Source organism: Kluyvera chengduensis, from assembly GCF_044197065.1.
Lineage (GTDB): Bacteria > Pseudomonadota > Gammaproteobacteria > Enterobacterales > Enterobacteriaceae > Kluyvera > Kluyvera ascorbata_C.
The window spans coordinates 227,012-323,424 of the sequence record NZ_JBIQOI010000004.1 but is presented as its reverse complement, the minus strand read 5'-3'; the positions used below and the strand labels follow the sequence as shown (position 1 = coordinate 323,424).

Sequence of the window (96,413 nt, the reverse complement as noted above, 5' to 3'; positions counted from 1 at the left end):
TGGTCCCACCTGACCCCATGCCGAACTCAGAAGTGAAACGCCGTAGCGCCGATGGTAGTGTGGGGTCTCCCCATGCGAGAGTAGGGAACTGCCAGACATCAATTAAGTAAAAAAGCCTATCCGTCAGGATGGGCTTTTTTACGTCTGTACCAAATGAAAGTGCGGTGAATTTTCCCGGGGTCACTGTGTTCGCCCGGGCTACAGACTGCGCTGGTCGCCCGGACGAGGCGTTTTACGCCGACTCTGGGATGGTGTACGCCGCCAGATGGCGGTGTTAACGCCTTATCCGATCTACAACGACGAGCCATCACCTGTCTCAACAATATATTCCATTCTAAGCAAACACAGTGCTGAAAATAAGACTGCGCTCGCTATCTCTTTATTATGATGCGCTACCTGGATCACCGACGGGAATAAGAATAAAAAGGCGTAGAGGGTAGTTTATTGATAATAAAATTAATGGTGATGTCATTCTGACGATGACAACAAGCGCGGGATAAGGCCAGAAAGCATGCGCATTCTGGCCGTTGTGTTATTTGGTCAGTGCAACGATACCCAGCGTCAGGCCTGCCAGGGCAGCAGCACCACCGGCGATAGCGCCTGCGGTTTCCCAGTTGTCCTGTGTGGTCCCTTTCATGCAGGTGTTGGTGTGAACCAGACGGCCCTGATCGTCATAAACGGGTACACAAGGTGAGTCATGCGCGCAGCCAGCAAGCAGCGTTGCCAGCAGCGTCACCAGAATAAATTTTTTCATGATGTAGCCTCTAAATAATCCGTTTCATTACGCCAGAAATATGTCGTATTACGGAATGGCTTATTTTATCACCTGCGCTATAGCCCATTGGTAGGGGAAATAATCTCAATTTATGTGGTTCGTAAATATCGTGGAGAAGGGAGTCCGAAAACGGTGGGATTATGTAGAAATAATGAAGAAGAAAATAACGAAATGGTGCGCTATGAAGCGTAACTGATGGTGGCATAGCCTAACGTATTGAGCTTGCTCCACTAATCTTCCTGACTATTGGACAAAAAGAAAGGCGCCCGCAGGCGCCTTCTATCATGAGTGATAGCGTCACTCGGAGTGTTTGGTAAAGCGACGTCTCACGACAACGAAGAATACCGGTACGAAGAAGATAGCCAGCAGCGTCGCGGTCAGCATCCCACCCATGACGCCGGTACCGACTGCGTTCTGCGCACCACTACCTGCGCCGCGACTGATAACCAGTGGCATAACGCCGAGGATGAAGGCCAAAGAGGTCATCAGAATAGGGCGCAGACGCATGCGTGATGCCTCGAGCGTTGCTTCAATGATCCCTTTACCTTCTTTATCCATAAGATCTTTAGCAAACTCAACGATCAGAATGGCGTTCTTCGCCGATAGACCAATGGTTGTTAGCAGACCTACCTGGAAGTACACGTCGTTATTCAGGCCTCGTAATGAGGCGGCCAGAAGCGCCCCCACAACACCTAATGGCACCACTAACATAACGGAGAACGGAATAGACCAGCTCTCGTAGAGTGCTGCCAGACACAGGAAGACGACAATCAATGAGATTGCGTACAGTGCAGGTGCCTGGTTGCCGGACAAGCGTTCCTGATAGGACATTCCCGTCCAGTCAAAGCCAATACCTGAAGGCAGCTTGCTGGCCAGTTGTTCCATCAGGGTCATCGCCTCACCGGTACTCTTACCCGGAGCTGCTTCACCGAGGATCTCCATGGATGGCAGGCCATTATAACGTTCCAGACGTGGAGAGCCGTATACCCAACGTGAAGTCACGAAGGCGGAGAATGGCACCATCTCACCGTTTGAACTGCGTACGTACATGTTGTTGACATCGCTTGGCAACATGCGGAACTTAGCGTCAGCCTGAACGTAAACCTTCTTCACGCGACCGTGGTCAATAAAGTCGTTGACGTAGTAGCCGCCCAGCGCTGCAGAAATGGTCTCATTGATATCGGACAGTGAAACGCCTAATGCCTGTGCTTTTTCCTGATCGACATCGAGTTTGAACTGCGCAGTATCTTCCAGGCCGTTTGGACGCACGCGAACCAGCTGATCGGGATGCTGCTGCACCATGCCAAGAAGCTGATTACGGGCTTGGGTCAATGCCGTATGACCGAGGTTACCCTGGTCAATCAGCTCGAAGTCGAAACCGGTCGCTGTACCGAGCTCGATAATCGCCGGCATGTTGAACGGGAACACCATCGCATCTTTAATCTGGCTGAAGGCCATGGTGGCACGCTTGATGACGGATTCAGCGCTATTTTCTTCCCCGCTACGCTCATCCCACGGTTTCAGGCTCACAAACGCCATACCGGAGTTCTGACCCTGGCCGCTAAAGCTGAAGCCGTTAACGGTAAAGACGCTCTCAACGTTTGCCTTCTCGTTATTAAGGTAGTAATGCGTGACGGTATCCAATACTTTCTGCGTACGCTCCTGCGTCGCGCCAGCAGGAAGCTGAACCATGGTCAGGAATACCCCCTGGTCCTCATCCGGCAGGAAGGATGTTGGCAGGCGTACAAACAGCACCGCCATCCCGACAACAATCAGCACATAGATAAGCAGGTAACGCCCGGTGGAACGCAAGATACCGCTGACGCTATTGGTATAGTGGTTAACGCTCTGGTCAAACTTATTGTTAAACCAGCCGAAGAACCCTTTCTTCTCGTAGTGATCTGCAGAAGCAGGTTTCAGCAGCGTGGCGCATAGCGCTGGGGTCAGGATCAGGGCTACCAGAACTGATAGCGCCATTGCGGAAACAATGGTTATCGAGAACTGGCGATAGATAGCCCCGGTTGAGCCGCCAAAGAAGGCCATCGGTACGAATACCGCCGACAGTACCATCGCGATCCCGACCAGCGCACCCTGAATCTGCTCCATCGACTTCTCGGTGGCCTCGACGGGCGAGAGTTTCTCCTCAACCATCACTCGCTCGACGTTTTCCACCACCACGATGGCGTCATCGACGAGCAGGCCTATCGCGAGCACCATCCCGAACATGGTTAGGGTGTTTATCGAGTAGCCAAACATCGATAGTACGGCGAAGGTCCCGAGCAGCACCACCGGCACGGCGATAGTTGGGATAAGCGTCGCACGGATATTCTGCAAGAACAGGTACATGACGAGGAAGACGAGGATAATCGCCTCAAACAGCGTCTTAATGACTTCGTGAATCGAGATGGTCACGAACGGCGTGGTGTCATACGGATAGACCACCTTCATCCCCTGAGGGAAGAATGGCTGCAGCTCCGCGAGCTTAGCTTTGATGGCGTTGGCGGTATCCAGCGCGTTCGCGCCGGTCGCCAGCTTGATCCCAAGCCCCGATGCCGGTTTACCGTTAATACGTGCTACAACGTTGTAGTTCTCACCGCCGAGTTCAATACGCGCGACGTCGCTCAGATGCACCACCGAACCATCGGCGTTCACGCGGAGGGTCACTTTACCGAACTCAACCGGATCTTTCAGACGCGTCTGCGCAATAATCGAGGCGTTCAACTGCTGGCCTTTCACCGCTGGCGTACCGCCCAACTGGCCTGCCGCAATCTGGTCGTTCTGCACCTTTAACTGGTTAATAACATCAACCGGTGTCAGGCTGTATTTGTTCAGCAGGTTGCCGTCAAGCCAGATACGCATCGCATACTGCGCACCAAAGAGCTGGACGTCACCCACGCCGTTCAGACGGCTGATAGGGTCTTTAACGTTAGAGGCGATGTAGTCAGAAATATCGTCCTGTACGGTCGTTGGGTTATCAGAGATAAACCCCGCTACCATCAGGAAGCTGCTGCTCGACTTCTCTACGCTGATACCCTGCTGCTGTACTTCCTGTGGCAACAGAGGCGTTGCCAGAGAGAGCTTGTTCTGAACCTGAACCTGGGCGATATCCGGATCGGTACCTGACTTAAAGGTCAGGGTGATGGTCACGGAACCCGCGGAGTCACTGGTTGAGGACATGTACATCAGGTTATCGATACCATTCATATTCTGTTCGATAACCTGGGTGACGGTATCCTGCACGGTTTGCGCATCAGCACCTGGATAGGTTGCTGAAACCGCCACTGCAGGTGGAGCAATCGTTGGGTACTGAGCGATTGGCAACTGCAGGATGGCCAGGCCACCTGCAATCATCATGATGATGGCCAGAACCCAGGCAAACACCGGTCGATGGATAAAAAACTTAGACATGTGGTCGGTACCTTATTTCGCAGCAGGTGCTGCGGTATCCTCTTCAGCCTTCACGGTTGCGCCTGGGCGTACTTTCTGCAGCCCGCTGACAATCACCTTATCGCCCGCTTTCAGGCCACTGGTAATCAGCCACTGGTCGCCAACGGCCTGAGCCGCAACCACGTTGCGCGTTTCCACCTGATTCTTATCGTTCACCAGCAGAACCGTTGCATCGCCGCGTGGGGTACGAGTCACACCCTGCTGCGGAACCAGCATAGCGTTTGGATTTACGCCTTCATCAATGCGAGCGCGAACGAACATCCCTGGCAGCAGTACATGCTGCGGGTTAGGGAAAATAGCGCGAAGGGTGATAGAGCCGGTGCTTTCATCCACGGTAACGTCTGAGAACTGCAGCGAACCTTTCAGCGCGTAAGGCTGACCGTTTTCCATCAACAACTGAACGCTTTTGGCGTCGCCACCTTGCTGCAAGCTTTCTTGCTTGAGGCGCATAAAATCACTGCTGGACTGGGTGACATCGACGTAGATGGGATCCAACTGCTGTACCGTTGCCAATGCATCTGACTGCCCGTTGGTCACCAGGGCACCTTCAGTCACGCTAGATTTACCAATGCGGCCGGTGATTGGTGAGGTCACTTTGGTGTAGGCGAGGTTAATACGCGCTGTCTCAACGGCAGCTTTCGCAGCCATGACGTCAGCATCGGCCTGACGTGCTGTCGCTACCGCCTGGTCATAGTCTTGTTGGCTGATGTATTTGGTGCCTAGCAGAGGGACATAGCGCTTCACGGTCAAGTGAGCGATGACCGCTGCGGCTTCGGCTTTCGTCTGATCGCCTTTCGCGCTGTCATAGGCCGCCCGGTAGGTGGCTGGGTCTATCTGATAAAGAGACTGACCGGCCTCAACATCACTACCTTCCACAAAGTTGCGTTTCAGAATAATGCCGCTGACCTGTGGACGAACTTCAGCGACGCGAAACGCAGAGGTACGGCCTGGTAATTCGGTAGTGATGGACAATGGCGCGTTGTTCACGGTGTGAACGGTAACCTGAGGCATTGGCGCATGCGCTTGTTGGCTTCCAGAATTATCACAGCCGCTAAGTAATGCCGCAGAGATAATTAAGCTGGATAAAAGTGTAACCCTGGCGTGACTCGTCATTGCTGTTCCTTATAGATTGATAGCCAGGTTTGACTAAAAATCTGTGAAAGAAAGGGTGAATAAAAAATGCAGTTCGTTATCCTACAAATAAACATCGGTGGATGTAAGAGATAGTTATTTTTGGACAATCACCAAAGGCACGGAAACGCAAAAATAGCAGGATTAGAGAATTTATGGAGAGGGTAATGAAATGAATGCATTCATAATATGAATGTTAGTTAGTGAAATATATATTCAATGGATTTATTGATTTTCAGTACTCATCATACTTTTTGCTAAATATTGCGGTTAGTCTCAATGGTAAATTGAATTAAATTGATTTTCTATTCACCGCATATTTTGCGGTAAGTGACGCAGGCTATGGCCAGAAAAACGAAAGAAGAGGCGCTCAAGACGCGCCAGTTGCTGCTTGACTCAGCCATTGAGCAGTTTGCGCAGCGGGGCGTGAGTAACACCACGCTGACCGACATTGCTGATGCTGCAGGGGTAACCCGCGGTGCGGTTTACTGGCATTTTTCCAGCAAAAGTGAATTATTTAACGCGATGTGGGAAGAACAACTGCCGCTACGTGATTTAATTCATCATAAATTGATACAAATAGACAGCGCGAATCCACTATTAAACTTAAGAAATAAATTTGTCGTTGGTTTGCAATATATCGCTGAAACGCCGCGGCAGCGTGCACTGATGCAGATTCTGTATCATAAGTGTGAATTTAGTAGCGATATGATGCCGGAGTATGAAATCAGAAAGAAAATAGGCTTCAGCTATGATTCCATGCGGGATATATTGCAGGCTTGCGTGCGTAACAGAATATTACCTGATGATACAAACATTGAGATTATATTGATTGTATTACATAGCGCATTTAGCGGTATTATCAAAAATTGGCTGATGGACCCACTGCAGTTCGATCTCTATCAACAGGCTCCGCTGCTTGTCGACAATATTATGGCGACCGTTTGTGCTCAACGTCTGTGGGCTACCCGGCCTACACTGGTTGTTAACCAGTAACTGCTGATCCTATCAGGCAGGGAAGCCTGAAGATTATTCATCTGACTCTGCTTCTGCTGTCCTCTGCTTTCGGCTTCTGTCATCTTATTCTTCTACTCATCATCCCCGTAACGAGGTGTTTATGAACGCGATTTCCCGTCAGATTGGCGACTTTCTGGTGACGCCGCTCAGCGACGGTAATATGGCAGCGAGTCTCGAACTCCTGTCCGGTATTAGCACGACAGAGGCCGGGGAGATCCAGAAGCAGGCAGGGATTACCGAGCCTGGAAATCTGCATATCTATGGTTATCTTATCCGTGGGCGCGGGCGAACGATTCTGGTGGACTCAGGAACAGGCGGCGTCAATAACGTAGGCGGGCAGCTGAAAGCCAATTTACAGGGGGCTGGTGTCCAGCCTGAAGCGGTGGATACGGTATTGCTGACTCACGCTCATCCTGACCATCTGGGGGGCTTGCTGGATGAGGAAGGCATGGCGGTTTACCCAAATGCCGAGCTCTATCTGCATCCGCTTGAGAAGGCGTTCTGGCTGGACGATGCGCGGTTTGCGCAGGCTAACGAACGTCAGCGGCGTAATTTTATCCGCGCGCGCCAGACGCTAGCCACCTACGGCGAGCGCGTTCACTTGCTCAGCGAAGCGCCGATTGCCGAGGGCATTCATCCCGTCCCTCTGCCTGGGCACACGCCGGGGCATACGGGGTTCAGAATTGATACTCCGGAAGCTAGCCTGATTATCTGGGGTGACATCGTTCACTTTCCCCATATTCAGACCGCACACCCTGGGGTGAGCATCGCTTTTGATATCGATAGCGAACAGGCGGAAGCATCGCGTAAGCGTATTCTGGCGCAGGCGGTTGCAGAAAAGCTGCTGGTGGCGGGGATGCACTTTGGTGGGTCGGGCTTTGCGCGGGTTATTCCTGAAGATCAGGGCTATCGCATCGTCTACGCTGAGGCGTAAAACAGGCAATAAAAAAGGCGCTTCCCCATGCCGAGTAGCGCCTTCAAAATCAAGCAATTAACTGATTAGTATCAGTTCATGCCGTATTTTTTCAGTTTCTTACGCAGAGTACCACGGTTGATGCCCATCATCAGGGCTGCGCGGGTCTGGTTACCACGGGTGTATTGCATCACCATGTCCAACAGGGGCTGTTCTACTTCAGCCAGTACCAGCTCATACAGGTCATTAACATCCTGACCGTTCAGTTGAGCAAAATAGTTCTTCAGTGCCTGTTTAACCGAGTCACGCAGGGGTTTTTGAGTTACCTGATCCTGAGAGTTAACGGTAGAAACGGTCAGTACGTCAGAATTTACGCGTTGTTCGAACATAGTTCTGTCAGCTCTTTATTTCATTACGCAAGATTTTCGAAGTATGCCTCCAACGCCTCCAGCTGTACGCTGGCATCCTCTATGGCGTTGAATGTGCGCCGAAACTGGTCATTTGGAGCGTGTTCCTGGAGATACCAGGATACGTGTTTACGCGCGATTCGGTACCCTTTTGCCTGACCATAAAAGTCATGCAGTTCCCGAACGTGCGCACAAAGCAAGCGCTTAATCTCTGCCAGTGGCAGTGGAGCAAGCAACTCCCCAGTGTCCAGATAATGCTGGATTTCCCGAAAGATCCAGGGTCTTCCCTGAGCGGCACGTCCTATCATCAGGGCATCAGCCCCCGTATAGTCGAGTACAGCTCTGGCTTTAAGCGGGTCAGTAATGTCACCATTCGCGATAACCGGAATGGAAACTTTCTGCTTAACTGCCCGAATGCTGTCGTATTCAGCTTCACCATTGAACAAACAGGCGCGTGTGCGTCCATGAATGGTCAGGGCCTGAATGCCACAGTCTTCGGCCAGTTGGGCAATCTCTACACAGTTACGGTGTTCCGGCGACCAACCCGTGCGAATCTTTAACGTAACAGGAACGTCCACTGCGCTGACAACCGCCGTCAGGATTGACTTCACCTGGTCGGGGTATTGCAGAAGGGCTGAACCTGCAAGCTTGCGATTCACTTTTTTGGCCGGGCAACCCATATTGATATCAATAATTTGGGCGCCACTTTCCACGTTGATACGCGCGGCATCTGCCATCTCTTCAGGCACGCTTCCGGCAATTTGCACGGTACGAATACCTGGTTCATCAATGTGCACCATCCGAAGGCGGGACTTATCGCTTTCCCAGACCTGCGGGTTAGACGACATCATCTCGGAAACGGTTAAACCTGCTCCCATCTCATAGCACAGCGTCCTGAACGGCCGGTCGGTAATACCTGCCATAGGTGCTGCGATCAGTCGATTTCTGAGCTGGTGTTGTCCGATACGCATGAGTTAAGAAATGACCATACTGTGACTGCAAGGCGGCGTATATTACGCATTTTTTGCACGAGATGAAAGGCCAAACTTTAACCAATCCTCTGAGGTGGATCAAAGAATCGCAGTAAGCGCGATCGCTACTAAAGAATTAATTATATAAATCATCTAATTAGAAAATTATGGCGATTTTATCTACATCTATATTTTTGAGTAACTTCTCACTTTTTCTTCGACTGAGGGAGATCTGGCAAGATAATCTGCTGATTTAATCAGCAGATTATTGTGACATAGTGTGACAATGCTCCCATTTCAGGACATGATCCCGACACTATTCTGCGGCTTATTCGACAACAACACGGCCATTGAGCGGCTGTGCTGGTCGGTTGTTGTCATGGTGCATCGTGTGGGTGAATTTTTTCAGCAGCGTTTCTGAAAGGGTCATTGGGTGCTTAAGGACAATCCAGGTCAACCTCTGAGAGCAAGGTGGCCTCCAGAGAGGCCACAAGAAGGGACTATTTTTTGCGGCCGGTAATGCGGCACCACTCTTCTTTCTCCACGACGGCGTCGAGGTCAAAGAGATCGGCATAGGCTTCACAGATACTTTCCGCCTGGCTTGCCAGGATACCGGAAAGCCCCAGCAGACCGCCTGTAACCGGCAGCACGCTGATTAACGGTGCCAGCTCGCGTAATGGGCCAGCCAGGATGTTTGCGACCACGACATCGGCTTTCATGGCTTCTGGCTGATCCTGCGGTAGGTACAATTCCAGACGCTCAGAGACGCCGTTACGCTGGGCGTTATCGCGGCTAGCCTGAATAGCCTGCGGATCGATGTCGATCCCGATCGCTTTTGCGGCACCTAACTTCAGCGCGGCGATCGCGAGGATCCCGGAACCACAACCAAAGTCGATGACCGTTTTGCCGGCTAAATCCAGCCCGTCCAGCCACTGCAAACACAGGGAGGTAGTTGGGTGCGTACCGGTGCCGAAGGCCAGGCCTGGATCGAGCATCACGTTAACGGCGTTAACGTCCGGCACATCGCGCCAGCTTGGGCAGATCCATAGGCGCTCGCCAAAGCGCATTGGATGGAAGTTATCCATCCACTCGCGTTCCCAGTCTTTATCTTCTAACTGTTCAATTTTGTGGGCGAAGCCTTCACCCAACAGCGGATGCTGTTCCAGGATGGCAACCACCTCTTTCATGTCGGTTTCTGCATCGAACAGGCCGATAACGTCGGTATCGCCCCACAGACGCGTTTCACCCGGCAGCGGCTCAAAGACCGGCGTGTCATGCGTATCCTGGAAGGTGATGGAGACCGAGCCGGCTTCCATCAGCGCATCGCTAAGATCTTCGGCATTGGCGCCGGTTGTGTTCAGTTTTAGTTGGATCCACGGCATGGCAAAACTCTTTATTTATCAGAAGAAATTACGGCAGCTTGTGGGACGGGTTGACCAAAACGGTTCCCAACCATAAACGCCAGCAAACTTAGCAGTAACGAGGGCACAATCGGATGGAAGCCCAGATACTGAATATTAAACGTGGCCAGCACGGCATACAGTACGCCGCCGACAATCATCGCACTCAGCGCCCCGGCAGCGTTCGCCCGCTCCCAGTACAGACCGAGCACTAATGGCCACAGGAACACCGCTTCCAGCCCGCCAAAGGCGAGCAGATTTAGCCAGATAATCATCTCCGGCGGACGCCAGGCGGCGAGCATCATCAGAATACCGAGCACCAGCGTCGTCCATGTGGAGATGCGCTTAATGCGGTGCTCATTACGAATTTTAGTCGGGCTCGCGCTGAGCCACAGATCTTTAATGATGGTCGCCGACGCTTGCAGCAGGTGGGCGTTCACGTTCGACATAATAGCGGCCATCGGCGCGGCAAGGAACAGACCGGCTGCCCACGGCGGTAATACCTGCACCATCAGCGTCGGAATAACCAGATCTGGTACGGTCAGGTGCGGCAGCACGGCGCGGCCCAGCGCACCCGCCAGGTGCATCCCTAGCATCAGTATCGCTACTACGATGGTGCCGATGATAATCCCGCGATGCACCGCCTTGCTGTCTTTATAAGAGATGCAGCGAACGGCGGTATGCGGCAGGCCAATCACCCCGAAACAGACCAGCACCCAGAAGGAGGTCATAAAGGTTGGCGTCAGGATATCGTCCGCACCGTGCGGCGAGACCAGCTGCGGGTTAATCTGCTCCAGCGTATCGACGGCATTGTGTAGCCCACCTGCGGCGTGCACCACGCCGACCAGCAGCACAATGGTGCCAATCAGCATCACCATGCCCTGCATAGTGTCGTTAAGCACGCTGGCGCGGAAGCCGCCAAAGGCGGTGTACAGCGCAATCGTGATGCCGAAAATCAGCAGGCCGTTTTCATACTTAATGCCCGCCGCCGTCTCCAGCAGGCGTGCGCCGCCGATAAACTGCACCGCAATCGCGCCGACGAAAGCAACCAACAGGCTGATACTGGCAATCCACACTACTGCGCGGTTCTGGTAGCGCGCCTGCAGCATGTCGTTGAGAGTAATGGCGTTATAGCGTCGCGCCAGAATGGCGAACTTTTTACCGAGTACCCCCAGCGACAGCCAGATAGTCGGCACCTGGATCAGCGCCAGCAGCACCCAGCCCAGCCCGTATTTATAGGCGGCACCCGGCCCGCCGATAAACGAGCTGGCGCTGATATAGGTGGTGGTCAACGTCATCGCCAGCACAAAACCGCCCATCGAACGGCTGCCGAGGAAATATTCGCTGAGGAAGGAGCCGGTGCTGCGTTTACGCATGGCATACAGCGACAGGCCGAACACCACGAACAGGTAAAGCACGAGAACGACGATAATCTCAGTTTGCATCTTTATCCTCCAGCGGGATGTCGCGGAAGACAAAGCGGACCATCAGCCAGCACAGCAAAATAAAAATCAGCGGCATCAGCAGGCAGGCCATTTCAAACCAGTGCGGTAGACCTGTGATACCCTGCGTGGAGTCAGGTAAGTAAGCACACGCTAACCACGCAGCAAGATAGAGAAGGGTTAGCCAAAGCGCCCAGCGCGCCTCTTTATGGGCCTGAACAAAACGCCTGTCCATTTTTTGTCCCTTGTGGATGAAGAAAGCGGGGATTGTACCGCAAGGAAAAGATGAGGGGAGAGAAAAAGAAAAAAGGCCGGGAAATCCGGCCTTTTGCTGCGATAACAGGATTATTTTTCCTGTAATCCGAGTTTTTTCTCCAGGTAGTGGATGTTGGTACCACCATGCTGGAAGTTCTCGTCGGCCATGATACGCATCTGCAGATCAACGTTGGTTTTGATACCGTCGATGATCAGTTCCTGCAGCGCGTTCTTCATGCGAGCAATTGCCACGTCACGGGTCTCACCGTAACAGATGAGTTTGCCGATCATTGAGTCATAGTACGGTGGTACGGTGTAGCCAGCGTAAATATGAGATTCCCAACGAACGCCAAAGCCGCCCGGCGCGTGGAAGCGGGTAATTTTACCCGGGCTTGGCAGGAAGGTGTCTGGGTCTTCGGCGTTGATACGGCATTCTACCGCATGGCCACGGACATGGACTTCTTCTTGCTTGATGGACAGCGGCTGACCGGCAGCGATACGCAGCTGCTCTTTGATAAGGTCAACGCCGGTGATCATCTCGGTAACCGGGTGCTCTACCTGGATACGGGTGTTCATTTCGATGAAATAGAACTCGCCGTTTTCGAACAGGAACTCGAAAGTACCTGCGCCACGGTAGCCGATATCCACGCACGCTTTCGCGCAGCGTTCGCCGATGTAGCGACGAAGTTCCGGGGTAATACCCGGCGCTGGTGCTTCTTCGACAACTTTCTGGTGACGACGCTGCATGGAGCAGTCACGTTCAGCCAGATAGATAGCGTTGCCCTGACCGTCAGCCAGTACCTGAATCTCGACGTGGCGAGGATTTTCCAGGTATTTTTCCATGTAAACCATGTCGTTGCTGAAAGCCGCTTTGGCTTCCGCTTTGGTCATGGCAATAGACTGCGCCAGGTCTGCGTCGTTGCGCACAACGCGCATACCGCGACCGCCGCCGCCGCCGGAGGCTTTGATGATAACCGGGTAGCCGATGCGTTTAGCATGCGCGCGGTTAACGTCCATATCTTCGCCCAGCGGGCCGTCAGAGCCAGGAACGGTTGGTACGCCCGCTTTCTTCATGGCGGTGATCGCGGACACTTTGTCGCCCATCAGGCGAATGGTGTCGGCTTTCGGGCCGATGAAGATAAAGCCGGAACGTTCAACCTGCTCGGCAAAGTTGGCGTTCTCAGAGAGGAAGCCATAGCCTGGGTGAATCGCAACAGCCCCGGTGATCTCAGCAGCGCTGATAATAGCCGGGATGTTCAGATAGCTTTTTACGGACTGAGCCGGGCCAATACAGACCGTTTCATCCGCCAGCAGTACGTGTTTTAAATCGCGGTCCGCAGTGGAGTGCACAGCCACGGTCTTGATGCCCAGTTCTTTACAGGCACGAAGAATACGCAGTGCAATCTCGCCGCGGTTGGCGATGACAATTTTATCCAGCATCTTCGCCTCGTTACTCGATGACGACCAGAGGCTCGTCAAATTCAACTGGCTGACCGCTTTCTACCAGGATTGCTTTCACAGTCCCTGCTTTGTCAGCTTCGATCTGGTTCATCATTTTCATCGCTTCAACGATGCACAGGGTATCGCCTACGTTTACTTTCTGACCAACTTCCACGAATGCTTTCGCGTCCGGGCCTGGGGTGCGATAGAAAGTACCAACCATCGGGGAACGTACGATGTGACCACTGATTTCAGCTTTAGCCGGAGCTTCAACTGCAGCTGGTGCGGCTGCTGCAACAGGTGCTTGCGCTTGCATGACAGGCGCTGCGTAGGCCTGTTGCATCACTGGCATACCGGTGTTCGGAGCAGAGCGGCTGATGCGCACTGACTCTTCACCTTCAGAAATTTCCAGTTCGTTGATGCCAGACTCTTCGACCAGCTCGATCAGTTTTTTAATCTTACGAATATCCATGAGTGGGTTCCGTACTCTTTGTTTAGTTTGATTGTGACAGGCGTTTTACCGCCGTCTGTAAAGCGTATGAATAGCCGTCAGCCCCGAGTCCGCAGATAACGCCAGAAGCGATATCAGACAGATACGAGTGATGGCGGAATGGTTCGCGCGCATGGACGTTGCTCAGGTGGATCTCGATAAACGGGATACTCACCGCCAGCAACGCATCGCGAAGGGCAACGCTCGTGTGCGTGAACGCGGCCGGATTAATCAGGATATAGTCAATATTGTCTTTAGCCTGATGAATACGGTCGATGAGGACGTACTCGGCGTTGGATTGCAGGCTGTCGAGCGTGACGTTCAGGGTTTCAGCTTCCGCGGTTAAGCGGCTTACGATCTGGGAAAGCGTCAGCGTGCCGTACTTCTCTGGCTCACGGGTGCCTAACATATTCAGGTTCGGACCGTTCAAAAGCAAAATGCGAAACTTGTCAGTCATTGTGCTGCTATCTCCTGCAATTCTCGGGTAAAAAACAAAATATACCTTCGATGCGCGATTGTCACCCTTTCGGGGGGGTAAAAACCCGGTCGGGAAAACCAAGGTCGCACATTATAACTATTTCGTAGCATTTGGCAGCTAAATACTGGTCTTATCAGGGAAGATTATCAACTGCTATCGTGTAAAGAACGTCTGACTATAAGAGAATTGCGGTAAACCGCACATCTCACGAAACTAGCGCCACCACTGGCGAAACTTCTTATAACGGCAGGCTAAAAGCACGATCGCGATGGCTGCGTAGATAACCGGTTGTGGTGAGATAATCTTTACCGACCACAGGAAATGTATCGGTGCGAGGATCGCGACAAGATAGACGAAGTTATGCAAAAGCTGCCAGCGTCGGCCCAATTTTCGCTGCATTGCCTGGGTAGATGTCACCGCCAGGGCCAATAAAATCAGCCAGCAGGCAAATCCCAGCAGAAGATAAGGACGTGTGGCGATCTCCTGCCCTAATAGCGACAAATTCCGGATACCCAGCTCCAGAACGCTGTAGCTGGTGAGATGGATGGTGGCCCATGCAAAGCACCATAATCCCAGCAGGCGACGGGTGCGAATCAGCAGCGGTTGTTTAGCGTAGCGCGCCAGCGGGGCGACCAACAAGGTCGCCAGCAGTAATTTCAGAGCCATCCTACCGGTAAAATGTTGAATATCCTTCACCGGGTCGGCGCTGAGTAGCCCCTGAGAAACGGCCCAGAACAGCCAGACAAACGGCAAAAAGGCCGCAAGATGCAGGAAAACCTTCAGCCAGGTGACCTGTTTAGCCGTTAAACGCATTAAAAATTCTCCCGCAAATTCATTCCACGATAAAGCGAAGCCACTTCATTGGCATAGCCGTTAAACAGCAGCGTCGGTTGGCGCTGCACGTCGAGAATACCGCCGGAACCGATAAAACGCTCCGTCGCCTGAGACCAGCGCGGATGATCGACATGCGGGTTCACGTTGGCAAAAAAACCATATTCGTCCGGTGCGGCCAGGTTCCATGTGGAGTCCGGGCGCTCGCGGGTCAGCATAATGCTGACGATGGATTTTATCCCCTTAAAGCCGTATTTCCACGGCACCGTCAGGCGGATCGGCGCGCCGTTTTGCGGCGGTAACGCTTTACCATAAACGCCGACGGTGAGTAGCGTGAGCGGATTCATGGCTTCGTCCAGGCGCAATCCTTCTATATAAGGATAAGCAAGACCACCGCCGATAAACCGGTCTTTCTGCCCAGGCATGTGCTCAGGGGAGTAGAGCGTTTTAAATGCTACATACTTCGCGTTGCTGGTGGGCTCAACGGCGGCCAGCAGTTTATGCAGTGGGAAACCAATCCACGGCACCACCATCGACCAGGCCTCAACGCAGCGCATACGATAGATACGCTGTTCCAGCGGGAAGCGTTTGGTTAAATCGTCATGATCGAGCGTTAGCGGTTTTGCGACTTCACCGCCAATGGTGAGCTTCCATGGATCTATGGGGAGGCTCCCGGCGTTAGCGGCGGGGTCGGCTTTATCGAGGCCGAATTCATAGAAGTTGTTATAGCCGGTGACTTTATTTTCTGGTGTCAGCGTCAGTGTGCTCTGCCATTCATCTGGCTTGCTGAACGTCAGCGGTTTTCCTGCCGGGGCTGGCGGGCGGTCGTTACCTTTGAACCAGTCCGTCAGACTGGAGGCGTGCAGTGGAAGTGAGGCGGCAGCGGTGCTGATACCAAGCATCTTCAGCACCTGGCGGCGCTGAAGCATAAAAACAGACTCGGCGGTGACGTCTGCTTCAGTTAATTTACGGGATTTCATGACTTCCTCCGGCAGGCTTTTGTTAAGCATGGCGGAGGAGTCAAATTAACGCGAGTGCGCCTTGAAAAATAAGTGCTTAGTCGATTTTCACCAGGGTGCGACCCTGAATCTGATTACTGATAATTTTATCTGCAAATTCAGGCGCTTGAGAAAGGTTTATCTCCGTTGCGCTCTGCGCGAAGAAGGATTCTGGTAAATCGGTAACCAGACGTTTCCATGCTTGTGCGCGGCGTGCCGCTGGTGTCATCACTGAATCCACGCCTTGTAGACGAACGTTACGCAGGATGAACGGCATCACGGTGGTAGGCAGCGCAAAGCCACCGGCCAGGCCACAGGCCGCGACACAACCGCCGTAGTTCATCTGCGCCAGCACTTTGGCCAGCACTTTATCGCCAACGGTATCGACCGCACCGGCCCAGATCTGTTTTTCCAGCGGACGGGTTTCCGCGAACTCATCGCGACCCAGAATACGGTTTGCCCCCAGCGCGCGAAGGTAGCTATGGGTGCTTTCGCGACCGGACACCGCCGCTACCTGATAGCCCAGCTTATGCAGCAGGGCGATAGCGGTACTGCCGACGCCGCCGCTGGCGCCCGTCACCACGATTTCACCCTCTTCAGGGCGCACGCCCGCATCTTCCAATGCCATCACGCACAGCATCGCGGTGAAGCCCGCGGTGCCGATGATCATCGCTTTGCGTCCATCCAGGCCTGCGGGCAGCGGTACCAGCCAGTCGCCGTTGACGCGCGCGCGCTCGGACAGGCCGCCCCAATGGTTTTCGCCCACGCCCCAGCCGGTCAGCAGCACCTGCTGGCCCGGTGCAAAGCGCGCGTCATCGCTGGCGTGAACCGTCCCGGCAAAGTCGATGCCTGGCACCATCGGGAAGTTACGGATGATTTTCCCTTTTCCGGTGATAGCGAGTGCGTCTTTATAGTTCAGGCTGGACCACTGGATATCGACAGTGACGTTACCTGGCGGCAGCAGACTGTCGTCAACGGTCTTCACTGCGGCGATAGTTTTACCATCCTGCTGTTCTAAGATGAGTGCCTGCATAACCCTTCCTTACATGGACTGATAGTGAAAAAATTTACCGGGGACTATACTCGTTTATCATTATTTGTTGGCGATTTGGCGCAATAAATTGCCAGATCCGCCAGGTTTGGTAGTATGCCGACCTGGTTTGATATGTTAGTGCTTACTTCTGATAGTAATGTACGGACACAGGCGCCCGGCTCTCTGTCGGGGATGATTAACCCACGGAGTTAACACAGGGATGCGATTAACGACGAAGTTCTCAGCCTTTTTTACGCTCTTAACCGGGCTTACCATCTTTGTGACGTTAATTGGCTCCTCACTGAGTTTTTATAACGGCATACAGTACAAGATAGCCAGTCGTGTGCAGGCCGTGGCAACGGTATTGGATAACCGCCTGGTTAACACGCCGTTCGACAAGCTCGACGATCAGCTTGATGAAATCATGGTGCCGCTTGATATCGTCCGTATCGATTTCACGCAGAATGGAAAAACGCTGCTCCAGCATAGCCGTACCAGCAGCTATCTGCCGGTAGGTAGCCACTATCAGTACCGCGAGATGGAAGTCTCGTCACTGAAACATCCCGGCATGAAGATTCATCTGGTCTATCAGGACCCGATGGCTAACTATTTCCGCTCGTTGATGACCACCGCGCCGCTGACCATTACCATTGCCTTTATGGTGCTGGTGGTGTTTATCGCCGTGCGCTGGCTGCGTCGACAGCTGGCGGGGGAAGAACTGCTGGAGCTGCGCTCTATTCGTATTCTTAACGGCGAGCGCGGGCCGAAAGCCAAAGGTAATATCCATGAATGGCCCGCCCGCACCAGTTCGGCGCTGGATATGTTGCTCTCTGAGATCCAGTTTGCCGGAGAACAGCGTAGCCGACTGGATACGCTGATTCGCTCCTACGCGGCTCAGGACTCGAAAACCGGGCTGAGTAACCGACTGTTCTTTGATAACCAGCTTGCGACGCTGCTCGACGATCAGGAAAACGTGGGGTCGCACGGCATTGTGATGATGATCCGCCTGCCGGACTTTGACTTCCTGCGCGACAACTGGGGCCGGGCCGCGGCGGAAGAACATGTCTTTACGCTCATCAATCTGCTTTCCACCTTTATTATGCGTTACCCCGGAGCGTTGCTGGCGCGCTATCGCCGCAGCGACTTTACCGTCCTGCTACCGCATCGCACCTTAAAAGAAGCCGACAGCATCGCCGGGCAACTGCTCAAAGCCATTGATGGACTCCCGCTGGCGAAAATCCTCGACCGTGATGACATGATGCACATCGGCATTTGCGCCTGGCGCGGCGGGCAGACCACCGAGCAGGTCATGGAGCACGCTGAGGCGGCGGTACGCAATGCGGTGCTACAGGGCAGTAACAGTTGGGCGATTTACGATGACTCGCTGCCGGAGAAAGGGCGCGGGAACGTCCGCTGGCGCACCCTGATTGAGCAGATGCTCAGCCGCGGCGGCCCGCGCCTTTACCAAAAACCGGCGGTCAACCTCGACGGCAGCGTTCATCACCGTGAACTGATGTGCCGTATTTTTGACGGTAAAGAAGAGGTTATCGCCGCGGAATATATGCCGATGGTGCTGGAGTTTGGCCTTGGCGAAGAATATGACCGCCAGCAGATTACTCGCCTGATCCCATTCCTTGGTTTCTGGCCAGAGGAAAACCTGGCGATTCAGGTGACGGTTGAGTCGCTTATTCGCCCGCGATTCCAGCGCTGGCTGCGTGATACATTGATGCAGTGCGAAAAATCTCAACGTCGACGGATTATTTTTGAACTTGCAGAGGTAGATGTCTGTCAACATATGACGCGTTTACAGCCAGTCGTTCGTTTAATTCATGCATTAGGCGTTCGGGTTGCGGTAACGCAGGCAGGTTTAGCCTTAGTCAGTACCACCTGGATTAAGCAGCTTGAGGTTGAGCTGATTAAGCTCGATCCGGTACTGGTGCGCAATATTGAAAAACGCAGTCAGAATCAGCTGTTGGTGCAAAGTCTGGTTGAAGCCTGTAAGGGTACGTCGATTCAGGTTTTCGCCGCCGGAGTCCGCAGCCGGGGCGAGTGGCAAGAGTTGACCAAATGCGGAGTTTTCGGCGGTCAGGGTGATTTTTTTGCTGCTTCCCAGCCACTTGACTCAAATGTGAAAAAATATTCGCAAAGATATTCGGTTTGACCTGCTGTTTAACGTGTTTATCACGTAGAATAACGCGCGCGGTTTTTTTCGGGAGTGTGCATGTCTGCTCGCCGGGAAAAAAGACGCACACATGCATGTGTCGACCTTTGACAGGGACAAATCCAGGATGGAGCGGCAGTGAGTATTCCTGCACTGAAGGACTCAGGTTGGATTTGTAACAGAGGTAACGAACTGCACTAATTTTCACCGTTGCAGATGATTTTTGCGCCTTGTCGCTGCTGCGTGTGGTTGGTAAAGTAAGCGGATTTTATTTTTCCGCCCCAGCTTTCAGGATTATCCCTTAGTATGTTGAAAAAATTTCGTGGCATGTTTTCCAATGACCTGTCCATTGACCTGGGTACCGCGAATACCCTGATTTACGTAAAAGGACAAGGCATCGTATTGAATGAGCCTTCCGTGGTCGCCATTCGTCAGGATCGTGCCGGTTCACCGAAAAGTGTGGCCGCTGTAGGTCATGACGCAAAACAGATGCTGGGCCGTACGCCAGGTAACATCGCGGCGATTCGCCCGATGAAAGATGGCGTAATCGCTGACTTCTTCGTCACCGAAAAAATGCTCCAGCACTTCATCAAACAGGTTCACAGCAACAGCTTTATGCGCCCAAGCCCGCGCGTACTGGTGTGTGTACCGGTTGGCGCAACTCAGGTTGAACGCCGTGCGATCCGTGAATCTGCTCAGGGCGCTGGCGCCCGTGAAGTGTTCCTGATTGAAGAGCCAATGGCTGCTGCAATTGGCGCCGGCCTGCCGGTTTCTGAAGCAACAGGCTCCATGGTTGTGGATATCGGCGGTGGTACCACTGAAGTGGCCGTTATCTCCCTGAACGGTGTGGTTTACTCCTCTTCCGTACGTATCGGCGGCGACCGCTTCGATGAAGCGATTATCAATTATGTTCGCCGTAACTACGGTTCTCTGATTGGTGAAGCAACCGCAGAACGTATCAAGCACGAAATCGGCTCCGCTTACCCGGGCGACGAAGTGCGTGAAATCGAAGTGCGTGGCCGTAACCTGGCAGAAGGTGTTCCGCGTGGCTTTACGCTGAACTCTAACGAAATTCTCGAAGCGCTGCAGGAGCCTCTGACGGGCATCGTGAGCGCAGTGATGGTTGCACTGGAACAGTGCCCGCCAGAACTGGCTTCCGACATCTCCGAGCGCGGTATGGTTCTGACCGGTGGTGGCGCGCTGCTGCGCAACCTTGACCGCCTGTTAATGGAAGAAACCGGTATTCCAGTTGTCGTTGCTGAAGATCCGCTGACCTGCGTAGCGCGTGGCGGCGGCAAGGCGCTGGAAATGATCGACATGCACGGCGGCGACTTGTTTAGCGAAGAGTAGTCAGCATGAGGTTCAGGGTAGCCAGAAGGCTACCCTCAATTTCACTGACACGAGAATACGCATAGCCTATGAAGCCCATTTTTAGCCGTGGCCCGTCGCTGCAGATTCGCCTTATTCTGGCGGTGCTGGTGGCGCTGGGTGTCATTATCGCCGATAGCCGTCTCGGTATGTTCAGTCAAATCCGAACGTACATGGATACTGCCGTCAGTCCTTTCTACTTTGTTTCCAATGGTCCTCGTGAACTGCTTGATAGCGTTTCGCAAACGCTGGCTTCACGCGATCAGCTTGAACTCGAAAACCGTGCGCTGCGTCAGGAACTGCTGCTGAAAAACAGTGACCTGCTGATGCTCGGTCAGTACAAACAAGAAAATGCCCGTTTACGTGAGCTGTTAGGTTCACCGCTGCGCCAGGACGAACAAAAAATGGTGACGCAGGTGATCTCAACGGTTAACGATCCCTACAGCGACCAGGTGGTTATCGACAAAGGCAGCGTGAACGGTGTTTACGAAGGCCAGCCGGTGATCAGCGATAAAGGCGTTGTCGGTCAGGTTGTGGCCGTCGCCAAGCTCACCAGCCGCGTGCTGCTGATTTGCGATGCCACCCACGCACTGCCTATTCAGGTTCTGCGTAACGATATTCGTGTGATTGCCGCCGGTAACGGCTGTACTGACGATCTCCAACTGGAGCATCTGCCAGCCAATACCGACATTCGCGTCGGCGATGTGCTGGTGACATCCGGTCTGGGTGGTCGTTTCCCGGAAGGTTATCCGGTTGGCGTGGTATCGTCCGTTAAGCTGGACACGCAGCGCGCGTATACGGTGATTCAGGCGCGTCCAACGGCGGGTCTGCAGCGTTTGCGCTATCTGCTGCTGCTGTGGGGCGCAGATCGTAACGGCACCAACCCGATGACGCCGGAAGAGGTGCATCGCGTCGCCAACGAACGTCTGATGCAGATGATGCCTCAGGTACTGCCGTCTCCTGAGACTATGGGGCCGCAGCTTCCCGCGCCGGCAACCGGGTTAGCCACGCCGCCTGCGGGGACGCCGCCACCACAACCCTCTGCAGGAGGGCAATAGTGGCAAGCTACCGTAGCCAGGGACGCTGGGTAATCTGGCTCTCGTTTCTTATCGCACTGCTGCTACAGGTTATGCCCTGGCCGGACGACCTTATCGTCTTCCGGCCAAACTGGGTGCTGCTCATTCTGCTCTACTGGTCACTGGCGCTGCCGCACCGCGTGAATGTTGGTACGGGTCTGGTGATGGGTGCCATACTTGATCTCATTAGTGGATCAACGCTTGGCGTGCGCGCGCTGTCGTTGAGCATTGTGGCGTATCTGGTGGCGCTGAAATATCAATTGTTCCGCAACCTGGCGCTCTGGCAACAGGCGCTGGTGGTTATGCTGCTCTCACTCGCGACGGATATTATTGTTTTCTGGGCAGAGTTTTTAGTGATCAACGTCTCTTTCCGACCTGAAGTGTTCTGGAGTAGTGTAGTAAACGGCGTGCTCTGGCCGTGGATATTTCTTCTGATGCGTAAAGTTCGCCAGCAATTTGCCGTTCAATAAGGTCGTTATGGTATCTCTCTATCTTGCTTCAGGTTCCCCGCGTCGCCAGGAACTTCTCACTCAGCTAGGCATGACGTTTGAGAAAGTGGTTCCCGGTATCGAAGAGCTGCGTCGCCCACAGGAGCCGGCGCAGCAATATGTGGCGCGCCTGGCGCGAGAGAAAGCGCAGGCGGGCGTTGCGTTAACCCGCCACGATCTCCCTGTTCTGGGTGCCGATACGATAGTGGTGCTTAACGGTGAAGTGCTGGAGAAGCCTCGCGATGAAGCGCATGCAGCCGCGATGCTGCGTAAGCTATCAGGGAATACCCATCAGGTGATGACCGCCGTTGCGCTGGCAGATAGCCAGCACACGCTCGACTGTCTGGTCGTAACGGAAGTGACCTTCCGGATGCTTTCCGAGAAAGACATTGCAGACTATGTTGCGAGCGGCGAACCTTTAGATAAAGCAGGTGCATACGGTATTCAAGGGCTGGGTGGCTGTTTCGTCAGGAAGATAAATGGCAGCTATCACGCCGTAGTCGGCTTACCGCTGGTGGAAACGTATGAGTTGCTGAGTAACTTTAACTCGCTACGTGAAAAAAGGGATACACATGACGGCTGAACTATTAGTAAACGTGACGCCATCGGAGACGCGAGTGGCGTATATCGATGGCGGCATTTTGCAGGAAATTCATATTGAGCGTGAAGCGCGACGCGGAATCGTAGGCAATATCTACAAAGGTCGTGTTAGTCGTGTCTTACCAGGTATGCAGGCGGCTTTTGTAGATATTGGTCTCGACAAGGCCGCGTTCCTCCACGCTTCCGATATCATGCCGCATACCGAATGCGTGGCGGGTGAAGAGCAAAAGCAGTTCACCGTCCGCGATATTTCTGAACTGGTGCGTCAGGGCCAGGACCTGATGGTACAGGTGGTGAAAGATCCCCTGGGGACCAAAGGCGCGCGTCTGACCACCGACATCACGTTACCTTCCCGTTATCTCGTCTTTATGCCCGGCGCTTCGCACGTCGGCGTGTCGCAGCGCATCGAAAGTGAAGCCGAACGCGATCGCTTAAAGAAAGTCGTCGCGGATTATTGTGATGAGCAGGGCGGCTTTATCATTCGTACCGCAGCCGAAGGGGTGTGTGAAGAGGATTTAGCTTCTGACGCCGCCTATCTCAAGCGCGTCTGGACCAAAGTCATGGAGCGTAAGAAGCGCCCGCAGACCCGCTATCAGATGTACGGTGAACTGGCGCTGGCGCAGCGTGTTCTGCGCGACTTTGCTGACGCTCAACTGGATAAAATTCGCGTTGATTCCCGTTTGACCTACGAAGCGTTAATGGAATTCACGGCAGAATATATGCCTGAAATGACCAATAAGCTTGAGCATTACAGCGGCCGCCAGCCTATCTTTGATCTGTTCGACGTTGAGAATGAAATCCAGCGCGCGCTGGAGCGTAAAGTTGAGCTCAAGTCAGGCGGTTATCTGGTTATCGACCAGACCGAAGCAATGACCACCGTTGACATCAACACCGGGGCTTTTGTGGGGCACCGTAATCTTGATGACACCATTTTCAACACCAATATTGAAGCGACTCAGGCGATTGCGCGCCAGCTGCGTTTGCGTAACCTTGGCGGCATTATCATCATCGATTTTATCGATATGAATAATGAAGACCACCGTCGTCGGGTTCTGCACTCGCTGGAACAGGCGCTGAGTAAAGACCGCGTGAAAACCAGCGTGAACGGCTTCTCGCCGCTGGGGCTGGTGGAGATGACCCGTAAGCGTACGCGTGAGAGCGTCGAGCACGTGCTCTGCACCGAGTGCCCGACCTGCCACGGGCGTGGTACGGTGAAAACCGTTGAGACGGTATGCTATGAGATTATGCGTGAAATCGTGCGCGTGCATCACGCTTATGACTCCGATCGCTTCCTGGTGTACGCGTCTCCATCCGTGGCAGAAACGCTGAAAGGCGAAGAGTCTCACGCACTGGCAGAAGTGGAAATTTTTGTCGGCAAGCAGGTAAAAGTCCAGATTGAACCGCTCTATAACCCGGAGCAGTTTGATGTGGTTATGATGTAATTACGCAGCCTGCTGCGACCCAAGGAGAGATGCGTGAGGCGATTGCCGGGGATTTTACTGCTCACCGTTGCCACACTGATTGTCGTTGTCGCGCTGCTGGTGAGCGGCCTGCGTCTCGCCTTGCCACATCTGGATAAATGGCGCCCTGAACTGCTGAACAGAATCGAAGCGGTTACCGGGCTGCCGGTTTCCGCCTCGCAGATACACGCCAGTTGGCAAAACTTCGGCCCGACGCTGGACGTACGCGATATCCACGTTGCGATGCACGACGGCGGTAAACTGTCTATCAAACGTGCTTCCATGGCACTGGATGTCTGGCAAAGCCTGCTGCACATGCGCTGGCAGTTTCGCGAGCTGACCTTCTGGCAACTGCAAATTCATACCAATACGCCACTACAGAGTAACGACAGCGGCGACGGCCTGAAGGGCGATCGCGTCGGCGATCTGTTCCTGCGCCAGTTTGACCACTTCACCCTACGCGACAGCCATCTCAGCTTCCTGACGCTCTCTGGCCAGCGTGCTGAACTTGCCATTCCGCAGCTCACCTGGGTCAACAATGACAACCGTCACCGCGCCGAAGGAGAGCTTAGCCTCTCCAGCCTCACCGGGCAGCACGGGGTGATGAAAGTTCGTATGGACCTGCGTGATGAAAATGGTCTGCTGAACAAAGGACGTTTATGGCTCCAGGCCGATGACATCGACGTGAAGCCGTGGCTCGGCCAGTGGATGCAGGATAACATCGCGCTGACCAGCGCTCGCTTTAGCCTTGAAGGCTGGGCCTCGCTGGATAAAGGCGAAATCGCCAATGGCGATATCTGGCTGAAACAGGGCGGCGCCAGCTGGCAGGGCGACCAGCAGGAGCACCATCTGGCAGTGGATAATCTCACCGCGCACCTGTCGCGTGAGAAAGAGGGCTGGGAGTTCCGCATTCCCGATACCCGTATCACGATTGACGATATACCGTGGCCTCGCGGTGCGCTGGCGCTGGCGTGGATCCCGGCGCAAGAGGTCGGTGGCCCGAACAATAAACGCAGTGACGAACTGCGCATTCGCGCCAGTCATCTCTCACCGGCTGGCTTAAACGGCTTGCTGCCGATCGCTGAAAAACTCTCCCCCGACGTCGCCGACATCTGGCGTACCGCTCAGCCTGCTGGCATGGTTGATACGCTGGCGATTGATATTCCGCTTCAGGACACCGGCAAAACCCGCTTTAACGCGAGCTGGAATAACCTCGGCTGGAAGCAGTGGAAACTGCTGCCCGGCGCGGAACATGTCTCCGGGTACATTGCCGGTAGCGTAGAAAATGGTTCACTGCACGTCGCGATGAAAGACGCGAAGATGCCGTACGAACACGTCTTCCGCGCACCGCTGGAGATTGCCAACGGCGTGGCGACGCTGAACTGGGTCAATGACGACAGAGGCTTCATGCTCGATGGCCGTGATATCGATGTCACGGCGACGGGCGTTCGTGCCGCGGGTGGTTTCCGCTATCTGCAGCCGAAGGACGACCAGCCGTGGCTGGGGATTCTGGCCGGAATCAGCACCGACGATGGTGGGCAGGCGTGGCGCTACTTTCCTGAAAACCTGATGGGGAAAGCGCTTGTCGACTACCTGAGCGGTGCCATCAAAGCGGGTAAAGCGGAGAACGCCACTCTGGTTTACGGGGGCGACCCGCACCTGTTCCCGTACGAGCATAACGAAGGGCAGTTCCAGGTCTATGTGCCGCTGCACGACGCGACCTTTGCCTTCCAGCCGGACTGGCCGGCGCTGACCAACCTGAATATCGAGCTTAACTTTATCAATGCGGGCCTGTGGATGAAGGCGGATAAAGCGGCGCTCGGCGGCGTGACCGCCAGTAACCTGGATGCGTCGATTCCAGACTACGCCAAAGAGAAGCTGCTGATTGATGCCGATATTAACGGTCCAGGTAAAGAAGTTGGTCCGTATTTCCAGCAGACGCCGCTCGATAAATCCCTTGGCGCGACCCTTGAAGAGCTCCAGCTTGATGGCGATGTGAGCGCTCGCTTACATCTTGATATCCCGCTGGACGGCGAGCTGGTGAAGGCCACGGGCAACGTCGCGCTGAACAATAACAGTCTGTTTATCAAACCGCTCGACAGTACGCTGCATAACCTCAAAGGCCGCTTCAGCTTTGATAACGGCAACCTGACGAGCGAGCCGCTGACCGCCACCTGGTTTAATCAACCGCTGAACGTCGATTTCACCACCAAAGAGGGCGACAAGTCCTATCAGGTGGGCGTCAACATGCAGGCGGACTGGCAGCCAGCGAAAACGGGCGTGCTGCCAAAACAGCTTAACGATGCGCTCAAGGGCAGCGTACCGTGGAAAGGGAACGTCGCCATCGAGCTTCCTTATCAAGGCAGCGCAACCTACAAGGTTGGAATCACCAGCGATCTGCAAAACATGAGCAGTAGCTTACCGTCTCCGGCGGATAAAGCGGCGGGGAAATCACTGCCGGTTAAGCTCAACGTCGATGGGAATCTGCACAGCTTTGATCTGACCGGCAACGTGGGGCCGGATAATCATCTCAATAGCCGCTGGCTGCTGGGGAAAAAGCTCACGCTTGAGAGCGCTATCTGGGCCTCGGACAGTCGTACAATTCCGCCACTGCCGCAAACGTCGGGCGTGGAGTTGAATATGCCGCCGATGGACGGCGCACAGTGGCTGGCGCTGTTCCAGCACGGCGCGGCCGACGGCGTAAGCTCTGCAGCCGCCTTCCCGCAGAACGTGACGCTGCGTACGCCGTCGCTGACCTTTGCAGGCCAGCAGTGGAATAACCTGAGCGTGGTGTCCCAGCCAACGGCGGATGGCACGCGGATGGAAGCCCAGGGACGTGAGATTAACGCCAGCCTGACGATGAAAAATAACTCGCCGTGGCAGGCTGTCGTTCGTTACCTCTACTACAATCCGTCGGCTAATCCGCTGGCGCAGACCGCTGCAACTGGCCCGTTGAGCAGCGCCGCGAGCAGCAGCGCGATAGATTTCCACAACTGGCCTGATCTTCAGCTTCGCTGCGCCGAATGCTGGCTGTGGGGGCAGAAATATGGCCGTATCGATGGGGACTTCAACGTGAAGGGCGATACCCTGACGCTGGCGAACGGGCTGGTGGATACGGGCTTTGGTCGCTTAACCGCCGATGGCGTGTGGGTGAACTCACCGTCAGGGCAGCGCACCTCGCTGAAGGGGAAAATTCACGGTAACAAGATTGATGAGGCTACGGCTTTCTTCGGGGTTTCAACGCCGATTCGCGATTCTTCCGTCGATGTAGACTACGATTTACATTGGCGCGATAAGCCGTGGCAGCCTGACGTGGCGTCGCTGAACGGTATTTTGAAATCGCACGTTGGCAAAGGGCAGTTTACCGATCTTTCCACGGGCCATGCCGGACAGCTGCTGCGTTTACTGAGCGTCGATGCACTGCTGCGTAAGCTGCGCTTTGACTTTAGCGACACCTTCAGCGAAGGCTTCTACTTTGATTCCATTCGCAGTACCGCGTGGATCAAAGACGGTGTGCTGAATACCGATGATACGCTGGTTGATGGTCTGGAAGCCGATATCGCCATGAAAGGGTCGGTCAACCTGGTGCGCCGTGAGCTGGATATGGAAGCCATCGTCGCGCCGGAAATTTCGGCGACGGTCGGCGTGGCGACGGCTTTCGCGGTGAACCCGATAATTGGCGCGGCGGTGTTTGCTGCGACCAAAGTACTGGGCCCGCTGTGGAACAAAGTCTCTATACTGCGTTATCGCATCACCGGCCCGATTGATAAGCCACAAATTAACGAAGTGCTGCGCCAGGCGCGCAGCGACAAAAAGCCATGATTTGACGCAAGCCTTGAATTGCCTCAATCTCATAAGACAAACACCCGGAATACCGGCTCGAAATGCGTGAAGCGCGCGGGCCATTAACGAGTAGCGAAATAATGAGTCTAAACCTGGTAAGTGAACAATTGCTGGCAGCGAACGGCCTGAATCATCAGGATCTGTTCGCCATTCTTGGTCAACTCACGGAGCGTCGTCTGGACTATGGCGATCTCTATTTTCAGTCCAGCTACCACGAATCCTGGGTTTTAGAAGATCGCATCATTAAAGATGGTTCTTACAACATCGACCAGGGCGTGGGGGTTCGTGCGGTAAGCGGTGAGAAAACCGGTTTTGCCTATGCCGACCAGATCAGCCTGCTGGCGCTGGAACAGAGCGCACAGGCCGCGCGCACCATTGTGCGTGAAGCGGGTAACGGCAAAGTGCAGACGCTGGGCGCGGTAGAGCATTCTGCGCTCTATACCTCGCTGGACCCACTGCAGAGCATGACCCGCGAAGAGAAGCTGGATATCCTGCGCCGCGTGGACAGCGTGGCGCGTGCCGCAGACAGCCGCGTGCAGGAAGTGACGGCGAGCCTGACCGGCGTCTATGAACTGATTCTGGTTGCCGCGACTGACGGCACGCTGGCGGCCGATGTGCGCCCGCTGGTGCGTCTGTCGGTGAGCGTGCAGGTGGAAGAAGATGGCAAACGTGAACGCGGCGCCAGCGGCGGCGGTGGCCGATTTGGCTACGACTACTTCCTCGCCGACCTCGACGGTGAAGTTCGCGCCGATGCCTGGGCGAAAGAAGCCGTGCGCATGGCGTTAGTTAACCTTTCTGCGGTCGCCGCTCCGGCGGGTACGCTGCCGGTGGTGCTGGGCGCGGGCTGGCCTGGCGTTCTGCTGCACGAAGCGGTGGGTCACGGTCTGGAAGGTGATTTTAACCGCCGCGGCACGTCGGTCTTCAGCGGACAGATGGGCCAGCTGGTGGCTTCCGAACTGTGTACCATTGTGGATGACGGTACCATGAGCGATCGCCGTGGCTCCGTGGCCATCGATGATGAAGGGACGCCGGGTCAGTACAACGTACTGATCGAAAACGGGATCCTCAAAGGCTATATGCAGGATAAACTCAACGCCCGCCTGATGGGCGTTGCTCCGACCGGCAACGGCCGTCGTGAATCCTATGCCCACCTGCCAATGCCGCGTATGACCAATACCTATATGCTGGCCGGGAAATCCACGCCGCAGGAAATCATTGAGTCCGTGGAATATGGCCTCTACGCGCCAAACTTCGGCGGCGGTCAGGTGGATATCACTTCTGGTAAGTTTGTCTTCTCTACCTCGGAAGCGTATCTGATCGAAAACGGTAAAGTGACCAAGCCGGTGAAAGGGGCCACGCTGATTGGCTCCGGTATTGAAACCATGCAGCAGGTGTCGATGGTCGGTAACGATCTGAAGCTGGATAACGGCGTTGGCGTCTGTGGTAAAGAAGGCCAGAGCCTGCCGGTTGGCGTGGGCCAGCCGACGCTGAAGGTGGACAATTTGACGGTGGGCGGTACGGCTTGACCTGAATAAGCCATCATCGAAAAAACGCACCTCATTGAGGTGCGTTTTTTTATCGCAAATGCGTCAGCGGTATTTCAGGGTCAGGTTCGTGAGTGATGCGGTTACGTAAATCGCGACGGATAATTTCAATCGACCAGAACCAAATCAGGTGGCCTACGATCTCTGATACATGTTCATACCATGGAAGTTCGAACAGCGGTGGTGTCAGTCCCATCAGCGGGAAGGAGATCATGTGGACAAAAAGCTGAGCTAAAGCACCGGCGAGTAAACCTTGCCAGAGTTTAATTTTCGGGAAGACTTCAGCAACCACGCAATAACCTACGGCGAAGACGATGGAAAAAATGATATGTGTTACGCCGACCCAGTTAAATATATGTCCTGCAAAGGTGTAAACGACGGCATTGGGGTCTGCGACGCCCAGCCAGTCGCGAAGAAATACATACGGAGGGTTAAGGAAATTACGGGAACAATCGATTTGACTTGCGGCTCTTATTAACTGCTCGGGCCCGCATGCACCGGTGAATAAATCGGTAGGACTGCGCGGAGGAAGAGGCACTTCGGCACCCCATTTCACAAACGCGGAGACGATCCCTGCGATTAACCCTATGAATGCGGCAAGCCCATAACGCCTGCGTGAAGGCGGTGTTTGTTCGAATAAATTCATACTGAGTCCTTGGTTAAAATGATCCTGCTCAATGCATTCTGTTTTTAGATTTTTAATTAAATGCAACCGTCTGGGTATCAGACATAATACAAGATAATAGTCAGATGGGCAGAGTGTCAATTAGCCAAACTTAATAGTTCAGATGATTTATTCCTGAATTACAGCGACTGTAACTCAGGAAATATTCATGCCAAATACTCTTAATGGGACTGTTTAATTTCGGAATGAATATGTCTTTGCTTATTCTTTCCTTCTTCCACGCATCCCCTGAAACAGCCCCGCGACTTCGACAAAATAGTCTGTCAGATAGTTAATACAGACCTGTACTTTGAGCGGCAACTTGTCTTTTTCGGTATACAGGGCGTACACCGGGCGCGGGTCGGACTGATAGCGTGGGAATAAGATCTCAAGCTCACCGCTGTTGATCTCATTGATCACCCACATCAGCGGAACGTAGGCAATACCGGCACCGGCAACCAGCCAGCGAGAGATGGTCATTGGGTCGTTAGTGACAAATCGCCCCTCTGGCAGCAGTTTGGTTGAAATTCCTTCCGGAGCAATTAGCTCAAACTCGTTATCCGGACGAACGCTATATTCCAGCCACGAATGGTTACTGAGATCCGCCGGTTTTTCGGGCACGCCAAACTGCGCGAGGTATTTCTTCGACGCACAGACGACCATTGGCATGCTGCCCAGACGGCGAGAGAAGAGGCTGGAATCTTGCAGCGCCCCAACGCGGATAACCACATCCAGACCATCGGCAATGAGATCCGGCGCTGGAATGCCCGTCACCAGATTCACGGTTAATCCTGGATACTCTTTAAGCATCTCCGCCGTCATGGCAGCGAGGACATTTTGTGCCATAGTTGAAGAACAGCCGATGCGCAGCGTACCAATCGGCGTGTTGTTAAAGGCATAAAGCTGTTCGTGTACATCTTTCACTTCGAACAGCATTCGACGGCAGCCTTGGTAGTAAATTTTGCCGGCTTCGGTTAAGCCGATGCTGCGGGTGCTACGGTTAAGCAGTTTGACCTGCAGCTCATCTTCCAGTTTAGAGACAGTCTGGCTGATGGAAGAAACGCTCATCTGTAGCTGGCGTGCCGCGGCAGTAAAGGAGCCTTGCTCGACAACTTTGGCAAACACCGACATCCGTTTTAGTCGTTCCATTGTTCACTCTGGCTTAAAAGTGATTTGCATCACACTATGTAGATAAGGCAATAACAGTTACGTTAAAATACTGTTAGCTGAATAATTAAAGTTCCAATCTCACCTGCACGCTAGTCTAGTAAGGTCAACATGAGCCTGTTTCCTGTCATCGTGATTTTCGGTCTCTCATTCCCGCCGATCTTCTTTGAGCTGCTCTTATCGCTCGCCATTTTTTGGTTGGTGCGTCGCGTGCTGACGCCAACCGGGATCTATGATTTTGTCTGGCATCCCGCGTTGTTCAACACCGCACTGTATTGCTGCCTGTTTTATCTAATATCACGTTTGTTCGTCTGAGGTAGATGTGAAAACACTAACAAGAAATATCTCCCGTACCGCTATTACGGTGATACTGGTCATCCTGGCATTCATCGCTATTTTTCGTGCCTGGGTCTATTACACCGAGTCTCCGTGGACGCGCGATGCGCGCTTTAGCGCGGACGTCGTCGCCATTGCTCCTGACGTATCCGGCCTGATTACCGATGTTCAGGTCAAGGATAACCAACTGGTTAGCAAAAATCAGGTGCTGTTTGTGATTGACCAGCCGCGCTACCAGAAGGCGCTTGAAGAAGCGAATGCTGATGTCGCCTACTACAAAGCGCTGGCGGATGAAAAAAGCCGTGAAGCCGGGCGCCGTAACAAGCTGGGCGTGATTGCCATGTCCCGCGAAGAAATAGACCAATCAAATAACGTGCTGCAAACCGTGCTGCACCAGTTAGCTAAAGCGCAGGCGACGCGCGATCTGGCGCGTCTGGATCTGGATCGTACGGTGATTCGCGCCCCTGCGGATGGCTGGGTGACTAACCTGAACGTCTACGCCGGTGAGTTTATTACCCGTGGTTCTACGGCGGTCGCGTTGGTAAAACAGCACTCCTTCTACGTGATGGCCTACCTCGAAGAGACCAAGCTCTCAAGCGTGCGTCCGGGCTACCGTGCTGAAATTACCCCGCTCGGCAGCAACCATGTGATTAAAGGGACCGTTGATAGCGTCGCAGCGGGCGTCACCAACGCCAGTAGCAGCGTCGACAGCAAAGGGATGGCGACCATCGACTCCAACCTTGAGTGGGTTCGTCTGGCTCAGCGTGTACCGGTGCGTATCCGACTGGATGAAGAGACGGGCAACCTGTGGCCTGCGGGCACGACCGCCACGGTGGTTATTACCGGTGAGAAAGACCGCGATGCCAGCCGCATGAGCTTCTTCCAGAAGCTGGCGCTGCGTCTGCGTGAATTCGGTTAACTGTCATGGGCATTTTTAGTATTGCCAACCAGCACATCCGCTTTGCCGTCAAACTGGCCTGTGCGGTGGTGCTGGCCCTGTTTGTCGGCTTCCACTTTCAGCTTGAAACGCCGCGCTGGGCGGTGCTGACTGCCGCCATTGTGGCGGCCGGTCCGGCCTTCGCTGCGGGTGGGGAACCTTACGCGGGGGCAATCCGCTATCGCGGGATGCTGCGTATTGTCGGGACCTTTATCGGCTGTATCGCCGCGCTGGTGATTATCATCACTATGATCCGCGCGCCGCTGCTGATGCTCCTCGTGTGCAGCATCTGGGCCGGTTTCTGTACCTGGGTCTCTTCGCTGGTTCGCGTTGAGAACTCCTACGCCTGGGGGCTTTCCGGCTATACGGCGCTGATTATCGTTATCACGATTCAGGCCGAACCGCTGCTGACGCCGCAGTTTGCCGTGGAGCGTTGTAGCGAGATAGTGCTGGGGATTATCTGCGCGATCGTCGCCGATCTCCTGTTTTCACCGCGATCGATCAAAAAAGAGATCGATAACGAACTCGATGCCATCCTTATCGATCAATATCGTCTGATGCAGCTGTGCATCAAGCATGGCGACAGCGATGAGATGGACAAAGCCTGGCTGGCGCTGCTGCGTCGTACGGCGGCGCTGGAAGGGATGCGCGGCAACCTGAATATGGAGTCCTCACGCTGGGCATGGGCCAACCGTCGCTTAAAGGCGCTGAACACCGTTTCGCTGACCATGGTGACCCAGGCCTGTGAAACCTTCATCATGCAAAACTCGCGGCCTGAGCTGGTGACCGACGCTTATCGTGAGCTGTTCGAAGAGCCGGTTGAAACGGTGCAGGACGTTCACCGTCAGCTTAAACGGATGCGCCGCGTGCTGGTGTGGACCGGTGAGCATGATACGCCGGTAACGATTTACAGCTGGGTGGGGGCAGCCACGCGCTATCTGCTGCTCAAACGCGGCGTGATTGGCAACGCGAAAATCAGCGCCCGCGAAGAAGAAATTCTGCAAAGCGAAGTGGTTGTGCGACCGGAGTCAGCCGAACGTCACCACGCGATGATCAACTTCTGGCGTACCACGCTCTCCTGCGCGCTGGGCATTCTTTTCTGGCTGTGGACCGGCTGGACATCGGGCAGCGGGGCGATGGTGATGATTGCCGTGGTCACCTCGCTGGCCATGCGTTTGCCGAATCCGCGCATGGTGGCGATAGACTTTATCTACGGGACCATTGCGGCGCTGCCGCTGGGGGCGCTCTATTTCCTGATTATCATCCCCGCGACGCAGCAAAGTATGCTGCTGTTGTGTATCAGCCTGGCGGTGATGTGCTTCTTTATTGGCATTGAGGTGCAAAAGCGGCGGTTGGGATCGATGGGGGCACTGGCCAGTACCATCAACATTCTGGTGCTGGATAACCCGATGACCTTCCATTTCAGCCAGTTCCTCGACAGTGCATTAGGGCAGATTGTCGGCTGCTTTATGGCGTTTATCGTCATTCTGCTTATCCGTGATAACTCCCGTCTGCGTACCGGGCGCGTGCTGCTGAACCAGTTTGTGTTTGCGGCGGTGTCGGCGATGACCACCAATATGGCCCGTCGTAAAGAGAACCATCTGCCGGGGCTCTACCAGCAGCTGTTTTTACTGCTGAACAAATTCCCGGGGGATATTGCGAAATTCCGCCTGGCGTTGACGCTTATTATCGCGCATCAGCGCCTGCGCGATGCGCCTATTCCGGTGAATGACGATCTGTCGGCGTTCCACCGTCAACTGCGCCGCACCGCTGACCGGGTGATTTCTGCAACCAGCGACGACAAACGCCATTATTACTTCACGCGTTTGCTGGAAGAACTCGGGGTTTATCAGGAAAAACTGCGCATCTGGGAAGCACCTGAGCAGGTTACGCAGCCGGTAGAGCGGCTGGTGACGATGCTGCATAAATATCAGGGCGCGTTGACCAGTAGCTAAACGTTGTTCCCGAAGTCACTGCGCTCGTCCGGGCTACAATCCACCGATAGCCCGGACGAGCACTGCGACTCCGGAAGCCTTACCACCATTCCGCGCGGTGCGCCCCTAACGGCATGGCAGGCATCGCAAACGCCATCGGCGTTTGTGCAAGCTCCAGCGCGCTGTTGAAATAGCGCAATTCGCCGAACGGCCCCTGTTCGCTTACCATACAACGCGCGACCGCCGCCTCGTCTGGTGGGGCAATCGTCTGATAATCCGCAATACTCCCCAACTGCTGCAGCCACGTTGCCGTCCGGCACAATGACACGTCTACCCGCCATGCTCCGCCTTCATTACGCTGACGCTCCAGCGCCATCAGCACGCCCAGCGTGGCGAGATAGCCGCTGAGATAATCATTGGGGTAAGTCGGCCCCAGTACCGGCTGCCCGGTGCCGCCCTGCGCAATCGCCATACCGGTGACGGTCTGAGCGAGCTGCTCAAAGCCTGGCCGGTCTTTCCACGGCCCGCGGTGGCCGTAACAGTTAAGATTAACCGTAATGATTTGCGAGTTAATCTGCGCCATCTCTTCATCGCTCAGCCCATAGCGGGCGAGGGCGCCGGGACGGTAGCTTTGGACAAAAACATCACCCTCACGCACCAGCCGTGCTGCCGTTTCGCGGCCTTCTGCGGTGGAGAGTTCAAGGTAAGCGTTACGCTTGCCGTGGTTGGTATCCACGTCAAACGGCAGAATACGTGGGCGATAAGGCGAAGACAGGTGCAGCACATCGGCTCCCATCTGCGCCAGCCCGCGGGTTGCCGTTGGCCCGGCAATAACATGAGTGAAGTCGAGAACGCGCAGCGGCTTCAGTACCCGTGGCGTATCGTAACGACGGGCTTTTGGCGCGCTATCGGTTAACCGTGTCAGACGAATGAGCGGCTCCTGGCTGACCGCAAGCCCCTGAGGATGCGCCAGCCACTCTTTATGGCTACGTGCGATAGCGGCGCATAGCCCCGCTTCGGCGATAGTCTCTTCCAGTTTTTGCGCTTCCCACAGTGCGACAGCCTGCGCTACCCGATGACGGCTATTTGGCACATCGAGGATATCGAGGATCCCATCGCGTAAACGCGGGTAGCCGCCGTGCAGGAATATCCAGCGGTTGTCGGCGGTAAGATAGAAATCGGTCGTGGGGTAATCCGGATCGTTGTACTGCCAGTTAAAGCCGTTCTGCTGCTGGAAGGTTACCGCATGGGTTGAGGCGGCGGCACTATGGCAATCAACGGTAATGGGCTGCTGCTTGCCGCGAAGGACATCCAGCATCATACCCTGTAGCGCCAGTACCGAGGCGGCGGCTTCACCAATGGCAAAGGGGGTGGGATAGACCGGCGTGTTGTGGGTGAATGTCACCCTCTCAACGGCTAAATGCGTCATACCAAGGTCATGACACAGCTTATTGAATACAGGATTATCGCGCTTCACCGCAGGTTCCTTAGCGTTAATAAGACTTTCGTTATTCTGACAACTATTACGCCAAAAGCGATAGCTATACTTAAATGGAAACACTATTCAGGAGGGTGTAATGACCACGCAAGCATGGCAGGACAACGATCTTTTCCAGACGGGCTACCTGGTGAACGGCGAATGGCATCAGCTCGACACCACCTTTGATGTGCTTAACCCTGCGACGGGCGAGATTGTCGCCAAAGTTGCGAAGGCAGGAAAAAAAGAGACGGAGCAGGCCATTGCCGCTGCTGCGCGTGCTTTCCCGCTGTGGCGGGCAAAAACGGCGAAGGCGCGTTCAGAACTACTGTATCGCTGGTATCAGCTCATCATCGAACATAAAAGCTGGCTGGCGAAGCTGATGACCATCGAGCAGGGCAAGCCGTTGAAAGAGGCCGAAGGCGAGGTGGACTACGCGGCGAGCTTTATTCAGTGGTTTGCCGAACAGGGCAAAAGAGCGAACGGCGAGATTATTCCGCCGGCCAAGCCGGGTTCACGCATTCTGGCAATGCGCGAGCCAATCGGCGTTGTTGCGGCTATCACACCGTGGAACTTCCCGATGGCAATGCTCACCCGCAAGTTGGGGCCTGCGCTGGCCGCTGGCTGTACCGGTGTGATCAAACCTGCGAATAACACGCCGCTCTGCGCATTTGCATTGCTGGCGCTGGCGAAGAAAGCGGGGATCCCGGATGGTGTACTGAATGCGGTAGCGGGGAATACGTCAGAAATAAGCGACGCCATTATGGCGAGCCATGATGTGCGCAAAATTTCCTTTACCGGCTCGACATCGGTCGGGAAGACGCTGGTACGTAACGCGGCAGAAACCATGAAAAAAGTCTCCATGGAGCTAGGGGGGAATGCGCCGTATATCGTTTTTGAGGATGCCGATATCGATGCCGCGGTGAAGGGGGCGATAGCCAACAAGTTCCGCAATGCCGGGCAGGTATGCGTGAGCGTGAACCGTTTTTATATCCACGACAGTGTGTATGAGCGCTTTGTCAGCCAGCTTGCTGCCGCAGTAAAAGCGTTAAAAGTGGGGAACGGGTTGGATGACGGCGTGGTTGTTGGGCCGTTGATTGAGGCCGCGGCGGTGAAAAAAGTGCGTGAACACGTTGAAGATGCAGTATCAAAAGGGGCGAAAGTCCTGGCGGGAGGCCAGCCGCATGCGCTGGGGGGAAACTTCTGGCAGCCAACGGTGTTGGGGGATTGTCAGGAGACAATGCAGCTGGCGCAGGAAGAAACCTTTGGCCCGCTGGCGGCCTGTTTCCGCTTTAGCGACGAAGAGGATGTTATTCATCGCGCGAATAATACACCGTACGGGCTGGCGGCCTATTTCTATACCCAAAACCTGTCCCGTGTCTTCCGCGTCTCACAGGCGTTGGAAAGTGGGATGATCGGCATTAACGAATGCGCGGTTTCCACCGAGCTGGGGCCGTTTGGCGGTGTGAAAGAGTCTGGGCTGGGTCGAGAAGGTTCGGTGCTGGGGTTAGAAGAGTACCTCGAAGTGAAGACGTTGCACATTGGGGGGCTTTAGTCTGTTGAATGGGATGAGGGCGTAAGATGAAAATCTATACTTTTGATTTTGACGAGATAGAGGATCAGGGCGATTTTTACCGGGAGTTCGCCCGTCTCTTTGCCCTCGATCGCGAGAAGATCCGCGATCTGGACACGTTGTGGGATGTGGTGACCAGCAAAGAAATTCCGTTACCCGTGGAGATTGAATTCCTTCATCTGGACGAAAAGCAGCGCCGACGTTACGGTGCGCTTATTCTGCTCTTTGATGAAGCAGAAGAAGAGCTGGAAGGGATGCTGCGTTTTAACGTTCAGCGCGGATAAAAAAAAAGCCCTCGCCAAAAAGCGAGGGCAAGTCGTCGGTCAAGACGACGAGGGTTTATTTGTACAGCTCAGCTGTAGCGTGCCAATGGTCACCGGTACGTGCTTCGATAATACGATAGCTGCTAGCACCTTCTTTCTCTGCTTTTGCGGCTAGCTCACTACGCATATCCATCGGGTCGCTACCAATCTGTGAAACAGAGATGGTGCCCATTGATTGCAGGTTCTGCGCCTGGTCCTGACTTACCTGATGTGCTGCGGCGCTTGCGCCGAAAGAAAGTACAGATGCCAGACCAAGGGATGCGATGATAATTGCGCTTTTCATATTCTTACTCCTCACCTTATTTTGCAGCGGTGAGAGGATGTTGTTGCTGATTCCTGGGACCGCTGTGGAAATTTTTACTGAATGCCGACGTATTGCTTCACACTGACTTATTTGTACAGTTCAGCCGTTGCGTGCCAATGGTCACCGGTACGCGCTTCAATGATGCGGTAAGAAGATGCACCTTGCTCTTCCGCTTTTTTGTTCAGCATTTCATGCATGTCCATCGGGTTTGAACCGACAGAGCCGACAGAAACGGTGCCGAGTGCCTGACGCGTTTGTGCCTGTTCGCTGTTGATAGAGTCAGCGGCGAAAGCGCCAAACGAGATAACAGATAGGATGCTCAGAGCGGCAACGGTTGTTTTGATTTTCATGATACTCACCTCGTCGTATTTTTTTGGAGGGTCTTTGTTTTGTGACCCTCATCACGAAATTAAGTATACACTAATCACGTAAAATATTAATACCACGCTAATTGTTTCCGGTGTAATTAGTTGTCAGGAATCGTCATTTTTAGAAGATATAGGTATAAAAAAGCGCATATTTTGGCAAAGTTAATCGTCAATAATGCGTAAAATCAAACGGATAGGATAATTTGATGTTTTGTGCGGTTAAGTTGAGATATATTCACTGGAATTATGATTTTGGACGAAAAATCGCACTAAATGCTAACGAAGCGGCAGTAGAAACGGTGGATAAGCTGGTGGGAAAGCGGACTCCTCCGGAGGGACCAGAGGAGTATCACGAGGGATTACAGCTCCTGTTCAAACAGAACCTGAATGGCCTCGTAGAGATCTTTAACAGTGAAGCCTCGAGCGGGTGTGGTGAAGATAGTGTCATCACCGGCAATGCTGCCGAGAATACCTTCAGCCTTGCCTAAAGAGTCCAGAAGGCGCGCGATAAGCTGCGCAGCGCCTGGGCTGGTATGAATCACAACGACAGCGTCGTTGTAGTCAATGTCCAGGACCAGATTCTTCAATGGGCTGGTGGTAGTCGGTACACCCAGTTCTGCTGGCAGGCAGTAAACCATTTCCATTTTGGCGTTGCGGGTACGCACTGCGCCAAACTTTGTCAGCATACGAGAGACTTTGGATTGGTTGATATTATCGAAGCCTTCTTCCTGTAGGGCCTGAACAATTTCGCCCTGAGAGCTAAATTTTTCTTCCTTCAGTAACGCTTTAAAGGCTTTAACTAATTCTTCTTGTTTAGTTGAACTTCGCATAAGTCACCCGAGTATGGTGGTGAAATTAACATTATTATGCATATAGGTGAATTTTTATGCAAAACAATTTATCCCAAGAGGCTAGGCCAAATAGAGAAAGGCCGGATTTTAGCAAAAATTAGGCCTAAGAAACATGCCTATATCACGGGATACAAATAAGTTAAAAGTAAATGAATTGTTATTAAATTGCTGTTGTTTTACGCAACATGCTGAGTATATTGTAATCGATAGTTGATGAAAGTTTGGTTTCGTAGATAGACCTTTTTCTGGGAGTAGTGCGGTAACGCCAGCAATGCTGCTGTCATACCCGCATTCTGTAAGCAATTATATTGTAATTATTTACCTTGTGAATTAAGGTCGCCGCAACGGAGTAACAACAGGTATCTCTTGCGTCGGTTATGCGGTCCACGACAGGTTATTACCTGAATGTCATTAACCATAATAAGGAGTTTAGGATGAAAGTCGCAGTCCTTGGTGCCGCCGGCGGTATTGGCCAGGCGCTTGCCCTACTACTAAAGACCCAACTGCCTTCTGGTTCAGAACTCTCCCTCTATGATATTGCCCCCGTCACGCCTGGCGTGGCTGTCGATCTCAGCCATATTCCTACTGATGTCAACATCAAAGGATTCTCCGGAGAAGATGCGACGCCTGCGCTGGTAGGGGCGGATGTTGTCCTGATCTCTGCTGGGGTGGCACGTAAGCCCGGTATGGATCGCTCCGATCTGTTTAACGTTAACGCCGGGATTGTCAAAAACCTGGTGCAGCAAATTGCAAAAACCGCGCCTAAAGCCTGTATTGGCATTATTACCAACCCGGTCAACACCACCGTGGCCATTGCCGCCGAAGTGCTGAAGAAAGCGGGCGTATACGACAAAAACAAACTGTTTGGTGTTACAACGCTGGACATCATCCGCTCCAATACCTTTGTGGCTGAGCTGAAAGGTAAAAAATGCGGTGACGTCGAGGTCCCGGTCATCGGCGGTCACTCCGGCGTAACGATTCTTCCTTTATTGTCGCAAATCCCAGGGGTCAGCTTCTCTGAACAAGAAGTCAATGACCTGACCAAGCGTATCCAGAATGCGGGTACCGAAGTGGTTGAAGCAAAAGCCGGTGGCGGCTCAGCAACCCTGTCCATGGGCCAGGCTGCTGCACGCTTTGGCTTGTCCCTGGTTCGCGCTCTGCAGGGCGAGAAAGGGGTGGTTGAATGTGCCTATGTTGAAGGCGATGGCGAATATGCCCGCTTCTTCTCACAGCCGCTGCTGCTGGGTAAAAATGGAATTGAAGAACGTCAGTCTATCGGCAAACTGAGCGCTTACGAACAGCAGGCGCTGGAAGGGATGCTGGATACGTTGAGAAAAGACATTCAGCTTGGCGAAGATTTTATCAATAAATAGAGTGCGATGCCGGAACGTTCGTTCCGGCTTCTTACGGGTTGCCTGCTTGTAAACAGGTTACTCGATCAAGCGTTAAATCTGCTAAACTCCCCGCGTCTTATCGGTTATTAACGAGAACGTCGTGAAAAAGATCCAAAGAAAGCAAACTCGCGATCACATTACCCAAATGCTGCGCTACGAGATTCTCTCCGGCAATATTCGTGCGGGAGAAGAACTGGCGCAGGAAAGTATTGCTGAACAGCTGGGGCTTTCGCGCATGCCAGTTCGCGAGGCGCTGCAGTCGCTTGAGCAGGAAGGGTTTTTGATTCGTCTGCCCAATCGGCATATGCAGGTTGCGCACCAGGAGCCTGACCACGTCAGCCATATTTTTCGCGTCATTGCGGCGACGGCGGCAGAGTTGTTTTCGCTTATTCCGGCGACGGTGTCTGAGGTGCTGAGTGCACGTGCACAGGCGCTGGCGAGTTCGCAAGATAAAACCCTTGAGCTTGAGTTTCACCAGACGCTGATTGCTTATGTTAATAATCGCTATCTTGAGAAAGCCTATCAGCAGTTCCTGGACGGCTATGTCTCGTATGTGATTTTACATTTGAAAGAAGAGTATCAGGAATCTGCACTGCTGCTGATGGAACTCAGTGCGGCGATAGGACGGGGGCAACACGGCGAGATTGTGCAGGCTACGCAGCGTTATTTCCTCTCTCTGGCGGAAATAATGCGTCAACATATGAAGGATTGGGAAAGTGCCGAAGCCTAAATTAGGGAAAATTAAGCTTCTTTCAGCGAAAGAACAGGTCGCTGCGGTTTTGCGTAAAGCAATATTGTCACGGGATTTAGTCGAAGGTCAGGAGATCACCCTGGACGGGATCGCCAGAATGGTGGGCGTATCCAGCATGCCGGTACGCGAGGCGTTTCAGATCCTGGCGGCGGATGGGTTAATCAAAGTTCGTCCGAATAAAGGCGCAGTGGTGTTAGGGATTAACGAGCAGACCATTCGCGAACACTACGAGATTCGCGCCCTGCTTGAAAGCGAGGCTGTTGCCAAAGCCTCTCGGCCCGGAACCGATATTTCACATATTGCACAGGTTCACTACGCGGCGGAAAGGGCGCTGGCCGCCAATAACTCCGCTGAATACTCAGACCTGAACCAGGCATTTCACATGGAAATCTGGAATGCCGCAGGTAATGAGAAGATGAAAGTGTTGCTCTGTAACATGTGGAATGGCCTGTCGATGGGCCATAAAGTTACTGAAGAAGAGTATGCCGGTATCTCCATCCAGGAGCATAAAAGCATTCTTCAGGCACTTGAATTGCATGATGAAACGCTTGCCCGCCAGCGCATGCGCGCGCATATCATTCGCTCGATGGAAAATATGCTGACGCGCTATGTTGCGGATCCATCCGCTTGATCCCGACGCCTGCGCGAAGCCCGCAGGCGCGGCTTTCCCTGCCTATTACTCATATCAATTAATTACTTAGCGTGACTATTTTTAGATCGTTTTGACGCAGATCCCAATCCTGAACCTTTCCTGAAAAACGCATTGACTTAGTTTTTGTAAGGGCATAATTTTCTCCCCGTCAATATTGGATACAATATCATATATCATTGATAGGATAATTATAAACATGGAACCTATTACCATCACCCTATGCTTGCTGGTGTTTGCCATTGCGATGTTCGTTTGGGAGAAGGTGCCGCTTGCGGTCACCTCAATGATCGTCTGCGTGGCGCTTGTTCTCACTGGTGTTCTCGATCTGAAGCAGGCGTTTTCCGGCTTCATCGATACCAACGTTATCCTCTTTGTGGCGATGTTCATTGTCGGCGGCGCGCTGTTTGAAACCGGCATGGCAAACAAAGTTGGCGGCGTGATTACCCTTTTCGCGAAAACTGAAAAGCAGCTGATTTTCACCATTATGGTGGTGGTTGGCGTTATGTCCGGTTTTCTCTCAAACACCGGTACTGCGGCAGTGCTGATCCCGGTGGTTATCGGCGTGGCGGCTAAATCGGGCTTTACGCGCTCACGTCTGCTGATGCCGCTGGTCTTCGCGGCGGCGCTCGGCGGCAACCTGTCGTTGATTGGTGCGCCGGGCAACCTGATTGCACAGTCGGCGCTGCAGAATATCGGCAGTGGTTTCAGTTTCTTCGAATATGCCAAAGTGGGTCTGCCGATGTTGCTCTGCGGCATCATCTACTTCCTGACGATTGGCTATAAGTTCCTACCAAATCATCCCAACAGCGGTGATGTTGGCAGCGTTGGCGAGCAGCGTGATTACAGTCATGTGCCGCGCTGGAAGCAGATCCTGTCGCTGGTGGTGCTGATTGCCACAATCCTCGGCATGATTTTCGAAAAACAGACCGGAATTAGCCTTGCGGTCGCCGGCTGCATCGGTGCGCTTGTGCTGGTCGTGACCGGCGTACTGAATGAAAAGCAGGCCTATAAGGCGATTGATTCGCAAACTATTTTCATCTTCGGCGGCACTTTGGCGCTGGCAAAAGCGCTGGAAATGACCGGGGCAGGGAAGCTGGTGGCGGACTACGTGATTGGCATGCTGGGGAACAGTTCCTCGCCGTTCATGCTGCTGGTCGTTGTGTTTGCCCTGTCGGTCATCATGACCAATTTTATGTCCAATACCGCGACCGTGGCGCTGCTGGTGCCGGTGAGCCTCTCCATTGCCGCAGGCATGGGGGCCGACCCGCGCGCCGTGCTGATGGCAACGGTCATCGGCAGTTCCTGCGCTTACGCGACGCCTATCGGGATGCCCGCCAACATGATGGTGCTCTCGGCCGGTGGCTATAAGTTTGTTGATTACGCCAAAGCCGGTATCCCTCTCATTATCGTTTCCACCATTGTCAGCTTGATTCTGCTGCCAATCCTTTTCCCTTTTCACCCGTAATTTACGGAAGCTGTTCTGACTAAGGAGTCTTTATGAGCAAAAGTGAGCAGATATCCCATATGACCGATGTTATGGCCAAATTTGTGGGATATACCGGCAAAGTCTTACCTGATGACGTCACCGCCAAACTGGAAGAATTACAGAAAAAAGAGACCAGCCAGCTGGCGAATGTCATCTTTACCACCATGTTTGATAACCAGCGCCTGGCCAAAGAGTTAGATCGTCCTTCCTGCCAGGATACGGGCGTCATCCAGTTTCTGGTGGAGTGCGGTACGAAATTTCCGCTGATTGGCGAGCTGGAAGCCCTGCTGCGTGAAGCGGTCATTCAGGCGACGGTTGACTCCCCGTTGCGCCACAACAGCGTGGAAACCTTTGACGAATACAACACCGGCAAAAACGTCGGTAAAGGAACCCCGACAGTGTTCTGGGAGATTGTGCCTGATTCCGACCAGTGCAGCATTTACACCTATATGGCGGGCGGCGGCTGTTCTCTACCAGGGAAGGCGATGGTACTGATGCCGGGGGCTGGTTATGAAGGCGTGACGCGTTTTGTCCTCGATGTAATGACCACCTATGGCCTTAACGCCTGTCCACCACTGCTGGTTGGGGTTGGTGTGGCGACATCCGTTGAAACGGCGGCGTTGTTGTCGAAAAAAGCGCTGATGCGCCCGGTCGGCTCGCACAATGACAATGAACGCGCGGCATCGCTGGAGAAAATGCTGGAAGACGGCATCAATAAGATTGGCCTTGGCCCACAGGGCATGTCCGGCAACACTTCGGTCATGGGTGTCAATATTGAAAATACCGCACGCCATCCTTCCACCATCGGCGTGGCGGTTAACGTCGGCTGCTGGTCGCACCGCAAAGGGCATATCGTTTTCGATAAAGATCTGAATTACACCATCACCTCTCACACCGGAGTGACTTTCTGATGACTAAAAAAATTCTGACTACGCCAATTAAAGATGAAGACTTAGCCGATATTAAGGCTGGCGATATTATTTATCTCAACGGTCATATTGTTACCTGTCGCGATGTGGCACACCGCCGCTTAATTGAAGGCGGCCGTGAGCTGCCGGTGAATATTGACGGCGGCGCGATTTTGCATGCCGGTCCAATCGTTCGTCCAATTAAAGATTCTGACGATAAATTTGAGATGGTTTCCGTTGGACCAACCACCAGTATGCGAATGGAGAAGTTTGAAAAAGAGTTTATTGCCAAAACCGGCGTGAAATTAATTGTTGGTAAAGGCGGTATGGGTAAAGGCACCGAAGAGGGCTGTGCAGAACATAAGGCGCTGCACTGCGTCTTCCCTGCTGGTTGTGCGGTGGTGGCTGCGGTTTGCGTTGAAGAAATTGAGGATGCGCAGTGGCGTGACCTTGGTATGCCGGAAACGCTGTGGGTCTGCCGGGTTAAAGAGTTTGGTCCGTTAATTGTCTCTATTGATACGCACGGTAATAACCTGTTCGAACAAAACAAAGTTATTTTCAATCAGCGCAAAGAGATCGTCGCAGATGAAATTTGCCAACACGTAAGTTTTATTAAATAAGCTAATTGCACGGTAATGGCTGCCGTTCTGGCGGTGAATGTTTGAGGCTTCTGATCGGGGGCGGTCCGGGGAAATCCACTCTTACTTATTCATCATCAGGGCCGCGCCATTATTGTGCCTTCTTTTGAAGGCGATTTTATGACAGATGCAACGCTATTTGGCGAAGGCCTCACGCTGATGTTCCTGGGGATGGGATTTGTGCTGGTATTTCTCTTCCTGCTGATCCTGGCCATTCAGGGCATGTCCGCTCTTATCGCGCGTTTCTTCCCTGAACCCATTGTCGTGCCTGCGCCGCGGGCCGTACCCGCCGTGGACGATTTCACCCGCTTAAAGCCGGTGATTGCCGCCGCCATTCACCATCACCGTCTTAACGCTTAAGTTCCGGAGGGAACCATGACTCTTGCCATTACCGATGTCGTCCTGCGCGACGCCCACCAGTCTCTGTTTGCCACCCGTCTGCGCCTTGATGACATGCTGCCGATTGCCGCCGCGCTCGATGATGTGGGCTACGGCTCGCTGGAGTGCTGGGGTGGCGCCACCTTTGACGCCTGTATCCGCTTCCTCGGCGAAGACCCGTGGCTGCGCCTGCGCGAGCTCAAAAAAGCCATGCCCAAAACCCCGCTGCAGATGCTGCTGCGCGGGCAGAACCTGCTCGGCTATCGCCATTACGCCGATGACGTGGTGGAGCGCTTCGTTGAACGCGCCGTCAAAAACGGCATGGACGTGTTCCGCGTCTTCGATGCCATGAACGACCCGCGCAATATGAAGGCCGCCCTGCAGGCGGTGCGCAGCCACGGCGCGCACGCCCAGGGTACGCTCTCCTACACCACCAGCCCGGTACACACCCTGCAGACCTGGCTGGACTTAACCGAACAGTTGCTGGAAACCGGCGTCGACTCCATCGCCATCAAAGATATGTCCGGCATCCTGACCCCGATGGCGGCGTATGAGCTGGTCAGTGAAATCAAAAAACGCTACAGCGTGCGCCTGCACCTGCATGCTCATGCCACCACCGGCATGGCGGAGATGGCGCTGCTGAAAGCCATTGAAGCGGGCATTGACGGCGTGGATACCGCTGTCTCCTCGATGAGTGCTACCTACGGCCACCCGGCCACCGAAGCGCTGGTCGCCACGCTTGCCGGTACTGAGCATGACACCGGGCTCAACATCAACAAGCTGGAGAGCATTGCGGCGTATTTCCGCGAAGTGCGCAAGAAATACCACACCTTTGAAGGCCAGCTGAAAGGCTATGACAGCCGTATTCTGGTGGCGCAGGTGCCGGGCGGTATGCTCACCAACCTGGAAAGCCAGCTGAAGCAGCAGAATGCCGCCCATCGTCTCGACGAGGTACTGGCAGAAATTCCGCGCGTGCGCGAGGACCTCGGCTTTATTCCGCTGGTGACGCCGACCTCGCAGATTGTCGGCACCCAGGCGGTACTCAACGTGCTGACGGGCGAACGCTACAAAAGCATTGCCAAAGAAACGGCGGGCATTCTGAAAGGCGAATACGGCCGCTCCCCGGCCCCGGTGAACGCGGCGCTGCAGGCGAAGGTGCTTGACGGTGCGCAGGCTATCACCTGCCGCCCGGCGGACCTGCTGAAGCCGGAGCTGGCGGCGCTGGAAGCCGACATCACGCGTCAGGCGCAGGAGAAGGGTATCCGCCTGGCGGATAACGCCATCGATGACGTACTGACCGTGGCGCTGTTCCCGCAGCCGGGCATGAAGTTCCTGGAAAACCGCAACAATCCGGCGGCGTTTGAGCCGTTGCCGCAGGTGGAAAGCGCGAAACCGGCCCCGACGGCGGCAAAACCGGCCACCTCAGGCATCTACACCGTGGAAGTGGAGGGCAAAGCCTTTGTGGTGAAGGTCAGCGACGGTGGCGATATCAGCCAGGTGACCACCGCCGCGGCAGCTCCGGTTGCAGTGGCCCCGGCAGGCACAGGTACCCCGGTTGCTGCGCCGCTGGCGGGCAACATCTGGAAAGTTGTCGCCAGTGAAGGCCAGGTCGTGGCAGAAGGCGACGTGCTGCTGATTCTGGAAGCGATGAAGATGGAAACCGACATCCGCGCCGCGCAGGCCGGGACGGTGCGCGGCATCGCGGTAAAAGCCGGGGATGCGGTGGCAGTGGGCGATACCCTGATGACGCTGGCGTAACGGAGAGCACCAATGGAAAGTCTGAACGCCCTGTTCCAGGGCATGGGGCTGATGCACCTTGGCGCAGGCCAGGCCATCATGCTGCTGGTCAGCCTGCTGCTGCTGTGGCTGGCGATTGCGAAGAAGTTTGAGCCGCTGCTGCTGCTGCCGATTGGCTTCGGCGGCCTGCTCTCCAACATCCCGGAAGCCGGCATGGCGCTGACCGCGCTGGAGAGCCTGCTGGCGCACCACGACGCCGGGCAGCTGGCGGTGATTGCCGCGAAGCTTAACTGTGCGCCTGACGTGCACGCCATCAAGGAGGCGTTAGCGCTGGCGCTGCCGTCGGTGCAGGGCCAGATGGAAAATCTGGCGGTGGACATGGGCTACACACCGGGGGTGCTGGCGCTGTTCTATAAAGTGGCGATTGGCTCCGGCGTCGCGCCGCTGGTTATCTTTATGGGCGTCGGCGCGATGACCGACTTCGGCCCGCTGCTGGCCAACCCGCGCACCCTGTTGCTGGGCGCGGCGGCACAGTTTGGTATCTTCGCCACCGTGCTGGGGGCGCTGACGCTGAACTACTTCGGTGTAATCCACTTTACGCTGGCGCAGGCGGCGGCAATCGGCATCATTGGCGGCGCGGACGGCCCGACGGCGATTTACCTCTCCAGCAAGCTGGCCCCGGAACTGCTGGGGGCGATTGCGGTGGCGGCCTACTCATATATGGCGCTGGTGCCGCTGATTCAGCCGCCGATTATGAAGCTGCTGACCACCGAAAAGGAGCGCAAAATCCGCATGGTGCAGCTGCGTACCATCAGTAAGCGGGAAAAAATCCTCTTCCCGGTGGTGCTGTTGCTGCTGGTGGCGCTGCTGCTGCCGGACGCCGCGCCGCTGCTGGGCATGTTCTGCTTCGGTAACCTGATGCGCGAAAGCGGCGTAGTCGAGCGTCTGAGCGATACGGTGCAGAACGGGCTGATTAATATCGTGACGATATTCCTCGGGCTGTCGGTGGGGGCCAAGCTGGTGGCGGATAAATTTTTGCAGCCGCAGACGCTGGGCATTTTGCTGCTGGGGGTGGTTGCGTTCGGGATTGGCACGGCGGCTGGCGTGCTGATGGCGAAACTGATGAATATGTTCAGTAAAAACAAAATCAACCCGCTTATCGGCTCAGCGGGGGTCTCGGCGGTGCCGATGGCGGCGCGTGTATCGAACAAGGTAGGCCTGGAATCAGACCCGCAGAACTTCCTGCTGATGCACGCGATGGGGCCGAACGTTGCCGGGGTGATTGGCTCGGCGATTGCCGCAGGCGTGATGCTGAAGTACGTGCTGGCGATGTAATTCGTCATTCTCAGGAGCGGGGTTTCCCGCTCCTGCAAACAGTGAGGGATCGATAATGAGTGAGATGATTGCTGTTCGTCAGGCTATTTCAATGCCGTCAAAAGAGACCGTGATGCGCTATATTGCAGAAGCCCTCGGTCATATCACCACCCTGGAACCGTCATTACATTTGCTGCCCTGGTCCGGTGATAACAACCCGGATAGCCAGGTGCTGTTTGCGCAATGCTATGACGCTGGGCTTCGTGCAGCAAACCAGACTACGCTGCTGGCGAAGAGCGCTATTCCGCAGGCGCTGATTCAGGCAGAAGCCGCTTGGGTGCAAGGCATTGGGCTATTATGTTTGGCTGCGGGCAATATGAGTGGGCAGGAGCAGCCGCTGACGCATAACCGCTTGTGCGACGGCGTTAAAAAATTCGCGGTGGATTTTCCCCATTGGGATGATGAACCTCTGAGTGGGTTTGCCACAGTGCGCAGCGTCGCTTTACCCGTTTTCCGGCGGTTGCACCGCGATGGTCATACCCCGCACGTCATTCTGCTACAAACGCTGCTGCATCTGGTGGCCTGGCGCAGCAGCTCGCAGTATGCCAGACAGCAGGCTCAGCGGCTGCTTTGGCTAGGCGGCGTGTTGGGGGAAGAAGGGGAGCTAAATCTGATGGTTCTGGATAAGGAACTGCGGGAATATCCGGTGGAGGAAGAGCGTTTGCCTGCACTGCTGATCTTCACCGATTTTCTGGCGCATTTTCCAGCGGGGCCGGTTTTTGTTGATTAAGCGCCGTGATGCTGGCGTCGATGGCGGGCTTTCCCCGGAGTCGGCGCTTTGCGCCTCGTCCGGGCTACGGCATATTAGTTTGATGCCGGGTATTCCTGAATCGTTACCTGCATCGTTAACTTCTTATCGTCACGCATGACCACGACGGGAATCACTGAACCTGGGCGGATCTCCGCCACCTGGTCCATGGTCTCCAGCGCGGAAACCGCCGGTTTACCGTTCACTGAGATAATCACGTCGTTGTTCTGAATACCGGCCTGCGCGGCGGGGCCGTCTGGCGCAATTTCGTTAACTACAATCCCCTGAATCTGATCGATACCGCCGCCCTGTGTGCGCAGCGGTGCGATTTCACGACCGCTGATACCGATAAAGCCGCGGATTACGCGTCCATCACGGATAAGCTTATCCATAATCTTGGTCGCCAGCTGGAACGGGATGGCAAAGCTTAGCCCTTCTGGCGTTTCGCCGTCGTTGCTCTTATCAAACGAAAGGGTATTGATGCCCATCAGTTCGCCCAGCGAGTTCACCAGCGCGCCGCCGGAGTTACCGTGGTTGATGGAGGCATCGGTTTGCAGGAAGTTCTGTCGACCGCTTGGGTTCAGGCCGATACGACCGGTGGCGCTGATGATCCCCTGGGTGATGGTCTGGCCGAGGTTATATGGGTTGCCGATAGCCAGTACCACGTCGCCAATGTGTGGCACGCGGGTTGGATTAATCGGAATGACCGGCAGACCGCCGGTGGCGTTAATCTTGAGCACCGCAAGGTCAGTCAGGCTATCGGAGCCGACGAGCAGCGCTTCGAACACGCGACCGTCCTGTAGTGCGACGATAATCTGGTCCGCATCGTTAATGACGTGCTTATTGGTAACGATGTATCCGCGTTGATCCATAATCACGCCGGAACCGAGCGTTTTGATCTCGAGCTGGCTGTTCGTGTTGCTGTTCAGACTGCGGTTATAGACGTTAACCACCGCAGGTGCGGCACGGCGCACCGCCGAGTTGTAGCTGGCAGGCGTTTCGTCCGTGCTGTTAAAGCGCGGAGTGGCTAACGGGTTCCACTGGCGCAAAGACGGGACGGTAACAATCAATATGCCGCCAACCAGTAAGCCTAGTGCGACAGAACGTAAGAGCTTTAGAAGCATGATACAGGCATCGTTGATAAGGAAACTGAGCGAAGCATACCACGAGTTAACCAGACATATGCTATGTCTGGTTTCCGAGGGGCTGAGCCGTAGGCGGATAAGGCGTTTACGCCGCCATCCGGTAATCTTCTACCGACTGCCGGTATCCGGCCTACAGCATGATTAAGGATTAACGCATCAGCAGGTAGATGCTCTCGTTGCCACGCATGACGTTCAAAGCAATTACCGCCGGTTTGGTTTCCAGCACCTTGCGCAGTTCAGCAATTGACGCGGTCTGCTGGCGGTTGATGCCGATGATGACATCATCTTTATGCAGGCCAACCTGAGCCGCTGGGCTGCCTTTCTCAACGTTGGAGATAACCACGCCTTTGGTGCCGCTTTTCGCCTGGCCGTCGCTCAGCGTTGCCCCTTCCAGCGCCGGGATAATGAGCTGCGCGCTGGCGGTGGATGACGTACTTTTATCCAGCGTCACTTCCACTTCGAGCGGTTTGCCCTCGCGAAGCAGGCCCAGTTTGACCTTCGAGCCCGGTTCCGTGGTGGCAATACGGGAACGCAGTTCAGCAAAGCTGTTCAGCGGTTTACCGTTCAGGCTGGTTATGACATCGCCGGACTTAATCCCGGCTTTGGCTGAGCCCGAGTTTGGCAGCACTTCACTGACGAACGCGCCGCGCTGGACATCAAGGTTGAACGCTTTCGCGATATCGGCCGTCATCTCCATGCCGCGAATGCCGAGTAGACCACGTTTGATTTCACCAAACTGAATCAACTGCTGCGCCAGGGTTTGCGCCATATTGCTCGGGATAGCGAAGCCGATACCGATGCTGCCGCCGCCGGGAGCCAGAATGGCGGTGTTGATGCCAATCAATTCGCCGTTCAGGTTAAGCAGCGCACCGCCGGAGTTACCGCGGTTAATGGCGGCATCGGTCTGAATAAAGTTTTCCAGCCCTTCGAGGTTCAGCCCGCTGCGACCCAGCGCTGAAACAATCCCGGACGTTACGGTCTGACCGAGGCCGAACGGGTTGCCGACGGCGACGGCGAAATCGCCTACGCGCAGCTTATCGGAGTCGGCGATAGCGATTTGCGTCAGATGGCTGGCTTTCTGGATTTGCAGCAGAGCGATATCGCTTTGATCATCGCTGCCGATAAGTTTGGCCTCAAATTCGCGGCCATCGTTGAGCTGCACGCTGATTTTCTGCGCGTCGCTCACCACATGATTGTTGGTCAGCACATAGCCCTTGATGGCGTCGATGATGACGCCGGAACCCAGCCCTTCAAACTGCTGTGTTGGCTCATTTGCCGGGTTACTGCCGTCATCGCCAAAGAATTTCTTCAGTTCCTCCGGAACCTGCTGATTAACCGGAGCAGTACCTTCAACCTTCACGCTCACCACGGCAGGCAGTACTTTCTCCAGCATTGGCGCAAGACTTGGCAGTGATCCCTGACCCGGCACCTGCGTTGGCAGCGAGGCCAGTACCGGAGCCGGTACGGCAAGCGAAAATCCAATGCTTAATGCCAATGCACTTAACAGTAAAGTCGATTTCTTCATTGATGCTGGCCCTCATGACCCTGGATTCAAGGACAATACTTCCCGAAAAGACTGATGTTATTGAAGTAAATATAGTCGGCGTGAGCAGAAGAGGACGGGCGCAAGTGATGCGCCCGTGAAATATTTCTGGAATGCAGATTAATCGCGTTTTGCGCTACCGCGCAGCAGGCCGGATGCGCCGTCAGAATAGTCGCGCGGCATCTGAACCGGCGCCTGGTCGTTACCCGCTTCGGATTCGGCCAGACGGTTACGGAACGGGTTGGCGTCCGGAGACATGCCCGGCAGCAGGTTGCTGGAGCTTTTCGCCATGTGCTGATAAATCTGACGATAGTCGTCCGCCATGTTATCGAGCAGTTCTGCGCTGCGCGCAAAATGGCTGACCAGCTCTTCGCGGTACTCTTCCAGCTCGGCTTTGTTTTTCTCCAGCTCGTACTGCAGCGCCTGCTGTTGACGTAATTTGCTATTACCAAAACGCATGGCCACGGCACCAATGATGATACCGACAACTAACCCAATTAGCGCGTATTCCCAGGTCATGAACATCTCCCGTTGTTTTATAGTTCCATAGGGTATTGGCGGCTTCGGCAACTCCATGCCAGCGCCCGATAGTGCCACTATAACCGCTAATCCCGTAGAAGTGGAATCCTGACGCATCATCGCGTAGTGTAGAACGGACTTTTTTTAGTCAATCGTGAAGTAAGACATACCGGTTTTCAAAGGAATAACAATTAGATCATGCAAAGCCAGTCCCCCACATCGCGCTATCTTCAGGCTCTCGAAGAGGGCAGTCATCAACCTGATGACGTTCAGCGCGAGGCGGTCAACCGCCTCGACACCATTTACCAGGAACTGCAAAACAAAACGCCCGCTCCCGTCTCCGGCGGTGGTGGCCTGCGTGCGCGCTTTGGCAAACTGCTGGGTAAGAAAGCGTCTGACGCACCGCATTCCGTTCGCGGCCTTTATATGTGGGGCGGCGTAGGGCGCGGTAAAACCTGGCTGATGGACATGTTCTATCAGAGTCTGCCCGGCACGCGTAAGCAGCGTCTGCACTTCCACCGTTTTATGCTGCGGGTGCATGAAGAACTGGGTGAATTACAGGGGCATAGCGACCCACTGGAAATCGTGGCGGAGCGTTTTAAGGCTGAAACGGACGTGCTCTGCTTCGATGAGTTTTTTGTTTCCGATATCACCGATGCGATGCTGCTGGGGGGGCTGATGAAGGCGCTGTTTGCCCGCGGTATTACGCTGGTGGCGACATCCAATATTCCACCGGATGAGCTCTACCGAAACGGTTTGCAGCGCGCGCGCTTCCTGGCGGCAATTGAAGCCATTAAAGAGCACTGCGACATCATGAACGTGGACGCGGGTATCGACTACCGACTACGTACGTTAACGCAGGCGCATCTGTGGCTTTCCCCGCTGAATAATGATACTCGCCAGCAGATGAACAAACTGTGGCTGGCGCTGGCGGGAACGCCGCAGCAAAACCAGACGACGCTTGAGATAAATCACCGTCAACTGCCAACGCTCGGCGTTGAGAACCAGACGCTGGCGGTATCGTTTACCACGCTGTGCGTCGATGCGCGTAGCCAGCACGACTATATTGCGCTCTCACGCCTGTTCCACACTGTGATGCTGTATGACGTGCCGGTGATGACGCCGCTGCTGGAGAGCGAAGCCCGCCGCTTTATCGCGCTGGTGGATGAGTTCTATGAACGCCACGTGAAGCTGGTGGTGAGCGCCGAGGTTGAGCTTTACAACATTTACCAGGGGGAGCGGCTGAAGTTTGAGTTCCAGCGCTGCCTGTCGCGTTTGCAGGAGATGCAGAGCGAAGAGTACCTGAAGCGCCCGCACATGCCATAAATTCCACCCTCTCCCTGTGGGAGAGGGGCTGGGGGCGAAGGCATCAGGCCGCACATCCCCAAACCCCGAAAAACCCGCGGCAAATCACATAAAGGGGTCGATCTTTGACCCCGACTTCTCTATAATCTTGCGACCCCACGTTACAAGAGAGTTTTTTTCCCAAAACTTTCTCTGCGCCGGCATAGGCTATTCGAAGGGGTAGGTTTGCTGGACAATGTCGTGTGAACCTCAACTGACAAAACGTTTGGGTGTTCACCAACGTGTAACTAATTTATTTGGGTAAGCTTTTAATGAAAACTTTTACAGCTAAACCAGAAACCGTAAAACGCGACTGGTATGTTGTTGACGCGACCGGTAAAACTCTGGGCCGTCTGGCTTCCGAACTGGCTCTGCGCCTGCGCGGCAAGCACAAAGCGGAATACACTCCGCACGTGGATACTGGTGATTACCTCATCGTTCTGAACGCTGATAAAGTTGCTGTAACCGGCAACAAGCGTACTGACAAAGTGTACTATCGCCACACCGGCTACGTCGGTGGTATCAAAGAAGCGACCTTTGAAGAGATGATTGCTCGCCATCCTGAGCGTGTGATTGAAATCGCGGTTAAAGGCATGCTGCCAAAAGGCCCGCTGGGTCGTGCAATGTTCCGTAAACTGAAAGTTTACGCAGGTAACGAGCACAACCACGCGGCACAGCAACCGCAAGTTCTTGACATCTAATCGGGATTATAGGCAATGGCTGAAAATCAATACTACGGCACTGGTCGCCGCAAAAGTTCCGCAGCTCGCGTTTTCATCAAACCGGGCAACGGCAAAATCGTTATCAACCAACGTTCTCTGGAACAGTACTTCGGTCGTGAAACTGCCCGCATGGTAGTTCGTCAGCCGCTGGAACTGGTCGACATGGTTGAGAAACTGGATCTGTACATCACTGTTAAAGGTGGTGGTATCTCTGGTCAGGCTGGTGCGATCCGTCACGGTATCACCCGCGCTCTGATGGAGTACGATGAGTCCCTGCGTGGCGAACTGCGTAAAGCTGGCTTCGTTACTCGTGATGCTCGTCAGGTTGAACGTAAGAAAGTCGGCCTGCGTAAAGCACGTCGTCGTCCTCAGTTCTCCAAACGTTAATTTGTTTCTGCTTCGGCAGACAACAATTGGCGAAAAAAACCCGCTCCGGCGGGTTTTTTTATGCCTGTAAACCGAAAGCCGTTGGGCTCTTTTTCCGCTTTTCCGGAATCCCCTCACCACAAGCCGTTCAAAATCTGGTAGACTATCATCCAATTTTCTGCCCAAATGCGCGCGATTGTTCATTTTTTGTTTAATTCGTTAACGAGGAATGTCGTACAGCGTGCAGATAAGGCTAATCATCTGGCTGGCCGCCGTTGCGGCTGGTAGCAGTAAAAATTCTGAATATACCTGGAGGTTTTCATGGCTGTCGCTGCCAACAAACGTTCGGTAATGACGCTGTTTTCTGGTCCTACTGACATCTATAGCCATCAGGTCCGCATCGTGCTGGCTGAGAAAGGCGTCAGCTTTGAGATAGAGCACGTGGAAAAGGACAATCCACCGCAGGATCTGATTGACCTCAACCCGAATCAAAGCGTACCGACACTGGTGGATCGTGAACTGACTCTGTGGGAGTCACGCATCATTATGGAATACCTGGATGAGCGTTTCCCTCATCCGCCGCTGATGCCTGTGTACCCGGTCGCACGCGGTGAAAGCCGCCTGTACATGCACCGCATTGAGAAAGACTGGTACTCACTGATGAACACCGTGATGAACGGTTCCGCTGCTCAGGCTGATGCTGCGCGTAAGCAACTGCGTGAAGAGCTGCTGGCGATTGCGCCGGTCTTCACTCAGAAGCCGTTCTTCCTGAGCGACGAGTTCAGTATCGTTGATTGCTACCTGGCTCCACTGCTGTGGCGTTTGCCTGTGATGGGCATCGAGCTGGTTGGCGCCGGTGCGAAAGAGCTGAAAGGCTATATGACTCGCGTCTTCGAACGTGATTCTTTCCTCGCCTCTTTAACGGAAGCCGAGCGCGAAATGCGCCTTGGCCGGGGTTAATTGAATGGAAGTTTCACAGCTTTCTCCACGCCGCCCGTACCTGCTGCGTGCGTTTTACGAGTGGCTGCTGGATAACCAGCTGACGCCGCATCTGGTGGTCGATGTGATGATGCCAGGCGTGAACGTACCTATGGAGTACGCGCGTGACGGACAGATCGTGTTGAACATCGCGCCACGTGCGGTGGGCAATCTTGAACTGGCCAACGATGAAGTGCGTTTTAACGCGCGCTTTGGCGGCGTACCGCGTCAGGTTAACGTTCCGCTGGCCGCCGTGCTGGCTATCTATGCCCGCGAAAACGGCGCTGGAACCATGTTCGAACCTGAAGCCGCGTACGACGAGAATGCGGACAGCTTCAACGATGATGAAGCCGTGGATAACGGTGGAAGCGAAACGGTGATGTCGGTGATTGATGGCGATAAGCCCGATATCAGTGATGACAACGATCCAGACGATACGCCGCCGCCGCCGCGCGGTGGGCGTCCGGCACTTCGCGTCGTCAAGTAATACCTCATCCTGGCGATATCTTTTCATAGAAAGGATATCGCTTTTTTATTTAATACCCTTCTCATACCCTCAAGCTATGTTCATTCCAGATTATATATTATCCCCAATAAAATAAACCCACAGAATCTATTTTCCACAGTCTATTTTATAAACGCAGTTTTTCCTCAAATAAATATATATAAATCGTAATGTAAAAAATACAGTTCTTCAAAAGAAGAGTGCCAATTTATTGGAAATATTTAAAATGTTTTTGAAAACAGGTTGTGGCTAAGCATTTTCATAGTCTATGCAGTTGGGTGTTTTTTCGTATGAAAATGTATTTTTTGTATGAAAGTTAATGCTTTTTATTTCCTGTGTGGATGAAACCGGTTGGCATTATTTATTCTTAATTAATGGTTAAGTAATTAGTGGTTTCTAGCCAAGGATATAGTCCTATACTTATTCGGAAGTAATGATCTCCAAATAATATTAATTTGCACAAGTTATATTCCTGATGTCAGTAAATAGGGATCTTGTGATAATGAAATAGTATTATCCGTCACTCTCTTATAAAGTGAAGTCGTTAATAGAATAATTAATTGCCGATTGGGGTTTGAGCATGTATCCCTCCGTTAATACAACGGTTATTAACATGCTTATATAATAATGTTGCTTTTAAGGATGAAAAATGAAAACTGTAGTAAAAACAGCGGTAGCGGCATCACTTGCCATGGGGATTGCTGTATCTGCAAATGCTGCTGGGACTAATACCGGTACGGTAACCTTTACCGGTACTATTGAAGATTCCCCGTGCTCAATTGTTGTCGGTGATGAGCATCAGACCGTCAATCTGGGCCACATTGGTACTGCCTCTCTTCTGAACGGTGGTCAGTCTTCTGCGGTTGATTTTAAAATTGGCCTGGAAAATTGTACTTTTACCACGGAAACCACCATGTCTACGGTGTTCTCTGCAACCGGTAATGAATCAACCGCTAATGCTGGCAATATCGCTCTGATGGGCACAAATGGCGAAATGGCAGGCTCCAGCATTGTTCTGGCAACCTACAAAGGCGCACAGATCAAACTGGGTGACGCTGACAGTCAGGCGCTGACTTTAGATGCCAAAAGCGTTGGTCTGGCAGAACAAACCCTGAACTTTAAAGCCTGGGTTAAAGGCGATGCTGGCGCAACGACAATTGATACTGGCGAATTCAGCAGCGTGGTGAATTTCGCAATTAGCTACCTGTAAGGGCTGTACTTTCCTGCGGCATGATGCCGCAGGAAAGAGTATTCAAAAATAATAATAATTGCTTGATCCATTCTTTTTCTATGGATTCACAGTGCTTTCTGCCATGCCAGAATATCAGGGACAGATATCGGATGAACCACTCTTCATCTTTTCGTTTAGATGCACTGCCGCTATTTATCGGCTTGGCATTATTCTTCGCACATTATGATAGCTATGCGGAAGATGCCATTCAGTTTAATACCCAGTTTCTTGATCTAAAAGAAGGGGCGAAACTCGATCTTAGCCGGTTCTCGCGCAAGGGGTATGTAATGGCAGGGAAATATGCACTTCAGGTTATGGTTAACCAGAGTCAGATATCCCAGGATAGCCTTATCACCTATGCACCAGAAAAAAATGATGACGATAATAATATCCCGTGCTTATCACCGGAGTTGGTCGCTAAGTTTGGTTTACGAGCCGATATCGTTGAAAAACTACAATGGGTAAATGACGGCGCATGTCTGCAATCACACCCGCTTGAAGGTTTTGAAACACAGACTGAATTAGGTAAATCGACGCTAACGGTGGTGATCCCTCAGGCTTATCTGGAATATACCGACAAAGACTGGGATCCACCTTCTCGCTGGGATGACGGTATTTCCGGCCTGTTATTTGACTATAACGTCAATAACCAATGGCGACACTCCGCGCATCACGACGGCGATCAATACGATGTCAGCGGCAACGGCACCCTGGGGGCGAATCTCGGGGCATGGCGTTTTCGCGCTGACTGGCAGGCAAGCTATCGTCACCAGAACGAGGATAGCACCTCCCGATACGCTTCATCGCAAACCGAACGCGACTGGGACTGGAGCCGCTATTACGCTTATCGCGCTATCCCGGCGCTGGGAGCGCAGCTGAAATTTGGCGAAGATGCCCTGACGTCGGATATTTTCGATAGCTTTAACTACGTAGGTGGCAGCCTGGTCACCGACGATCAGATGCTGCCCCCAAATCTCCGCGGATACGCGCCGGATATTTCGGGGGTGGCGCGCACCAACGCTAAAGTGACGATTACCCAGCAGGGACGAGTGCTCCATGAAGCGCAGGTGCCTGCGGGGCCATTCCGTATTCAGGATCTCAACGAAGCCGTCTCCGGCGACCTGCATGTTCGCATTGAAGAACAAAACGGGCAGGTGCAGGAGTATGACGTCAGCACCGCCTCTATTCCCTATCTGACACGCCCGGGTCAGGTGCGCTACAAAATGGCTCTCGGCCGCCCGCAAGATTGGGATCACCATGTGCAAGGCTCGGTATTTGCCAGCGGTGAAGCCTCCTGGGGTATCACCAACGGCTGGTCGCTGTACGGCGGCGGGATCGGCGAAAGCGACTATCAGGCGTTGGCGCTGGGTATTGGCCGCGATATGGCGGTGCTGGGGGCGCTGTCGTTCGATCTTACCCACTCACGCGCCGTGCTGCCGGAAAGCAGTGAATATGGTGATGGCAGTATTCAAGGCAACTCTTTTCGTGCCAGCTATGCGAAAGATTTTGACGGTATGGATAGCCGCCTGACCTTTGCAGGCTACCGGTTCTCGGAAGAGAACTATATGACCATGGATGAATATCTCGATGCGCAGAGCCGCGACAATGACCGGGTACGCAGCGGTCATGACAAGGAGATGTATACCCTGACCTACAGTCAGAATTTTACGGATGCGAACATCAACGCATACGTGAATTTTACGCATCGCACATACTGGAATCGGTCGGATGAGGACAGCTACAACCTGACGATTTCCCATTTTTTCAATCTTGGCGATGTACGCAATATCAGTCTGTCGGTTAATGGCTATCGCAATGAATATGACCACGAAACGGATGACGGCGTCTTTGTGTCTCTGAGCGTGCCGTGGGGGAATGACCGGACGCTGAGCTACAACGGTTCATTCAGCGGCGACGACAACACTCATCAGGTGGGCTATTACGAACGCCTCGACGACAGCAATAACTATCAGATTAACGTCGGGCATGGTAACGATGGTGCCACGATGGACGGCTATTACCGCCACACCGCCAATTTTGCGGATATTGATGCCAGCATGAACTACCAGGAAGGCGAGTATGTCTCAGGCGGCCTGTCGTTGCAGGGCGGTGCGACGCTCACGGCTCAGGGCGGGGCGTTGCACCGTTCGGGGATTACCGGCGGCACGCGTCTACTGGTGGATGTCGGCGATGAAGCCGATATTCCGGTCGGCGGCTACGACACCCCTGCCTATACCAACGTCTTCGGTAAAGCGGTACTGACCGATATTAACGATTACTACCGTAATCAGGTGCGTATCGACCTTACCAGGCTGCCAGAAAACGCGGAGGCCATTCACTCTGTCACACAAGCCACGCTAACGGAAGGGGCCATTGGATATCGCCATATGGAAGTGATCAGCGGCGAAAAAGCGATGGCGGTGATCAGAATGCCAGGCGGTGGATATCCTCCGTTTGGGGCCGAAGTACGTAACGAACAGCAGCAGCAGGTCGGGATGGTGGATGGCGATGGCAGCGTCTATCTGATAGGCGTGAATCCGGGGCAAATCTTGCAGGTGCTGTGGGACGAGAAACCGCAGTGCGACATTACGCTACCGCAGGTGCTGCCAAAAGATCTGTACGGTGGGCTGTTGCTCCCTTGTCAGGATGTACACCAGCCCGGTGCGCGCAGAGTGAATTAATACAAGGAATTGAAGATGAAAGGGAATTATCGGTTATTGCTTATCAGCAGCCTGATGCTGGCCAGCTACGCGACTCAGGCTGCCGTCGCGCCGGATCGCACCCGTCTGGTGTTTAAAGGTGACGATCGCGCCATTAGCGTGGACTTAAAAAATGCCAGCGAAAAGCTGCCGTACCTGGCCCAGTCATGGATAGAAGATGAAAAGGGCGAGCGTATCACCTCGCCGCTGGTGGTGGTTCCTCCCGTCCAGCGCATAGAGGCTAACGGCATCGGGCAGGTCAAAATCCAGGGCATGCCGGGATTAAGCGCGCTGCCTCAGGACAAAGAGAGCCTATTCTTCTACAACGTGCGTGAGATCCCGCCAAAAAACGAAAAGCCCAACACGCTGCAAATCGCCTTACAGACGCGCATTAAGCTGTTTTACCGCCCAACATCATTGGCTAACGTCGACCCGCAGAATCCGTGGCAGCACCGCGTAACGCTGGAGAAAGTCGGCGGCCGGTATCAGGTCAACAATCCTACCGGCTACTACGTCATTTTGAGCAACGCCAGCAGCCACAAAGACGGCATAGCGGCGAAGGGGTTTGAACCGATGGTCATCCCGCCGTTGAGTCATCAACTGATGAAGTCTGCGGCGACGGATCTGGGTGCAAACCCGGTGCTGACCTACGTGAACGATTACGGCGCGCGTCTGCCGTTGGTCTTTGACTGCAATGCCAGCGAATGCGCGGTCAACGCCGAGAAGAGTAGAAAATCGTGAGCATTTTTGGCGGCGGAAACACTCTGCGATGCTGCTGTGCCGCTGCGCTGGCGCTGTTTCTTGGTAGCGCACACGGCGTGAGTAAAACGGTCAATATGAAGTTGATTGTGCTGGTGAACGGTGCACCGCCCTGTACGGTAACCGGCGGTACGGTGGCGTTTGGCGATGTACTGGTGAGCGAAGTCGACGGTGTGAACAACGTCAAACCCGTGAACTATTCGCTGAACTGTAGCGGGCGGGCCATCGATTATCTGAAACTGCAAATTCAGGGTACCGCAATGACGGTAAACGGTGAATCGGTGTTAAAGACCAGTGCCGATGGGTTGGGGATTCGCATTCAGCAGGCCAGCGACCAAACGCTGGTACCGATCGGTACTAACAACTGGCTCGGTTTTACCTATAGCTCCACCTCCGGCGTACCGCTTGAGGCGGCACTGGTGAAAGCAAGCGGAACGACGCTCCAGGCGCAGGATTTCAGCGCGGCGGCAACGCTGGTGGTGGATTATCAATGAACAAAATGATTCTGAGTTTGTGGTTTAGCTGCTTCTCGCTGTATGCCGCGGAAAACCTCCAGTTCACCGGCACGTTAATTGAATCGTCGCCCTGCATCATCAACAACGACGAGGTCATCGAAATTGATTTTGCGAAGGTTGCGATCGACAAGATCGACGGCAACAACTTTATTCAGCCGATCCTCTGCAATATCTCTTGTCGCGTCGGTCCTCGGGATAGTGTTCCCACCATGAAAATAACGATGAGCGGGGCGGTAAGCGATTTTAACCCCGCGGGCATTGCGACCGACGTTGATGGTCTGGGGATCGAGATCCGCCAGAACGGTCAGCCGTTGCGGATCGGTGAAGGGTTAGAGGTGAGCGTATTAGCGTTGCCGTTACTCCAGGCCGTCCCGGTCAAGAAAAGCGGTGCGGCCTTGCAGGAAGGCCCATTTGAAGCCTGGGCCACGTTGCTGATGGAGATTCAATAATGATGGCAAGGAGAACGCGTTGTGCGGTGATGCTGTGGCTCGGGATGATGTCTACCGCCGCGGCGGATAATAACATCCATTTTACCGGCCAACTGGTCGCCGATGTTTGTCAGCTAGTGGTGAATGGCAACACGCTGGCGGAAGTGGTTTTTTCGCCGGTAAGCGCGGCGGATCTGACCGTTCGCCGGCAGTCTGCCCATATCCCTTTTACGCTGCAACTGAAAGATTGCAAAACGACGTTAAGCGATGGCGTGAAGGTCAAATTTTCCGGCACCACGGCAAGCGGTATGAACGGGTTTCTGGCACTGGACGCCGCCTCAAATGCTGGCGGTATTGCTATTGGCATTGAAACCGCAGCGGGTACACAGGTGGAGGTTAATAGTGCTACAGGGGCCAAGCTTACCTTAAACAACGGGCTAAACACGCTGAGTTTTAATGCCTGGATTCAGGCGCTGGATGGCGATGTGATTACGCCAGGAACCTTTAGCGCGACGGCGAACGTCGCTTTCGAGTACTTATAATGAGAAAAGCGCTGATTCTGTTTTTAATGCTGATGGTGGTGGGTTGCAGCCAGGTCTTCGCAAAAACGACGGTAAAGGCGACGTTTGAAAGCGTGACGCTCTATTACGCGATCGGCCAGAGTGGTATGAGTAATGTTAAGTTAAATGTAGCGGTGGCGACCCCAAAAGGGATTTCTTACGGTGTCTGGACATTAAGGGGATACGCAGGGTCAACATTACCTCTGGAGTCATGGACTGGGACGCCGGGTACTGCACCCACTATCAAGATTAAAAGTTTTGATAATAAAGCGGACCGTTCCAACTGTCCGAATTTGCCTTCTGACTGGAAAAATTGTGGTTCGTATACGTTGAGCATTACCCTGCAAAGCGACGACTTTGGTTGCCCATGGGTCGCCAGTTTGTACTCCGTCTCTACCGATGCATTGTCAAAAGCGACGTGGCAATCACCGAATGTGCGTAGCACCATTTGTCCTACCGTGCCGGTTGATACCTATGATATTTCCTGGGACCCCAACGTGGTGAAGCATGATACGGTGCTGTCAATTACCTCAACGGGTGGAACGGTTTCCTCAACGCTGAAAACCTACCTGATGAAAAGCGGTTCCCTGTGCGATAAAAGCAAGTTTGACGAACGGGGAGCCTACTGTCGGTTTGTCGGCTCGGGCGTCACGCTGAGCGTGCGGGGGTGTGATAATGCGAATGTGACCACGGTCGCGTCGCCTTACGCGTTGGATAATGTCGCTTTACATGATATCAACGTGTCGGTGAATACCAAAAACATCGGCACGGGAACGGTGAAAGCGACCTGTAGCTTCCAGTATGTGTTGGATCAGCTATAGAAGAGCATAGAGGCTCCCCGGTGGTTGCGGGGAGCCTGAATGGTTTTGCACTTCCAGCTAGTTCATGATCGCGTCAGCCGCTTTACGGCCTTCGGCGATTGCCGTTACCACCAGATCCGAACCACACACGATATCACCACCGGCAAAGATTTTCGGGTTGCTGGTCTGGAAGGCGTTATCGCTGCCTTCAGGCTGAATCATACCCAAGGCCTTGAGAATCAAGCTCAATGCTGTGCTTCCCTGATGTACAAAAGCAGATTTATTATTCATCTGATTCGACTTTCTGCGCAGCCAGTGTCATTTGTGAACGGACGAGTTCATCCGCCAGTAATTTCTCATCAGGTAACTGCATTTTGTACTCGCTGGTAAGGACTTTATGAGGTAAACCGGTTAGAGCATAGTGAGCTTCGCCGGCACCTTTTTCCGCGCACAGGATTAATCCTACGGGCGGATTCTCTCCTGGCATTGTCCAATGCTCCTGGGCGTAATTCAGGTACATGTTCATTTGTCCGGCATCGGCGTAGTTGAATTTGCCAACCTTGAGGTCAACGATGAGCAGGCAGCGTAAGCGGCGGTGGAAGAACAACAGATCAATTCGAAACCAGCTATCGTCAATGCGTAACCGACGCTGACGACTCACAAAGGCAAAGTCATCACCGAGTTCCAGCATAAAATCCATTAGATGGTTTATGAGTGCTTCTTCAAGGTCAGATTCAGAATACTCGTCCTTCAGATCGAGGAATTCAAGAATGAACGGATCGCGTATTGTTTGTTCTGGCGTAACCTCAGCGACGGTGGGGGCGGCCTGCTGCAACATGGCATGTTTGTCGTGGGACAATAATGTTCGTTCGTAAAATTGGGTGGCGATTTGCCTATCTAGCTGCCGTACTGACCAGCCGTTACGTAATGTTTCCTTCTCGTAAAAGGTGCGGGCCTCGGGATTTTTAACCGATAGAAGGCGGACATAGGCTGACCAGGGAAGCGGGAAAATTTTGGCTAGCTGGGTAAGGCGAGAGGATTCACCAGACACTGTCTGCTGAATTTCAATGTGTTGAAAATAAATATAAAAAGCTCGTATTTGTCGTAGATTTCCCGTGGAAAACCCACGCTTGTATCGCTGGTTTAAATCGACGGATAGACGTTCAATCAGTTGAGTTCCGTAAGCCGCTCGCGCTTCACCACCTTGCTCAAATTCGACAATTCGACGGCCAATCTCCCAGTAGGTTGCCGTCATAATGGCGTTGATGCTGCGGACCGTTTCTGTCCGGGCGCTATCTAATAAATGAATAATACCATCATGGACTTGCTGATAATCCTCAGCATGGTGTGTCGAGGTGAGAGTGATCATGTCTTCCCTGGCGTGATAGTTGCGAAATGAAAATATATCGCTATCAATACGCTCGGGGTCTAATGCCGTCAATCCATGCCGATGGCATTACATGAACTTGCATCAGTATTTGTGAATCGCTTTCCAGGACTGGTGCGAATGTGTGAATAAGAAACAGGCCCCCTGAATCAATGTGAATTGATACAGGGGGCCTGGAGAGGTTTTTACACTTCCAGGTAGTTCATGATCCCGTCAGCCGCTTTACGGCCTTCGGCGATTGCCGTTACCACCAGATCCGAACCACGCACGATGTCACCACCGGCGAAGATTTTCGGGTTGCTGGTCTGGAAGGCGTTATCGCTGCCTTCAGGGGCGATGATACGGCCCTGAGAGTCCAGCTCAACGCTGTGTTTCGCCAGCCATTCCATGCTGTGTGGGCGGAAGCCAAATGCCATGACTACGGCATCTGCGGGAATTACGTGCTCGGAACCGGCGACGATCTCCGCACGACGGCGGCCTTTCGCATCCGGTTGGCCCATTTCGGTGCGCGCCATCTTCACGCCGCTCACTTTGCCATTCGCGTTTACTTCAATGCCCAGCGGCTGGATGTTGAACTGGAATTCCACACCTTCTTCACGCGCGTTCTTCACTTCGCGTTTTGAACCCGGCATGTTCTCTTCGTCACGACGATAGGCACAGATAACGTGAGAGGCGTTCTGGCGAATGGAAGTGCGCACGCAGTCCATCGCGGTATCACCGCCGCCCAATACCACCACGCGCTTGCCTTCCATGCTGACATACGGTTCTTCGGTAGTTTCGCCGAAGCCCATAATCTGCTTGGTATTGGCAATCAGGAACGGCAGAGCGTCGAATACGCCGGACGCGTCTTCGTTCTCCAGGCCGCCGCGCATGGACTGATAGGTACCCACGCCCAGGAAGACCGCATCGTAATCCTTCAGCAGGTCGTCTAACTGAACATCACGGCCCACTTCGACGTTGAGTTTGAACTCAATACCCATACCGGTGAAGATTTCACGGCGGCGGGTCATCACCTCTTTTTCCAGCTTGAAGGCCGGGATACCGAAGGTCAGCAGACCGCCGATTTCAGGATGACGGTCAAAGACCACCGCCTTCACACCGTTACGGGTCAGCACGTCTGCGCATGCCAGGCCCGCTGGGCCTGCACCGATGATGGCGACTTTCTTACCGGTTTGCTTCACGCCGGTCAGGTCTGGACGCCAGCCCATCTCGAACGCTTTATCGTTGATATAGCGCTCGATGTTGCCGATGGTCACCGCGCCGAACTCGTCGTTCAGCGTACAGGAACCTTCGCACAGACGATCCTGTGGGCAAACGCGCCCGCAGACTTCTGGCAGGGTGTTGGTCTGGTGCGACAGCTCGGCTGCCTCAAAAATACGCCCTTCGTTGGCGAGCTTCAGCCAGTTCGGGATGTAGTTATGTACCGGACATTTCCACTCGCAGTACGGGTTGCCGCAGGACAGGCAGCGGTCTGCCTGTGCTTTGGCCTGGCCTTCGGAAAACGGCTCGTAGATCTCAATAAACTCGATCTTGCGGATCTTCAGCGGTTTCTTTGGCGGATCAACGCGCTGCAGGTCGATAAATTGATAAACGTTCTGACTCATGATGACCTCTTACTGCGCCTGCACACGCAGCTCAGCTGCGCTACGACTACGGTGACCCAACAGGGCTTTCACATCACTGGACTTCGGCTTAACCAGCGCGAACTTCGCGGAGTAAGACGGCCAGTGCGCCAGGATCTCTTCGCCGCGGGAAGAACCGGTTAACTGCACGTGTTCGGTAATCAGACCGCGTAGGTGCTCTTCGTGAATCGCCAGTGAGTCAACATCCAGCACTTCCACCAGTTCCGGGTTCACGCGTTTGCGGAAATCACCATCTTCATCCAGTACGTAGGCGAAGCCGCCTGTCATACCGGCACCGAAGTTAACGCCCGTTTTGCCCAACACGCAGACGATGCCGCCGGTCATGTATTCACAGCCGTTGTCGCCAATCCCTTCAACTACCGTAATCGCCCCGGAGTTACGCACGCCGAAACGTTCACCCGCACGGCCTGCGGCGTACAGACGACCGCCGGTCGCGCCGTACAGGCAGGTGTTGCCGATGATGCTCGCTTCGTGGCTGCGGAAGGATGAACCCACCGGAGGACGAATCGCCAGCAGACCGCCCGCCATGCCTTTACCGACGTAGTCGTTGGCATCGCCAGTCAGGTACAGCTCAACGCCGCCTGCGTTCCACACGCCGAAGCTCTGACCTGCGGTGCCGCTGAAGTGCGCTTTAATCGGATCCGATGCCAGTCCCTGGTCGCCGTGCGTCTGGGCAATATAGCCAGACAGCGACGCGCCTACGGAACGATCGGTGTTGCGGATGTCGAACCAGAAGGTTTTGCTCTGGCGGTCATCAACAAACGGTTTTGCCTGCTGCAGCAGCTGCGCGTTCAGCACGCCGTTATCAAACGGCGGGTTGTTCTCGGTGCAGTACAGCGCTTTGCCAGGATGTGGCTCAGCGGTTTCCAGCAGACGAGACAGCTCCAGCTTCTGCTGTTTGGCGGTGAAGCCATCCAGCTCTTTGAGCAGGTCGGTGCGGCCAATCAGGTCCACGAGGCGGGTTACGCCCAGTTCAGCCATCAGCTCGCGCACTTCACGGGCGATGAATTCAAAGTAGTTGGTCACTTTGAACGGCAGGCCGTGATAGTGGTTCTTACGCAGTTTGTCATCCTGAGTTGCAACACCGGTTGCGCAGTTGTTCAGGTGGCAAATACGCAGATATTTACAGCCCAGCGCCACCATTGGCCCGGTACCGAAGCCGAAGCTTTCCGCGCCGAGGATCGCTGCTTTAATGATGTCGACGCCGGTTTTCAGGCCGCCGTCCACCTGCAGACGAATCTTGTGACGCAGGCCATTAGCAACCAGCGCTTGCTGTGTTTCGACCAGACCCAGCTCCCACGGGCAGCCCGCATATTTCACGGAGGACAGTGGGCTTGCACCGGTACCGCCGTCGTAGCCGGCGATGGTGATAAGGTCGGCATAAGCTTTTGCTACGCCGGTGGCGATGGTGCCTACGCCGGGTTCGGAAACCAGCTTCACGGATATCATCGCTTTCGGGTTGACCTGTTTCAGGTCGAAAATCAGCTGCGCCAGATCCTCGATAGAGTAAATATCGTGGTGCGGCGGTGGCGAAATCAGCGTCACGCCCGGTACGGAGTAGCGCAGCTTGGCGATGTACGGCGTGACTTTATCACCCGGTAACTGACCGCCTTCGCCTGGCTTCGCGCCCTGGGCAACTTTAATCTGAATCACGTCGGCGTTAACCAGGTACGCAGGCGTCACGCCAAAGCGACCGGAGGCCACCTGCTTGATGCGCGAGACTTTGTTGGTGCCGTAACGCGCCGGGTCTTCGCCGCCTTCGCCGGAGTTTGAGTTGCCGCCGATGCTGTTCATCGCTTCCGCCAACGCTTCGTGTGCTTCCGGGCTCAGCGCGCCGATAGACATTGCGGCGGTGTCGAAACGCTTGAACAGGTCGCTTGCTGGCTCAACGTCGGCCAGGTTGACGGTTTCCCCGTTCGGGGTAATCGCCAGCAGGTCACGCAGCGTTGCTGCAGGACGGTTGTTCACCAGCTCTGCGTATTCTTTATAATCGCTGTACTCGCCACTCTGTACTGCCTGTTGCAGAGTGCGCACCACGTCCGGGTTGTAAGCGTGGTATTCGCCGCCGTGAACGTATTTGAGCAGGCCGCCCTGATCTAGTGGTTTACGCGCCAGCCAGGCACGTTTCGACAGGTTCAGCAGATCCTGCTGGAAGTCGTCGAACGACGCGCCACCGATGCGGCTAACCACGCCCTGGAAGCAGTTGTTGACCACATCGTCGTGCAGGCCAACCGCTTCAAACAGTTTGGAGCAGCGATAGGATGCGATGGTCGAGATGCCCATTTTGGACATGATCTTGTACAGGCCTTTGTTGATGCCGTTACGGTAGTTCAGCATCACCGTGCGGTAGTCTTTCTCAATAGCGTGAGTATCAATCAGACGGCCCAGGGTTTCATAAGCCAGGTACGGATAGATAGCCGTGGCGCCAAAGCCGAGTAGTACCGCAAAGTGGTGCGGGTCGCGGGCGCTGGCGGTTTCAACAATGATGTTGGCATCGCAGCGCAGGCTCTTATCAACCAGACGGGCCTGAATGGCGCCTACCGCCATCGGTGCCGGTACCGGCAGACGATTTTTGGCGATGTTACGGTCAGAGAGCACCAGCAGCACGGTACCGTTACGCACCATCTCTTCGGCTTTGTCGCACAGCGCTTTAACCGTCTCTTCGAGGTTGGTTTCTGTCACATCGAAGGTGATATCAAGCGTGTCGGCGCGGTAGTGCTCCTCTTTCATCGTGGTGAGCTGATTGAAATCGGAGTACAGCAGAATCGGCGATTTGAAGCTCAGGCGGTGTGCCTGGCCTTCCGCTTCGCAGAAGACGTTCATCTCGCGGCCGATGCTGGTCGCCAGTGACATCACGTGCGCTTCACGCAGCGGGTCGATTGGCGGGTTAGTCACCTGCGCAAACTGCTGACGGAAGTAGTCGTATATAATACGCGGCTGGCTGGAGAGCACGGCGAATGGTGTGTCATCACCCATTGAGCCGACCGCTTCCTGGCCGTTTTCACCGAGTACGCGGATAACGGAATCCAGCTCTTCGGCGCTGTAGTTAAACTGTTTCTGGTAGCTGGCGAGGGTATCGTCGTCCAGCTCACGGCTGCCAACGCGATCGTCGGCCAGATCTTCGAACGGCACCAGGCGGCGAACGTTTTTCTCCATCCACTCTTTGTACGGGTGGCGGCTTTTCAGATCGTTGTCGGTTTCAGCAGAGTGCAGAATGCGGCCACTGCGGGTGTCGATAACCATCAGCTCGCCTGGGCCTACGCGGCCTTTTTCAACCACTTCGTCAGGCTGGTAATCCCAGATGCCGACTTCAGAGGCGCAGGTGATGAGCTTGTCTTTAGTGATGACGTAGCGCGCCGGACGCAGGCCGTTACGGTCAAGGTTACAGGCAGCGTAGCGACCGTCAGACATGACGATGCCCGCCGGGCCGTCCCACGGCTCCATGTGCATGGAGTTAAAGTCGAAGAACGAACGCAGATCCGGGTCCATATCCGGGTTGTTCTGCCAGGCCGGTGGTACCAGCAGACGCATGGCACGGATGATGTCCATCCCGCCCGCCAGCAGCAGCTCAAGCATGTTATCCATGGAGCTGGAGTCGGAGCCGGTTTCGTTGACGAATGGCGCGGCGTCGTGCAGATCCGGGATCAGCGGGGTCTGGAACTTATAGGTACGCGCACGCGCCCACTGGCGGTTACCGGTGATGGTGTTGATTTCGCCGTTGTGCGCCAGATAGCGGAACGGCTGAGCCAGCGGCCAGCGTGGTACGGTGTTGGTGGAGAAGCGCTGGTGGAACAGGCAGATGGCTGATTCCAGGCGCAGGTCCGCGAGGTCCAGGTAGAAGCGCGGCAAATCCGCCGGCATACACAGACCTTTATAGATGTTGACCAGGTTCGACAGGCTACAAACGTAGAAGTCTTTATCTTCCTGGAGGCGTTTTTCGATACGGCGACGGGCGATAAACAGACGGCGTTCCATATCGCGTGGGCGCCAGCCCGCAGGGGCGTTAACGAAAATTTGTTCGATGCGAGGCAGAGAGGAGAGGGCGATCTCACCCAGCACGCCTTCATTGGTTGGCACATCGCGCCAGCCGACGATAGACAGGGTTTCACGCTGCAGTTCTTCTTCTACAACACGGCGAGACGCCGCAGCCAGTTCAGGATCCTTATTCAGAAACAGCATCCCAACGGCATAGTTTTTCGCTAAGCGCCAGCCGCGCTCTTCGGCGACGATGCGAAAGAAACGGTCAGGTTTTTGCAGCAGCAGGCCACAACCGTCACCGGTTTTACCGTCGGCGAGAATCGCGCCGCGGTGCTGCATTCGGGCCAGTGCGTGTATCGCGGTACGCACTACCTTGTGGCTAGGTTCGCCTTCTATGTGGGCGATCAGGCCGAAACCACAGTTATCCCTCTCAAGGGATTTATCGTACAACATATCAGTGAACCTCCCCAGGCTCTACGGGACGCCCCCTTAATCGATTGCGCGCAAGGCACAGCAAGAGCATGGCGACGGGGTATGGCAATCATCTGCCTAACCTCGCATTCGCCCTCTTTTATCCTTTTCGCGTAGGTCGCACAAGTTTGAGGACTTGCTTAAGAGGGAATCTCAATTACTGCATAAATATGATGAGCAGACTGCTCATCCAGAAAGCTTCCAGCGGATTCCCAACTTATCGGGAATCGATACATAGGTCAAATGGCAATCTTATTTATACAGAAATGTGCTATAGAGCAATTAACGCAATGATATATAAGAAAAATATGACATTTTAGACTTGCGTTAACCGTGCTGAAAGGGATTAGCGAGTGTGATCTGTCTCACTATCTGAAAGCGCTGTTTTAATCGTCATGCACTGTTTATTCTGCAATAAGTAGCATTTAATGCTGGCATGGAGTGTGGGGGTATAGGATCACTCTGTTTTTCAACGGCAGATAGATTATTGCAAATTAGCCGCTGAACATAAGTAAATATAATCTATATGGGTGTGAATGAAATTGCAGTTATTTTGATTGGTTATGCAATGAGATAAAAGGTCTACATGGCGATTGATCCAGGTCATCGCCGATCGAGACTAAAAGTGGCAGGCTTGGCCCCTTTCTTCAGGCCGGTCTATCAGATTATGCAGTTACAAAAATTAGTCAATATGTTTGGTGGGGATCTTACGCGTCGTTATGGCGAAAAGGTTCATAAACTGACGCTGCATGGTGGATTTAGCTGCCCAAACCGCGATGGCACCATCGGCCGCGGCGGCTGCACGTTCTGTAACGTGGCCTCGTTTGCTGATGAAGAGCAGCAACATAAGTCGATTGCCGAGCAGTTAGCGCATCAGGCGCACCTGGTGAACCGCGCCAAACGCTATCTGGCCTATTTCCAGGCCTATACCAGCACCTTTGCCGAAGTGCAGGTGCTGCGTTCGATGTACCAGCAGGCTATCAGCCAGGCCAATATCGTTGGGCTATGCGTGGGGACGCGTCCGGATTGCGTGCCGGAGGCGGTGCTCGACCTGTTGAGTGAGTACCACGAGCAGGGCTATGAAGTGTGGCTGGAGCTTGGTCTGCAAACGGCGCACGATAAAACGCTGCATCGTATTAACCGTGGTCATGATTTTGCCTGTTACCAGAACACCACTCGTCTGGCGCGTGAGCGCGGGCTGAAGGTATGCAGCCACCTGATTGTCGGTCTGCCTGGCGAAGGGCAGAGCGAATGCCTGGAGACGCTGCAGCAGGTAGTTGAAACGGGCGTTGATGGGATTAAGCTGCACCCGCTGCATATCGTCACCGGCAGCATCATGGCGAAAGCCTGGGAAGCCGGACGCCTGAACGGGATTGCGCTGGACGACTATACGGTCACCGCGGGCGAGATGATTCGCCATACGCCGCCGGAGGTGATTTATCATCGCATTTCCGCCAGCGCCCGCCGACCGACGCTGCTGGCTCCACTGTGGTGTGAGAACCGCTGGACCGGGATGGTCGAGCTGGATAAATACCTGAACGAGCACGGTGTGCAGGGCTCGGCGCTGGGCACTCCGTGGGTGCAGCCGTAGGCATCTGCCGGATGGCGGCTCCGCTCTATCCGGCCTACCACAGCAGTGTAGCCCGGCCAAGCGAAGCGCCGCCGGGAATGGCTCAGTGCTCCAATTAGCAGATAATCCCCGCATTTTTCGCACAACCTACCGCGCCACGCTCAGAATTGGGTATTATTGAACGACGTTGTCGTTAAGGAATCCCTTATGAAGCAAATCCGTATGCTGGCGCAGTATTACGTCGACCTGATGATGAAGCTGGGTCTGGTACGTTTCTCCATGCTGTTGGCGCTGGCGCTGGTGGTGTTGGCCATTGTGGTACAAATGGCGGTAACCATGGTGCTGCACGGCCAGGTTGAAAGCATTGATGTTATCCGTTCTATCTTTTTCGGTTTGCTGATTACGCCCTGGGCGGTCTACTTCCTTTCGGTGGTGGTTGAACAGCTGGAAGAATCCCGACAACGTCTCTCCCGACTGGTGGAGAAGCTTGAAGAGATGCGCGAGCGCGACCTCAAGCTGAACGTCCAGCTCAAAGACAATATTTCGCAGCTCAACCAGGAAATTAGCGATCGCGAAAAAGCCGAGGCCGAGCGCCTTGCGACGCTAGAGCAGTTGCGTATTGAGGTACAGGAGCGTGAAGAAACGCAGATCCGCCTCGAGCAACAGTCCTCCTTCCTGCGCTCTTTCCTCGATGCCTCACCGGATTTGGTTTTCTACCGCAATGAAGATAAAGAGTTCTCCGGCTGTAACCGGGCGATGGAACTGCTGACCGGCAAAAGCGAGAAGCAGCTGATTCACCTGCACCCTGAAGAGGTTTATAGCCCGGAGGCGGCCGCTAAAGTCATTGAAACCGATGAAAAAGTCTTCCGCCACAACGTGTCGCTCACCTACGAGCAGTGGCTTGACTATCCCGATGGGCGCAAAGCCTGCTTCGAGATTCGTAAAGTGCCGTATTACGACCGCGTGGGTAAACGCCACGGCCTGATGGGCTTTGGCCGCGATATTACCGAGCGTAAGCGCTATCAGGATGCGCTTGAGCGCGCCAGCCGCGACAAGACTACCTTTATTTCTACCATCAGCCATGAGCTGCGTACGCCGCTGAATGGCATCGTCGGCTTGAGTCGTATTTTGCTCGACACCAACCTGACGGCTGAACAGGAAAAATATCTGAAAACCATTCATGTCTCGGCGGTCACGCTGGGTAATATCTTCAACGATATTATTGACATGGACAAAATGGAACGTCGTAAAGTCCAGTTGGATAACCAGCCGGTCGATTTCACGGGCTTCCTGGCCGACCTGGAAAACCTCTCAGGACTACAGGCGCAGCAAAAGGGTCTACGCTTCGTGATGGAGCCCGCGCTGCCGCTGCCGCATAAGGTGATTACCGACGGTACCCGTCTGCGCCAGATTCTGTGGAACCTTATCAGCAACGCCGTGAAGTTTACCCAGCAGGGCAGCGTGACGGTGCGCGTACGCTATGACGCTGGCGATATGCTCCACTTTGAAGTCGAAGACTCCGGTATCGGGATCCCGCAGGAAGAGCAGGATAAAATCTTCGCCATGTATTACCAGGTTAAAGATAGCCAGGGCGGTAAGCCCGCCACCGGAACCGGTATTGGCCTGGCGGTTTCCCGCCGTCTGGCGAAAAGCATGGGCGGCGATATTGAAGTCTCAAGCCAGGCCGGGCATGGCGCCATCTTCACATTGACGGTCCATGCGCCAGCCGTGGCGGAAGAAGTTGAAGACGCCTTTGAAGACGATGAAATGCCGCTGCCAGCGCTGCACGTCCTGCTGGTGGAAGACATTGAACTGAACGTGATTGTCGCACGTTCGGTGCTGGAGAAGCTGGGCAACAGCGTGGATGTCGCCATGACCGGCAAAGATGCGCTGGAAATGTTTACGCCGGGCGAATATGACCTGGTGCTGCTGGATATCCAACTGCCGGATATGACCGGGCTGGATATCTCCCGCGAACTGACGCGTAAATACCACGCCGATGACCTGCCGCCGCTGGTGGCGCTGACGGCAAACGTGCTGAAAGATAAGAAAGAGTATCTGGAAGCCGGTATGGACGATGTGCTGAGCAAACCGCTCTCAGTACCGGCCCTGACCGCGATGATCAAGAAGTTCTGGGATACCGTTGAAGACGAAGAGGAGAGTGCCGTGACCCCTGTAGAAAGCAGCAAATCGCAGCAGTTACTGGATATTCCAATGCTGGAACAGTACATCGAGCTGGTTGGGCCGAAGCTGATTACCGACGGTCTGGCGGTCTTCGAGAAGATGATGCCGGGCTACCTTGCGGTACTGGAATCTAACCTGACCGCCCGCGACCAGAAAGGCATCGTTGAAGAAGGTCATAAGATTAAAGGCGCGGCGGGTTCCGTCGGCCTGCGTCACCTGCAACAGCTGGGGCAGCAGATCCAGTCTCCCGATCTTCCGGCCTGGTGGGATAACGTTGGTGAATGGGTTGAGGAAATGAAATCCGAGTGGCAGCAGGATGTTGCGGTATTAAAAGCCTGGGTGGCGAACGCTGATAAAAAATGACCCCGGCTAGACCGGGGTGCGCGAATACTGCGCCAACACCAGGGAACTGGTGGCTGCGTCAGATGATTAGCTTGTTTTTTTATTGATGACACAACCTGAAATACGATTGCACGCTCAATAAGATAGCAAAACTTAAAATGTTTGTTACGTGAATCAGTAAAATGTGTGAAGCATAACGACTTAATCAGAAATATTAATCAGCGTCAGAGAGTTAGCGTGAAGAAAATAGCTTTTAGGAAAGTCGCGAGGCTAAAACAGCTGTTCTGGCGACTGCTGCTGCTGCTGGCGCTTTTCTGGGGCGGCGGCATTGCGGTGTTCAGTTTTTTGCCGGTTCCATTCTCCGCGGTGATGATTGAGCGTCAGCTTGGCGCCTGGATGACGGGCGATTTTGGCTATGTGGCGCACTCTGATTGGGTCAGCATGGATGCTATATCGCCGTATATGGGGTTGGCGGTGATCGCCGCTGAAGACCAAAAATTCCCGGACCATTGGGGTTTTGACGTCTCGGCGATAGAGAAAGCGCTGGCGCATAACGAGCGCAATGAAAACCGTATCCGCGGTGCTTCCACGCTGTCGCAGCAAACGGCGAAGAACCTGTTTTTGTGGGATGGGCGTAGCTGGGTGCGTAAAGGATTGGAAGCGGGCCTGACGCTGGGCATGGAGACGGTGTGGAGTAAGAAGCGCATTCTGACCGTCTACCTGAATATTGCCGAATTTGGTGACGGTATTTTTGGCGTCGAAGCCGCGTCTCAGCGCTATTTTCACAAACCCGCGAGCAGGTTGACGATGGCCGAAGCCGCGCTGCTGGCCGCCGTGTTGCCGAACCCAATCCGTTTTAAGGCCAACGCGCCGTCAGGGTATGTACGCACTCGTCAGGCATGGATTTTACGCCAGATGCGTCAGCTGGGCGGGGAAGGGTTTATGCGGGAGAATAAGCTGTATTAACTGCAGGTTGTGGTGAATTTTGTAGGCCTGATAAGCGTAGCGCCATCAGGCATTGTGCGGTACCGCTGTATTGCCGGATGGCGGCGTAAACACCTTATCCGGCCTACGAGACTAGTCTTCGTCGAACCCGGCGTTAAACAGGGCAATCACCGCGGCCAGCGCTTCTTCTTCCTGCGGCCCGGTGGCTTCGACCTCAATCTGGCGACCTTTGGCGGAGTCCAGCATCAGCAGCGCAATCACGCTATTTGCCTCCGCTTCGGTCCCTTCATCGTTACGCAGCAGAACTTCTGCGTCGAAATGTTGCATCAGCTCAAACAACTTCATCGCCGGGCGAGCGTGCATGCCCAGCTTGTTGGTTATCTCAACGGTCTGCTTTACGGTCATGATTTGCGTTTTTCCAGCGTCCGGTGACGAGACTGCACGTTCTTACCGCGTGAGCGGAAGTAGTCAGCCAACTGTTCGGCAACGTAGACCGAACGGTGTTTACCGCCAGTACAACCGATAGCAACCGTCAGATAGCTACGGTTGTTGGTTTCCAGCATAGGTAACCATAGCTCAAGATAGCTGCGCGTTTGATAGATAAAATTGTGAACTTCCGTGTGCCGGTCGAGGAACGCGGCTACCGGTTTATCGAGGCCGGTCATCGGGCGCAGCTTAGGGTCCCAGTGCGGGTTTGGCAGGAAGCGTACGTCGAACACGTAATCGGCATCGATCGGGATGCCGTGCTTGAAGCCAAAGGACTCAAACACCATTGTCAGCTCGCGCTCGCGTTTACCCAGCAGGCGAGTACGCAGCATCTCTGCCAGTTCATGAACTGACATTTCGGAGGTGTCGACGATAAGGTCGGCGCGAGAGCGCAGCGGTTCCAGCAGGTTACTCTCTTCATCAATGGCGCTTTCCAGCGACAGATTCTTACTGGAGAGTGGGTGCAGGCGGCGGGTATCGCTGTAGCGGCGAATCAGGGTGTTGCGATCGGCATCAAGGAATAACAGCTGCGGGGAGAAGTTATCCGGCAGGTTTTCCATTGCCCGCTCAAAGATTTCCGGCGATTCAGGCATGTTACGCACGTCAATGCTGACGGCGGCGGATATTTCGCGGTCGGCAAGCGTTTTTGCCAGCTCTGGCAGCAGCACGACCGGCAGGTTATCGACGCAGTAAAAGCCCATATCTTCCAGCGCGCGCAGGGCGACCGATTTTCCGGAGCCTGAGCGGCCGCTGACGATCATCAGTACCATGTACCGTTTCTCCTCAGTACGACGTGATGTCCATTACGCATCATCGTGGGTTTCCGTATCGGTGATGATTTGATACAGCTCTTCGTCGCTCTGTGCGGCACGCAGACGACGGCAAATGGTTTTATCCGCCAGACGTTTTGCCACCAGAGAAAGCGTATGCAGGTGGGTTTTGGTCTGGTCTGCCGGCACCAGGAGCGCAAAGAGTAAATCGACAGGCTGATTGTCGATAGCATCAAAGGCGATCGGGGTTTCCAGCTGCACAAATACACCAACCGCGCGCAGCGTATCTTCTTCCAGCTTGCCGTGAGGAATAGCGATACCGTTACCAATACCGGTACTGCCCATCTTCTCGCGGGTCAAAATCGCCTCAAAGACCACCTGCGGAGGCAGGCTCAGCTGTTTTGCCGCCAGCTCGCTGATGATTTCCAGCGCGCGTTTTTTACTCTGACAGTGCACAGCACTGCGGGTACATTCCTGGTTAAGGACATTGCTCAGTTGAAGAGCCGAATCGTTATTTGTCATAATTTCACCTAAGCATCGCCCGGTATGCGGGCATATCGGGCGACTGCTCGGACAATCAATGTTGTTTTAGTTTATCTTTATGCTTGTTTAACTGTCTCGCCAGTTTATCAATCAAACTGTCGATGGCGGCGTACATATCCTGCCCTTCCGCGCTGGCATGAAGTTCGCCCCCGTTAACGTGCAATGTGGCGTCCGAGATGTGCGTCAATTTCTCCACCTTTAACACAATGTAGACCTGATTGATCCTCTCGAAATACTGTTCGAGCTTAGCGAATTTCGCATTCACAAATTCGCGCATCGCATCGGTAATTTCGACGTTGTGTCCAGTGATGTTGAGCTGCATAGTGTCTTCCTTATCAGTTGTGTCAGACCAGTTGTTTACGCTGGTTAGACGGCGGGATGGATAAAGACTCTCGGTACTTTGCAACGGTACGCCGTGCCACCATGATACCCTGTTCAGAGAGCATGGTGGTCAGTTTACTGTCGCTCAGTGGTTTTGCCGGGTTCTCAGCGGCAATTAATTTCTTAACCAGTGCGCGAATCGCCGTGGACGAGGCTTCGCCGCCGCCCTCGGTGCTGACGTGACTGGAAAAGAAATACTTAAGCTCGAAAATGCCTCGTGGGCTATGCAAATACTTTTGCGTGGTAACACGCGAAATCGTGGACTCGTGCATTTCGACGGTCTGGGCGATGTCCGCCAGCACCATCGGTTTCATATACTCTTCGCCGAGATCGAAAAAGGCCTGTTGTTGCTCTACGATGCAGCGGCTTACCCGCAGCAGCGTATCGTTGCGGCTCTCAAGACTCTTAATCAGCCACTTCGCATCCTGCAGGTTGCTGCGGATAAACTGACTGTCGGCGTCATTACGGGCGTTGTTACACATTGCCGCATAGTGCTGGTTGATTTGCAGGCGCGGGATGCTGTCGGCGTTCAATTCAACGGCCCAGCGGCCATTCACTTTGCGCACCAGCACGTCAGGGATCACGTATTCCGGCTCGCCGGTCTGGATCGATTGGCCCGGGCGCGGATCCAATGATTGGATCAGATCCACCGCCTCTTTCAACACGTCTTCTTTCAGACGAGTGACGCGCATCAGCGAGCGGAAGTCATGATTAGCGAGCAGATCGAGATGATCGCTGATAATCAGGCGGGCTTCGTCAATGCGTGGCGTAGTAGGAGAGAACTGAGAAAGCTGGATCAGCAGGCAATCGCGGAGATCTTTAGCGGCGACGCCGACCGGATCGAATCGCTGGATCCGCTTAAGCACGGCTTCCACTTCATCGAGACCAATCTCGTCATCGCCAATGCCTTCATGAATGTCTTCCACCGTGACGGTGAGATAGCCGGTATCGTCTACCGCGTCGACAATCGATGTCGCAATTGCCCGGTCGGTATCGGTAAACGGCGTGAGCTCAACTTGCCACATCAGATAATCTTGCAGTGACTGGGTGGTTTCACCCTGATACACCGGCAGTTCATCGTCCTGATAATCCGCCCCGGTTCCGGAAGGGGTACCGGCGGTGTAGATTTCATCCCAGCTGGCGTCGAGCGGCAGCTCTTCGGGCATATCGGGCTTTTCCAGCGCATCGACGCTGTCCAGCGTTTCGTTATCGACGGTTTCCTGGGTCTCTACTTCTTCGTGAAGATCGGTTTGCTCAAGCAGGGGGTTGCTCTCCAGCGCTTGCTGGAGTTCCTGCTGAAGTTCCAGCGTAGACAATTGCAACAGACGGATTGCCTGCTGCAGTTGTGGCGTCATGGCAAGCTGTTGGCTGAGCCTTAATTGCAAACCTTGCTTCATGTTCAGAACGAATATCTCCCGCTAACGTCGTAAACCACTACCCTATCAGAGTCTGAAGTCTTCCCCAAGATACACGCGTTTAACATGTTCGTCTTGTAGGATCTCCTGCGGGGTGCCGTGGGCAATCAGGTGCCCCTGGCTGACGATATAGGCTCGTTCACATACGGCCAGCGTTTCACGTACGTTGTGGTCGGTGATAAGCACGCCAAGGCCGCTGTCGCGAAGGTGTTCGATGATGCGTTTGATATCGATAACGGAGATCGGGTCAACGCCGGCAAACGGTTCATCCAGCAGGATAAATTTCGGGTTTGCCGCCAGCGCACGGGCGATTTCAACGCGGCGACGTTCACCGCCGGAAAGCGCCTGGCCCAGGCTGTCGCGCAGATGCTCGATGTGGAACTCTTCCATCAGCTCTTTGGCGCGGTCTTCGCGCTGCTCGTTGCTCAGATCGTCACGGATCTGCAGCACCGCCATCAGGTTGTCATAGACGCTCAGACGGCGGAAGATCGAGGCTTCCTGCGGCAGATAGCCAATGCCGCGACGCGCGCGGGCGTGCAGCGGCAGCAGGCTGATGTCTTCATCGTCGATGATGATGTTGCCGGCATCGCGCGGAACTATCCCTACTACCATGTAGAAGGTGGTGGTTTTACCCGCGCCGTTTGGCCCAAGCAGGCCCACAATCTCACCGGAGTTCACGGTCAGACTGACATCTTCCACGACGCGGCGGCCTTTGTAGGCTTTTGCCAGATTTTTTGCAGTTAATGTCGCCATAACGAATTAGTTACTCTTTTTCTGTGCCGGAGCCTGGTCTTTGGATTTGTCCTGTAGCTGCGACGGAACCAGAACGGTGGTCACGCGTCGGCCTTTATCACTAAACGCCTGCATTTTTTGCTCTTTGACCAGATAGGTGATCTTGTCGCCTTTGATATTGCTATCCAACTGCTCAAGGTAAGCGTTGCCGGTCAGCACCACGAAGTCGTTAGCCAGTTCGTAATGCATTTTCGAGGCGCGGCCTTTTACCGGCTTGCCGTTGTCCTGCATCTGGTAGAAGGTCGCGGGGTTACCGTAACCATCGATGACTTCTTTGCCTTTCTGGTCTGCCGGACGGGTCACGACAACCTTATCGGCGTTAATTTTGATACTGCCCTGGGTCACGACGACGTTACCGGTGAAGGTGACGATGTTGCCCTGCATATCCAGCGACTGCTGATCGGATTCAATATGAATCGGCTGATTGGTATCGCCGGTAAGCGCCATGGCCGGCAGGCTGGCGGCCAGCAAAGAACCGGCAAGTGCCAGCTTAAGGCTGAGTTTGTTTGTTCTGAATTTCATAAGAGGTTCTAACCTTTTCAATCAACTCGGCGTTCTTGCTGCGTAAATTGCCGCGCATTTTCAGGCCGCTGGAATTAAATGTTGTTCCGTATAACGTCACCAGATCGTCAGAGGAAACATCCTGAGTCGTCAGGTTCACCTGGGCATTATCCGTCGTAATCTTACGCAGTTGTGCGTCTTCTGTCAGCGCGTTGATTTCAACGTGCCCGTAGAGATAGAGCATGCGGTCGTTAGTCAGCTTGGCTTTATCGGCTTTAATCGACCAGGTTGGTACTTTATTCGCGTCAAAGGTGGTCAGGAATGGGTGGGTAAACCACGATATTGCCTGATCGGAAAAATACTCCACATGCTCGGCGGTTAACCGGTAGCTCAGTGCGCCTTCGGGACTGTACACCACGGTGTCGGTATGTTCGCTTTGATAGGTTGGATCGTTTGCGTTAATCACCACCTGGCTGCTGTCGTCGTTATCGGCAAGGTTCAGGCCGATCAGGACAAGCGCAACCAGCGATAGCACAATAATAACCCAACGTCTGGTTTTACTCATATCGATTGCCCTTTGGCTTCTTCCAGCTTCCCTTGCGCCATCAGCAGCAGGTCACAGACTTCACGAACGGCACCGCGGCCGCCTGCAATACGCGTCACATAATCGGCGCGAGGCAACAGCAGCGGGTGTGCATCCGCCACCGCAACGCTGAGGCCAATTTCCGCCATCACCGGCCAGTCAATCAGATCATCGCCGACGTAGGCGACCTCTTCTGGCTGAAGGTTCAGCGTAGCGAGTAGCTCACGATAGGCAATCAGTTTATCGGACTGCCCCTGGTAAAGATGGGTGATGCCAAGCGTCGCACAGCGGTCTTCTAACAGTTTAGCTTTTCGCCCGGTAATTATCGCTACTTCGATATCCGAAGTAAGCGCACAGCGAACGCCATAGCCGTCGCGGACGTTAAACGCTTTGAGTTCTTCACCGCTGTTGCCCATGTAAATCAGGCCGTCAGAAAGCACCCCGTCGACGTCGAGGATAAGCAGGCGGATTTTCTCCGCCTTCGCCATAAATTGTGGACTCACCGGGCCATAACAGGTGGCGACCGATGCGACAGCATTACTCATTCTTTATATCCTTGATTACACTACGCCTGCGCGCAGTAGGTCGTGCATATGTATCACACCTAGCAGATGGTCGCCATCGGCAACCAGCACGCAGGTGATATGACGGGATTGCATCAGGTTCAGCGCATCGACCGCCAGCATGCCGGGGCGAATACGAATGCCGCCCGGCGTCATGACGTCGGCAATGCCGAGGCTGCGCACATCGGCACCGGTATCAAAGATGCGTCGCAGGTCGCCGTCGGTGAAAATACCTTTGATCTGCATGTTGTCATCGCAGATGGCCGTCATACCCAGATTTTTTCGGGTAATTTCCAGCAGGGCATCGCGCAGTGAGGCATCAACGCTGACGTGCGGTATCTCATCGCCAGTATGCATAATATCGTTAACGCGTAGCAGAAGCTTGCGACCTAATGCGCCACCGGGGTGGGAGAGCGCAAAATCTTCGGCGGTAAAGCCGCGTGCTTTCAGCAACGCAACGGCCAGCGCATCTCCCATTACCAGCGCTGCGGTGGTGCTTGACGTTGGGGCGAGCCCTAACGGGCAGGCTTCACGCGGGACTTTGACGCATAAATGAATATCCGCCGCGCGGCCCATGCTGCTGTCTGGTCGGCTGGTCATACAGATAAGCGGGACGCGCAGACGTTTTAAAACCGGGATCAGCGCCAGAATTTCATTAGACTCGCCGGAGTTGGACAGGGCAATCACCACATCCTGGGGCGTTACCATGCCTAAATCGCCGTGCGCTGCCTCACCAGGGTGAACAAAAAACGCAGAAGTACCGGTGCTGGCGAAGGTGGCTGCCATCTTGCGGCCAATATGCCCGGATTTGCCCATTCCCATGACGACAACTTTGCCAGTGCAGTAGAAGATCTTCTCGCAGGCTTCGCTAAAGTCCTGATTAATGTATTGATCAAGCTGTTCCAGCCCTTCCCGTTCAATCGCCAGAACGTCTCTCCCTGCCTGCTGGAAGTCGAAATCTGACGGCAAATCTATTTGCGACATAGTGTTATCCCAGTTCAATCGATGAAAAGCGGCGTGCCCCAGTAAAGCAGCGCCAGCCATACCACAAACCCGCTGATTAACAGTAAACCGGCGACGCGGCCTACCTGGCGTCGACGCCAGCAAAGCAGAGCGAAGACCACGCTGACCAGCATCATTACGCCATAGTCGCGGGTAAACGCGAGGGGGTTAAACGTCCCCGGTGCGATGAGGGCGGGGATCCCCAGTACGATAGCTATATTAAAGAAGTTTGAGCCGATAATGTTGCCGACGGCAATATCGTTTTCACCTTTGCGCACGCCAGCGATAGCGGTTGCCAACTCCGGCAGACTGGTGCCCAACGCGATAACCGTCAGGCCGATGGTCAGTTCGCTCATGGCGAAGTAGTTCGCCAGCACGGTAGCGTTATCGATGACCATTCTGGTTGCCATCGGCATGATAATCAGCGCGACGCCAAGCCATAAACAGGCGACGGGCAGAGAACCGTCGCGGGGCAGTTCGGATAACTGCTCCTGGGTAAATTTGTCGTTACCCTGACGTTCGGCGAGGCGGGCTATTTTAATGATAAACAACAGCCACAATCCGGCCAGAATAAATAAAAAAACACCGTCAAACCAGGACAGTTCTCCATCATACAGGACATACCCGGCGACCAGGCTTACTACCAACATTAACGGTAATTCGCGGCGCAGAATATCAGAATGCACGGTAAATGGGTGGAACAGGGCGGTGAGCCCAAGAATCAGCAGAATGTTGACGATATTAGAGCCGACGGCGGTACCGATGGCCAGATCGACCTGCCCGTGCAGCGAGGCGGCAGCAGAGACGATGATTTCCGGCAGTGAGGTTCCGATGCTGACAACGGTTATACCTATAATCAGGGGAGGGACACCTAAAGCACGGCACAGAATGGAGGCGGAATACACGAGGCGGTCGGCGCTGTAGACCACCAGAAGTAAACCAATAATTAACAGAGCCGTGGCTAAGAGCATCAAAAGTCCTTTATTCGGGTATAATCGTCGGTCCGCACGTCTGGACGTAACGAATTCCTAATTTTGACTTTATGCGCAGGAAAAGTAAAACAAATGCCAGATTTCGTTAACCAGAGCGGTTAGGATTCTGTAAGAATGCGGGGGCAAGCAGGAGTTTGCCCTACTTAAGGACCTGGAAAGGTAAGCCTATGAGCCAAAATACCGAGAATCTGGTCGAGGTGCGAGATGTCACGTTTTCCCGTGGCAATCGGGTCATCTTCGACAATATCTCGCTGTCGGTACCGCGCGGCAAAATTACCGCGATTATGGGGCCGTCGGGGATTGGCAAGACCACGCTGTTACGCCTGATTGGCGGGCAGATCCCCCCGGATAGCGGAGAGATCCTCTTTGACGGTGAGAACGTACCGAAAATGTCACGCTCTCGCCTGTATACCGTACGCAAACGTATGAGCATGCTGTTTCAGTCCGGCGCGCTGTTCACCGACATGAACGTGTTTGATAACGTGGCGTATCCCATTCGTGAGCATACCCGCTTACCGGCGCCGCTGCTGAAAAGCACGGTAATGATGAAGCTAGAGGCCGTTGGCCTGCGCGGTGCAGCAACGCTGATGCCATCGGAACTCTCTGGCGGTATGGCCCGCCGCGCTGCGCTGGCGCGTGCAATTGCGCTGGAGCCCGACCTCATCATGTTCGACGAACCTTTCGTCGGCCAGGACCCGATTACCATGGGGGTGCTGGTGAAGCTGATTTCTGAACTCAACAGTGCGCTGGGTGTCACCTGTATTGTGGTTTCTCACGATGTGCCGGAAGTACTGAGCATTGCGGATTACGCTTATATCGTGGCGGACCAGAAAATTGTCGCGCACGGCAGCGCCTCATCATTGCAGGAAAACAGCGATCCTCGAGTGCGTCAGTTCCTCGACGGTATTGCCGACGGCCCGGTGCCGTTCCGTTATCCTGCGGGCGACTATCGCCGCGATCTCATCGGCACAGGGAGTTAATCGACTTATGCTGTTAAATGCACTGGCAGCGCTTGGACATCGCGGGATCAAGACCGTCGCGACGTTTGGGCGTGCTGGGTTAATGTTATTCAATGCCGTTGTCGGCAAGCCGGAGTTCCGCAAACACGCGCCGTTGCTGGTGCGTCAGCTGTACAACGTCGGCGTGCTCTCTCTGGTTATCATCATCGTGTCGGGCGTATTTATCGGCATGGTGCTGGGGCTGCAGGGTTACCTCGTGCTGACCACCTACAGCGCTGAGACTAGTCTCGGCATGCTGGTGGCGCTGTCGCTACTGCGCGAACTGGGGCCGGTCGTTGCCGCGCTGCTGTTTGCGGGACGCGCAGGCTCGGCACTGACTGCGGAAATCGGCCTGATGCGCGCGACCGAGCAGCTCTCCAGCATGGAGATGATGGCGGTGGATCCGCTACGTCGCGTTATCTCTCCTCGCTTCTGGGCTGGCGTCATTTCGCTGCCGCTGCTGACCATTATCTTTGTGGCGGTCGGCATCTGGGGCGGTTCGCTGGTCGGCGTAAGCTGGAAAGGTATTGATTCCGGGTTCTTCTGGTCGGCGATGCAAAATGCGGTGGACTGGCGTTTGGATCTGGTGAACTGCCTGATCAAGAGCGTTGTTTTCGCCATTACGGTGACATGGATTGCGTTATTTAACGGTTACGATGCGATCCCCACTTCTGCCGGAATTAGCCGGGCGACGACGCGCACCGTGGTGCACTCCTCGCTGGCGGTTCTTGGGCTGGACTTTGTGCTGACGGCACTGATGTTTGGGAATTGAGTGAATGCAAACGAAAAAGAGTGAAATCTGGGTCGGTATTTTTCTGTTGGTTGCCCTGCTGGCGGCGCTGTTTATCTGCCTGAAGGCGGCGGACGTTTCGTCAATGAAATCAGAACCAACCTACCGCATTTACGCCACCTTCGATAACATCGGCGGCCTGAAAAACCGTTCACCGGTGCGAATTGGCGGCGTAGTGATTGGTCGCGTTGCGGATATTGAACTGGATCCGAAAACGTACTTACCGCGCGTCGCAATCGACATCGAAGATCGCTATAACCATATCCCTGATACCAGTTCGCTGGCCATTCGTACCTCTGGCCTGCTTGGTGAACAGTATCTAGCGTTGAACGTCGGTTTTGAAGACCCTGACCTGGGAACGTCTATCCTTAAAGATGGCGGTACCATTCAGGACACCAAATCGGCAATGGTACTGGAAGACCTGATTGGCCAGTTCCTTTACAACAGCAAAGGTAGCGACAATCAGAATTCTGGCGATGCGCAGGGTTCTACAGATGGACATACTGGTACGGCGACGCCTGCGACTGGCGCGACGAATTAATCTCAGGAGATACTCGACATGTTTAAACGTTTACTGATGGTCGCCATGCTGGTGATTGCGCCGCTGACGGCAGCCACTGCAGCAGACCAAACCAATCCCTATAAGCTGATGAATGAAGCGGCGCAGAAGACGTTCGATCGCCTGAAGAATGAACAACCGAAGATTCGTTCTAATCCGAACTACCTGCGTGACGTGGTCGATCAGGAACTGCTGCCGTATGTACAGGTAAAATATGCCGGTGCGCTGGTGCTGGGCCGTTACTACAAAGACGCGACGCCCGCTCAGCGTGAAGCTTACTTCACTGCCTTCCGCGAATACCTGAAGCAGGCGTACGGTCAGGCGCTGGCGATGTACCATGGCCAGACCTACCAGATTGCGCCAGAACAGCCGCTGGGCGATGCGACCATCGTGCCTATCCGCGTGACCATCATCGACCCGAACGGCCGTCCTCCGGTGCGTCTTGACTTCCAGTGGCGTAAAAATACCCAGACGGGTAACTGGCAGGCCTATGACATGATTGCGGAAGGGGTGAGCATGATCACCACCAAGCAGAACGAATGGAGCGACCTGCTGCGCACTAAAGGCATCGACGGCCTGACCGCTCAGCTGAAATCTATTTCTGCGCAGCCAATCACCCTGGAACAGAAAAAATAATGGCCGAACCGCTAAGCTGGAAGCGTGATGGCGAACGCCTGGCGCTGCACGGTGAACTGGATCAGGATTTTCTGGTGTCCCTGTGGGACGCCAGAACCGAGGCCACGCAGGGGGTATCCATTATCGACCTCAGCGGCCTGAGCCGCGTCGATACGGCTGGACTGGCGCTGTTGGTGCATCTGGTTGAGCTTATCCGCACGCAGGGTCGTACGCCGAGCCTGGAAGGGGTCAGCGAAAAAGTGGCGACCCTGAAAAGCTTGTACAACCTGCCAGAAGGCATGATCCCCTAACAGTTTCAGCACGTTACTGTTGTGGTTTCTAATAAAGCCCCATCAATCTCAACGATGGGGCTTTTTGCTTGTTTAAGACCGCGCCACTTTCCTCTAAGATGTGGGGCTTGTTTTCACTCTCAAATGAAATGCGAACCTATGGAAAATAATGAAATTCAGACCGTGCTGATGAACGCACTCTCCCTTCAAGAAGTTCTCGTTTCTGGCGATGGCAGTCACTTCCAGGTCATTGCCGTGGGTGAGATGTTTGATGGCATGAGCCGGGTCAAGAAGCAGCAGACTATCTATGGCCCGCTGATGGAGTACCTTGCGGACAACCGCATTCATGCCCTGTCGATCAAGGCGTATACCCCACAAGAGTGGGCACGCGATCGCAAACTCAACGGTTTTTGAGCCAGGGGAAAAGTGTGCGCACTTTTCCGGTGGCGAACGTGAATACTTAACAGAGATTAGATTTGATGGATAAATTTCGTGTGCAGGGGCCAACCCGCCTTCAGGGCGAGGTCACCATTAGCGGTGCAAAAAACGCTGCCCTGCCGATTCTTTTTGCCGCGCTGCTGGCAGAAGACCCGGTAGAGATCCAGAACGTACCGAAGCTGAAAGACGTTGATACTTCCATGAAGCTGCTGACGCAGCTGGGTGCAAAAGTTGAACGCAACGGCTCGGTCTGGATTGATGCTGGCCCGGTCAATGTTTTCTGTGCGCCGTACGAGCTGGTGAAAACCATGCGCGCCTCTATCTGGGCGCTGGGGCCGCTGGTGGCACGCTTTGGTCAGGGGCAGGTTTCTCTGCCGGGTGGATGCACCATTGGTGCGCGCCCGGTCGATCTGCACATCTCTGGCCTTGAGCAACTGGGTGCAGAAATTAAGCTGGAAGAAGGTTACGTCAAAGCGTCCGTTAACGGTCGTTTGAAAGGCGCGCATATCGTCATGGACATGGTCAGCGTTGGCGCGACCGTCACCATCATGACGGCAGCGACGCTGGCGGAAGGCACCACCATTATCGAAAACGCCGCGCGTGAGCCGGAAATCGTCGATACGGCGAACTTCCTCAACGCGATGGGCGCGAAGGTCACGGGTCAGGGTACCGACCGTATTACCATCGAAGGCGTGAAGCGTCTGGGCGGCGGTGTTTACCGCGTTCTGCCAGACCGTATTGAAACCGGCACCTTCCTGGTAGCGGCAGCTATCTCCGGCGGCAAAATTGTCTGCCGCAACGCACAGCCTGATACGCTGGATGCGGTACTGGCTAAGCTGCGTGAAGCCGGTGCTGACGTTGAAGTGGGCGAAGACTGGATTAGCCTCGACATGCACGGCAAGCGCCCGAAAGCGGTAAACGTGCGTACTGCACCACACCCAGCGTTCCCGACGGACATGCAGGCACAGTTCACGCTGCTGAACATGGTAGCGGAAGGTACAGGGGTTATCACTGAGACGGTCTTTGAAAACCGTTTCATGCATATTCCTGAACTTATTCGTATGGGCGCGCGTGCGGAAATCGAAAGCAACACCGCAATTTGCCACGGCGTTGAACAGCTTTCCGGTGCTCAGGTGATGGCGACCGACCTGCGTGCTTCTGCAAGCCTTGTCCTGGCAGGCTGTATTGCTCAGGGTACGACGATCGTTGACCGTATCTACCACATCGATCGTGGCTATGAGCGCATTGAAGATAAGCTGCGTGGTTTAGGCGCGAATATCGAGCGTATTAAGGGCGAGTAATCGCTGCCGCGAATAAAGCGCCCGCTGTTGATAGTGGGCGCTTCTCTTCCTCTGCTATTTTTCCTGCTTATCGCGGCGAATAGCCTGTGTTCTGTCGATAAAAGCATGGGTTATCGGATCGTGATAACGTGAAGGCCAAATCACCCAAGGGTCCGTCCCCAGAGCCTTTGCTACGATTTTCTCACCTTTCGGCCATGGACGAGAAAGGACGTTGGCTAACGTCGATGAACTGAGTCCGTTTTTGCGTGACTCTGCAGCCATGGATGTGCCTTTCTTACGTAACCCCGCGATAATGTCTGCGGGATGCCAGTCGCTAAACCTCTCCATACTTCCTCCCTGAAAACGGTCGTTAACTCGTTACGCTGAGCGAGGAATATACTGTATCCCTGTTTTCTATAAGTTCATAAACAGTTCGTGTAAGTTTTATTAAATTAGGAAAACATCAATTTTTTGGTAAAAAAAAGCGCCTTCAGGCGCTTTCAGGAATGTACCCACACAGGACGCAGGGAAGGGCGTTCTTGGATTATCGGTCGCGTTGAACGGCTATATGGGCAAGGCCGATAAGCGCATCGCGCCACGGTGTATCCGGCAGTGAGGCCAGAGAAGCAATTGCTTTATCGGCTTCTTCTTCGGCACGCTGACGCGTCCATTCCAGAGAACCACAGGCAGCCATGGCATCCAGTACGGGCTCCAGGAGATGGCGACCGTTACCCTGCTCGATAGCGCCGCGAATGAGCTGAGCCTGTTCTGGTGTGCCGTTACGCATGGCATGCAGCAGCGGTAGGGTTGGCTTACCTTCGTTGAGATCGTCACCTACGTTTTTACCCAGCGTCTCTCCATCGGCGCTGTAGTCGAGCAGGTCATCAATCAACTGGAAGGCGGTGCCGAGATAGCGGCCATAGTCCTGTAGCCCTTTCTCTTGCTCTGACGTACAACCCGCAAGCAAACCAGAACATTGCGCAGCCGCTTCAAACAGACGTGCTGTCTTGCTGTAGATAACGCGCATATAGTTCTCTTCGGTGATGTCCGGATCGTTGACGTTCATCAGTTGAAGGACTTCGCCTTCTGCAATGACGTTCACGGCTTCTGACATCACTTCCAGCACCTTCAGCGAACCGAGGCTGGTCATCATCTGGAATGCACGCGTATAGATAAAGTCGCCAACCAGTACGCTGGCCGCGTTACCAAAGGCCGCATTGGCCGTTGCCTTACCGCGGCGCATATCTGACTCATCGACAACATCGTCATGCAGCAACGTCGCGGTATGAATAAATTCGATTAGCGCGGCGATAGTGACGTGGGCGTTTCCCTGATAGCCAACGGCGCGGGCGGCCAGGACGGCGATCATTGGACGAATCCGTTTTCCGCCGCCGCTGACGATATAATAGCCAAGCTGGTTGATCAATTGGACGTCCGAGTTGAGCTGCTCAAGAATCGTCGCATTGACACCCGCCATATCCTGCGCGGTTAACTCATTGATTTTTTGTAAATTCATCGCAAAAGCCGGGCTTAATGTCCTGTTTACCACTTATCCATACGGGATAACGAAGGTTTTACGTTAGAGTTGTAGATACGATTGTACTGAAAAAACGGCTCAGATAAACGCTACTGTGCAGGTTGTATTTTTTTTCTGCATCTATTGATGGTAGCACTTGTCAAAGGCTCGCGTTTTGCGTAATATTCGCGCCCTATTGTGAATATTTATAGCGCACTCTGAATCACACGAAGAGGTGCGCGGAAGCGGAGTTTATATGTACGCGGTTTTCCAAAGTGGTGGTAAACAACACCGAGTAAGCGAAGGTCAGACCGTTCGCCTGGAAAAGCTGGACATCGCAACTGGCGAATCTGTTGAATTCGCTGAAGTTCTGATGATCGCAAACGGTGAAGAAGTCAAAATCGGCGTTCCTTTCGTTGATGGCGGCGTTATCAAAGCTGAAGTTGTTGCTCACGGTCGTGGCGAGAAAGTTAAAATCGTTAAGTTTCGTCGTCGTAAACACTACCGTAAGCAGCAGGGCCATCGTCAGTGGTTCACTGATGTGAAAATTACTGGCATCAGCGCTTAAGTTAAGGGGAGCAGATTAAATGGCACATAAAAAGGCTGGTGGCTCGACTCGTAACGGTCGCGACTCAGAAGCTAAACGTCTGGGCGTAAAACGCTTCGGCGGCGAATCCGTTCTGGCTGGTAGCATCATCGTTCGTCAACGTGGTACTCAGTTCCACGCTGGTTCTAACGTAGGCTGCGGCAAAGACCACACTCTGTTTGCTAAAGCAGACGGTAAAGTGAAATTCGAAGTGAAAGGCCCGAAAAACCGTCGTTATATCAGCATCGTTGCTGAATAAGTTTTTCGCGTCCCGGTAACGGATGAAAGCCCCGCAACGTGTTGCGGGGCTTTTTACATTCGACGCCAGGAAAATGATGGCTTGTACCACCGTTTCAGGGCAGGGAATCCGGAATGAAGCAGCAGGCGGGCATCGGTATCATGTTGGCGCTTACCACAGCGATTTGCTGGGGAGCTCTGCCCATTGCCATGAAACAGGTTCTGGAAGTCATGGAACCGCCCACCATCGTCTTCTACCGCTTTCTGATGGCAAGCTGTGGCCTTGGCCTCATTTTGTCCTGGAAGCGCAAGCTGCCCTCTTTGCGGCTGTTTCGCAACCCGCGCTGGCTAGTTCTGTTGCTTATCGCAACCGGCGGGCTGTTTGGTAACTTCGTGCTGTTTAGCTCATCGCTGCAGTACGTGAGCCCTACAGCGTCCCAGGTTATCGGCCAACTCTCACCCGTTGGGATGATGGTCGCCAGCGTCTTTATCCTCAAGGAGAAGATGCGCGGTACGCAGGTAGTGGGCGCAATCATGCTTATCTGCGGGCTGGTGATGTTCTTTAATACCAGCCTGATTGAAATTTTTACCCGCCTGACCGATTACACCTGGGGTGTGATTTTTGGGGTTAGCGCGGCGATGGTCTGGGTGAGCTACGGCGTCGCGCAAAAGGTGTTATTGCGACGGCTGGCATCACAGCAGATCCTCTTTTTATTGTACACTTTATGTACAATTGCACTGCTGCCATTAGCGAAGCCTGAGGTTATTGGGCTGCTGAGCGACTGGCAGCTAGCCTGTCTGATCTTCTGTGGTCTGAACACACTGGTCGGTTATGGGGCGCTAGCGGAAGCGATGGCGCGCTGGCAGGCGGCACAGGTGAGCGCGTTAATCACGCTGACTCCTCTGTTTACCCTGTTATTTTCAGATTTATTATCAATGGCCTGGCCCGATTTCTTCGCCAGACCGATGTTGAACCTTATTGGTTACCTCGGTGCGTTTGTCGTGGTTGCGGGCGCGATGTATTCCGCCATTGGTCATCGTCTATGGGGGCGGTGGCGTAAGCGTGAAGCGGTTGTTCCGTTACCCCGCGCAGGCGAATGATTTACGGAGAGTAAAATGAAGTTTGTTGATGAAGCAACGATCCTGGTCGTAGCAGGTGATGGCGGTAATGGTTGCGTAAGCTTCCGCCGTGAAAAATATATTCCTCGTGGTGGTCCTGACGGCGGTGACGGCGGTGACGGCGGTGACGTCTGGATGGAAGCCGACGAGAACCTGAACACCCTGATTGACTACCGTTTCGAAAAATCCTTCCGCGCTGAACGTGGCCAGAACGGTGCAAGCCGCGACTGTACCGGTAAGCGTGGTAAAGACGTTACCATTAAGGTGCCGGTGGGTACCCGCGTTATCGATCAGGGCACCGGTGAAACCATGGGCGATATGACCAAGCATGGTCAACGCCTGATGGTTGCTAAGGGCGGTTGGCACGGTCTGGGTAACACCCGTTTCAAATCTTCCGTGAACCGTACGCCACGTCAAAAGACCATGGGTACGCCGGGTGACAAACGTGACCTGCAGCTCGAACTGATGCTGCTGGCGGACGTGGGTATGCTGGGTATGCCGAACGCCGGTAAATCCACCTTTATCCGCGCTGTGTCTGCGGCGAAGCCAAAAGTGGCGGACTATCCGTTTACCACCCTGGTACCAAGCCTTGGCGTGGTACGTGTCGATAACGAGAAGAGCTTCGTGGTCGCCGACATCCCGGGTCTGATTGAAGGCGCATCTGAAGGCGCTGGCCTCGGTATCCGCTTCCTGAAGCACCTTGAGCGCTGCCGCGTGTTGCTGCACATCATCGATATCGATCCAATCGATGGCTCCGATCCGGCTGAAAACGCCAAAATCATCATTGGTGAACTTGAGAAATACAGCGAGAAGCTGGCGAATAAGCCACGCTGGCTGCTGTTCAACAAGATAGACACCATGGATAAAGCGGAAGCTGAAGCGAAAGCCAAAGCGATTGCCGAAGCGATGGGTTGGGAAGATAAGTACTACCTGATCTCCGCAGCAAGCCAGGTTGGCGTGAAAGACCTGTGCTGGGACGTGATGAACTTCATCATCGAGAACCCAATTACTCAGGCTGAAGAAGCTGCGCAGCCAGAGAAAGTTGAGTTCATGTGGGATGACTACCATCGTCAGCAGCTTGATGAAGTCGCCGCAGAAGCGGAAGACGAAGAGTGGGATGACGATTGGGATGAAGACGACGAAGAAGGCGTTGAGTTCATCTACAAACGTTAATCCTCGTGCCGGATGGCGACGCTAACGCGTCTTCTCCGGCCTGGAATATTCAACGGGCCGCAAATGCGGCCCGTTTTGTTTATATGCGAGGTAGGCCGAATAAGCGCAAGCGCCATCCGGCAGCATTACTCTCAGTTGTTCTGGTAAATATCCTTGTACAACCGGCTCTCAAAGCGTACCAGCGGAATACGTCGATTACGCTGATCCGCAGGCGGCACCGCGTACCCTGACAGATACTGAACAAACGCCATACGCTGTCCGCTGGCGGTGGTGATAAAGCCCGCCAGGTTGTATACACCCTGTAGTGAACCGGTCTTCGCTGAAACTTTACCATCCACACCCGCCTGATGCAGGCCTGCGCGGTACTGTAGCGAACCGTCGTGGCCGGCAAGCGGCAGCATGGAGATGAAGTCCAGCTCGCTATCGTGCTGGGCAATATATTGCAGTGCCTGCATCATGGTGGCTGGCGCGAGCAGGTTATGTCGCGACAGGCCGGAGCCGTCGGCAATGATTGTATTGCCCAAATCGATGCCCGCCTGCTGACGCAGGATCTGGCGAACTGCATCGGAGCCCGCTCGCCAGGTGCCGGGCACGCCAAAGCGCGAATGGCCAATCATACGAAACACGGTGTCGGCGATCATGTTGTCCGATTTTTTCAGCATGATCTTCAGCAGGTCGTGCAGCGGCGCTGACTGCTTACTTGCGATAACGGTGCCAGGCTCATTCACCAGCGTCTGGCGCAGCAGCGTACCGGTGTAGGTGATACCGGCCTGCTTGAGTTCATCTTTGATAATCGCCCCGGCATAGCTGGCGCCATCCTGAATGGCGAACGCCAGCGGCAGCGGGTCTGCACGCTGTGGCAGACAGCCAGTGAGCGTGTAGCGATTCAGGTCGCCAGGCACCACATCCAGCTCGCAGTATTGGGCTTCTGGCGAACCTTTTGCGAGCGTACGCACCTGGCTGAACATGGTCACCGGGTAGTAAGAGGCAATGCGGATGAACGCCAGATCGTTAGCCTTCTGGGCGCTATAAAGTGAAATAGAGAAGCAGTTACGGTCGATAATTGCGGCAGCAGGCGGTGCGCTGAAGCACTGCGTCATATCGTTCCATGGCCAGCCTGGTGCTTTATCATGACTGGCAAAGATGGAGGTATCGATCAAAATATTGCCATCGATATTCTGCACACCAGATTTTTTTAAGGTGGCAACCATATTGCGAATATCCTGGCGTTTTAGCGTAGGATCGCCGCCAAATCGAGCAATTAAGTCGCCTTTTAATGTACCGTTATCCACGCTGCCTTTACTCTCAAGCGTGGTGGTAAAGCGGAAATCCGGGCCAAGCTGAAGCAGGGCTGCTAGCGCGGTGAGCACCTTTTGGGTACTGGCCGGAAGCGCCATCTGCTGGCCGTGATAATCAATCAGCGGCGCGGGTGCGCCCACTTTCTGTACCAGAAGTGCGAGGTTGGCCCCGTCGGGCAGCTGATTGATATATTCATCAACATTCGCGGCCTGAACGCTAAACGCTATACTGGTAGTCAATCCGATGATAAATCTGGAAAATCGCATAATCTCGCGCTAACAACCTGGAAACAAGCCGTCATACTACGGCGCAACGCCCTGTAAAGTAAACGATGACCCGTAGTGAACTTCGGGGTAAAATGCGTATCAAATTAAAAATTGCTGCTGACCTGGGGCTTCGTACCCGGGTCGGTTTTCTTTTGCTTCTGGCCTGGTGTTGATAGCGACTCAGGCGGGCTTAGCAGCCGGAGCGGGGCGAACCGCTCCCAACAGGAATGTTTAAGAGGTATAACAATGCAAGCTATTCCGATGACCCTTCGTGGTGCAGAAAAACTGCGTGAAGAACTGGACTTTCTGAAGTCCGTACGCCGCCCAGAAATCATTGCGTCCATCGCCGAAGCGCGCGAGCACGGCGACCTGAAAGAGAACGCGGAGTACCATGCTGCCCGTGAGCAGCAGGGCTTCTGTGAAGGGCGTATCAAAGATATCGAAGCGAAACTGTCTAACGCGCAGGTTATCGACATCACCAAGATCCCAAACAATGGTCGCGTGATTTTCGGTGCCACCGTGAAGGTGCTGAACCTGGATAACGACGAAGAGCAGACTTACCGCATCGTGGGCGATGACGAAGCTGATTTCAAACAGAACCTGATCTCCGTTAACTCACCGATCGCCCGTGGGTTGATTGGCAAAGAGCAGGATGACGTGGTTACTATCCGTACCCCAGGTGGTGAAGTTGAATTCGAAATCATCCACGTGGATTATCTGTAAGATCGGTTCAACACTGAATTGTTGAGCGAGTGTAAAGATAAGAAAAAGGCCGCATAGCGGCCTTTTATCAAGCATAAGAGCGTGGCATGTTGCTAGCCCTCGTAGAGAAAATCCCTCATTTAACACAATGTTGTGTCAGAAATTAGGATATTCTTAACGTGGCAACGAGATTTTGCGTTCTTTACCAGGGCGATAAAGCACCAGTATCTTACCGATGACCTGTACATTACAGGCGCCGGTTTCGCGAACGATAGCGTCCACAATCAAAGTTTTGGTCTCTCTGTCTTCCGAGGC

General features: G+C 54.1%; 93 protein-coding genes, 1 rRNA gene and 2 pseudogenes (1 of these 96 cut by a window edge). 53 read left to right on the top strand and 43 right to left on the bottom strand.

The features are described 5' to 3' along the window. A 5S ribosomal RNA gene (rrf, locus tag ACH1XZ_RS14135) occupies positions 1-97 on the top strand; the annotation flags it as partial. Positions 98-532: 435 nt separating this feature from the next. Here rrf and ACH1XZ_RS14130 read toward each other — a convergent pair. The 3 genes from ACH1XZ_RS14130 to ACH1XZ_RS14120 all read right to left on the bottom strand — a co-directional run bounded on the left by ACH1XZ_RS14130 (position 533) and on the right by ACH1XZ_RS14120 (position 5,335). Continuing rightward, entirely contained in the window at positions 533-754 is a 222-nt protein-coding gene (locus ACH1XZ_RS14130; RefSeq protein ID WP_035891258.1) for a lipoprotein, read from the bottom strand. A 318-nt stretch (positions 755-1,072) separates the two neighbouring features. Continuing rightward, a complete protein-coding gene (locus ACH1XZ_RS14125; protein WP_395596053.1) occupies positions 1,073-4,183 on the bottom strand; it encodes an efflux RND transporter permease subunit in 3,111 nt (1,036 codons plus the stop codon). Between the two features lie 12 nt (positions 4,184-4,195). Continuing rightward, positions 4,196-5,335, bottom strand: a complete 1,140-nt coding sequence (locus tag ACH1XZ_RS14120; protein ID WP_395596052.1) for an efflux RND transporter periplasmic adaptor subunit — start codon at positions 5,333-5,335, stop codon at positions 4,196-4,198. Between the two features lie 360 nt (positions 5,336-5,695). Between ACH1XZ_RS14120 and envR the strand changes: the two genes are divergently transcribed. Together envR and ACH1XZ_RS14110 are read left to right on the top strand one after the other, a co-directional pair. Continuing rightward, the gene (envR, locus tag ACH1XZ_RS14115; protein ID WP_395596051.1) at positions 5,696-6,349 is read left to right on the top strand and encodes an acrEF/envCD operon transcriptional regulator; all 654 of its coding nucleotides are present in this window, start codon (positions 5,696-5,698) and stop codon (positions 6,347-6,349) included. Between the two features lie 121 nt (positions 6,350-6,470). Then, a complete protein-coding gene (locus ACH1XZ_RS14110; RefSeq protein ID WP_395596050.1) occupies positions 6,471-7,304 on the top strand; it encodes an MBL fold metallo-hydrolase in 834 nt (277 codons plus the stop codon). Positions 7,305-7,375: 71 nt separating this feature from the next. Here ACH1XZ_RS14110 and fis read toward each other — a convergent pair whose 3' ends face one another. From fis to acuI, 12 genes and pseudogenes are all read right to left on the bottom strand, one after another. Then, positions 7,376-7,672, bottom strand: a complete 297-nt coding sequence (gene fis / locus ACH1XZ_RS14105; RefSeq protein WP_000462905.1) for a DNA-binding transcriptional regulator Fis — start codon at positions 7,670-7,672, stop codon at positions 7,376-7,378. A 23-nt stretch (positions 7,673-7,695) separates the two neighbouring features. Next, positions 7,696-8,661, bottom strand: coding sequence for a tRNA dihydrouridine synthase DusB (gene dusB, locus ACH1XZ_RS14100; protein ID WP_395596049.1), 966 nt, complete (start codon positions 8,659-8,661; stop codon positions 7,696-7,698). A gap of 328 nt (positions 8,662-8,989) precedes the next feature. Next, a pseudogene (locus ACH1XZ_RS14095) lies at positions 8,990-9,145 on the bottom strand (carbonic anhydrase family protein); the annotation flags it as partial. Positions 9,146-9,161: 16 nt separating this feature from the next. Beyond that, entirely contained in the window at positions 9,162-10,043 is an 882-nt protein-coding gene (gene prmA / locus ACH1XZ_RS14090) for a 50S ribosomal protein L11 methyltransferase (RefSeq protein WP_395596048.1), read from the bottom strand. A gap of 11 nt (positions 10,044-10,054) precedes the next feature. Next, complete coding sequence (gene panF, locus ACH1XZ_RS14085) at positions 10,055-11,506, bottom strand: sodium/pantothenate symporter (protein WP_395596047.1); 1,452 nt, start codon at positions 11,504-11,506, stop codon at positions 10,055-10,057. Next, positions 11,496-11,738: a YhdT family protein gene (locus tag ACH1XZ_RS14080; protein WP_395596046.1), complete on the bottom strand. Its 243-nt coding sequence runs from the start codon at positions 11,736-11,738 to the stop codon at positions 11,496-11,498. Before ACH1XZ_RS14080 ends, panF begins: the two co-directional genes overlap by 11 nt. A 110-nt stretch (positions 11,739-11,848) precedes the next feature. Further along, the gene (gene accC / locus ACH1XZ_RS14075; protein WP_395596045.1) at positions 11,849-13,198 is read right to left on the bottom strand and encodes an acetyl-CoA carboxylase biotin carboxylase subunit; all 1,350 of its coding nucleotides are present in this window, start codon (positions 13,196-13,198) and stop codon (positions 11,849-11,851) included. 10 nt (positions 13,199-13,208) lie between these two features. Then, positions 13,209-13,670: an acetyl-CoA carboxylase biotin carboxyl carrier protein gene (gene accB, locus ACH1XZ_RS14070; RefSeq protein ID WP_395596044.1), complete on the bottom strand. Its 462-nt coding sequence runs from the start codon at positions 13,668-13,670 to the stop codon at positions 13,209-13,211. Between the two features lie 22 nt (positions 13,671-13,692). After that, a complete protein-coding gene (gene aroQ, locus ACH1XZ_RS14065; RefSeq protein WP_035891225.1) occupies positions 13,693-14,145 on the bottom strand; it encodes a type II 3-dehydroquinate dehydratase in 453 nt (150 codons plus the stop codon). 234 nt (positions 14,146-14,379) lie between these two features. Then, the gene (gene msrQ / locus ACH1XZ_RS14060; protein WP_395596043.1) at positions 14,380-14,979 is read right to left on the bottom strand and encodes a protein-methionine-sulfoxide reductase heme-binding subunit MsrQ; all 600 of its coding nucleotides are present in this window, start codon (positions 14,977-14,979) and stop codon (positions 14,380-14,382) included. Then, positions 14,979-15,977 (bottom strand): protein-methionine-sulfoxide reductase catalytic subunit MsrP, encoded by a 999-nt coding sequence (msrP, locus tag ACH1XZ_RS14055; RefSeq protein ID WP_395596042.1) that lies wholly within the window; start codon positions 15,975-15,977, stop codon positions 14,979-14,981. Before msrP ends, msrQ begins: the two co-directional genes overlap by 1 nt. A 76-nt stretch (positions 15,978-16,053) precedes the next feature. After that, on the bottom strand, positions 16,054-17,028 hold the full coding sequence (gene acuI / locus ACH1XZ_RS14050; protein WP_395596041.1) for an acrylyl-CoA reductase (NADPH): 975 nt from the start codon (positions 17,026-17,028) through the stop codon (positions 16,054-16,056). A gap of 220 nt (positions 17,029-17,248) precedes the next feature. Here acuI and csrD point away from each other — a divergent pair, with 220 nt between their 5' ends. From csrD to tldD, 8 genes are all read left to right on the top strand, one after another. Continuing rightward, a complete protein-coding gene (gene csrD, locus ACH1XZ_RS14045; protein WP_395596040.1) occupies positions 17,249-19,189 on the top strand; it encodes an RNase E specificity factor CsrD in 1,941 nt (646 codons plus the stop codon). A 306-nt stretch (positions 19,190-19,495) separates the two neighbouring features. Beyond that, entirely contained in the window at positions 19,496-20,539 is a 1,044-nt protein-coding gene (gene mreB, locus ACH1XZ_RS14040) for a rod shape-determining protein MreB (RefSeq protein ID WP_000913396.1), read from the top strand. A 68-nt stretch (positions 20,540-20,607) separates the two neighbouring features. Further along, positions 20,608-21,615, top strand: a complete 1,008-nt coding sequence (mreC, locus tag ACH1XZ_RS14035) for a rod shape-determining protein MreC (protein WP_035891216.1) — start codon at positions 20,608-20,610, stop codon at positions 21,613-21,615. Then, positions 21,615-22,103 carry a rod shape-determining protein MreD gene (gene mreD, locus ACH1XZ_RS14030; RefSeq protein ID WP_185669794.1) on the top strand — a complete coding sequence of 163 codons (489 nt, stop codon included), beginning with the start codon at positions 21,615-21,617 and terminating at the stop codon, positions 22,101-22,103. The genes mreC and mreD overlap by 1 nt, the downstream gene beginning before the upstream one ends. Before the next feature lie 7 nt (positions 22,104-22,110). Beyond that, positions 22,111-22,704 (top strand): Maf family protein, encoded by a 594-nt coding sequence (locus ACH1XZ_RS14025; protein ID WP_395596039.1) that lies wholly within the window; start codon positions 22,111-22,113, stop codon positions 22,702-22,704. Beyond that, entirely contained in the window at positions 22,694-24,163 is a 1,470-nt protein-coding gene (gene rng, locus ACH1XZ_RS14020; protein WP_035891210.1) for a ribonuclease G, read from the top strand. The genes ACH1XZ_RS14025 and rng overlap by 11 nt, the downstream gene beginning before the upstream one ends. Positions 24,164-24,196: 33 nt before the next feature. Continuing rightward, a complete protein-coding gene (yhdP, locus tag ACH1XZ_RS14015; RefSeq protein ID WP_395596038.1) occupies positions 24,197-28,003 on the top strand; it encodes an AsmA2 domain-containing protein YhdP in 3,807 nt (1,268 codons plus the stop codon). Positions 28,004-28,104: 101 nt separating this feature from the next. After that, positions 28,105-29,550: a metalloprotease TldD gene (gene tldD, locus ACH1XZ_RS14010; protein ID WP_115073702.1), complete on the top strand. Its 1,446-nt coding sequence runs from the start codon at positions 28,105-28,107 to the stop codon at positions 29,548-29,550. Between the two features lie 49 nt (positions 29,551-29,599). On the opposite strand, the gene ACH1XZ_RS14005 is transcribed toward tldD, so the two are convergent. Continuing rightward, complete coding sequence (locus ACH1XZ_RS14005) at positions 29,600-30,214, bottom strand: YagU family protein (protein ID WP_395596037.1); 615 nt, start codon at positions 30,212-30,214, stop codon at positions 29,600-29,602. Positions 30,215-30,454: 240 nt separating this feature from the next. Further along, entirely contained in the window at positions 30,455-31,381 is a 927-nt protein-coding gene (aaeR, locus tag ACH1XZ_RS14000; RefSeq protein ID WP_395596036.1) for an HTH-type transcriptional activator AaeR, read from the bottom strand. Positions 31,382-31,510: 129 nt separating this feature from the next. On the opposite strand from aaeR, the gene aaeX reads away from it, so the two are divergent. The 3 genes from aaeX to aaeB are packed head-to-tail and all read left to right on the top strand — an operon-like array spanning position 31,511 to position 34,627. Continuing rightward, positions 31,511-31,714, top strand: a complete 204-nt coding sequence (aaeX, locus tag ACH1XZ_RS13995; RefSeq protein ID WP_035891204.1) for a p-hydroxybenzoic acid efflux pump operon protein AaeX — start codon at positions 31,511-31,513, stop codon at positions 31,712-31,714. Positions 31,715-31,721: 7 nt separating this feature from the next. After that, positions 31,722-32,654 carry a p-hydroxybenzoic acid efflux pump subunit AaeA gene (gene aaeA, locus ACH1XZ_RS13990; protein WP_395596035.1) on the top strand — a complete coding sequence of 311 codons (933 nt, stop codon included), beginning with the start codon at positions 31,722-31,724 and terminating at the stop codon, positions 32,652-32,654. A gap of 5 nt (positions 32,655-32,659) precedes the next feature. Continuing rightward, the gene (gene aaeB, locus ACH1XZ_RS13985; RefSeq protein ID WP_395596034.1) at positions 32,660-34,627 is read left to right on the top strand and encodes a p-hydroxybenzoic acid efflux pump subunit AaeB; all 1,968 of its coding nucleotides are present in this window, start codon (positions 32,660-32,662) and stop codon (positions 34,625-34,627) included. A 79-nt stretch (positions 34,628-34,706) separates the two neighbouring features. On the opposite strand, the gene ACH1XZ_RS13980 is transcribed toward aaeB, so the two are convergent. After that, positions 34,707-36,035, bottom strand: coding sequence for a CoA transferase (locus ACH1XZ_RS13980; protein WP_395596033.1), 1,329 nt, complete (start codon positions 36,033-36,035; stop codon positions 34,707-34,709). A 148-nt stretch (positions 36,036-36,183) separates the two neighbouring features. Here ACH1XZ_RS13980 and ACH1XZ_RS13975 point away from each other — a divergent pair, with 148 nt between their 5' ends. Together ACH1XZ_RS13975 and ACH1XZ_RS13970 are read left to right on the top strand one after the other, a co-directional pair. Further along, a complete protein-coding gene (locus ACH1XZ_RS13975) occupies positions 36,184-37,638 on the top strand; it encodes an NAD-dependent succinate-semialdehyde dehydrogenase (protein WP_395596032.1) in 1,455 nt (484 codons plus the stop codon). Between the two features lie 26 nt (positions 37,639-37,664). Next, positions 37,665-37,940 carry a barstar family protein gene (locus ACH1XZ_RS13970; RefSeq protein WP_035891198.1) on the top strand — a complete coding sequence of 92 codons (276 nt, stop codon included), beginning with the start codon at positions 37,665-37,667 and terminating at the stop codon, positions 37,938-37,940. A gap of 55 nt (positions 37,941-37,995) precedes the next feature. Here ACH1XZ_RS13970 and yhcN-B read toward each other — a convergent pair whose 3' ends face one another. The 3 genes from yhcN-B to argR all read right to left on the bottom strand — a co-directional run bounded on the left by yhcN-B (position 37,996) and on the right by argR (position 39,481). Further along, complete coding sequence (gene yhcN-B, locus ACH1XZ_RS13965; protein WP_395596031.1) at positions 37,996-38,262, bottom strand: DUF1471 family stress response protein YhcN-B; 267 nt, start codon at positions 38,260-38,262, stop codon at positions 37,996-37,998. A gap of 107 nt (positions 38,263-38,369) precedes the next feature. Next, positions 38,370-38,633: a peroxide/acid stress response protein YhcN gene (yhcN, locus tag ACH1XZ_RS13960; protein WP_395596030.1), complete on the bottom strand. Its 264-nt coding sequence runs from the start codon at positions 38,631-38,633 to the stop codon at positions 38,370-38,372. Positions 38,634-39,010: 377 nt separating this feature from the next. Continuing rightward, positions 39,011-39,481: a transcriptional regulator ArgR gene (gene argR, locus ACH1XZ_RS13955; RefSeq protein WP_035891195.1), complete on the bottom strand. Its 471-nt coding sequence runs from the start codon at positions 39,479-39,481 to the stop codon at positions 39,011-39,013. A gap of 455 nt (positions 39,482-39,936) precedes the next feature. Between argR and mdh the strand changes: the two genes are divergently transcribed. The 10 genes from mdh to ACH1XZ_RS13905 all read left to right on the top strand — a co-directional run bounded on the left by mdh (position 39,937) and on the right by ACH1XZ_RS13905 (position 49,550). Further along, a complete protein-coding gene (mdh, locus tag ACH1XZ_RS13950) occupies positions 39,937-40,875 on the top strand; it encodes a malate dehydrogenase (protein ID WP_185669808.1) in 939 nt (312 codons plus the stop codon). A 121-nt stretch (positions 40,876-40,996) separates the two neighbouring features. Further along, positions 40,997-41,626 (top strand): GntR family transcriptional regulator, encoded by a 630-nt coding sequence (locus tag ACH1XZ_RS13945; RefSeq protein WP_395596029.1) that lies wholly within the window; start codon positions 40,997-40,999, stop codon positions 41,624-41,626. Then, on the top strand, positions 41,613-42,278 hold the full coding sequence (locus ACH1XZ_RS13940; protein WP_395596028.1) for a GntR family transcriptional regulator: 666 nt from the start codon (positions 41,613-41,615) through the stop codon (positions 42,276-42,278). The genes ACH1XZ_RS13945 and ACH1XZ_RS13940 overlap by 14 nt, the downstream gene beginning before the upstream one ends. 217 nt (positions 42,279-42,495) lie before the next feature. After that, on the top strand, positions 42,496-43,764 hold the full coding sequence (locus tag ACH1XZ_RS13935; protein ID WP_395596027.1) for an SLC13 family permease: 1,269 nt from the start codon (positions 42,496-42,498) through the stop codon (positions 43,762-43,764). Between the two features lie 32 nt (positions 43,765-43,796). Further along, positions 43,797-44,696, top strand: coding sequence for a L(+)-tartrate dehydratase subunit alpha (ttdA, locus tag ACH1XZ_RS13930; RefSeq protein WP_395596026.1), 900 nt, complete (start codon positions 43,797-43,799; stop codon positions 44,694-44,696). Next, a complete protein-coding gene (gene ttdB, locus ACH1XZ_RS13925; protein WP_395596025.1) occupies positions 44,696-45,313 on the top strand; it encodes a L(+)-tartrate dehydratase subunit beta in 618 nt (205 codons plus the stop codon). The genes ttdA and ttdB overlap by 1 nt, the downstream gene beginning before the upstream one ends. A gap of 138 nt (positions 45,314-45,451) precedes the next feature. Further along, a complete protein-coding gene (locus ACH1XZ_RS13920; protein ID WP_395596024.1) occupies positions 45,452-45,691 on the top strand; it encodes an oxaloacetate decarboxylase subunit gamma in 240 nt (79 codons plus the stop codon). 15 nt (positions 45,692-45,706) lie between these two features. Next, the gene (oadA, locus tag ACH1XZ_RS13915) at positions 45,707-47,467 is read left to right on the top strand and encodes a sodium-extruding oxaloacetate decarboxylase subunit alpha (protein WP_395596023.1); all 1,761 of its coding nucleotides are present in this window, start codon (positions 45,707-45,709) and stop codon (positions 47,465-47,467) included. 12 nt (positions 47,468-47,479) lie between these two features. Then, positions 47,480-48,781 (top strand): oxalacetate decarboxylase subunit beta, encoded by a 1,302-nt coding sequence (locus tag ACH1XZ_RS13910; RefSeq protein WP_395596022.1) that lies wholly within the window; start codon positions 47,480-47,482, stop codon positions 48,779-48,781. Between the two features lie 55 nt (positions 48,782-48,836). Beyond that, positions 48,837-49,550, top strand: a complete 714-nt coding sequence (locus tag ACH1XZ_RS13905; RefSeq protein WP_395596021.1) for a hypothetical protein — start codon at positions 48,837-48,839, stop codon at positions 49,548-49,550. Positions 49,551-49,624: 74 nt separating this feature from the next. On the opposite strand, the gene degS is transcribed toward ACH1XZ_RS13905, so the two are convergent. From degS to zapG, 3 genes are all read right to left on the bottom strand, one after another. Further along, on the bottom strand, positions 49,625-50,692 hold the full coding sequence (degS, locus tag ACH1XZ_RS13900; protein ID WP_395596020.1) for an outer membrane-stress sensor serine endopeptidase DegS: 1,068 nt from the start codon (positions 50,690-50,692) through the stop codon (positions 49,625-49,627). Positions 50,693-50,861: 169 nt separating this feature from the next. Continuing rightward, the gene (gene degQ / locus ACH1XZ_RS13895; protein WP_395596019.1) at positions 50,862-52,238 is read right to left on the bottom strand and encodes a serine endoprotease DegQ; all 1,377 of its coding nucleotides are present in this window, start codon (positions 52,236-52,238) and stop codon (positions 50,862-50,864) included. A 138-nt stretch (positions 52,239-52,376) separates the two neighbouring features. Next, positions 52,377-52,775 (bottom strand): Z-ring associated protein ZapG, encoded by a 399-nt coding sequence (gene zapG / locus ACH1XZ_RS13890; protein ID WP_035891191.1) that lies wholly within the window; start codon positions 52,773-52,775, stop codon positions 52,377-52,379. Between the two features lie 198 nt (positions 52,776-52,973). Between zapG and zapE the strand changes: the two genes are divergently transcribed. From zapE to ACH1XZ_RS13830, 12 genes are all read left to right on the top strand, one after another. Beyond that, the gene (zapE, locus tag ACH1XZ_RS13885) at positions 52,974-54,101 is read left to right on the top strand and encodes a cell division protein ZapE (protein WP_395596018.1); all 1,128 of its coding nucleotides are present in this window, start codon (positions 52,974-52,976) and stop codon (positions 54,099-54,101) included. Between the two features lie 290 nt (positions 54,102-54,391). Beyond that, positions 54,392-54,820: a 50S ribosomal protein L13 gene (gene rplM / locus ACH1XZ_RS13880; RefSeq protein ID WP_035891189.1), complete on the top strand. Its 429-nt coding sequence runs from the start codon at positions 54,392-54,394 to the stop codon at positions 54,818-54,820. Positions 54,821-54,835: 15 nt separating this feature from the next. Beyond that, positions 54,836-55,228, top strand: a complete 393-nt coding sequence (gene rpsI, locus ACH1XZ_RS13875) for a 30S ribosomal protein S9 (RefSeq protein WP_000829815.1) — start codon at positions 54,836-54,838, stop codon at positions 55,226-55,228. 300 nt (positions 55,229-55,528) lie between these two features. Next, positions 55,529-56,167, top strand: coding sequence for a stringent starvation protein SspA (gene sspA / locus ACH1XZ_RS13870; RefSeq protein WP_185667785.1), 639 nt, complete (start codon positions 55,529-55,531; stop codon positions 56,165-56,167). A 4-nt stretch (positions 56,168-56,171) separates the two neighbouring features. Continuing rightward, complete coding sequence (gene sspB, locus ACH1XZ_RS13865; RefSeq protein ID WP_035891185.1) at positions 56,172-56,672, top strand: ClpXP protease specificity-enhancing factor; 501 nt, start codon at positions 56,172-56,174, stop codon at positions 56,670-56,672. A 667-nt stretch (positions 56,673-57,339) separates the two neighbouring features. Next, on the top strand, positions 57,340-57,900 hold the full coding sequence (gene stfA / locus ACH1XZ_RS13860) for a fimbrial major subunit StfA (RefSeq protein ID WP_395596017.1): 561 nt from the start codon (positions 57,340-57,342) through the stop codon (positions 57,898-57,900). Positions 57,901-58,031: 131 nt separating this feature from the next. Continuing rightward, entirely contained in the window at positions 58,032-60,602 is a 2,571-nt protein-coding gene (locus ACH1XZ_RS13855; protein ID WP_395596016.1) for an outer membrane usher protein, read from the top strand. Positions 60,603-60,617: 15 nt separating this feature from the next. Then, on the top strand, positions 60,618-61,361 hold the full coding sequence (locus ACH1XZ_RS13850) for a fimbria/pilus periplasmic chaperone (protein ID WP_395596015.1): 744 nt from the start codon (positions 60,618-60,620) through the stop codon (positions 61,359-61,361). 95 nt (positions 61,362-61,456) lie between these two features. After that, on the top strand, positions 61,457-61,873 hold the full coding sequence (locus ACH1XZ_RS13845; RefSeq protein ID WP_395596060.1) for a fimbrial protein: 417 nt from the start codon (positions 61,457-61,459) through the stop codon (positions 61,871-61,873). Beyond that, positions 61,870-62,343 (top strand): fimbrial protein, encoded by a 474-nt coding sequence (locus ACH1XZ_RS13840; RefSeq protein ID WP_336285551.1) that lies wholly within the window; start codon positions 61,870-61,872, stop codon positions 62,341-62,343. Before ACH1XZ_RS13845 ends, ACH1XZ_RS13840 begins: the two co-directional genes overlap by 4 nt. Then, the gene (locus ACH1XZ_RS13835; RefSeq protein ID WP_395596014.1) at positions 62,343-62,864 is read left to right on the top strand and encodes a fimbrial protein; all 522 of its coding nucleotides are present in this window, start codon (positions 62,343-62,345) and stop codon (positions 62,862-62,864) included. Before ACH1XZ_RS13840 ends, ACH1XZ_RS13835 begins: the two co-directional genes overlap by 1 nt. Beyond that, complete coding sequence (locus ACH1XZ_RS13830) at positions 62,864-63,703, top strand: StfH/YfcO family fimbrial adhesin (protein WP_395596013.1); 840 nt, start codon at positions 62,864-62,866, stop codon at positions 63,701-63,703. The genes ACH1XZ_RS13835 and ACH1XZ_RS13830 overlap by 1 nt, the downstream gene beginning before the upstream one ends. Positions 63,704-63,760: 57 nt before the next feature. Here ACH1XZ_RS13830 and ACH1XZ_RS13825 read toward each other — a convergent pair. From ACH1XZ_RS13825 to gltB, 4 genes and pseudogenes are all read right to left on the bottom strand, one after another. Then, positions 63,761-63,941 (bottom strand): annotated as a pseudogene (locus tag ACH1XZ_RS13825) (hypothetical protein); the annotation flags it as partial. Between the two features lie 24 nt (positions 63,942-63,965). After that, the gene (locus ACH1XZ_RS13820; protein ID WP_395596012.1) at positions 63,966-65,051 is read right to left on the bottom strand and encodes a PDDEXK nuclease domain-containing protein; all 1,086 of its coding nucleotides are present in this window, start codon (positions 65,049-65,051) and stop codon (positions 63,966-63,968) included. A gap of 203 nt (positions 65,052-65,254) precedes the next feature. Then, positions 65,255-66,673 carry a glutamate synthase subunit GltD gene (gene gltD, locus ACH1XZ_RS13815; protein WP_395596011.1) on the bottom strand — a complete coding sequence of 473 codons (1,419 nt, stop codon included), beginning with the start codon at positions 66,671-66,673 and terminating at the stop codon, positions 65,255-65,257. A gap of 9 nt (positions 66,674-66,682) precedes the next feature. After that, a complete protein-coding gene (gene gltB / locus ACH1XZ_RS13810) occupies positions 66,683-71,143 on the bottom strand; it encodes a glutamate synthase large subunit (protein ID WP_395596010.1) in 4,461 nt (1,486 codons plus the stop codon). Positions 71,144-71,828: 685 nt separating this feature from the next. On the opposite strand from gltB, the gene ACH1XZ_RS13805 reads away from it, so the two are divergent. The 3 genes from ACH1XZ_RS13805 (at position 71,829) to mtgA (ending at position 76,223) form a co-directional block, all read left to right on the top strand. Next, a complete protein-coding gene (locus ACH1XZ_RS13805) occupies positions 71,829-72,752 on the top strand; it encodes a TIGR01212 family radical SAM protein (RefSeq protein ID WP_395596009.1) in 924 nt (307 codons plus the stop codon). A gap of 186 nt (positions 72,753-72,938) precedes the next feature. Beyond that, positions 72,939-75,278: an aerobic respiration two-component sensor histidine kinase ArcB gene (gene arcB, locus ACH1XZ_RS13800; RefSeq protein WP_395596008.1), complete on the top strand. Its 2,340-nt coding sequence runs from the start codon at positions 72,939-72,941 to the stop codon at positions 75,276-75,278. A gap of 225 nt (positions 75,279-75,503) precedes the next feature. Then, positions 75,504-76,223, top strand: a complete 720-nt coding sequence (mtgA, locus tag ACH1XZ_RS13795) for a monofunctional biosynthetic peptidoglycan transglycosylase (protein ID WP_395596059.1) — start codon at positions 75,504-75,506, stop codon at positions 76,221-76,223. A gap of 111 nt (positions 76,224-76,334) precedes the next feature. Here the strand turns inward: mtgA and npr are convergent, their stop codons facing one another. Genes npr through ACH1XZ_RS13740 form a run of 11 tightly spaced genes read right to left on the bottom strand, consistent with a single transcriptional unit; the run spans position 76,335 to position 84,209 of the window. After that, positions 76,335-76,607 carry a PTS phosphocarrier protein NPr gene (gene npr, locus ACH1XZ_RS13790; protein ID WP_035891174.1) on the bottom strand — a complete coding sequence of 91 codons (273 nt, stop codon included), beginning with the start codon at positions 76,605-76,607 and terminating at the stop codon, positions 76,335-76,337. After that, a complete protein-coding gene (gene rapZ, locus ACH1XZ_RS13785) occupies positions 76,604-77,458 on the bottom strand; it encodes an RNase adapter RapZ (protein ID WP_035891172.1) in 855 nt (284 codons plus the stop codon). Before rapZ ends, npr begins: the two co-directional genes overlap by 4 nt. Positions 77,459-77,491: 33 nt before the next feature. Further along, the gene (gene ptsN, locus ACH1XZ_RS13780) at positions 77,492-77,980 is read right to left on the bottom strand and encodes a PTS IIA-like nitrogen regulatory protein PtsN (protein WP_035891171.1); all 489 of its coding nucleotides are present in this window, start codon (positions 77,978-77,980) and stop codon (positions 77,492-77,494) included. A 55-nt stretch (positions 77,981-78,035) separates the two neighbouring features. After that, positions 78,036-78,323, bottom strand: a complete 288-nt coding sequence (gene hpf, locus ACH1XZ_RS13775; RefSeq protein WP_395596007.1) for a ribosome hibernation promoting factor — start codon at positions 78,321-78,323, stop codon at positions 78,036-78,038. Between the two features lie 22 nt (positions 78,324-78,345). Next, complete coding sequence (gene rpoN, locus ACH1XZ_RS13770) at positions 78,346-79,779, bottom strand: RNA polymerase factor sigma-54 (protein ID WP_395596006.1); 1,434 nt, start codon at positions 79,777-79,779, stop codon at positions 78,346-78,348. 45 nt (positions 79,780-79,824) lie between these two features. Beyond that, positions 79,825-80,550 carry an LPS export ABC transporter ATP-binding protein gene (lptB, locus tag ACH1XZ_RS13765; RefSeq protein ID WP_035891167.1) on the bottom strand — a complete coding sequence of 242 codons (726 nt, stop codon included), beginning with the start codon at positions 80,548-80,550 and terminating at the stop codon, positions 79,825-79,827. 6 nt (positions 80,551-80,556) lie between these two features. Beyond that, a complete protein-coding gene (lptA, locus tag ACH1XZ_RS13760) occupies positions 80,557-81,111 on the bottom strand; it encodes a lipopolysaccharide ABC transporter substrate-binding protein LptA (RefSeq protein WP_395596005.1) in 555 nt (184 codons plus the stop codon). Next, complete coding sequence (lptC, locus tag ACH1XZ_RS13755) at positions 81,080-81,655, bottom strand: LPS export ABC transporter periplasmic protein LptC (protein WP_395596004.1); 576 nt, start codon at positions 81,653-81,655, stop codon at positions 81,080-81,082. The genes lptA and lptC overlap by 32 nt, the downstream gene beginning before the upstream one ends. After that, positions 81,652-82,218, bottom strand: a complete 567-nt coding sequence (gene kdsC, locus ACH1XZ_RS13750; RefSeq protein ID WP_035891161.1) for a 3-deoxy-manno-octulosonate-8-phosphatase KdsC — start codon at positions 82,216-82,218, stop codon at positions 81,652-81,654. The genes lptC and kdsC overlap by 4 nt, the downstream gene beginning before the upstream one ends. Before the next feature lie 15 nt (positions 82,219-82,233). Next, positions 82,234-83,220, bottom strand: a complete 987-nt coding sequence (gene kdsD / locus ACH1XZ_RS13745) for an arabinose-5-phosphate isomerase KdsD (RefSeq protein ID WP_035891159.1) — start codon at positions 83,218-83,220, stop codon at positions 82,234-82,236. Positions 83,221-83,234: 14 nt separating this feature from the next. Next, entirely contained in the window at positions 83,235-84,209 is a 975-nt protein-coding gene (locus tag ACH1XZ_RS13740) for a calcium/sodium antiporter (protein ID WP_395596003.1), read from the bottom strand. A gap of 188 nt (positions 84,210-84,397) precedes the next feature. Between ACH1XZ_RS13740 and mlaF the strand changes: the two genes are divergently transcribed. The 7 genes from mlaF (at position 84,398) to murA (ending at position 89,221) form a co-directional block, all read left to right on the top strand. After that, positions 84,398-85,210 carry a phospholipid ABC transporter ATP-binding protein MlaF gene (gene mlaF, locus ACH1XZ_RS13735; RefSeq protein ID WP_395596002.1) on the top strand — a complete coding sequence of 271 codons (813 nt, stop codon included), beginning with the start codon at positions 84,398-84,400 and terminating at the stop codon, positions 85,208-85,210. A 7-nt stretch (positions 85,211-85,217) separates the two neighbouring features. After that, positions 85,218-86,000 (top strand): lipid asymmetry maintenance ABC transporter permease subunit MlaE, encoded by a 783-nt coding sequence (mlaE, locus tag ACH1XZ_RS13730; protein WP_395596001.1) that lies wholly within the window; start codon positions 85,218-85,220, stop codon positions 85,998-86,000. 4 nt (positions 86,001-86,004) lie between these two features. Further along, the gene (mlaD, locus tag ACH1XZ_RS13725) at positions 86,005-86,559 is read left to right on the top strand and encodes an outer membrane lipid asymmetry maintenance protein MlaD (RefSeq protein ID WP_333498658.1); all 555 of its coding nucleotides are present in this window, start codon (positions 86,005-86,007) and stop codon (positions 86,557-86,559) included. An 18-nt stretch (positions 86,560-86,577) separates the two neighbouring features. After that, complete coding sequence (gene mlaC, locus ACH1XZ_RS13720) at positions 86,578-87,213, top strand: phospholipid-binding protein MlaC (RefSeq protein WP_395596000.1); 636 nt, start codon at positions 86,578-86,580, stop codon at positions 87,211-87,213. Continuing rightward, entirely contained in the window at positions 87,213-87,503 is a 291-nt protein-coding gene (gene mlaB, locus ACH1XZ_RS13715) for a lipid asymmetry maintenance protein MlaB (protein ID WP_395595999.1), read from the top strand. Before mlaC ends, mlaB begins: the two co-directional genes overlap by 1 nt. Before the next feature lie 138 nt (positions 87,504-87,641). Next, the gene (ibaG, locus tag ACH1XZ_RS13710) at positions 87,642-87,896 is read left to right on the top strand and encodes a BolA family iron metabolism protein IbaG (protein ID WP_035891140.1); all 255 of its coding nucleotides are present in this window, start codon (positions 87,642-87,644) and stop codon (positions 87,894-87,896) included. A 65-nt stretch (positions 87,897-87,961) separates the two neighbouring features. Beyond that, positions 87,962-89,221, top strand: coding sequence for a UDP-N-acetylglucosamine 1-carboxyvinyltransferase (murA, locus tag ACH1XZ_RS13705; protein WP_035891138.1), 1,260 nt, complete (start codon positions 87,962-87,964; stop codon positions 89,219-89,221). Positions 89,222-89,275: 54 nt separating this feature from the next. Here murA and sfsB read toward each other — a convergent pair whose 3' ends face one another. After that, positions 89,276-89,548 (bottom strand): DNA-binding transcriptional regulator SfsB, encoded by a 273-nt coding sequence (sfsB, locus tag ACH1XZ_RS13700; RefSeq protein ID WP_395595998.1) that lies wholly within the window; start codon positions 89,546-89,548, stop codon positions 89,276-89,278. A 196-nt stretch (positions 89,549-89,744) separates the two neighbouring features. Then, a complete protein-coding gene (gene ispB, locus ACH1XZ_RS13695) occupies positions 89,745-90,716 on the bottom strand; it encodes an octaprenyl diphosphate synthase (RefSeq protein WP_035891132.1) in 972 nt (323 codons plus the stop codon). Between the two features lie 256 nt (positions 90,717-90,972). Between ispB and rplU the strand changes: the two genes are divergently transcribed. The 4 genes from rplU (at position 90,973) to cgtA (ending at position 93,831) form a co-directional block, all read left to right on the top strand. Then, on the top strand, positions 90,973-91,284 hold the full coding sequence (gene rplU / locus ACH1XZ_RS13690; RefSeq protein WP_003025032.1) for a 50S ribosomal protein L21: 312 nt from the start codon (positions 90,973-90,975) through the stop codon (positions 91,282-91,284). 19 nt (positions 91,285-91,303) lie between these two features. Further along, positions 91,304-91,561 carry a 50S ribosomal protein L27 gene (gene rpmA, locus ACH1XZ_RS13685; protein WP_035891128.1) on the top strand — a complete coding sequence of 86 codons (258 nt, stop codon included), beginning with the start codon at positions 91,304-91,306 and terminating at the stop codon, positions 91,559-91,561. Positions 91,562-91,674: 113 nt separating this feature from the next. Then, positions 91,675-92,640 (top strand): DMT family transporter, encoded by a 966-nt coding sequence (locus ACH1XZ_RS13680; RefSeq protein ID WP_395595997.1) that lies wholly within the window; start codon positions 91,675-91,677, stop codon positions 92,638-92,640. A gap of 15 nt (positions 92,641-92,655) precedes the next feature. Further along, on the top strand, positions 92,656-93,831 hold the full coding sequence (gene cgtA / locus ACH1XZ_RS13675; RefSeq protein ID WP_395595996.1) for an Obg family GTPase CgtA: 1,176 nt from the start codon (positions 92,656-92,658) through the stop codon (positions 93,829-93,831). 131 nt (positions 93,832-93,962) lie between these two features. Here cgtA and dacB read toward each other — a convergent pair whose 3' ends face one another. After that, positions 93,963-95,396, bottom strand: a complete 1,434-nt coding sequence (gene dacB / locus ACH1XZ_RS13670; protein ID WP_395595995.1) for a serine-type D-Ala-D-Ala carboxypeptidase — start codon at positions 95,394-95,396, stop codon at positions 93,963-93,965. Positions 95,397-95,642: 246 nt separating this feature from the next. On the opposite strand from dacB, the gene greA reads away from it, so the two are divergent. Further along, complete coding sequence (gene greA / locus ACH1XZ_RS13665; RefSeq protein WP_035891119.1) at positions 95,643-96,119, top strand: transcription elongation factor GreA; 477 nt, start codon at positions 95,643-95,645, stop codon at positions 96,117-96,119. A gap of 153 nt (positions 96,120-96,272) precedes the next feature. Here greA and yhbY read toward each other — a convergent pair whose 3' ends face one another. Beyond that, a protein-coding gene (gene yhbY, locus ACH1XZ_RS13660) for a ribosome assembly RNA-binding protein YhbY (RefSeq protein WP_185667939.1) crosses the window boundary here: on the bottom strand, positions 96,273-96,413 show its final stretch. Its footprint extends 153 nt past the window's final position; only the last 141 of its 294 coding nucleotides appear in the window; its start codon lies off the right edge, out of view; the stop codon is at positions 96,273-96,275.

Bases quoted from the DNA above. Each gene is read 5' to 3' on its own strand.
- ACH1XZ_RS14130 (WP_035891258.1), bottom strand. From the start codon at position 754: ATGAAAAAATTTATTCTGGTGACGCTGCTGGCAACGCTGCTTGCTGGC.
- ACH1XZ_RS14125 (WP_395596053.1), bottom strand. From the start codon at position 4,183: ATGTCTAAGTTTTTTATCCATCGACCGGTGTTTGCCTGGGTTCTGGCC.
- ACH1XZ_RS14120 (WP_395596052.1), bottom strand. From the start codon at position 5,335: ATGACGAGTCACGCCAGGGTTACACTTTTATCCAGCTTAATTATCTCT.
- envR (WP_395596051.1), top strand. From the start codon at position 5,696: ATGGCCAGAAAAACGAAAGAAGAGGCGCTCAAGACGCGCCAGTTGCTG.
- ACH1XZ_RS14110 (WP_395596050.1), top strand. From the start codon at position 6,471: ATGAACGCGATTTCCCGTCAGATTGGCGACTTTCTGGTGACGCCGCTC.
- fis (WP_000462905.1), bottom strand. From the start codon at position 7,672: ATGTTCGAACAACGCGTAAATTCTGACGTACTGACCGTTTCTACCGTT.
- dusB (WP_395596049.1), bottom strand. From the start codon at position 8,661: ATGCGTATCGGACAACACCAGCTCAGAAATCGACTGATCGCAGCACCT.
- prmA (WP_395596048.1), bottom strand. From the start codon at position 10,043: ATGCCGTGGATCCAACTAAAACTGAACACAACCGGCGCCAATGCCGAA.
- panF (WP_395596047.1), bottom strand. From the start codon at position 11,506: ATGCAAACTGAGATTATCGTCGTTCTCGTGCTTTACCTGTTCGTGGTG.
- ACH1XZ_RS14080 (WP_395596046.1), bottom strand. From the start codon at position 11,738: ATGGACAGGCGTTTTGTTCAGGCCCATAAAGAGGCGCGCTGGGCGCTT.
- accC (WP_395596045.1), bottom strand. From the start codon at position 13,198: ATGCTGGATAAAATTGTCATCGCCAACCGCGGCGAGATTGCACTGCGT.
- accB (WP_395596044.1), bottom strand. From the start codon at position 13,670: ATGGATATTCGTAAGATTAAAAAACTGATCGAGCTGGTCGAAGAGTCT.
- aroQ (WP_035891225.1), bottom strand. From the start codon at position 14,145: ATGACTGACAAGTTTCGCATTTTGCTTTTGAACGGTCCGAACCTGAAT.
- msrQ (WP_395596043.1), bottom strand. From the start codon at position 14,979: ATGCGTTTAACGGCTAAACAGGTCACCTGGCTGAAGGTTTTCCTGCAT.
- msrP (WP_395596042.1), bottom strand. From the start codon at position 15,977: ATGAAATCCCGTAAATTAACTGAAGCAGACGTCACCGCCGAGTCTGTT.
- acuI (WP_395596041.1), bottom strand. From the start codon at position 17,028: ATGCAGGCACTCATCTTAGAACAGCAGGATGGTAAAACTATCGCCGCA.
- csrD (WP_395596040.1), top strand. From the start codon at position 17,249: ATGCGATTAACGACGAAGTTCTCAGCCTTTTTTACGCTCTTAACCGGG.
- mreB (WP_000913396.1), top strand. From the start codon at position 19,496: ATGTTGAAAAAATTTCGTGGCATGTTTTCCAATGACCTGTCCATTGAC.
- mreC (WP_035891216.1), top strand. From the start codon at position 20,608: ATGAAGCCCATTTTTAGCCGTGGCCCGTCGCTGCAGATTCGCCTTATT.
- ACH1XZ_RS14025 (WP_395596039.1), top strand. From the start codon at position 22,111: ATGGTATCTCTCTATCTTGCTTCAGGTTCCCCGCGTCGCCAGGAACTT.
- rng (WP_035891210.1), top strand. From the start codon at position 22,694: ATGACGGCTGAACTATTAGTAAACGTGACGCCATCGGAGACGCGAGTG.
- tldD (WP_115073702.1), top strand. From the start codon at position 28,105: ATGAGTCTAAACCTGGTAAGTGAACAATTGCTGGCAGCGAACGGCCTG.
- ACH1XZ_RS14005 (WP_395596037.1), bottom strand. From the start codon at position 30,214: ATGAATTTATTCGAACAAACACCGCCTTCACGCAGGCGTTATGGGCTT.
- aaeR (WP_395596036.1), bottom strand. From the start codon at position 31,381: ATGGAACGACTAAAACGGATGTCGGTGTTTGCCAAAGTTGTCGAGCAA.
- aaeX (WP_035891204.1), top strand. From the start codon at position 31,511: ATGAGCCTGTTTCCTGTCATCGTGATTTTCGGTCTCTCATTCCCGCCG.
- aaeB (WP_395596034.1), top strand. From the start codon at position 32,660: ATGGGCATTTTTAGTATTGCCAACCAGCACATCCGCTTTGCCGTCAAA.
- ACH1XZ_RS13980 (WP_395596033.1), bottom strand. From the start codon at position 36,035: ATGACGCATTTAGCCGTTGAGAGGGTGACATTCACCCACAACACGCCG.
- ACH1XZ_RS13975 (WP_395596032.1), top strand. From the start codon at position 36,184: ATGACCACGCAAGCATGGCAGGACAACGATCTTTTCCAGACGGGCTAC.
- ACH1XZ_RS13970 (WP_035891198.1), top strand. From the start codon at position 37,665: ATGAAAATCTATACTTTTGATTTTGACGAGATAGAGGATCAGGGCGAT.
- yhcN-B (WP_395596031.1), bottom strand. From the start codon at position 38,262: ATGAAAAGCGCAATTATCATCGCATCCCTTGGTCTGGCATCTGTACTT.
- yhcN (WP_395596030.1), bottom strand. From the start codon at position 38,633: ATGAAAATCAAAACAACCGTTGCCGCTCTGAGCATCCTATCTGTTATC.
- argR (WP_035891195.1), bottom strand. From the start codon at position 39,481: ATGCGAAGTTCAACTAAACAAGAAGAATTAGTTAAAGCCTTTAAAGCG.
- mdh (WP_185669808.1), top strand. From the start codon at position 39,937: ATGAAAGTCGCAGTCCTTGGTGCCGCCGGCGGTATTGGCCAGGCGCTT.
- ACH1XZ_RS13935 (WP_395596027.1), top strand. From the start codon at position 42,496: ATGGAACCTATTACCATCACCCTATGCTTGCTGGTGTTTGCCATTGCG.
- ttdA (WP_395596026.1), top strand. From the start codon at position 43,797: ATGAGCAAAAGTGAGCAGATATCCCATATGACCGATGTTATGGCCAAA.
- ttdB (WP_395596025.1), top strand. From the start codon at position 44,696: ATGACTAAAAAAATTCTGACTACGCCAATTAAAGATGAAGACTTAGCC.
- ACH1XZ_RS13920 (WP_395596024.1), top strand. From the start codon at position 45,452: ATGACAGATGCAACGCTATTTGGCGAAGGCCTCACGCTGATGTTCCTG.
- oadA (WP_395596023.1), top strand. From the start codon at position 45,707: ATGACTCTTGCCATTACCGATGTCGTCCTGCGCGACGCCCACCAGTCT.
- ACH1XZ_RS13910 (WP_395596022.1), top strand. From the start codon at position 47,480: ATGGAAAGTCTGAACGCCCTGTTCCAGGGCATGGGGCTGATGCACCTT.
- ACH1XZ_RS13905 (WP_395596021.1), top strand. From the start codon at position 48,837: ATGAGTGAGATGATTGCTGTTCGTCAGGCTATTTCAATGCCGTCAAAA.
- degS (WP_395596020.1), bottom strand. From the start codon at position 50,692: ATGCTTCTAAAGCTCTTACGTTCTGTCGCACTAGGCTTACTGGTTGGC.
- degQ (WP_395596019.1), bottom strand. From the start codon at position 52,238: ATGAAGAAATCGACTTTACTGTTAAGTGCATTGGCATTAAGCATTGGA.
- zapG (WP_035891191.1), bottom strand. From the start codon at position 52,775: ATGACCTGGGAATACGCGCTAATTGGGTTAGTTGTCGGTATCATCATT.
- zapE (WP_395596018.1), top strand. From the start codon at position 52,974: ATGCAAAGCCAGTCCCCCACATCGCGCTATCTTCAGGCTCTCGAAGAG.
- rplM (WP_035891189.1), top strand. From the start codon at position 54,392: ATGAAAACTTTTACAGCTAAACCAGAAACCGTAAAACGCGACTGGTAT.
- rpsI (WP_000829815.1), top strand. From the start codon at position 54,836: ATGGCTGAAAATCAATACTACGGCACTGGTCGCCGCAAAAGTTCCGCA.
- sspA (WP_185667785.1), top strand. From the start codon at position 55,529: ATGGCTGTCGCTGCCAACAAACGTTCGGTAATGACGCTGTTTTCTGGT.
- sspB (WP_035891185.1), top strand. From the start codon at position 56,172: ATGGAAGTTTCACAGCTTTCTCCACGCCGCCCGTACCTGCTGCGTGCG.
- stfA (WP_395596017.1), top strand. From the start codon at position 57,340: ATGAAAACTGTAGTAAAAACAGCGGTAGCGGCATCACTTGCCATGGGG.
- ACH1XZ_RS13855 (WP_395596016.1), top strand. From the start codon at position 58,032: ATGAACCACTCTTCATCTTTTCGTTTAGATGCACTGCCGCTATTTATC.
- ACH1XZ_RS13850 (WP_395596015.1), top strand. From the start codon at position 60,618: ATGAAAGGGAATTATCGGTTATTGCTTATCAGCAGCCTGATGCTGGCC.
- ACH1XZ_RS13845 (WP_395596060.1), top strand. From the start codon at position 61,457: ATGAAGTTGATTGTGCTGGTGAACGGTGCACCGCCCTGTACGGTAACC.
- ACH1XZ_RS13840 (WP_336285551.1), top strand. From the start codon at position 61,870: ATGAACAAAATGATTCTGAGTTTGTGGTTTAGCTGCTTCTCGCTGTAT.
- ACH1XZ_RS13835 (WP_395596014.1), top strand. From the start codon at position 62,343: ATGATGGCAAGGAGAACGCGTTGTGCGGTGATGCTGTGGCTCGGGATG.
- ACH1XZ_RS13830 (WP_395596013.1), top strand. From the start codon at position 62,864: ATGAGAAAAGCGCTGATTCTGTTTTTAATGCTGATGGTGGTGGGTTGC.
- ACH1XZ_RS13820 (WP_395596012.1), bottom strand. From the start codon at position 65,051: ATGATCACTCTCACCTCGACACACCATGCTGAGGATTATCAGCAAGTC.
- gltD (WP_395596011.1), bottom strand. From the start codon at position 66,673: ATGAGTCAGAACGTTTATCAATTTATCGACCTGCAGCGCGTTGATCCG.
- gltB (WP_395596010.1), bottom strand. From the start codon at position 71,143: ATGTTGTACGATAAATCCCTTGAGAGGGATAACTGTGGTTTCGGCCTG.
- ACH1XZ_RS13805 (WP_395596009.1), top strand. From the start codon at position 71,829: ATGCAGTTACAAAAATTAGTCAATATGTTTGGTGGGGATCTTACGCGT.
- arcB (WP_395596008.1), top strand. From the start codon at position 72,939: ATGAAGCAAATCCGTATGCTGGCGCAGTATTACGTCGACCTGATGATG.
- npr (WP_035891174.1), bottom strand. From the start codon at position 76,607: ATGACCGTAAAGCAGACCGTTGAGATAACCAACAAGCTGGGCATGCAC.
- rapZ (WP_035891172.1), bottom strand. From the start codon at position 77,458: ATGGTACTGATGATCGTCAGCGGCCGCTCAGGCTCCGGAAAATCGGTC.
- ptsN (WP_035891171.1), bottom strand. From the start codon at position 77,980: ATGACAAATAACGATTCGGCTCTTCAACTGAGCAATGTCCTTAACCAG.
- hpf (WP_395596007.1), bottom strand. From the start codon at position 78,323: ATGCAGCTCAACATCACTGGACACAACGTCGAAATTACCGATGCGATG.
- rpoN (WP_395596006.1), bottom strand. From the start codon at position 79,779: ATGAAGCAAGGTTTGCAATTAAGGCTCAGCCAACAGCTTGCCATGACG.
- lptB (WP_035891167.1), bottom strand. From the start codon at position 80,550: ATGGCGACATTAACTGCAAAAAATCTGGCAAAAGCCTACAAAGGCCGC.
- lptA (WP_395596005.1), bottom strand. From the start codon at position 81,111: ATGAAATTCAGAACAAACAAACTCAGCCTTAAGCTGGCACTTGCCGGT.
- lptC (WP_395596004.1), bottom strand. From the start codon at position 81,655: ATGAGTAAAACCAGACGTTGGGTTATTATTGTGCTATCGCTGGTTGCG.
- kdsC (WP_035891161.1), bottom strand. From the start codon at position 82,218: ATGAGTAATGCTGTCGCATCGGTCGCCACCTGTTATGGCCCGGTGAGT.
- kdsD (WP_035891159.1), bottom strand. From the start codon at position 83,220: ATGTCGCAAATAGATTTGCCGTCAGATTTCGACTTCCAGCAGGCAGGG.
- ACH1XZ_RS13740 (WP_395596003.1), bottom strand. From the start codon at position 84,209: ATGCTCTTAGCCACGGCTCTGTTAATTATTGGTTTACTTCTGGTGGTC.
- mlaF (WP_395596002.1), top strand. From the start codon at position 84,398: ATGAGCCAAAATACCGAGAATCTGGTCGAGGTGCGAGATGTCACGTTT.
- mlaE (WP_395596001.1), top strand. From the start codon at position 85,218: ATGCTGTTAAATGCACTGGCAGCGCTTGGACATCGCGGGATCAAGACC.
- mlaD (WP_333498658.1), top strand. From the start codon at position 86,005: ATGCAAACGAAAAAGAGTGAAATCTGGGTCGGTATTTTTCTGTTGGTT.
- mlaC (WP_395596000.1), top strand. From the start codon at position 86,578: ATGTTTAAACGTTTACTGATGGTCGCCATGCTGGTGATTGCGCCGCTG.
- mlaB (WP_395595999.1), top strand. From the start codon at position 87,213: ATGGCCGAACCGCTAAGCTGGAAGCGTGATGGCGAACGCCTGGCGCTG.
- ibaG (WP_035891140.1), top strand. From the start codon at position 87,642: ATGGAAAATAATGAAATTCAGACCGTGCTGATGAACGCACTCTCCCTT.
- murA (WP_035891138.1), top strand. From the start codon at position 87,962: ATGGATAAATTTCGTGTGCAGGGGCCAACCCGCCTTCAGGGCGAGGTC.
- sfsB (WP_395595998.1), bottom strand. From the start codon at position 89,548: ATGGAGAGGTTTAGCGACTGGCATCCCGCAGACATTATCGCGGGGTTA.
- ispB (WP_035891132.1), bottom strand. From the start codon at position 90,716: ATGAATTTACAAAAAATCAATGAGTTAACCGCGCAGGATATGGCGGGT.
- rplU (WP_003025032.1), top strand. From the start codon at position 90,973: ATGTACGCGGTTTTCCAAAGTGGTGGTAAACAACACCGAGTAAGCGAA.
- rpmA (WP_035891128.1), top strand. From the start codon at position 91,304: ATGGCACATAAAAAGGCTGGTGGCTCGACTCGTAACGGTCGCGACTCA.
- ACH1XZ_RS13680 (WP_395595997.1), top strand. From the start codon at position 91,675: ATGAAGCAGCAGGCGGGCATCGGTATCATGTTGGCGCTTACCACAGCG.
- cgtA (WP_395595996.1), top strand. From the start codon at position 92,656: ATGAAGTTTGTTGATGAAGCAACGATCCTGGTCGTAGCAGGTGATGGC.
- dacB (WP_395595995.1), bottom strand. From the start codon at position 95,396: ATGCGATTTTCCAGATTTATCATCGGATTGACTACCAGTATAGCGTTT.
- greA (WP_035891119.1), top strand. From the start codon at position 95,643: ATGCAAGCTATTCCGATGACCCTTCGTGGTGCAGAAAAACTGCGTGAA.